103 protein-coding genes, 1 tRNA gene and 2 pseudogenes (1 of these 106 running past the window's edge) are annotated in these 113,889 nt (G+C 63.2%); 51 read left to right on the top strand and 55 right to left on the bottom strand.

What is annotated here, in order from left to right; all coding sequences use genetic code 11:
- The 8 genes from CRO75_RS00810 to CRO75_RS00775 form a co-directional block, all read left to right on the top strand.
- On the top strand, positions 1 to 183 hold the final stretch of the coding sequence (locus tag CRO75_RS00810) for a PaaI family thioesterase (RefSeq protein ID WP_097134164.1). 201 nt of this gene lie to the left of the window's left edge; 183 of the gene's 384 nt are visible here — the last part of the coding sequence; its start codon lies off the left edge, out of view; the stop codon is at positions 181 to 183.
- A gap of 214 nt (positions 184 to 397) precedes the next feature.
- Positions 398 to 1,981 carry a glutamate--cysteine ligase gene (gshA, locus tag CRO75_RS00805; RefSeq protein ID WP_009041697.1) on the top strand — a complete coding sequence of 528 codons (1,584 nt, stop codon included), beginning with the start codon at positions 398 to 400 and terminating at the stop codon, positions 1,979 to 1,981.
- Positions 1,982 to 2,205: 224 nt separating this feature from the next.
- Positions 2,206 to 3,183 carry a taurine ABC transporter substrate-binding protein gene (gene tauA / locus CRO75_RS00800; RefSeq protein ID WP_007925265.1) on the top strand — a complete coding sequence of 326 codons (978 nt, stop codon included), beginning with the start codon at positions 2,206 to 2,208 and terminating at the stop codon, positions 3,181 to 3,183.
- Between the two features lie 94 nt (positions 3,184 to 3,277).
- Complete coding sequence (gene tauB / locus CRO75_RS00795) at positions 3,278 to 4,072, top strand: taurine ABC transporter ATP-binding subunit (RefSeq protein ID WP_097134163.1); 795 nt, start codon at positions 3,278 to 3,280, stop codon at positions 4,070 to 4,072.
- Positions 4,069 to 4,908 carry a taurine ABC transporter permease TauC gene (tauC, locus tag CRO75_RS00790; protein ID WP_097134162.1) on the top strand — a complete coding sequence of 280 codons (840 nt, stop codon included), beginning with the start codon at positions 4,069 to 4,071 and terminating at the stop codon, positions 4,906 to 4,908. The genes tauB and tauC overlap by 4 nt, the downstream gene beginning before the upstream one ends.
- Positions 4,909 to 4,992: 84 nt before the next feature.
- Positions 4,993 to 5,832, top strand: coding sequence for a taurine dioxygenase (gene tauD, locus CRO75_RS00785; protein ID WP_097134161.1), 840 nt, complete (start codon positions 4,993 to 4,995; stop codon positions 5,830 to 5,832).
- A 127-nt stretch (positions 5,833 to 5,959) separates the two neighbouring features.
- Positions 5,960 to 6,205 (top strand): hypothetical protein, encoded by a 246-nt coding sequence (locus CRO75_RS00780; protein ID WP_007925278.1) that lies wholly within the window; start codon positions 5,960 to 5,962, stop codon positions 6,203 to 6,205.
- On the top strand, positions 6,202 to 6,630 hold the full coding sequence (locus CRO75_RS00775) for a type II toxin-antitoxin system VapC family toxin (RefSeq protein ID WP_097134160.1): 429 nt from the start codon (positions 6,202 to 6,204) through the stop codon (positions 6,628 to 6,630). The genes CRO75_RS00780 and CRO75_RS00775 overlap by 4 nt, the downstream gene beginning before the upstream one ends.
- 125 nt (positions 6,631 to 6,755) lie before the next feature.
- Here the strand turns inward: CRO75_RS00775 and mgrA are convergent, their stop codons facing one another.
- The 3 genes from mgrA to CRO75_RS00760 all read right to left on the bottom strand — a co-directional run bounded on the left by mgrA (position 6,756) and on the right by CRO75_RS00760 (position 11,508).
- Positions 6,756 to 7,793, bottom strand: coding sequence for an L-glyceraldehyde 3-phosphate reductase (gene mgrA, locus CRO75_RS00770; RefSeq protein WP_053259262.1), 1,038 nt, complete (start codon positions 7,791 to 7,793; stop codon positions 6,756 to 6,758).
- Positions 7,794 to 7,877: 84 nt separating this feature from the next.
- A complete protein-coding gene (locus CRO75_RS00765) occupies positions 7,878 to 9,203 on the bottom strand; it encodes an LLM class flavin-dependent oxidoreductase (protein WP_009041689.1) in 1,326 nt (441 codons plus the stop codon).
- A gap of 46 nt (positions 9,204 to 9,249) precedes the next feature.
- Entirely contained in the window at positions 9,250 to 11,508 is a 2,259-nt protein-coding gene (locus CRO75_RS00760) for a TonB-dependent receptor (protein WP_097134159.1), read from the bottom strand.
- Between the two features lie 207 nt (positions 11,509 to 11,715).
- Between CRO75_RS00760 and CRO75_RS00755 the strand changes: the two genes are divergently transcribed.
- Positions 11,716 to 12,762 (top strand): LacI family DNA-binding transcriptional regulator, encoded by a 1,047-nt coding sequence (locus CRO75_RS00755; protein WP_097134158.1) that lies wholly within the window; start codon positions 11,716 to 11,718, stop codon positions 12,760 to 12,762.
- Positions 12,763 to 12,850: 88 nt separating this feature from the next.
- Here CRO75_RS00755 and CRO75_RS00750 read toward each other — a convergent pair whose 3' ends face one another.
- The 3 genes from CRO75_RS00750 to CRO75_RS00740 form a co-directional block, all read right to left on the bottom strand.
- A complete protein-coding gene (locus CRO75_RS00750; RefSeq protein WP_009041686.1) occupies positions 12,851 to 13,252 on the bottom strand; it encodes a type II toxin-antitoxin system HicB family antitoxin in 402 nt (133 codons plus the stop codon).
- A 29-nt stretch (positions 13,253 to 13,281) separates the two neighbouring features.
- Positions 13,282 to 13,464 carry a type II toxin-antitoxin system HicA family toxin gene (locus CRO75_RS00745; protein WP_009041685.1) on the bottom strand — a complete coding sequence of 61 codons (183 nt, stop codon included), beginning with the start codon at positions 13,462 to 13,464 and terminating at the stop codon, positions 13,282 to 13,284.
- Between the two features lie 124 nt (positions 13,465 to 13,588).
- A complete protein-coding gene (locus tag CRO75_RS00740) occupies positions 13,589 to 14,479 on the bottom strand; it encodes a LysR family transcriptional regulator (protein ID WP_097134157.1) in 891 nt (296 codons plus the stop codon).
- Between the two features lie 138 nt (positions 14,480 to 14,617).
- Between CRO75_RS00740 and CRO75_RS00735 the strand changes: the two genes are divergently transcribed.
- The 3 genes from CRO75_RS00735 to CRO75_RS00725 all read left to right on the top strand — a co-directional run bounded on the left by CRO75_RS00735 (position 14,618) and on the right by CRO75_RS00725 (position 16,871).
- Positions 14,618 to 15,358 (top strand): SDR family oxidoreductase, encoded by a 741-nt coding sequence (locus tag CRO75_RS00735; RefSeq protein WP_085533364.1) that lies wholly within the window; start codon positions 14,618 to 14,620, stop codon positions 15,356 to 15,358.
- A gap of 119 nt (positions 15,359 to 15,477) precedes the next feature.
- Entirely contained in the window at positions 15,478 to 16,374 is an 897-nt protein-coding gene (locus CRO75_RS00730; RefSeq protein ID WP_097134156.1) for an SDR family oxidoreductase, read from the top strand.
- Positions 16,375 to 16,613: 239 nt separating this feature from the next.
- Positions 16,614 to 16,871, top strand: coding sequence for a hypothetical protein (locus tag CRO75_RS00725; RefSeq protein WP_097134155.1), 258 nt, complete (start codon positions 16,614 to 16,616; stop codon positions 16,869 to 16,871).
- Between the two features lie 81 nt (positions 16,872 to 16,952).
- On the opposite strand, the gene betT is transcribed toward CRO75_RS00725, so the two are convergent.
- Together betT and epsC are read right to left on the bottom strand one after the other, a co-directional pair.
- The gene (gene betT / locus CRO75_RS00720; protein WP_177409713.1) at positions 16,953 to 18,917 is read right to left on the bottom strand and encodes a choline transporter BetT; all 1,965 of its coding nucleotides are present in this window, start codon (positions 18,915 to 18,917) and stop codon (positions 16,953 to 16,955) included.
- Between the two features lie 394 nt (positions 18,918 to 19,311).
- On the bottom strand, positions 19,312 to 20,238 hold the full coding sequence (gene epsC, locus CRO75_RS00715) for a serine O-acetyltransferase EpsC (RefSeq protein WP_009041677.1): 927 nt from the start codon (positions 20,236 to 20,238) through the stop codon (positions 19,312 to 19,314).
- Positions 20,239 to 20,429: 191 nt separating this feature from the next.
- Here epsC and CRO75_RS00710 point away from each other — a divergent pair, with 191 nt between their 5' ends.
- From CRO75_RS00710 to CRO75_RS00660, 11 genes are all read left to right on the top strand, one after another.
- The gene (locus tag CRO75_RS00710) at positions 20,430 to 21,425 is read left to right on the top strand and encodes a D-cysteine desulfhydrase (protein WP_062824010.1); all 996 of its coding nucleotides are present in this window, start codon (positions 20,430 to 20,432) and stop codon (positions 21,423 to 21,425) included.
- 352 nt (positions 21,426 to 21,777) lie between these two features.
- On the top strand, positions 21,778 to 22,575 hold the full coding sequence (gene tcyJ, locus CRO75_RS00705) for a cystine ABC transporter substrate-binding protein (protein ID WP_097134153.1): 798 nt from the start codon (positions 21,778 to 21,780) through the stop codon (positions 22,573 to 22,575).
- Between the two features lie 50 nt (positions 22,576 to 22,625).
- Positions 22,626 to 23,291, top strand: coding sequence for a cystine ABC transporter permease (gene tcyL, locus CRO75_RS00700; RefSeq protein ID WP_097134313.1), 666 nt, complete (start codon positions 22,626 to 22,628; stop codon positions 23,289 to 23,291).
- 4 nt (positions 23,292 to 23,295) lie between these two features.
- The gene (tcyN, locus tag CRO75_RS00695) at positions 23,296 to 24,057 is read left to right on the top strand and encodes an L-cystine ABC transporter ATP-binding protein TcyN (RefSeq protein ID WP_097134152.1); all 762 of its coding nucleotides are present in this window, start codon (positions 23,296 to 23,298) and stop codon (positions 24,055 to 24,057) included.
- 583 nt (positions 24,058 to 24,640) lie between these two features.
- A complete protein-coding gene (locus CRO75_RS00690) occupies positions 24,641 to 25,882 on the top strand; it encodes an SfnB family sulfur acquisition oxidoreductase (protein ID WP_097134151.1) in 1,242 nt (413 codons plus the stop codon).
- A 24-nt stretch (positions 25,883 to 25,906) separates the two neighbouring features.
- Positions 25,907 to 27,112 (top strand): SfnB family sulfur acquisition oxidoreductase, encoded by a 1,206-nt coding sequence (locus CRO75_RS00685; protein WP_097134150.1) that lies wholly within the window; start codon positions 25,907 to 25,909, stop codon positions 27,110 to 27,112.
- A complete protein-coding gene (locus CRO75_RS00680) occupies positions 27,112 to 28,479 on the top strand; it encodes an LLM class flavin-dependent oxidoreductase (RefSeq protein WP_097134149.1) in 1,368 nt (455 codons plus the stop codon). The genes CRO75_RS00685 and CRO75_RS00680 overlap by 1 nt, the downstream gene beginning before the upstream one ends.
- 160 nt (positions 28,480 to 28,639) lie before the next feature.
- Complete coding sequence (locus tag CRO75_RS00675; RefSeq protein ID WP_009041670.1) at positions 28,640 to 29,449, top strand: MetQ/NlpA family ABC transporter substrate-binding protein; 810 nt, start codon at positions 28,640 to 28,642, stop codon at positions 29,447 to 29,449.
- 1 nt (position 29,450) lies between these two features.
- Positions 29,451 to 30,599, top strand: a complete 1,149-nt coding sequence (locus CRO75_RS00670) for an ATP-binding cassette domain-containing protein (RefSeq protein ID WP_085533346.1) — start codon at positions 29,451 to 29,453, stop codon at positions 30,597 to 30,599.
- Positions 30,589 to 31,233 (top strand): methionine ABC transporter permease, encoded by a 645-nt coding sequence (locus tag CRO75_RS00665; protein WP_007925318.1) that lies wholly within the window; start codon positions 30,589 to 30,591, stop codon positions 31,231 to 31,233. The genes CRO75_RS00670 and CRO75_RS00665 overlap by 11 nt, the downstream gene beginning before the upstream one ends.
- A 195-nt stretch (positions 31,234 to 31,428) precedes the next feature.
- Positions 31,429 to 32,055 (top strand): class I SAM-dependent methyltransferase, encoded by a 627-nt coding sequence (locus CRO75_RS00660; protein ID WP_097134148.1) that lies wholly within the window; start codon positions 31,429 to 31,431, stop codon positions 32,053 to 32,055.
- Between the two features lie 109 nt (positions 32,056 to 32,164).
- Here CRO75_RS00660 and CRO75_RS00655 read toward each other — a convergent pair whose 3' ends face one another.
- The 3 genes from CRO75_RS00655 to CRO75_RS00645 are packed head-to-tail and all read right to left on the bottom strand — an operon-like array spanning position 32,165 to position 37,388.
- A complete protein-coding gene (locus CRO75_RS00655) occupies positions 32,165 to 35,230 on the bottom strand; it encodes an efflux RND transporter permease subunit (protein WP_097134147.1) in 3,066 nt (1,021 codons plus the stop codon).
- Positions 35,227 to 36,297 (bottom strand): efflux RND transporter periplasmic adaptor subunit, encoded by a 1,071-nt coding sequence (locus CRO75_RS00650; RefSeq protein WP_092418910.1) that lies wholly within the window; start codon positions 36,295 to 36,297, stop codon positions 35,227 to 35,229. Before CRO75_RS00650 ends, CRO75_RS00655 begins: the two co-directional genes overlap by 4 nt.
- Positions 36,294 to 37,388, bottom strand: a complete 1,095-nt coding sequence (locus CRO75_RS00645) for an efflux RND transporter periplasmic adaptor subunit (protein WP_085533342.1) — start codon at positions 37,386 to 37,388, stop codon at positions 36,294 to 36,296. The genes CRO75_RS00650 and CRO75_RS00645 overlap by 4 nt, the downstream gene beginning before the upstream one ends.
- 237 nt (positions 37,389 to 37,625) lie before the next feature.
- On the opposite strand from CRO75_RS00645, the gene CRO75_RS00640 reads away from it, so the two are divergent.
- Complete coding sequence (locus CRO75_RS00640) at positions 37,626 to 38,822, top strand: AAA family ATPase (RefSeq protein WP_053259241.1); 1,197 nt, start codon at positions 37,626 to 37,628, stop codon at positions 38,820 to 38,822.
- A 222-nt stretch (positions 38,823 to 39,044) separates the two neighbouring features.
- On the opposite strand, the gene CRO75_RS00635 is transcribed toward CRO75_RS00640, so the two are convergent.
- From CRO75_RS00635 to CRO75_RS00590, 10 genes are all read right to left on the bottom strand, one after another.
- Complete coding sequence (locus tag CRO75_RS00635) at positions 39,045 to 39,926, bottom strand: transporter substrate-binding domain-containing protein (RefSeq protein WP_097134146.1); 882 nt, start codon at positions 39,924 to 39,926, stop codon at positions 39,045 to 39,047.
- Complete coding sequence (locus CRO75_RS00630) at positions 39,923 to 40,705, bottom strand: amino acid ABC transporter ATP-binding protein (protein ID WP_009041663.1); 783 nt, start codon at positions 40,703 to 40,705, stop codon at positions 39,923 to 39,925. The genes CRO75_RS00635 and CRO75_RS00630 overlap by 4 nt, the downstream gene beginning before the upstream one ends.
- Positions 40,702 to 41,361 (bottom strand): amino acid ABC transporter permease, encoded by a 660-nt coding sequence (locus CRO75_RS00625; RefSeq protein WP_062824021.1) that lies wholly within the window; start codon positions 41,359 to 41,361, stop codon positions 40,702 to 40,704. Before CRO75_RS00625 ends, CRO75_RS00630 begins: the two co-directional genes overlap by 4 nt.
- A complete protein-coding gene (locus CRO75_RS00620; RefSeq protein WP_007925334.1) occupies positions 41,342 to 42,007 on the bottom strand; it encodes an amino acid ABC transporter permease in 666 nt (221 codons plus the stop codon). The genes CRO75_RS00625 and CRO75_RS00620 overlap by 20 nt, the downstream gene beginning before the upstream one ends.
- 574 nt (positions 42,008 to 42,581) lie before the next feature.
- Positions 42,582 to 43,364 (bottom strand): MetQ/NlpA family ABC transporter substrate-binding protein, encoded by a 783-nt coding sequence (locus tag CRO75_RS00615; RefSeq protein ID WP_007925335.1) that lies wholly within the window; start codon positions 43,362 to 43,364, stop codon positions 42,582 to 42,584.
- A gap of 235 nt (positions 43,365 to 43,599) precedes the next feature.
- Positions 43,600 to 44,532: a sigma-54 dependent transcriptional regulator gene (locus CRO75_RS00610; RefSeq protein ID WP_009041661.1), complete on the bottom strand. Its 933-nt coding sequence runs from the start codon at positions 44,530 to 44,532 to the stop codon at positions 43,600 to 43,602.
- Between the two features lie 56 nt (positions 44,533 to 44,588).
- Entirely contained in the window at positions 44,589 to 45,170 is a 582-nt protein-coding gene (locus tag CRO75_RS00605; protein WP_009041660.1) for an alpha/beta hydrolase, read from the bottom strand.
- 349 nt (positions 45,171 to 45,519) lie between these two features.
- A complete protein-coding gene (locus CRO75_RS00600) occupies positions 45,520 to 45,921 on the bottom strand; it encodes a biopolymer transporter ExbD (protein ID WP_009041659.1) in 402 nt (133 codons plus the stop codon).
- A 1-nt stretch (position 45,922) separates the two neighbouring features.
- Positions 45,923 to 46,648, bottom strand: a complete 726-nt coding sequence (locus tag CRO75_RS00595; RefSeq protein ID WP_009046420.1) for a MotA/TolQ/ExbB proton channel family protein — start codon at positions 46,646 to 46,648, stop codon at positions 45,923 to 45,925.
- A 63-nt stretch (positions 46,649 to 46,711) separates the two neighbouring features.
- A complete protein-coding gene (locus CRO75_RS00590) occupies positions 46,712 to 47,539 on the bottom strand; it encodes an energy transducer TonB (protein ID WP_097134145.1) in 828 nt (275 codons plus the stop codon).
- Between the two features lie 681 nt (positions 47,540 to 48,220).
- Here CRO75_RS00590 and CRO75_RS00585 point away from each other — a divergent pair.
- Positions 48,221 to 48,952: a hypothetical protein gene (locus CRO75_RS00585; RefSeq protein ID WP_143503875.1), complete on the top strand. Its 732-nt coding sequence runs from the start codon at positions 48,221 to 48,223 to the stop codon at positions 48,950 to 48,952.
- Between the two features lie 133 nt (positions 48,953 to 49,085).
- Here CRO75_RS00585 and CRO75_RS00580 read toward each other — a convergent pair.
- Positions 49,086 to 49,327, bottom strand: a pseudogene (locus CRO75_RS00580) (IS630 family transposase); the annotation flags it as partial.
- A 6-nt stretch (positions 49,328 to 49,333) separates the two neighbouring features.
- On the opposite strand from CRO75_RS00580, the pseudogene CRO75_RS00575 reads away from it, so the two are divergent.
- The 11 genes and pseudogenes from CRO75_RS00575 to CRO75_RS00530 form a co-directional block, all read left to right on the top strand.
- Positions 49,334 to 49,486 (top strand): annotated as a pseudogene (locus CRO75_RS00575) (MFS transporter); the annotation flags it as partial.
- A 315-nt stretch (positions 49,487 to 49,801) separates the two neighbouring features.
- The gene (locus tag CRO75_RS00570; RefSeq protein WP_007925756.1) at positions 49,802 to 50,320 is read left to right on the top strand and encodes an Hcp family type VI secretion system effector; all 519 of its coding nucleotides are present in this window, start codon (positions 49,802 to 49,804) and stop codon (positions 50,318 to 50,320) included.
- A gap of 134 nt (positions 50,321 to 50,454) precedes the next feature.
- On the top strand, positions 50,455 to 52,497 hold the full coding sequence (tssI, locus tag CRO75_RS00565; RefSeq protein WP_097134143.1) for a type VI secretion system tip protein TssI/VgrG: 2,043 nt from the start codon (positions 50,455 to 50,457) through the stop codon (positions 52,495 to 52,497).
- Positions 52,487 to 53,230, top strand: coding sequence for a DUF4123 domain-containing protein (locus CRO75_RS00560; protein WP_097134142.1), 744 nt, complete (start codon positions 52,487 to 52,489; stop codon positions 53,228 to 53,230). Before tssI ends, CRO75_RS00560 begins: the two co-directional genes overlap by 11 nt.
- On the top strand, positions 53,227 to 58,083 hold the full coding sequence (locus CRO75_RS00555) for an RHS repeat-associated core domain-containing protein (RefSeq protein WP_239990550.1): 4,857 nt from the start codon (positions 53,227 to 53,229) through the stop codon (positions 58,081 to 58,083). Before CRO75_RS00560 ends, CRO75_RS00555 begins: the two co-directional genes overlap by 4 nt.
- Positions 58,084 to 58,085: 2 nt before the next feature.
- The gene (locus tag CRO75_RS00550; protein ID WP_097134141.1) at positions 58,086 to 58,715 is read left to right on the top strand and encodes a hypothetical protein; all 630 of its coding nucleotides are present in this window, start codon (positions 58,086 to 58,088) and stop codon (positions 58,713 to 58,715) included.
- Positions 58,716 to 59,138: 423 nt separating this feature from the next.
- Entirely contained in the window at positions 59,139 to 59,489 is a 351-nt protein-coding gene (locus tag CRO75_RS32480; RefSeq protein WP_143503873.1) for a hypothetical protein, read from the top strand.
- 485 nt (positions 59,490 to 59,974) lie between these two features.
- Complete coding sequence (locus CRO75_RS00545) at positions 59,975 to 60,391, top strand: hypothetical protein (protein WP_097134140.1); 417 nt, start codon at positions 59,975 to 59,977, stop codon at positions 60,389 to 60,391.
- 185 nt (positions 60,392 to 60,576) lie between these two features.
- Positions 60,577 to 61,020, top strand: a complete 444-nt coding sequence (locus CRO75_RS00540; protein ID WP_097134139.1) for a hypothetical protein — start codon at positions 60,577 to 60,579, stop codon at positions 61,018 to 61,020.
- Between the two features lie 144 nt (positions 61,021 to 61,164).
- On the top strand, positions 61,165 to 61,527 hold the full coding sequence (locus CRO75_RS00535) for a hypothetical protein (protein ID WP_097134138.1): 363 nt from the start codon (positions 61,165 to 61,167) through the stop codon (positions 61,525 to 61,527).
- Positions 61,528 to 61,797: 270 nt separating this feature from the next.
- Positions 61,798 to 62,469, top strand: coding sequence for a hypothetical protein (locus CRO75_RS00530; RefSeq protein WP_097134137.1), 672 nt, complete (start codon positions 61,798 to 61,800; stop codon positions 62,467 to 62,469).
- 88 nt (positions 62,470 to 62,557) lie between these two features.
- On the opposite strand, the gene CRO75_RS00525 is transcribed toward CRO75_RS00530, so the two are convergent.
- Complete coding sequence (locus CRO75_RS00525; protein WP_097134136.1) at positions 62,558 to 63,892, bottom strand: aryl-sulfate sulfotransferase; 1,335 nt, start codon at positions 63,890 to 63,892, stop codon at positions 62,558 to 62,560.
- A gap of 64 nt (positions 63,893 to 63,956) precedes the next feature.
- Positions 63,957 to 66,326, bottom strand: coding sequence for a TonB-dependent receptor (locus tag CRO75_RS00520; RefSeq protein WP_097134135.1), 2,370 nt, complete (start codon positions 66,324 to 66,326; stop codon positions 63,957 to 63,959).
- Positions 66,327 to 66,481: 155 nt separating this feature from the next.
- Here CRO75_RS00520 and CRO75_RS00515 point away from each other — a divergent pair, with 155 nt between their 5' ends.
- Positions 66,482 to 67,426: a LysR family transcriptional regulator gene (locus CRO75_RS00515; RefSeq protein WP_097134134.1), complete on the top strand. Its 945-nt coding sequence runs from the start codon at positions 66,482 to 66,484 to the stop codon at positions 67,424 to 67,426.
- Between the two features lie 223 nt (positions 67,427 to 67,649).
- On the top strand, positions 67,650 to 69,266 hold the full coding sequence (locus tag CRO75_RS00510) for an alkaline phosphatase family protein (protein WP_097134133.1): 1,617 nt from the start codon (positions 67,650 to 67,652) through the stop codon (positions 69,264 to 69,266).
- A 204-nt stretch (positions 69,267 to 69,470) separates the two neighbouring features.
- Here the strand turns inward: CRO75_RS00510 and CRO75_RS00505 are convergent, their stop codons facing one another.
- Positions 69,471 to 70,376, bottom strand: coding sequence for a TauD/TfdA family dioxygenase (locus tag CRO75_RS00505; protein WP_097134132.1), 906 nt, complete (start codon positions 70,374 to 70,376; stop codon positions 69,471 to 69,473).
- A 183-nt stretch (positions 70,377 to 70,559) separates the two neighbouring features.
- Here CRO75_RS00505 and CRO75_RS00500 point away from each other — a divergent pair, with 183 nt between their 5' ends.
- Entirely contained in the window at positions 70,560 to 71,480 is a 921-nt protein-coding gene (locus CRO75_RS00500; protein WP_097134131.1) for a LysR family transcriptional regulator, read from the top strand.
- Positions 71,481 to 71,874: 394 nt separating this feature from the next.
- On the opposite strand, the gene CRO75_RS00495 is transcribed toward CRO75_RS00500, so the two are convergent.
- A complete protein-coding gene (locus CRO75_RS00495; RefSeq protein ID WP_009041639.1) occupies positions 71,875 to 72,897 on the bottom strand; it encodes an ABC transporter substrate-binding protein in 1,023 nt (340 codons plus the stop codon).
- Positions 72,898 to 73,300: 403 nt separating this feature from the next.
- Here CRO75_RS00495 and CRO75_RS00490 point away from each other — a divergent pair, with 403 nt between their 5' ends.
- The 3 genes from CRO75_RS00490 to CRO75_RS00480 are packed head-to-tail and all read left to right on the top strand — an operon-like array spanning position 73,301 to position 77,345.
- Positions 73,301 to 74,896, top strand: coding sequence for an ABC transporter permease subunit (locus CRO75_RS00490; protein ID WP_097134130.1), 1,596 nt, complete (start codon positions 73,301 to 73,303; stop codon positions 74,894 to 74,896).
- Positions 74,893 to 75,720 (top strand): ABC transporter ATP-binding protein, encoded by an 828-nt coding sequence (locus tag CRO75_RS00485; RefSeq protein ID WP_062824040.1) that lies wholly within the window; start codon positions 74,893 to 74,895, stop codon positions 75,718 to 75,720. Before CRO75_RS00490 ends, CRO75_RS00485 begins: the two co-directional genes overlap by 4 nt.
- Positions 75,721 to 75,734: 14 nt before the next feature.
- Positions 75,735 to 77,345, top strand: a complete 1,611-nt coding sequence (locus CRO75_RS00480) for an arylsulfatase (protein WP_009041636.1) — start codon at positions 75,735 to 75,737, stop codon at positions 77,343 to 77,345.
- A 244-nt stretch (positions 77,346 to 77,589) separates the two neighbouring features.
- Here the strand turns inward: CRO75_RS00480 and CRO75_RS00475 are convergent, their stop codons facing one another.
- Complete coding sequence (locus CRO75_RS00475) at positions 77,590 to 78,663, bottom strand: fatty acid desaturase (protein ID WP_097134129.1); 1,074 nt, start codon at positions 78,661 to 78,663, stop codon at positions 77,590 to 77,592.
- A 100-nt stretch (positions 78,664 to 78,763) separates the two neighbouring features.
- Between CRO75_RS00475 and CRO75_RS00470 the strand changes: the two genes are divergently transcribed.
- Positions 78,764 to 79,768: an AraC family transcriptional regulator gene (locus tag CRO75_RS00470; protein ID WP_097134128.1), complete on the top strand. Its 1,005-nt coding sequence runs from the start codon at positions 78,764 to 78,766 to the stop codon at positions 79,766 to 79,768.
- A 45-nt stretch (positions 79,769 to 79,813) separates the two neighbouring features.
- Here CRO75_RS00470 and CRO75_RS00465 read toward each other — a convergent pair whose 3' ends face one another.
- Entirely contained in the window at positions 79,814 to 80,500 is a 687-nt protein-coding gene (locus CRO75_RS00465; RefSeq protein WP_097134127.1) for a Crp/Fnr family transcriptional regulator, read from the bottom strand.
- 102 nt (positions 80,501 to 80,602) lie between these two features.
- Between CRO75_RS00465 and CRO75_RS00460 the strand changes: the two genes are divergently transcribed.
- A complete protein-coding gene (locus tag CRO75_RS00460; protein ID WP_097134126.1) occupies positions 80,603 to 81,127 on the top strand; it encodes an Mpo1-like protein in 525 nt (174 codons plus the stop codon).
- A 72-nt stretch (positions 81,128 to 81,199) separates the two neighbouring features.
- Here the strand turns inward: CRO75_RS00460 and CRO75_RS00455 are convergent, their stop codons facing one another.
- The 6 genes from CRO75_RS00455 to dibA all read right to left on the bottom strand — a co-directional run bounded on the left by CRO75_RS00455 (position 81,200) and on the right by dibA (position 87,569).
- Positions 81,200 to 82,189, bottom strand: a complete 990-nt coding sequence (locus tag CRO75_RS00455) for a sulfate ABC transporter ATP-binding protein (RefSeq protein WP_007921524.1) — start codon at positions 82,187 to 82,189, stop codon at positions 81,200 to 81,202.
- A 3-nt stretch (positions 82,190 to 82,192) separates the two neighbouring features.
- Positions 82,193 to 83,065, bottom strand: a complete 873-nt coding sequence (gene cysW, locus CRO75_RS00450) for a sulfate ABC transporter permease subunit CysW (RefSeq protein WP_007921522.1) — start codon at positions 83,063 to 83,065, stop codon at positions 82,193 to 82,195.
- Positions 83,066 to 83,078: 13 nt separating this feature from the next.
- Entirely contained in the window at positions 83,079 to 83,897 is an 819-nt protein-coding gene (cysT, locus tag CRO75_RS00445; RefSeq protein WP_007921521.1) for a sulfate ABC transporter permease subunit CysT, read from the bottom strand.
- A gap of 105 nt (positions 83,898 to 84,002) precedes the next feature.
- Entirely contained in the window at positions 84,003 to 85,013 is a 1,011-nt protein-coding gene (locus tag CRO75_RS00440; protein ID WP_007921518.1) for a sulfate ABC transporter substrate-binding protein, read from the bottom strand.
- A 155-nt stretch (positions 85,014 to 85,168) separates the two neighbouring features.
- Positions 85,169 to 85,351: a sulfur starvation response protein OscA gene (gene oscA, locus CRO75_RS00435; protein WP_009041629.1), complete on the bottom strand. Its 183-nt coding sequence runs from the start codon at positions 85,349 to 85,351 to the stop codon at positions 85,169 to 85,171.
- Between the two features lie 298 nt (positions 85,352 to 85,649).
- A complete protein-coding gene (dibA, locus tag CRO75_RS00430) occupies positions 85,650 to 87,569 on the bottom strand; it encodes a phosphodiesterase DibA (protein WP_097134125.1) in 1,920 nt (639 codons plus the stop codon).
- A gap of 145 nt (positions 87,570 to 87,714) precedes the next feature.
- Here dibA and desA point away from each other — a divergent pair, with 145 nt between their 5' ends.
- Together desA and CRO75_RS00420 are read left to right on the top strand one after the other, a co-directional pair.
- Complete coding sequence (gene desA, locus CRO75_RS00425; protein ID WP_009041627.1) at positions 87,715 to 88,899, top strand: delta-9 fatty acid desaturase DesA; 1,185 nt, start codon at positions 87,715 to 87,717, stop codon at positions 88,897 to 88,899.
- Positions 88,900 to 89,146: 247 nt separating this feature from the next.
- Positions 89,147 to 90,139: a sensor domain-containing diguanylate cyclase gene (locus tag CRO75_RS00420; protein WP_053259212.1), complete on the top strand. Its 993-nt coding sequence runs from the start codon at positions 89,147 to 89,149 to the stop codon at positions 90,137 to 90,139.
- A gap of 181 nt (positions 90,140 to 90,320) precedes the next feature.
- Here the strand turns inward: CRO75_RS00420 and CRO75_RS00415 are convergent, their stop codons facing one another.
- The 10 genes from CRO75_RS00415 to CRO75_RS00370 form a co-directional block, all read right to left on the bottom strand.
- On the bottom strand, positions 90,321 to 91,550 hold the full coding sequence (locus CRO75_RS00415) for a response regulator (RefSeq protein WP_097134124.1): 1,230 nt from the start codon (positions 91,548 to 91,550) through the stop codon (positions 90,321 to 90,323).
- 139 nt (positions 91,551 to 91,689) lie between these two features.
- Positions 91,690 to 92,967, bottom strand: a complete 1,278-nt coding sequence (gene gabT / locus CRO75_RS00410; protein WP_009041624.1) for a 4-aminobutyrate--2-oxoglutarate transaminase — start codon at positions 92,965 to 92,967, stop codon at positions 91,690 to 91,692.
- Positions 92,968 to 93,155: 188 nt separating this feature from the next.
- A complete protein-coding gene (gabD, locus tag CRO75_RS00405) occupies positions 93,156 to 94,598 on the bottom strand; it encodes an NADP-dependent succinate-semialdehyde dehydrogenase (protein ID WP_097134123.1) in 1,443 nt (480 codons plus the stop codon).
- Positions 94,599 to 94,962: 364 nt separating this feature from the next.
- Positions 94,963 to 95,274 (bottom strand): RebB family R body protein, encoded by a 312-nt coding sequence (locus tag CRO75_RS00400; protein WP_025808521.1) that lies wholly within the window; start codon positions 95,272 to 95,274, stop codon positions 94,963 to 94,965.
- Between the two features lie 50 nt (positions 95,275 to 95,324).
- A complete protein-coding gene (locus CRO75_RS00395; RefSeq protein ID WP_009041621.1) occupies positions 95,325 to 95,639 on the bottom strand; it encodes a RebB family R body protein in 315 nt (104 codons plus the stop codon).
- A gap of 85 nt (positions 95,640 to 95,724) precedes the next feature.
- Positions 95,725 to 96,189 (bottom strand): hypothetical protein, encoded by a 465-nt coding sequence (locus tag CRO75_RS00390; protein WP_097134312.1) that lies wholly within the window; start codon positions 96,187 to 96,189, stop codon positions 95,725 to 95,727.
- A 92-nt stretch (positions 96,190 to 96,281) separates the two neighbouring features.
- Complete coding sequence (locus tag CRO75_RS00385; RefSeq protein WP_097134122.1) at positions 96,282 to 96,989, bottom strand: hypothetical protein; 708 nt, start codon at positions 96,987 to 96,989, stop codon at positions 96,282 to 96,284.
- Between the two features lie 18 nt (positions 96,990 to 97,007).
- Positions 97,008 to 97,235: a RebB family R body protein gene (locus tag CRO75_RS00380; RefSeq protein ID WP_007930328.1), complete on the bottom strand. Its 228-nt coding sequence runs from the start codon at positions 97,233 to 97,235 to the stop codon at positions 97,008 to 97,010.
- Positions 97,236 to 97,354: 119 nt separating this feature from the next.
- The gene (locus tag CRO75_RS00375; protein ID WP_177409711.1) at positions 97,355 to 97,885 is read right to left on the bottom strand and encodes a sigma-70 family RNA polymerase sigma factor; all 531 of its coding nucleotides are present in this window, start codon (positions 97,883 to 97,885) and stop codon (positions 97,355 to 97,357) included.
- Positions 97,886 to 97,974: 89 nt separating this feature from the next.
- Positions 97,975 to 98,667: a Crp/Fnr family transcriptional regulator gene (locus CRO75_RS00370; protein WP_158539490.1), complete on the bottom strand. Its 693-nt coding sequence runs from the start codon at positions 98,665 to 98,667 to the stop codon at positions 97,975 to 97,977.
- 254 nt (positions 98,668 to 98,921) lie between these two features.
- Here CRO75_RS00370 and CRO75_RS00365 point away from each other — a divergent pair.
- From CRO75_RS00365 to CRO75_RS00350, 4 genes are all read left to right on the top strand, one after another.
- Positions 98,922 to 98,998 (top strand) — tRNA-Arg (locus CRO75_RS00365).
- 119 nt (positions 98,999 to 99,117) lie between these two features.
- Positions 99,118 to 99,981: a hypothetical protein gene (locus tag CRO75_RS00360; RefSeq protein WP_097134120.1), complete on the top strand. Its 864-nt coding sequence runs from the start codon at positions 99,118 to 99,120 to the stop codon at positions 99,979 to 99,981.
- Positions 99,965 to 100,429 carry a hypothetical protein gene (locus tag CRO75_RS00355; protein WP_097134119.1) on the top strand — a complete coding sequence of 155 codons (465 nt, stop codon included), beginning with the start codon at positions 99,965 to 99,967 and terminating at the stop codon, positions 100,427 to 100,429. The genes CRO75_RS00360 and CRO75_RS00355 overlap by 17 nt, the downstream gene beginning before the upstream one ends.
- A 236-nt stretch (positions 100,430 to 100,665) precedes the next feature.
- Complete coding sequence (locus tag CRO75_RS00350) at positions 100,666 to 101,217, top strand: hypothetical protein (protein ID WP_009041615.1); 552 nt, start codon at positions 100,666 to 100,668, stop codon at positions 101,215 to 101,217.
- 12 nt (positions 101,218 to 101,229) lie between these two features.
- Here the strand turns inward: CRO75_RS00350 and CRO75_RS00345 are convergent, their stop codons facing one another.
- The 5 genes from CRO75_RS00345 to CRO75_RS00325 form a co-directional block, all read right to left on the bottom strand.
- The gene (locus CRO75_RS00345) at positions 101,230 to 101,421 is read right to left on the bottom strand and encodes a hypothetical protein (RefSeq protein WP_007930316.1); all 192 of its coding nucleotides are present in this window, start codon (positions 101,419 to 101,421) and stop codon (positions 101,230 to 101,232) included.
- Positions 101,422 to 101,503: 82 nt separating this feature from the next.
- The gene (locus tag CRO75_RS00340) at positions 101,504 to 102,253 is read right to left on the bottom strand and encodes a hypothetical protein (protein WP_097134118.1); all 750 of its coding nucleotides are present in this window, start codon (positions 102,251 to 102,253) and stop codon (positions 101,504 to 101,506) included.
- Positions 102,250 to 102,831 (bottom strand): RNA polymerase sigma factor, encoded by a 582-nt coding sequence (locus CRO75_RS00335; RefSeq protein WP_009041613.1) that lies wholly within the window; start codon positions 102,829 to 102,831, stop codon positions 102,250 to 102,252. Before CRO75_RS00335 ends, CRO75_RS00340 begins: the two co-directional genes overlap by 4 nt.
- Positions 102,832 to 102,868: 37 nt before the next feature.
- Positions 102,869 to 104,620 carry a VWA domain-containing protein gene (locus CRO75_RS00330; RefSeq protein ID WP_097134117.1) on the bottom strand — a complete coding sequence of 584 codons (1,752 nt, stop codon included), beginning with the start codon at positions 104,618 to 104,620 and terminating at the stop codon, positions 102,869 to 102,871.
- Between the two features lie 90 nt (positions 104,621 to 104,710).
- Positions 104,711 to 105,271 carry a YbhB/YbcL family Raf kinase inhibitor-like protein gene (locus CRO75_RS00325; RefSeq protein WP_097134116.1) on the bottom strand — a complete coding sequence of 187 codons (561 nt, stop codon included), beginning with the start codon at positions 105,269 to 105,271 and terminating at the stop codon, positions 104,711 to 104,713.
- A 93-nt stretch (positions 105,272 to 105,364) separates the two neighbouring features.
- Here CRO75_RS00325 and CRO75_RS32825 point away from each other — a divergent pair, with 93 nt between their 5' ends.
- Entirely contained in the window at positions 105,365 to 105,502 is a 138-nt protein-coding gene (locus CRO75_RS32825) for a hypothetical protein (RefSeq protein WP_158539491.1), read from the top strand.
- A gap of 1 nt (position 105,503) precedes the next feature.
- Here the strand turns inward: CRO75_RS32825 and pgaD are convergent, their stop codons facing one another.
- The 6 genes from pgaD to CRO75_RS33120 all read right to left on the bottom strand — a co-directional run.
- Positions 105,504 to 105,980: a poly-beta-1,6-N-acetyl-D-glucosamine biosynthesis protein PgaD gene (pgaD, locus tag CRO75_RS00320; protein WP_097134115.1), complete on the bottom strand. Its 477-nt coding sequence runs from the start codon at positions 105,978 to 105,980 to the stop codon at positions 105,504 to 105,506.
- Positions 105,980 to 107,329, bottom strand: a complete 1,350-nt coding sequence (gene pgaC, locus CRO75_RS00315; protein WP_097134114.1) for a poly-beta-1,6-N-acetyl-D-glucosamine synthase — start codon at positions 107,327 to 107,329, stop codon at positions 105,980 to 105,982. The genes pgaD and pgaC overlap by 1 nt, the downstream gene beginning before the upstream one ends.
- A gap of 3 nt (positions 107,330 to 107,332) precedes the next feature.
- Positions 107,333 to 109,330 (bottom strand): poly-beta-1,6-N-acetyl-D-glucosamine N-deacetylase PgaB, encoded by a 1,998-nt coding sequence (gene pgaB, locus CRO75_RS00310; RefSeq protein ID WP_097134113.1) that lies wholly within the window; start codon positions 109,328 to 109,330, stop codon positions 107,333 to 107,335.
- 12 nt (positions 109,331 to 109,342) lie between these two features.
- Positions 109,343 to 111,820 carry a poly-beta-1,6 N-acetyl-D-glucosamine export porin PgaA gene (pgaA, locus tag CRO75_RS00305; protein WP_097134112.1) on the bottom strand — a complete coding sequence of 826 codons (2,478 nt, stop codon included), beginning with the start codon at positions 111,818 to 111,820 and terminating at the stop codon, positions 109,343 to 109,345.
- A gap of 312 nt (positions 111,821 to 112,132) precedes the next feature.
- Positions 112,133 to 113,641 (bottom strand): YdgA family protein, encoded by a 1,509-nt coding sequence (locus tag CRO75_RS00300; RefSeq protein ID WP_097134111.1) that lies wholly within the window; start codon positions 113,639 to 113,641, stop codon positions 112,133 to 112,135.
- The coding region (locus tag CRO75_RS33120) for a hypothetical protein (protein WP_204856400.1) at positions 113,641 to 113,889 on the bottom strand (249 nt) is incomplete at its 5' end. The genes CRO75_RS00300 and CRO75_RS33120, both read right to left, overlap by 1 nt.

Raw genomic sequence — 113,889 nt, 5'->3', positions numbered from 1 at the left:
TTCGACCAGCAGAGCGCGACCATCGAGTGCAAGATCAACTACATCCGCGCCGTCGCCGAGGGCGACGTGGTCTGCCACGCCCGGGTGATCCACCTGGGCCGCCGTACCCTGGTGGTCGAGGCCGATGTGATGCAAGGCGACAAACTGGTCGCTAAAGCACAAGGCACGTTCGCTGTTCTATAGCCCCTCAACCTCGATTTGAGTTAATTTCGGCGCTGCACACACGGCGCCGGAATTTTTTGCGCGTGCAAGAGCCAGTTCAAGGATGAAGCAATGGCGTTGCAAAGCGGGCCGGTAAGGCTCAACGACCAGGCGAAAACGCCAGTTTCAACTTCACCCTTGTAGACCGTCCTGCCCACCCCCATATTGGGGCGACTGACGCGTGAAGGAATCCAACTTGAGCGAACTTCTCAACCGCCGCCTGGCTCTGCTCGGCGAGCGCGCTAACCTCTCTCTGCTCGAGCAGTGCCTGCACGGTATCGAGCGCGAATGCCTGCGCGTGACCGGCGAAGCGCGCCTGGCACAGACCCCGCACCCGGAAGAACTGGGTTCCGCGCTGACCAACGAACAGATCACCACCGATTATTCCGAGTCGCTGCTGGAGTTCATCACTCCGGCCCTGGCCGATCCGGCTGACACCCTGGCCAGCCTCGACAAGATTCACCGTTTCGCCTACAGCAAGCTCGGCAACGAGTACCTGTGGAGTCCATCGATGCCGTGCCCGTTGCCGGCCGAGGAAGACATCCCGATCGCCTATTACGGCACCTCCAACATCGGTCAGCTCAAGTATGTGTACCGCAAGGGCCTGGCCCTGCGTTACGGCAAGACCATGCAGTGCATCGCCGGGATCCACTACAACTTCTCCCTGCCGGAGCAGCTCTGGCCGCTGCTCAAGCAGGCCGAAGGTTTCGTCGGCAGCGACCGCGACTATCAGTCGTCGGCGTACATCGCGCTGATCCGTAACTTCCGCCGCTACAGCTGGCTGCTGATGTACCTGTTCGGCGCCTCGCCGGCGCTGGACGCGGGTTTCTTGCGCGGGCGCTCGCACCAGCTGGAACAGCTGGACGCCGAGACCCTGTACCTGCCGTATGCCACCAGCCTGCGCATGAGCGACCTGGGCTACCAGAGCAACGCCCAGGCCGGCCTCACCCCTTGCTACAACGACCTGAACAGCTACACCGACAGCCTGCGCAAGGCCGTCGCCACGCCGTACGCGCCTTATGTGGAGATCGGCACCCACCAGGACGGCGAGTGGGTCCAGCTCAACACCAACATCCTGCAGATCGAAAACGAGTACTACTCCAACATCCGCCCGAAACGCGTGACCTACACCGGCGAGCGGCCGATCCAGGCGTTGATGGCCCGCGGCATCCAGTACGTCGAAGTGCGCTGCCTGGACATCAACCCGTTCCTGCCGATGGGCATCGACGTGCAGGAAGCCCGCTTCCTCGACGCCTTCCTGCTGTATTGCGCGCTAAACGAGAGTCCGCTGCTGGAAAACAACGAGTGCGGCAACGCCACCTCGAACTTCCTCAAGGTGGTCAAGGAAGGACGTCGTCCGGGCCTGCACCTGCTGCGCCAGGGACAACTGGTGGAGCTCAAGGAATGGGCCGGCGAACTGCTGGAAAAGATCGCGCCGCTGGCCGCCCTGCTCGATCGCAGCCACGGCAGCGACGCCCACAGCAAGGCACTGGACGCCCAGCTGGCCAAGGTCAAGGATTCGTCCCTGACGCCTTCGGCCCAAGTCCTGGCCGCCATGCAGGAGCACAAGGAAAGCTTCAGCCAGTTCTCCCTGCGCCAGAGCCTGGCCCACGCCGAGTTCTTCCGCAGCGAGCCCCTGAGCAAGGAAGACCAGGCACGTTTCGAAGAAGCCGCGCGCAGCTCCCTGCTGCAACAGGCCGAGCTGGAACGCAACGAAGTCGGTGATTTCGACGTGTTTGTCGGTTCGTACCAGGCGAGTATCCTGGCCATCAGTAACTGACACACCGCGCCGCCTGTATCGCGAGCAAGCTCGCTCCTACACAGTACTGTCCTGTAGGAGCGAGCTTGCTCGCGATGGAGCGCAAAGCGCTCCCCTTCAAAAAAGTGCTCTCTTTAGAAGATTCCTCTTTTAAGCTAATTCTAAAAAGTTATTTATTTTTAGATTCTTAGATCATTTAGTCTCCTCCCACGTCCACACTTGGCCGCCTGTCGAGGAGCTTCATGATGAAAATGCACTTTCCCCTTCGCCTTCTGGCGGCCGTATCCCTGGCTACCGCGAGCTTGTTCGCCCAGGCAGCCGACGTCACCGTCGCCTACCAGACCACCGTCGATCCGGCGAAAGTCGCCCAGGCCGACGGCACCTACGAAAAGGCCACCCAGGCCAGGATCGACTGGCGCAAGTTCGACAACGGCGCCGACATCATCGCCGCCATCGCCTCGGGTGACGTGCAGATCGGCTACCTCGGCTCCAGCCCGCTGACCGCCGCGATCACCCGCAAGGTGCCGGTGGAAACCTTCCTCATCGCCACCCAGATCGGCGCCGCCGAGGCCCTGGTGGCCCGCGACGGATCCGGGATCAACACGCCCCAGGACCTGGTCGGCAAGAAAGTCGCCGTGCCCTTCGTTTCCACCGGTCACTACAGCCTGCTGGCCGCGCTCAAGCACTGGAAAATCGACCCGGCGAAAGTACAGATTCTCAACCTGGCGCCACCGGCGATCATCGCTGCCTGGAAACGCGGCGACATCGACGCCACCTACGTCTGGGATCCGGCGCTGGGCGTGGCCAAGGAAAACGGCAAGGTGCTGATCACCTCCGGCGAACTGGCCCGGTTCGGCGCGCCGACCTTCGACGCCTGGATCGTGCGCAAGGACTTCGCCGAGAAGCACCCGCAAATCGTCACCGCCTTCGCCAAAGTGACCCTCGACGCCTACGCCGATTACCGCAAGGACCCAAAGGCCTGGCTGGCGGAGCAGAGCAACGTCGATAAGCTGGTGAAACTCTCCGGCGCCAAGGCCAGCGACATTCCGCTGCTGTTGCAGGGCAACGTCTACCCACTGGCGGCCGACCAGGTCATCAGCCTTGGCGCGCCGACCACCAAGGCCATCACCGACACCGCGGTGTTCCTCAAGGAACAGGGCAAGGTCGAGGCGGTTCTGCCGGACTACGCGCCGTACGTCAGCGCCAAGTACATCACCCACTGAAGGTTCGCCGCAGAGGTCGCCGAGCCCAGCCCGGCGCTTCTCGTACAGCGTCTCACCTCGACAAAGGCTGCATTTGAACAAGGAGCGCGCCGTCATGGCTTTGCTACAACTGGAGCGCATCAGCGCACAGTACCCCGGCGCCGCCGAACCGGTGCTGGCGGATATTTCCCTGACGCTCGGGCCCCAGCAGCTGCTGGTCGCCCTCGGCCCTTCCGGCAGTGGCAAGACTTCGCTGTTGAACCTGATCGCCGGTTTCGTCGAACCCAGCGCCGGGCGCATCACCCTGGACGGCGTGCCGGTCGCCGGCCCGAGCGCCGAACGCGGCGTGGTGTTCCAGGACGATGCCCTGCTGCCCTGGCAGGACGTGCTGGCCAATGTCGGCTTCGGCCTCGAACTGGCCGGCATTGCCCGCGACCCGCGCGAAGCCCGCGCCCGGGAAATGCTCGCGCTGGTGGACCTGGCCGGCTTCGACAAACGACGCATCTGGCAGCTCTCCGGCGGACAACGCCAGCGTGTGGGCCTGGCCCGCGCCCTGGCCGCCGACCCACGGCTGCTGCTGATGGACGAACCCTTCGGCGCCCTCGATGCCTTCACCCGCGAGCAGATGCAGGAGCTGTTGCTGCAGGTCTGGCAACGCACCGCCAAGCCGGTGTTCCTGATTACCCACGACATCGAGGAAGCGGTGTTCCTCGCCACCGACCTGATCCTGCTGGCCCCCAACCCGGGGCAAATCGTCGAGCGCTTGAGCCTGGACTTCGGCCAGCGTTACGTGGCCGGCGAATCGGCCCGGGCAATCAAGTCCGATCCACGCTTTATCGAAACCCGCGAACATGTGCTGGCCCGGGTGTTCTCCCAACGCAGTGCCGTCTTGCGGCAGGAGCGCGCATGAACAGCTACGACCTCCCGGCCACCACGACCAAAGCCGCTAACCCGCACACCACGGAGCCCCAGCGCCGCAGCCTGAGCACTCGCTGGATCAGCGTGCTGACCCTGGTCGTGCTGCTTGCCCTGTGGTGGGCGGTGACGGCCAGCGGCCTGATCGAACCGCTGTTCCTGCCGCCACCTTCCGCCGTGCTGCAAAAGGGCTGGCTGCTGGTGACCAGCGGCTATATGGATTCCACCCTGTGGCAGCACCTGGGCGCGAGCCTCGGACGCATCGGCCTGGCCCTGGGTTTTGCCGTGCTGACCGCGATCCCGGTGGGCATCGCCATCGGCCACAATCGCATCGCTCGCGGCGTGCTGGACCCGCTGATCGAGTTCTACCGGCCGATTCCGCCCCTGGCCTACCTGCCGCTGATCGTCATCTGGTGCGGCATCGGCGAGCTGTCCAAGGTGCTGCTGATCTACCTGGCGATCTTCGCCCCGATCGCCATCGCCACCGCCACCGGCGTACGCACCGTCGACCCGACCCGACTGCGCGCCGCGCAGTCCCTGGGCGCAACCCGGGCCCAGCTGATTCGCCATGTGATCCTGCCCAGTGCCCTGCCGGACATTCTCACTGGCGTGCGCATCGGCCTCGGGGTGGGCTGGTCGACCCTGGTCGCCGCCGAACTGATCGCCGCCACCAGCGGCCTGGGGTTCATGGTGCAATCCGCCGCGCAGTTCCTGGTCACCGATGTGGTGGTACTGGGGATCCTGGTCATCGCCCTGATCGCCTTCGCCATGGAAATGGGCCTGCGCGCCCTGCAGCGCAAGCTGGTGCCCTGGCACGGCCAGGCCCATTGAGACCCCGGTAACCCTGTAGCGGGCAAGACTTCTTACAGACAGAACTGACCACGCCGGCAAATCGGCGCTCCATTCGAGAACGACATGAGCCTGACCATCACCCCTTTAAGCTCCGCCCTGGGCGCCCAGATCAGCGGCGTCGATATCAGCCAACCGCTGGCCGGCGAACAGCGCGACATCATCGAGCAGGCGCTACTCCAGCATCAGGTGCTGTTCTTCCGCGACCAGCCGATCGACCCGCCGCAACAGGCGCGCTTCGCGGCGAACTTTGGCGACCTGCATATCCATCCGATCTACCCCAACGTGCCGGAACAGCCAGAAGTGCTGATCCTCGACACCGCGCAAACCGACGTACGCGACAACGCCATCTGGCACACCGACGTCACCTTCCTGCCGACCCCGGCCCTGGGCGCGGTGCTCAGCGCCAAGCTGTTGCCGGCCTACGGTGGCGATACCCTGTGGGCCAGCGGCATCGCGGCCTATGAGGCGCTCTCGGAGCCGATGAAGAACCTGCTGCAAGGCCTGACCGCAACTCACGAGTTCATCAAGTCCTTCCCCCTGGAACGCTTCGGCAATACCCCGCAGGACCTGGCGCGCTGGGAAGAAGCCAAGCGGAAAAACCCGCCGCTGTCGCACCCGGTGATCCGCACCCACCCGGTCAGCGGGCGCAAGTCGCTGTTCGTCAACGAAGGCTTCACCACCAGGATCAACGAGCTGTCGGACAGCGAAAGCGAAGTCATCCTGAAACTGCTGTTCGCCCACGCCACCCGCCCGGAATTCACCATCCGCTGGCGCTGGCAGATCAACGACGTGGCCTTCTGGGACAACCGCGTGACCCAGCACTACGCGGTCGACGACTACCGCCCGCAACGCCGCGTGATGCACCGCGCGACGATTCTCGGGGATGTGCCGTTTTTCCGATAACCGATATTCATGACTGCAACAGGACTGGCGGGTGATTGCGGCGTCACCAAACGACAAGTGGTTGCCCACCCTCGATGACGCGCGGCTATGCTATCAATGATTGCATTGATTTCATTCGGAGGAGCCCATGGCCAGCCTGACAATCCGAAACCTGGACGACCACATCAAAGAGCGCCTGCGCATCGAAGCCGCCCACAACGGCCACTCCATGGAAGAAGAAGCCCGCTTGATTTTGCGCCGCGCCCTGAGCAGAACAGCCGACAGCCAAGGCCTGGCCAGTCGTATCCGGGCACGCTTTGCCGAGGCCGGCGGAGTGAAGCTTGAGCTGCCCGAACGTACCGAGCCGGCACGCGTGGTGGATCTGGGCGAATGATCGTGCTCGACACTAATGTGCTGTCGGAACTGATGCGTCCCCAACCGGACGCATCGGTATTGCTGTGGATCGAAGCGCAACCTGTCGAAGACCTCTACATCAGCGCCATGACCATGGCCGAGATTCTTCACGGCATCGCGCGCCTGCCCCACGGCAAGCGCAAACAGATGCTCCATGCGTCGGCGCTCGCGATGTTCGAGGAAGACTTCATCGACCGCATCGCGCCCTTCGGGACCCAGGCGGCTCTTTACTACGCCCATCTGATTTCGCACCGGGAAAGCCTGGGGCGTCCGATCAGCCTGGTGGATGCGCAAATTGCGGCCATATGCCGCGTCCACGACGCGGCGATCGCCACCCGTAACGCCAAGGACTTCAGCGACACCGGGTTGATCGTTATCAACCCCTGGCTGCCACTCGAGGTTTGAACCCGGCTCTGTAGGAGCGCAGCTTGCTCGCGATAGCGGGATGCCTGACAGCACATGCCCTCTGGATCGCCGGCAAGCCTGGCTCCTACAGAAGCCGCGACAGCCTTACAACATGACGGCAGGCTCTATTCCGCGGTTGAAGGCTTCTCCCACAGATTGATCCCGCCTTCGCGGGCAAAACGATCGATCTCTGCCAGCTCTTCAGCGCTGAAGTTCAGGTTCTGCAATGCGCCGACATTCTCGACGATCTGCTCCGGCCGGCTGGCGCCGATCAGGGCCGAGGTCACCCGCGGGTCGCGCAGAGTCCAGGCCAGGGCCAGTTGCGCCAGGCTCTGGCCACGACGCTGGGCGATTTCGTTGAGGGCGCGCACATGGGCGAGGTTGGCCTCGGACAGGTGCGAGGCTTGCAACGAACCACCGCCCGGACGATTGACCCGCGCATCCTCGGGAATGCCATTGAGGTACTTGTCGGTCAGCAGGCCCTGGGCCAACGGCGTGAAGGCAATCACCCCGGCGCCGAGTTCTTCGGTGGTGTCCAAAAGGTCCTTTTCCACCCAGCGGTTGAGCAGGTTATAGGCCGGCTGGTGGATCAGCAGCGGCACTTTCCACTCCTTGAGCAAGGCTGCAATCTCGCGGGTCTTCACCCCCGAATAAGACGAGATACCGATGTACAGCGCCTTGCCCTGCTGCACCGCGGTGGCCAGGGCGCTGGCGGTTTCTTCCAGCGGGGTGTCCGGGTCGAAGCGGTGAGAATAGAAGATATCCACATAGTCGAGGCCCAGGCGCTGCAGGCTCTGGTCGAGGCTGGCCAGCACGTATTTACGCGAGCCGCCGCCCTGGCCATACGGACCGGGCCACATATCCCAGCCGGCCTTGCTGGAGATGATCAGCTCGTCGCGATACCGCTTGAAGTCTTCACGCAACAAACGACCGAAATTGATCTCGGCGCTGCCATAGGGCGGGCCGTAGTTGTTGGCCAGGTCGAAGTGGTTGATGCCCAGGTCGAAGGCGGTGCGCAGCAACGAACGCTGGGTATCGATCGGCGTGCTGTCGCCGAAGTTGTGCCACAGGCCCAGGGACAGCGCCGGCAGCACCAGGCCGCTGCGTCCGACGCGGCGGTAGGGGATGGAGTCATAGCGGTTTTCGGCAGCAAGGTAAGTCATCGAATCCTCTCTCATTGGCGGGACTGCGCTGTGGTTTGAAGCCTTCGGGTTTCGCGATCGACCGCGCCGCGGTCGCCTGCTTCTCTATGCAAATTGATTCTTCGGTCGCGCCAGCCCCAGGTTCTCGCGCAACGTCTTGCCCTCGTATTCGGTTCTGAACAACCCGCGTCGTTGCAGTTCCGGTACCACGGCGCCGGCAAAGTCCTGGAGCCCGCCCGGCAGGTGCGGCACCAGCACGTTGAAGCCATCCGCCGCGCCTTCCTCGAACCAGCCTTGCAGCTCGTCGGCGATCTGCGCCGGCGTGCCGATCAGGCTGTAGTGCCCCCGGCCCCCGGCGATTTTCCGGCCCAGCTCGGCCAGACTCAGGTTGTCCTTGCCGGCCAGTTCCACCAGCAGCTTCTGCCGGCTTTGCTGGCCGCTTTCGGTCAATGGCAGCGCGGGCAGCGGGCCGTCCAGCGGGTACTGCGACAGGTCGAAGTTGCCCAGCATACGCCCAAGCAGGGCGACGCCAACCTCGGGTTCGACCCATTGCTGAAACGATTCATATTTTTCCCGGGCCTCACTTTCGCTCTGCCCCACCACCACGAATACCCCGGGCATGACTTTCAATGAATCGGCGCCGCGTCCGTAGCGGGCCAGGCGCCCCTTGAGGTCGGCATAAAACGCCTGGGCGCTGGCCAGTGAGGTCTGGGCGGTGAATACCACTTCGGCGGTCTGCGCCGCCAACTCGCGTCCGGCTTCGGAGGAACCGGCCTGGACGATCACCGGATAGCCCTGGGGCGGGCGCGCCACATTCAGCGGGCCCTTGACCCGGAAGTGCTCGCCCTGGTGATCCAGCACATGCAGCTTGGCCGGGTCGTAGTACTGGCCGCTGCTTTTGTCGCGGACAAAGGCGTCGTCCTGCCAACTGTCCCAAAGCCCGGTGACCACTGCATGGAACTCGCGGGCGCGGCTGTAACGCTCGGCATGGCCCAAATGCTCGTCGCGACCGAAATTCTGCGCTTCGGCCGCATTGTCGGAAGTCACCAGATTCCAACCTGCCCTTCCACCCGACAGGTGATCCAGCGAAGCGTACTTACGTGCTACATGGTACGGTACGTTATAGCTCGTAGTGCTAGTGGCAATTAGCCCAATATGCTCGGTCACGACGCTGAGGGCAGCCAGCAAAGTCAAGGGCTCAAACTGCTCCGAACGCGCCATTCTGTGGGCCTCGGGGCCCGTTGCGGCGGCCACGCTGTCAGCCAGGAACAGGGCATCGAACTTCGCTGCCTCGGCGATCCGGGCCAGCTGCCTGTACGCAGAAAAGTCTAGTCCGGCATCCGCCGGTACGTACGGATGCCGCCAGGCGGCAACGTGATGACCGGTGGCCATCAGAAAGGCGCCGAGCTTGAGTTGTCTTGGGTGGGTCATGGCCTTTTCCTTGAAGCGGTCATTGAGGGTCGTTGCACACAACGGCTCAAAAATCCTTGCGCACCTGTACCCCGAAATAACGTTCGTCATCCCGTGGCACGGCGCGGTAGATGTAATTGCCGCCACTGGCCAGCAGCGGCGAATAGGACTTGTCGGCGAGGTTCTTGCCCAGCAGCGCCACGCGCCAGCCCTGGTTGTAGTCGGCCAGGGCGATGCTGGCGTTCCAGATGCCGTAGGCCCCCTGCCTGGTGTCGGCGTTCTGGCTGATGTCGTACTGCACTTCGCTCTGCCAGCTGTAATCGGTGCCCAGTTCGATATCCAGGCCGTTATCCAGCGGGATGCTGTAATCGGCCCGCACATAGCTTTTCCAATCAGGGCTGAATGGCAGCGGCTTGCCGTTGACGTTGCAAGAAGCCGCCGCGCCCGCCGGGCAGGCGAATTCGTCGATCCGCGCGCGGGTATAGGCCAGCGCGCCGGAGATCTTCAGTTGCTGGGTGGCCTGCAAGGCGTAATCCAGCTCGACGCCTTCGGTGCTAACGCTGCCGGCATTGATCAGGCGGGTCACCACCTGCCCGGCGACGGTGTCGAAGAAGTTCGCCTGATAGTTGTCGTAGTCGCTGTGGAAGATCGCCAGGTTGGCGGTCAGGCGCTTGTTCCAGGCCGTGGCCTTGATCCCGGCCTCCCAGGTGTTGGAGGTTTCCGGCTTCAGCGCCTCGGTGTCCCGCGGCTGCATGTTGAAGAACACGTTGTAGGCCGGCCCCTTGTAGCCGCGTGAATAGGTCAGGTAGGTGGTGACCGCATCGCTCAGGTCGTACTGCAGGCCCAGGCGCCCGGACCAGCCGTCCTCATCCACCGAGCCCGAGCTGCTGGTGCCGGGCTGAATGCCGCTGACGGTGGTGGCCGAGGTGGATACGCGGCGGTGATCGTATTCCAGGTCGTCGTGGGTCCAGCGTAGGCCGGCGATCCCGCGCAGGTCCGAGGTGAAGTTCAGGGTGGTTTCGCCGAACACCGAGTAGCTGTCGCTGGTGGTGTTGTAGTCGGCGATGCCGCGGTTGATCGCGGTGGTAGTGGTCAGGGTGCGCCGGTAGGTTTCTTCATCCTTGCCGTGCATGTAGAACAACCCGCCGACGTACTCGAGAAATTGCCCCTTGGGCGAGGCCAGGCGCAGCTCCTGAGAGTACTGGTTGTAGTCCAGGTCGCCCTTGTCGGCGGTACCGGGGAAAGCGGCGGTAACGGCGCCCAGGCGGTCGCCGTCCTGATACTGGGTGTTGTTCCAGCCGCGCCAGGCGGTGATCGAGGTCAGGGTGTAATCGCCAAGACTCCAGTCCAGCTGGCCGGACAAACCTTTGTTGGTGTCCTCGACGTGGGTACGGGTATCGGTGTTGATATCGCGGTTGTCGCTGCTGGCCCGGACCGGGCGCAGGGCATTGGCGAAGGCCGGAGCCAGGGTCTTGGCGACAACGCCATTGGGCGCGTCGTCATGGGACTGCATGTAGTCGGCCGCCAGGGTGAAGGTGAGGTCGTCGCTGGGGGTGAACGCTAGCTTGCCGCGCACGCCCTTGCGGTTGTAGCCGTTGACCTCATGCCCGTTGCGCCGGTTGTCGACGTTGCCGTCGTAGCTGCCGAACAGGGTGGTGATCGACCCCTTGAGCGTGTCGGGAATCAGGCTGCCGCCGATGCCGACCCGGGTGCGGCTTTCGTTGCCGCTGTAGTAGCTCTGGTCGATGTAGCCATGGGTCTCGGCGGTCGGCGCCCTGGTCACGATATTCAGCACGCCGGCCGAAGCGTTCTTGCCGAACAAGGTGCCTTGCGGACCGCGCAAAACTTCGATGCGCTCCAGGTCCAGCAGGTCGAGGGTAGCCTGGCCCGGGCGGCCGTAGACCACGCCATCGATCACCGTGGCCACGGTCGGCTCCACGCCGGGCGAGGTGGAAATGGTGCCCACGCCGCGGATGAACAGCGAGGTGTCCTTGTTCGAAGCGCCGGTGCGGAAGTTCAGCGACGGCACCTGTTGCACGATGCTGGCGACACCGTTGCGGTTATCGCGCTCCAGTTGCTCGCCATCGACCACCGACACCGCTACCGGCACTTTTTGCAGCGACTCTTCGCGGCGGGTGGCGGTGACTGTCACCGACTTCAGCGTCGGCTCCTGGCCCTGCGCCGCGCTGTCGCTGTCAGCGGCGAAAGCGCCCGGCAGCGGCAGCGCGGCGAGCCCCGCCAGCCACCAGCCCCAATACGCCCGTGAAGCGCTGGCGGCGCGGATCGACCGCACCCGTTTCTGCTGATCCCCATGAATGTTCTGCATGCTGCACCTGCGCGGAATTTGCCCTTAACCGCTGCCGATCTGCGCCGGCAGCGCCGAAAAATCTGTCATGGACATTCGCTCGAGCGAGTAGCAGACAAGGCGCTTTGTTAGCGCTAACATCGCCAGTATCGGTAAGCCGCACATAGATCGTCAAATACTGAAAAATTACTTTTATATGCCTTTTTGTTTACTTGAAGGATCGCGCTTTTGACCGTTGAAAAATCCCCAGGCCGCAAGCGCCGCGGTGCCGGACGGGTGACCCTGAACACCGTCGCCCGCCAGGCCGGTGTGTCGGCGATCACCGTGTCGCGTTATTTCAATCAGCCGGACAGCGTCTCGCCAGAACGTCGCGAGCGCATCGCCCGGGCAGTGGCCGAACTGGGTTATGTGCCGAACCTGGTGGCCGGCGGCCTGGCCTCGACACGGGGCAAGATTGTCGCCATGGTGATCCCGAACATCTCCGGGCCGATCTTCGCCAACACCATCCAGGGCTTCAGCGACACCCTCAGCCGCCACGGTTACCAGCTGTTGCTGGCGTCGAGCTACTTCGATGCGCAACAGGAAGAAAACGCCGTGCGGGCCTTTCTCGGCTGGTCGCCGGCCGCCCTGGTGCTGACCAGTCATTTCCATAGCCCGGGCACTGAAAAGATGATCGCCGAGGCGGATATCCCGGTGATCGAGACCTGGGACTACCAGCCACAGCGGGAACCGCTGCAGATCGGCTTTTCCCATTACCAGGTCGGGGTGACGGCGACGCGTTATCTGTACGACAAGGGTTATCGGCGCATCGCCTTCGTGCAGAACAGCGCCCCCGGCGACCTCAGCGCCCTGGAGCGCCGCGACGGTTACGCCGCCACCGTGAGCGAGTTGGGCCTGGCACCCTGGGTGTTCGCCCCGGATGCCGATCGAGCGCCGTTCGAGGCCGGCAAGCAGGCCATGGAAGCCCTGATGAAAACCCGCCCACGCCCGGACGCGATCATCTTCGCCAACGACAACCTGGCCGCCGGCGGCTCCCTGGCCGGGCAACGGGCGGGGCTGAAAATCCCCGAGGAATGCGCGGTGCTGGGCTTCGGCGATTACCCCTTTGCCGAGATGCTGTTGCCCAGCCTGAGCACCATCAAGCCACCGGCACTGGAGATCGGCGTCCTGGCGGCGACCCGCGTCCTGGAAAGCCTGGGCGTGTTGCCGGTGGAAGACGAGGTCCAGCGCCTGAACCTGCTGCAGTGCCGGCTGATCGAGCGCGAGAGCGCGTAGCAACGACCCTCACGGCTCTTCGTGCTTATCGCGGGCACGGGCCCCCGGCGGGTGCGAGTGGCCAACGTTCGATGGCGACGATTCGCGGCTACGCCGATAACTCGCGCAATGCCGCCGCAGCGAGAAAGCCCGAACGCGAGCGGTAGCGCTGGTCGCGCTTCACCGTCTGGTCGATGCGTTCCAGCAATTGCTCCGGCAGGGTGGCGTTGAAGCGCACCGCCTTGCCGAAGTAAGGCGTGATGTCGAACTCGATCATGCCCCACACGCCACCGGCGTAATCGGGATTGTCGATATGCACATCGACCTCATGCACCTGGGGCAGCGGTTCACCATCGGCGACCAAGCCTTCGTAATGCAGCGACAGGGCCTCTTTCACATTCTCGAAGGCTTCTGCCGCGGTATGACCGGCGGAAAAACAGCCCGGCACATCGGGGACGATCACTCCATATCCGGAGTCGGCATCCTTGTGCAGCACGACCGGGAATTTCATCTCGTTGACCTCTTCGTTCAAGACCGGCCTCATTTCAGGCCCGCCTGTTTCAAGATGCTGTGGATCGTGCCCCTGGGCAGATCCGCATCCGGGTGAGGGATAGTGACCCGCCCCGGCTTGTGCAGATGCTTGTACTGGTGATGACTGCCTTTGACCGCGATCAGATACCACCCGTCCTCCTCGATCATCCTGATCAGTTCCCGACTGCGCATTGCCGTATCCTTTCGATACGTCCCGAAAAGCCACCCTACACAGCCAAAGGCGAAGAATACACACTATACACATTCAGATAATCAATACAGAAAGCAGCGATGACCGGCGCCACCCAGGCCCTTTTCAGAGCGCCCTGGCAAAAACCTCCGCCAGCCAGTCGACGAATACCCGCACCCGCGGCGACATGTGGCGGTTGTGTGGGTACAGCACGGAAACCGGCATGGGCGGCGGCGGGGTGTCGATGAGGATTTCCTGCACCAGCCCCTGGGAAATCTGCTGTGCCATGCGATAGCGCGGGCACTGGATGATGCCCAGCCCGGCCACGGCCGAGGCGGCATAGATTTCCGCGCCGAACACCGACAGCGCACCCTCGATAGCGACTTCCCGCAGTTCGCCATCGACCATGAATTCGAACGGAAACAGCTTGGCCGTGGTGCGTGAGACGTAGTTCACCGCACGGTGCCGCGACAGCTCGTCGAGGCTCGATGGCTCGCCGTATTTGCGCAGGTAGGCCGGGCTGGCGCAGGTGATCTGCTGCAAGTTGGCCACGCGCCGGCCGATCAACGACGAATCGCCCAGGGTGCCGGCGCGCAACACGCAGTCCACCCCTTCGGCGATCAGGTCGACAAAACGATCGGCCTCGCTGATGGACAGCTCGATTTCCGGATAGCGCGCCATGAATTCGGGCAGGGCCGGAATCACGAAGTACTTGGCCAGGGTGCCATGCAGGTCGACCCGCAAACGCCCCTTCGGCGCCACCGTGCGAAACGCCAGTTCGGCCTCTTCCAGCTCCGCCAGCAGCTGTACGCAGCGCTGGTAATAGGCCTCGCCGTCGAGGGTCGGGCGCACGCGGCGGGTGCTGCGTTCCAGCAGGCGGGTACCGAGCCAGGCTTCGAACTGATTGAGGGTATGGGTCAGGGTGGCGCGCGGCAGGTTCAGGTCCTCGGCGGCCAGGGTGAAGCTGCTGCGCTCGTAAATTCGCACGAACACCTTCATCGCTTTGACTTGATCCACGACGGGCTCCGGGGCTCATTGATTGTTGGTGATTATTGAACAGTCAAGCCAACTCTGGCGCATTTATCACCCTGGGTAAACATGTGAATCTGCGTCCACACCACAGCCAATCACTCATTACCCAGAAGGAAATTCGCCATGACTACCCAGACTTCGAAAGTTGCCATCGTGACCGGCGCCTCCCGCGGCATCGGCGCGGTGATTGCGCGGCAACTGGCCAGCGAAGGCTTCGCAGTCGCCATCAACTACGCCAACAGCGCCAGCGAAGCCTCGGCCCTGGTGGTGGAGCTGCGCCAGGCCGGCCACCGGGCCATAGCAGTCAAGGCCGATGTGGCCAATGCCGATGACGTGCGCCGCCTGTTCGACGAAACCGAAACCCAACTGGGCAAGGTCGACGTGCTGATCAACAACGCCGGCATCCTCAAGGTCCTGCCGCTGGCGCAACACACGGACGAACTGTTCGACCAGAACTTCAACATCCACGCTCGCGGCACCTTCAACACCCTGCGTGAAGCCGCGACTCGCCTGAACGGCGGCGGACGCATCGTCAATTTCTCCAGCAGCACCGTCGGCATGAACCTGCCGGGTTACGCGGTGTACATCGCCAGCAAAGCGGCGGTGGAATCCCTGACCCAGGTGTTCGCCAAGGAAATGCGCGGTCGCAATATCACCGTCAATGCAGTGGCACCGGGCCCGGTGGCCACCGACCTGTTCCTGCACGGCAAGAGCGAAGAGCAGATCCAGGGCTTCGCCAAGATGGCCCCGCTGGAGCGCCTGGCTCAACCCGAAGATATTTCCCGCGTCGTGTCCTTCCTGGTAAGCCCTGATTCGGCCTGGGTCAACGGGCAGGTCCTGCGCGCCAACGGCGGGCTCGTCTGAGCCACCTCATCCACGGTCGAAGGAGCCCTGGGCACCTTCGCCGGCTGGCTGTCCCACGCCGTACAACAACGCCTGCCCCGGCGTGCCTGAAACCACCCTCACCTGAAGAGATCAATACCATGCAATCCGTCATCCTGATTACCGGTGCCTCCAGTGGTTTTGGCGCCCTGACCGCCCGCGCCCTCGCCGACGCCGGCCACATCGTCTACGCCAGCATGCGTGAAACCCTGGGCCGCAATGCGCCTCAGGTGGCCGAGGTGCGGCGCTACGCCGACGAGCACCGGGTCGATTTGCGCAGCGTCGAACTGGACGTCGCCTCCAGCGCCTCGGTCGAGGCCGGTGTCGCCCGGATAGTCGCCGACTGCGGCCGGCTGGACGTGATCATCCACAACGCCGGGCACATGGCCTTCGGCCCCGCCGAAGCCTTCACCCCCGAACAGTTCGCCCAGCTCTACGACATCAACGTACTGAGCACCCAGCGGGTCAACCGCGCGGCCCTGCCGCAACTGCGCAAGCAGGGCCGGGGACTGGTGCTGTGGGTATCCTCCAGCAGCGCCCGTGGTGGCACCCCGCCCTACCTGGCGCCGTACTTCGCGGCCAAGGCGGCGATGGACTCCCTGGCGGTGTCCTATGCCGGGGAGCTGGCGCGCTGGGGCGTGGAGACCTCGATCATCGTGCCGGGCGCCTTCACCCAGGGCACCAACCACTTCGCGCACTCCGGCGCCCCGGCCGACCAGGCCCGCGCCGCCGAGTACAACCAGGGCCCCTATGCCGGCGTGCCGGAGCAGGCACTCAACGGCCTGGCCGCCCTGGAGCCGGCTGATGCCGATGTCGCCGAGGTGGCCAGGGCCATCGTCGAGATCGTCGGCCAGCCCTTCGGCTCCCGGCCGTTGCGCCGGCATATCGACCCGTCCCAGGACGGTGCCGAAATCGTCAATGCCATGGCCGACCGGGTGCGCGCCGAGATGTTTCGCCGCATCGGCCTGGAAGACCTGCTCAAGCCCGCCGCTCACTGAAACAACGGCACCGATGGCCCGGGCATTCCCCGGGCCATCGGTGCTTTCCACCGGCTTATTTGCGGAGACACCCATGCGCCCGACCAGCGACTCGCCCGTTTCGTCCAACATCCTGCTGATCCCGGCCTTCGCTTTTCGCGGAGCAGGACGCTACTCCCTGGACCACACTCTAGGTCGGTAGCTTTGAACCGCCATCGACCCTGGGCCCGCCCCTGAATTCCGCCCGCGAGGACTTCGTCATGCATACCGCGATCATTACCTCCTTCGGCCTGGCCCTGCTGGCGCTGATGTTGTTTATCGGCGAGAAAATCGGCCTCGGCCGCCAGACCCTGGCCTACAGTTTCGTCGTGCTCTGGCTGGCGCTGACGGTGATCAACGGCGCGGTGGGGATGGTCCACGCCGGCCAGCCCCTGAGCACGGAGCTGGCGGTCGGCAGTGTGGTGTTCGGCGTGCCGGTGGCGGCGCTGGTGCTGTACACGGTGCTGAGCCAGGGCTGAAACGACCGCGGGCAAGCCCCGCTCCCGATTTCCATCAGAAGCAAGGCTTGCCCGCGATAACGCTGCTGCGGCTACCCGCGATCAACGCACCAGATGCAGGAACTGCATATGCCGTTCGTACTGGTCGAGGATGTCGTTGATGATCTGCTCCTTGGTGTAGCCCATCAGGTCGTAGTCCTGGCTACCCTCGGCCAGGTGCACCTCGGCCCGGTAGTAACGCCGGTTGCGCATCTCCTTGGGCCCCATGCCGCCACGGGCGAAGGACGGGGTGAAGTAGCCGCGCATCTGCACCTGGTAGACGAACGGATGCTGGTCACCATGGCCGATTTCCAGGCTGACGTTGTCGTTGGCCGGGTCCGGCTGGGTGATCACGTTCAGGCCTTTCTCGACGAACACCGCGGTCACTTCTTCGATGGCCGGGCGCACGGTCTGATCGAGGAAGCGATACACCTCGTCGCGCGACGGGAAATGCACCGCCTGGCTCAGGCGCTGGCGCCAGCCGCCCTTGCCGCGCCGCGAAGACGACGACACCGGCGCCAGCGAATGCAACTGGGCGATCTGCTTCTGCGACTCGAGGTAGAAGGCCTTGTGCAGCCCCCACATCATCAGCAGCAGGATCATCGAGAACGGTAGCGAGGTCAGCACCACCGCCGACTTCAGCGAGTCGATGCTGCCGGCAAACAGCAGCGCGCTGGTGACCAGCGCGGTCATCGCGCCCCAGAACACCCGCAGCCATTTCGGCCCGTCTTCATCGGCATTGCCGCCACGGGCCGACAAGGTCGAGAGCACCACGGTGCCGGAGTCGGCCGAGGTGACGAAGAACACGAAGCTGATGAATACCGTCACGGCGATGACGGTCTTGCTCCAGGGGTAGGTTTCCAGCAGCAGGTAGAGGGTCATCGAGGGGTTCTCGATGGCCGACATGCCCAGCGCGCTCATGCCGTGGTTGAGCACCTGGTCGATGGCGCTGTTACCGAAGATCGACATCCAGGCCAGGGTGAAGCCCAGGGGAATCAGCAGCACGCCGAACACGAACTCACGAATGGTCCGGCCACGGGAAATCCGCGCGATGAACAGGCCCACGAACGGCGACCATGCGACCCACCAGGCCCAGTAGAAGACCGTCCAGCCACCCAGCCAGTCGCTGGGTTCGTCGTAGGCGTAGAGGTCGAAACTCTTGGTCGGCAAGGCGCCGAGGTAATCGCCGAGGTTCTGGATCAGGGTGTTGAGCAGGTGCTGGGTGGGGCCGGCGAACAACACGAACAGCAGCAGCGCACAGGCCAGCAGCATGTTGATGTCGGACATCACCCGCACGCCCTTGTCGACGCCGGACACCGCGACAATGATCGCCGCGCCCATCATCAGGGTGATCAGGCCCACCTGGACCCACTGGGTGTGGGCGATGCCGAACAGATAATCCAGGCCGGAGTTGAGGTGCAGCACGCCAAAGCCCATGTCGGCGCCGAGGCCGAACACCGTGGCGATGATGCCGAAGCCATCCACCGCGTAGCCGATGGGGCCGTTGATGCGCTTGCCGATCAGCGGGTACAGCGCCGAACGCAGGGCCAGCGGCAGGTTATGCCGGTAGGCGAAATACGCCAGGGCCATGCCGACGAAGGCGAACACACCCCAGCCATGCAGGCCCCAGTGCAGGAAGAGAATCTGCATGGCCTGGCGCGCCGCATCCGCGGTCCCGGCCTCGCCCTGGGGCGGTTGCAGCATGTGGGTCAGGGGTTCCGACACACAGAAGAAAAACAGCGTGATGCTGATCCCGGCGGCGAACAGCATGCCGGCCCAGGACAGGTAACTGAATTCCGGTTCGTCGTGGTCGGCACCGAGCTTGATCTTGCCGTAGCCGGACAAGGCGGTGACCACCACGAAGATCAGGTACAGGGTCATGGCCAGCATGTAGTACCAGCCGACCGTATTGGCCGCCCAGTTTTGCGCGGCCAGCAGCCAGGCACCGGCTTGTTCCGGCAGGGCAATGACCACCAGGCCGAAGGCCAGGATAAAGCTCGCGGCGAAGTAGAACACCGGCGGATTCATGCGGATCAGGCCGCTGGCGGGAATGGACGATGCACTCATGAAACGTGCACCTCGAGGGGGTAAAACGCGGCTGAAAAGATCGGACTCAGCAAAGGTAAGCCTCCTGTTGTGAGCGGGCAGCGAGCTGCCGGTTTAATTTGAACAAGCGTTCAAGTTAAACACGGATAGGCACGCAAGGACTAATCGCCGGGCTCGGGGTCGCCTGATTTCGCAGGTTTTAGGAAAGGTCTGATGTGTCGCGGAGGGAATCGTTCAGCGCTAAATAAGCCGATCTCTGTAGCCGCTGCCGAAGGCTGCGCCAAGGCCCGCAGGGCCTGCAAAAGACCCAAGGGCGGCGCCCCTCTCGGGGCGATCGCAGCCTGCGGCAGCGGCTACATGATGCAAGCACTCCGGCTTATTTTTGCGACCCATCGTCATGCTGCAGGTTGGCCTGGGTCAGGTTGCAGCCGGCCGGCACGCTGCGGGTCAGCCAGACGTTGCCGCCGATGGTCGAGCCCTTGCCGATAGTGATGCGCCCGAGGATGGTCGCGCCGGCGTAGATCACCACGTCGTCCTCGACGATCGGATGGCGCGGGTGGCCCTTCTGCAACTGGCCGTCCTCGTCCGCCGGGAAGCGCTTGGCGCCCAGGGTCACCGCCTGGTAGATGCGCACGCGCTCGCCGATGATCGCGGTCTCGCCGATCACCACACCGGTGCCATGGTCGATGAAGAAGCTGCGGCCGATCTGCGCCCCCGGGTGAATGTCGATGCCGGTGGCCGAGTGGGCGATTTCCGCGCTGATCCGCGCCAGCAGCGGCAGGCCGGCGCGATACAGATGGTGGGCCAGGCGATGGTGGATCACCGCCAGGATACCCGGGTAGCACAGCAGCACTTCATCGACGCTGCGCGCCGCCGGGTCGCCATGGTAGGCGGCCAGCACATCGGTATCGAGCAACACCCGCAGCCCCGGCAGGGCCAGGGCGAAATCCTGGATGATGCGGATGGCCCTGGCGTTGACGTCTTCGTCCGCCTCGCCGCTCTGGCGCGCGGCGTAACGCAGTTCCAGGCGGGTCTGGGCGAGCAGTGCATTGAGGGCCGCGTCCAGGGTGTGGCCGACGTAGAAGTCCTCGCTTTCCTCGCGCAGGTCCACCGGGCCCAGGCGCATCGGGAACAAGGCCCCACACAGCGCCTCGAGAATCTCGGCCATGGCCGCGCGCGACGGCAGTTCCCGACCGCCCTGCTCACCACTGACCCGCCCGTTGCGGGTACGCCACTGGTCGCGGGCATCACGCAGTTGACCGACTATGGTCTGCAATTGCCAATGGCTGGAACGCTCGCTCACGATAAGACTCCTCACTCAGGCGGCCGGACGGTCTGGCCGCGTAAACGACGTCACTTTACGGTATGCGTCCCAGGCCAAATTAAGAACTAATTGTGCTGGCCTAAGTACCTTTTGGCATAAGCGATTGACGGTTGCCCCGGTAAATATCGCTGCCTATAGTCCCTGACACCTCTGACAACCTGTGCGGCCTCATGATCAAACGACAGCTCGACCGTTTTAACCGTCTCGACCTGCTGGGCGGCGCCACCGCCCTGGAAAAACTCGAACGCCTGTCCACCTGGCTGGGCCGCGATGTCTACGTCAAGCGCGACGACACCACGCCGCTGGCCATGGGCGGCAACAAGCTGCGCAAACTCGAATACCTGGCCGCCGATGCGCTGGCCCAGGGCGCGGACACCCTGATCACCGCGGGCGCCATCCAGTCCAACCACGTGCGCCAGACCGCGGCCCTGGCCGCCAAGCTCGGCCTGGGCTGCGTCGCCCTGCTGGAAAACCCCATCGGCACCGACGACGGCAATTACCTGGGCAACGGCAACCGCCTGCTGCTCGACCTGTTCGACGCCAAGGTCGAGCTGGTGGAGAACCTGGACAACGCCGACGAGCAGTTGCAGGCCCTGGCCGAGCGCCTGCGCAGCAGCGGCAAGCAGCCGTACCTGGTGCCGATTGGCGGCTCCAACGCCCTCGGCGCGCTGGGTTACGTGCGCGCCGGCCTGGAGCTGGCGGAGCAGATCAACAACAGCGGGCTCGACTTCGCCGCCGTGGTGCTGGCCTCGGGCAGCGCCGGCACCCACAGCGGCCTGGCCCTGGCCTTGAGCGAAGTGTTGCCGCAGTTGCCGGTGATCGGCGTCACCGTATCGCGCACCGACGAAGCGCAACGGCCAAAGGTCCAGGGCCTGGCCGAGCGCACCGCCGAATTGCTCGGGGTGGCGCTGCCGGAGAGCTTCAAGGTGGAGTTGTGGGACGAATATTTCGCCCCGCGTTATGGCGAACCGAATGCCGGCACCCTGGCCGCGGTAAAGCTGCTGGCGAGCCAGGAAGGCCTGCTGCTGGACCCGGTCTACACCGGCAAGGCCATGGCCGGCCTGCTCGACGGCATCGGCCGCCAGCGCTTCGACGACGGCCCGATCATCTTCCTGCACACCGGCGGCGCGCCGGCGCTGTTCGCTTATGCCGGCTCGTTTGCATAACAAATGCCTGTAGCCGCTGGCGCAGCCTGCGCTCGGCGGCGCAGCCGTCGTAAAACCTGCATATGCGGCGTATCGGAAGAGACACGTTCGCCGGATTTGCGCCTGCTACGCAGCCGATCGCAGCCTGCGGCAGCGGCTACAAAGATTGAGAATCTTTATATTTATAAAAAGAATAACAATGTGAATTTATATTATTTTTACATCTATAAGCAGCCACTTATAGTCGCGCCGCAGGCGAATTTGCCGCGAGACGCATACGCTGCATTTAGTGCAGGATAAGGCGCTCGTTCCCGCTCACCGATTGACCTGCATCTCCCAACCGCATCTGCATAAGAAAACACAGGGGCTTGTCATGACTTTTTCCGCACTACGTCGAAATATCCTCGTTGGCTCGCTGGGTCTGGCACTGGGTGCCGGGTTGCTGGGGCAAGCGGTTGCCGGTGAGCAACTGCAGAAGATCAAGGACGCCGGCACCATCAATGTCGGCCTGGAAGGCACTTATCCACCGTTCAGCTACGTCGACGAAAGCGGCAAGCTGGCTGGCTTCGAAGTCGAGTTCTCCGAAGCCCTGGCGCAGAAGCTGGGCGTGAAGGTCAAACTGCAGCCGACCAAGTGGGACGGCATCCTCGCCGCCCTGGAGTCCAAACGCCTGGACGCGGTGATCAACCAGGTGACCATCTCCGATGAGCGCAAGAAGAAATACGACTTCTCCACCCCCTACACCGTTTCCGGCATCCAGGCCCTGACCCAGAAGAAGAACGAAGGCAAGTTCAAGACCGCCGCCGACCTGGCCGGGCACAAGGTCGGTGTCGGCCTGGGCACCAACTACGAACAATGGCTCAAGGACAACGTGCCGCAAGCCATCATCAAGACCTACGACGATGATCCGACCAAGTACCAGGACCTGCGCGTAGGCCGTATCGACGCGATCCTGGTGGACCGCCTGGCCGCCTTCGAGCTGATCAAGAAAACCAACGACACCCTGGCTATTTCCGGCGAGCCCTTCTCCCGCCAGGAAGCCGGCGTGGCCCTGCGCAAAGGCGAACCCGAACTGCTGGCCGCGGTCAACAAGGCAATCGAGGAACTGCGCGCCGACGGCACGCTGAAAAAGCTCTCGGAAAAATACTTCAACGCTGACGTCACTCAATAATGGAAGCAGGTTTTCAGTTCGAACTGTCTTTCCCGCAGTTGAGCCAGCAAATCGCCGAAACCACGCAGCTGTTGCTGAACTCCGCGCCCTTCCTGCTCAAGGGCGCGTATTTCACGGTCATCCTCAGCCTCGGCGGCATGTTCTTCGGATTGGCGCTGGGGTTCGCCCTGGCGCTGATGCGCCTGTCGCGCTTCAAGCTGCTGAGCTGGATCACCCGCGTCTATGTGTCGTTCTTTCGCGGCACGCCGTTGCTGGTGCAACTGTTCGTGATCTATTACGGCCTGCCGCAGCTGGGTATCGAGCTTGACCCACTGCCGGCGGCGCTGATCGGCTTCTCGTTGAACATGGCGGCCTATGCCTGCGAGATCCTGCGCGCGGCCATCGGCTCCATCGAGCGCGGGCAGTGGGAAGCGGCGGCCAGCATTGGCATGACCCGGGCCCAGACCCTGCGCCGGGCGATCCTGCCGCAAGCCATGCGCGCGGCCCTGCCGCCCCTGGGCAACAGCTTTATCTCGCTGGTCAAGGACACGGCCCTGGCCGCCACCATCCAGGTCCCGGAACTGTTCCGCCAGGCACAGCTGATCACCGCCCGGACCTTCGAAGTCTTCACCATGTATCTTGCCGCCGCGCTGATCTACTGGGTTCTGGCCAGCGTGCTGGCGCACCTGCAGAACCGACTGGAAGAGCGGGTCAATCGGCACGACCAGGAGTCCTGAACCCATGATTGTGGTTGAAAAACTGACGAAGCAGTTCAAGGGTCAGACCGTCCTCAATGGCATCGACCTGACGGTGGCGGAAGGCGAGGTGGTCGCCATCATCGGCCCCAGCGGTTCGGGCAAGACCACCTTTTTGCGCTGCCTGAATTTCCTCGAAGAACCTACCAGCGGCCGGATCAAGGTCGGCAACATCGAAATCGATGGCAGCCGCCCGCTGACCCAGCAGCAGGGCCTGGTGCGGCAACTGCGCCAGCAGGTGGGTTTCGTGTTCCAGAACTTCAACCTGTTCCCCCATCGCACCGCGCTGGAAAACGTCATCGAAGGCCCGCTGGTGGTGAAGAAGATGCCCCGCGAACAGGCTCTGGCCCTGGGTCGCGGGCTGCTGGCCAAGGTTGGCCTAGCGGGCAAGGAAGACGCCTATCCGCGGCGCCTCTCCGGCGGCCAGCAACAGCGCGTGGCGATTGCCCGGGCGCTGGCGATGGAGCCGGAAGTGATCCTGTTCGACGAGCCGACCTCGGCCCTCGACCCGGAGCTGGTGGGCGAAGTGCTGGCAACCATCCGCGGCCTGGCCGAGGAGAAGCGCACCATGGTCATCGTCACCCACGAAATGGGCTTCGCCCGCGACGTGGCCAACCGGGTGATCTTCTTCGACAAGGGGGTGATCGTCGAACAGGGCGAAGCCAAGGCGCTGTTCGCCAACCCCAGGGAAGAACGCACCCGGCAATTCCTCAGCAAGTTCCTCACCTCGGGCCATCCCCAGACCTGAGCGGCACCCTCGCTGCCGAGCCCAGGATGGGCTGTGCAGCGAACGCAAACCCGCCGTCACATTCCGCCAGACACATCGCATACACCGGTTTACGACGGCTGCGCCGCCGAGCGCAGGCTACGCCAGCGGCTACAGAAACTGCGTTCCCTTGTAACCACGCGCCCCTGTAGCCGCTGCCGAGCAACGCGAGGCTGCGATCGGTCTGGGCGGCATTCCGACACAGCGGCCGCCAGGCCCGCCACTGCATTGCGCCCGGAAAACCGTATGCCCCCGGTTTTACGACGGCTACGCCGCCGCGCGCAGGCTGCGCCAGCGGCTACAGACCTCAGATCTATCTCCCATTACCCTTCGCCTTTTCCTACCTGCCGTATACGTAAACCCCTTCTATGCATATTCCTAAAAGTTAGTTTATTTAATTTTTATACGCGCATAGGGTATATGCACCGGACCACCGGACATTCTTGAACCCGATTTCGCCGCCCACGGCGCGGCACTTCCAAAGATGTGAGGTAGGTATGGTCCGGAACACAATCACCCCAGTGCAGATCGCCAGGGCATTGCGTGCAGCCAAGGAGTGGCACTGATGTCCAATCTGGCCGATGCAAATGTCCAGAGCGATCTGGATGTCGCCCCCCTGTTGTTGCCCGCACGGGTTCTGCTGAACGACGCAGAAGCCCTTCAAGCCGCCCATGAACTGGCCACCGTCGCCCGCCAGCAGGCGGCCCGGCGCGACCAGCAGCGCAAGCTGCCGTGGGCGGAAATCGAACATTTCACCCGCAGTGGCCTGGGCAGTATTGCCATCCCCCGTGAGTACGGCGGCCCGCAGGTTTCCTTCGTCACCCTGGCCGAAGTCTTCGCGATCATTTCCGCGGCCGACCCGGCCCTGGGACAGATCCCGCAGAACCAGTTCGGCATTCTCAACCTGATCCTCGGCAGCGCCACCGAACGGCAGAAAAAGCAGCTGTTCCAGAGCGTGCTGGAAGGCTGGCGCATCGGTAACGCCGGCCCGGAACGCGGGACCAAAAACACCCTGGAACTCAAGGCGCGGATCACCGCCGACGGCGACGGTTGCCTGCTCAATGGCCAGAAGTTCTATTCCACCGGCGCCCTGTTCGCCCACTGGGTGGCGGTCAAGGCGCTGAACGACGACGGCAAGCAGGTCCTGGCCTTCGTCCGGCGCGGCACGCCGGGGCTGCGCATCGTCGACGACTGGTCGGGCTTCGGCCAGCGCACCACCGCCAGCGGCACCATTTTGCTCAACAACGTGCGGGTCGATGCCGACCTGGTGGTGGACAACTGGCGCATCAACGAATCGCCGAATATCCAGGGCGCGGTGTCGCAGCTGATCCAGGCGGCCATCGACGCCGGCATCGCCCGCGCCGCCATCGACGACGCCATCAGCTTCGTGCGTGAACGCTCGCGGCCGTGGGTCGACGCCAACGTCGAACGGGCCAGCGACGACCTGTATGTGATCGCCGATATCGGCAAGCTGAAAATCGAACTGCACGCCGCCGAGGCCCTGCTGCGCAAGGCCGGCCAGGTGCTGGACCAGGTCAGCGCCGCGCCGATCAGCGCCGAGTCCGCGGCCCGCGCCTCGATCGCCGTGGCCGAAGCCAAGGTGCTGACCACCGAGATCTCCCTGCTGGCCAGCGAGAAACTCTTCGAGCTGGCCGGCAGCCGCGCCACCCTCGCCGAGTTCAACCTCGACCGGCACTGGCGCAACGCCCGGGTTCACACCCTGCACGATCCGGTGCGCTGGAAATACCACGCCGTCGGCACCTATCACCTGAACGGCACCCTGCCGGCTCGCCATTCCTGGATTTAAGCGACCAGATCTCTGGAGAAGTACATGACTCTTTCTCAACACGTCGCGGTCATAACCAGCGATGAGCAAGCCCTGATCGTCGCCAGCGACCTGGCCGAGGATTTCAAGCGCGACAGCGCCCTGCGCGACCGCGAACGCCGCCTGCCCCACCCCGAACTCGAAGCCTTTTCCCGCTCCGGCCTGTGGGGCATCAGCGTGCCCAGGGAATACGGCGGCGCCGGTGTGTCCAACGTCACCCTGGCCAAGGTCATCGCCCTGATCGCCCAGGCCGACGGCTCCCTGGGGCAGATCCCGCAGAACCATTTCTACGCCCTCGAAGTGCTGCGGGTGAACGGCAGCGAGGCGCAGAAAAAACGCCTGTACGCCGAGGTCCTGGCCGGCCAGCGCTTCGGCAATGCCCTGGCCGAGCTGGGCACCAAGACCGCCCACGACCGCACCACTCGCCTGACCCGGGATGTGCAGGACGGACGCGACGGCTATCGCATCAACGGTCGCAAGTTCTATTCCACCGGCGCCCTCTATGCCCAGCGCATCCCCACCTCGGTGGTGGATGAACAGGGCGTGCAGCAACTGGCCTTTGTCCCGGCGGGCAGCCAGGGCCTGAACGTGATCGACGACTGGAGCGGCTTCGGCCAGCGCACCACCGGCAGCGGCTCGGTGGTGTTCGAGGAGGTGTTCGTCGCCGCCGAGGACGTGATTCCCTTTCAGAGCGCCTTCGAGCGCCCGACCACCGTCGGCCCGCTGGCGCAGATTCTCCACGCAGCCATCGACACCGGTATCGCCCGCGCCGCCTATGAGGACGCCCTGCATTTCGTGCGCACCAAGACCCGGCCGTGGATCGACTCCGGCAACGACAAGGCCAGCGAAGACCCACTGACCCTCAAGAGCTTCGGTCACCTGAGCATTCGCCTGCACGCCACCGAGGCGTTGCTGGAGCGTTCCGGGGAGTTCCTCGACGCGGCCCAGGCCGAGCCCAACGCCGAGACCGTGGCCGCCGCGTCCATCGCGGTCGCCGAGGCCCGCGCCATCAGCACCGAAATATCCCTGGCCGCCGGCAGCACCCTGTTCGAGCTGGCCGGCAGCCAGGCGACCCTGGCCGAACACGGCCTGGACCGTCACTGGCGCAACGCCCGGGTGCACACCCTGCACGACCCTGTGCGCTGGAAGTACCACGCGGTGGGCAACTACTACCTCAACCAGACGAACCCGCCACTGCGGGGGACTATCTGATGAGTGCTCTGGAGAAAGGCAAAAAAAAGATCCTGCTCAATGCCTTCAACATGAACTGCATCGGGCACATCAACCACGGCCTGTGGACCCACCCACGGGACACCTCGACCCAGTACAAGACTATCGAGTACTGGACCGAGCTGGCGCAGCTGCTGGAGCGCGGACTGTTCGACGGGCTGTTCATCGCCGACATCGTCGGGGTCTACGACGTCTACCAGAACTCGGTGGACGTGACGCTCAAGGAGTCGATCCAGCTGCCGGTCAACGACCCGCTGCTGCTGGTTTCGGCCATGGCCGCGGTGACCCGCAACCTCGGCTTCGGCCTCACCGCCAACCTCACCTACGAGCCGCCGTACCTGTTCGCCCGGCGCATGTCGACACTGGACCACCTGAGCCGCGGCCGGGTCGGCTGGAACATCGTCACCGGCTACCTCGACAGCGCCGCCAAGGCCATGGGCTTGAGCGAACAGGCCGAGCACGACCGGCGCTACGACCAGGCCGACGAATACCTGGAAGTGCTCTACAAGCTTTGGGAAGGCAGCTGGGAAAACGACGCGGTGATCAACGACCGCGAACAGCGGATCTACGCCCGACCGGAGAAGGTGCACAAGGTCGAGCACAAGGGCGAGTTCTATCAGGTCGAGGGCTATCACCTATGCGAACCCTCGCCGCAGCGCACGCCGGTGCTGTTCCAGGCCGGCAGTTCCGATCGCGGCCTGCTGTTCGCCGGGCGCCACGCCGAATGCGTGTTCATCAGCGGGCAGAACAAAGCCTCGACCCGCGCCCAGGTGGACAAGGTCCGCGCCAGCGCCGTGGCGGCCGGGCGCAATCCCGAGGACATCAAGGTGTTCATGGGGCTCAACGTGATAGTCGCCGCGACCGAGGAGCTGGCCTGGAAGAAACACGCCGAATACCGCAGCTACGCCAGCGCCGAAGCCGGAGTGGCGCATTTCTCGGCGTCCACCGCCATCGACTTTTCCCAGTACGAGATCGACGAACCGATCCAGTACGTGAAGAGCAACGCCATCCAGTCGGCCACCAAGAACCTGCAGAACAACGACTGGACCCGACGCAAGCTGCTCGACCAGCACGCCCTGGGCGGGCGCTACATCACCGTGGTCGGCTCGCCGCAACAGGTGGCCGACGACCTCGAATCCTGGATCGCCGAGACTGGCCTGGACGGCTTCAACCTGACCCGCATCGTCACCCCGGAAAGTTATGCCGACTTCATCGACCTGGTGATCCCCGAGCTGCAACGCCGCGGCTCGTACAAGACCGCCTACGACAACGGCACCCTGCGCGAAAAGCTGTTCCAGCGCGAGGCGCAATTACCGGAGCAACACAGCGGATCCACCTATCGCCACTAACCCTGTAGCCGCTGCCGCAGGCTGCGATAAGGCCCGAAGGGCCTTCCAGCGATCTCAAGAGCATGTCCTCTTCGCACGGAATGCCGCCCAGACCGATAGCAGCCTGCGGCAGCGGCTACAGGTCACCCGAATATCTAACGCACTGACTGGAACCAAAACCATGAAAAGCAAACGCCTCAGTCACCCAGTCAAAGCACTGGCCCTCGCCCTCGGACTGTTCGCCAGCGCGGTATTCGCCGCCGACGCGCCGCTGAAAGTCGGCACCACCGCCGCCTTCGCCATCCCCCTGGAGGCCGCCGTCGAAGAGGCCGGCAAACAGGGCCTGAAGGTCGAGCTGGTGGAGTTCAGCGACTGGATCGCGCCGAACGTCAGCCTGGCCGCCGGCGATATCGACGTGAACTACTTCCAGCACATCCCGTTCCTGGAAAACGCCAAGGCCGCCGCCGGTTTCGACCTGGTGCCGTTCGCCCCGGGGATCATCAACAACGTCGGCCTGTACTCGAAAAAATACAAAAGCTTCGACGAGCTGCCCGAAGGCGCCACGGTGGCCATCGCCAACGACCCGATCAACAGCGGCCGCGGCTTGCAGCTGCTGGCCAAGGCCGGCCTGATCAGCCTCAAGCCGGGGGTCGGCTACAAGGCCACCGAGGACGACATTGTCGCCAACCCGAAAAAGCTGAAGATCCTCCAGGTCGAGGCCGTGCAACTGGTACGCGCCTATGACGACGCCGACCTGGTGCAGGGCTACCCGGCCTATATCCGCCTGGCCAAGACCTTCGATGCCAGTTCGGCACTGCTGTTCGACGGCCTCGACCACAAGGAATACGTGATCCAGTTCGTGATCCAGCCCAAGAGCAAGACCGACCCGCGGCTGATCAAGTTCGTCGATATCTACCAGCATTCGCCGGCGGTGCGCGCCGCCCTGGACAAAGCCCACGGCAAGCTCTACCAAGCCGGCTGGGAAGGTTGAGATGAGCGTCGCCTACCTTGCGCACAAGTCGCCGAACCAGCCGCCCGAACAGCGGCAGGACGCGCAGCAGACCGAGCTGCATCCAGAACTGAACCAGGCCCACGTGCGCTTCATCGGCCTGACCAAGACCTACCAGGGTCAGCAAGGCCCGGTGCAGGCCCTGCACGGGATCGACCTGGCGATCCAGCGCGGCGAAGTGTTCGGCATCATCGGCCGCAGCGGCGCCGGCAAGTCGTCGCTGATCCGCACCATCAACCGCCTGGAACAGCCTTCGGGCGGCCGGGTGCTGATCGATCAGGTGGACATCGGCGACTTCGACGAAGACCGCCTGGTGGAGCTGCGCCGGCGCATCGGCATGATCTTCCAGCACTTCAACCTGATGTCGGCCAAGACCGTGTGGCAGAACGTCGAGCTGCCGCTGAAGGTGGCCGGCGTGCCCAAGGAACAGCGCGAGCGCAAGGTCCGCGAACTGCTGGAACTGGTGGGCCTGAAAGACAAGCACAAGGCCTACCCGGCGCAGCTCTCGGGCGGGCAGAAACAGCGGGTGGGCATCGCCAGGGCGCTGGTCCACGACCCGGCGATCCTGCTGTGCGACGAGGCCACCTCGGCGCTGGACCCGGAGACCACCCAGTCGATCCTCGGCCTGCTCAAACAGATCAACCAGCGCCTGGGCCTGACCATCATCCTGATCACCCACGAGATGGCGGTGATCCGCGATATCTGCGACCGAGTGGTGGTGCTCGAGCATGGGCATATCGTCGAGCAGGGGCCGGTCTGGGAAGTGTTCGGCAACCCGCAGCACGAGGTCAGCAAGACCCTGCTGGCGCCCTTGCAGCACGGCTTGCCAGAAGAGTTGCAAAACCGCCTGCAGGCCCAGCCGAAGTCTTCCGACGCGGCGGTGGTGTTACGCGTGCGGTTCACCGGCAGGAGCAGCGACGAGCCGGACCTGGCCGCGCTGTTCGGCACCCTGGGCGGGCGCGTGCGGCTGCTGCACGGCGGCGTGGAGCGGATCCAGGGGCATGCCCTGGGGCAATTGCTGCTGGCGGTCAGCGGCTCGTCCCTGGGCGCCGAGGAGCAACGTTTGCGCGCGCAGCACTTTTTGCACAAGCAATGGACACAACAGGTAGAGGTGCTGGGTTATGTGGTTTGATCGCTTGCTCCAGGGCGTTATCGATACCTTCCTGATGGTCGGCGTGTCGTCGCTGATCGCGCTGCTGGCGGGCATTCCGCTGGCGGTGATCTTGGTCACCAGCGGCAAGGGCGGGATCTATGAAGCGCCCAGGCTGAACAGCGTGCTGGGGGCCTTCGTCAACCTGTTCCGCTCGATCCCGTTCCTGATCCTGATGGTGGCGCTGATCCCCTTCACCCGGCTGATCGTCGGCACCACCTACGGCGTCTGGGCGGCCGTGGTGCCACTGACCATCGCCGCCACGCCGTTCTTCGCGCGGATCGCCGAGGTCAGCCTGCGCGAGGTCGACCACGGCCTGATCGAAGCCGCCCAGGCCATGGGCTGCCGGCGCTGGCACATTGTCTGGCATGTGCTGTTGCCCGAGGCGCTGCCGGGCATCGTCGGCGGCTTCACCATCACCCTGGTGACCATGATCAACTCCTCGGCCATGGCCGGGGCCATCGGCGCCGGTGGCCTGGGGGACATCGCCTATCGCTACGGCTACCAGCGTTTCGACAGCCAGATCATGCTCACGGTGATCGTGCTGCTGGTGATCCTGGTGGCGGCGATCCAGCTCGGCGGCGACCGCCTGGCGCGGGTGCTCAACAAGCGCTGAGAAACGCCACCTTCGTTGTGACGAATAACCTGTAGCCGCTGCCGCAGGCTGCGATAAGGCCCGAAGGACCTTCGAGGCCTTCAAGAGCACGTCCTCTTCGAGGCCGATCGCAGACTTCGGCAGCGGCTACAGGACGGTTTCGGCCGTGGGCATGGGGTATATTCAGCCTCATATCCCCAGCCAACGAATCCCGCCATGAAACTCGCCCCCACCGACCTCGACCAGATCACCTCCACCACCCTGGGTCACTACAACCAGGTGGCCGAAGATTTCCGCGAAGGCACCCGCGACCACGATGTCAGCCAGAACATCGATGCGCTGCTTCGACATATCCAGGGCACGGCGCCCTTCACCCTGCTGGACTTCGGCTGCGGTCCCGGGCGCGACCTGCAAACCTTCACGCGCCTGGGTCATATCGCGGTCGGCCTCGACGGCTCCGAGCGTTTTGCCCAGATGGCCCGGGACGACAGCGGCTGCGAGGTCTGGCAGCAGGACTTTCTCAAGCTCGACCTGCCCGCCGAGCGCTTCGACGGCATCTTCGCCAACGCCGTGCTGTTTCATATCCCCTCGCAGGAGTTGCCGCGGGTGCTGCGCCAACTGCACGCCACGCTGAAACCCAGCGGCGTGCTGTTCAGCTCCAACCCGCGCGGCGACAACCGCGAAGGCTGGAACGGTGCGCGTTATGGCGCCTACCACGACCTGGCGGCCTGGCAGCAATTGCTCACCGCGGCGGGGTTTGTCGAGCTGGAGCATTACTACCGGCCCGCCGGCCTGCCGCGGGAGCAGCAGCCGTGGCTGGCGAGCGTGTGGCGCAAGGCTTGAGCCTGCGTCGTTATTGAGCCTTTTTCGCGAGCACGCTCGCTCCTACAGATTGAACACATTCCCCTGTAGGAGCAGCCGGTCGACGCTCGATTGCTCGCGATAGCGGTCCTCAGGCTGCCTCCTTCTTCGGCTCCTTGATCTTGTACCAGGCCACATACAGCGCCGGCAGGAACAGCAGCGTCAGCAGGGTGGCGACGATGATGCCGCCGATCATGGCGTAGGCCATCGGCCCCCAGAACACTTCCCGAGCGATGGGGATCATGCCCAGGCTGGCCGCCGCGGCGGTCAGCAGGATCGGCCGGCGCCGGTGCTCGGTGGCTTGCACCACCGCATCCCAGGGTGAATACCCGGCGTGCTCGAACTCATCGATCTGGGTCACCAGGATCACCGAGTTGCGGATGATGATGCCGATCAGCGCGAGAATCCCGAGGATCGCCACAAAGCCCATGGGCGTGCCCGTCGGCACCAGGGCCAGGACCACGCCGATCAGCCCCAGGGGCGCGACGCTGGCCACCAGGAACAGCTTCTGCACGCTGTGCAGCTGGATCATCAGGAAAGTCGCCATGAGGAACAGCATCAACGGCACCACCTTGGCGATCGGCCCCTGGGCCTTGCCGCTCTCCTCCACCGTACCGCCGGTGGCCACCGAATAACCGACCGGCAGGCTGGCGGCGAACTTGTCGATGTCGGGCTTGAGCAACCTGACCAGGTCGGTCGGCTGGATTTCATCACGCACCGAGGCCTTGATGGTGATGGTCGGCTTGCGGTCACGGCGCCAGACCAGCGGCTGCTCCAGTTCGTAACGCACGGTGGCGAAGGCCAGCAGCGGAATCGAGGTGCCGTTGGGGTTGACGATCTGCAGGTTCTGCAGGGTTTCCGGGGAACCACGCTCGTTGTCGTCGGCCCGGCCGACCACGTTGATCAGGTAGATGTCGTCATGCACCTGGGTCACGGTGGAGCCACTGACGATGCTGTTCATCAACTGCGCCACGTCCTCCGAAGACAGCCCCAACTGGCGGGCCTTGTCCTGGGCGATGTCGATGCGCAGCACTTTGCCCGGCTCGTTCCAGTCGTAGATGATCTCGCCGATGTGCGCGTTCTTGTCCAGTTCGGTGGCCAGCTCGATGGCGTGCTTGCGCACCTGGTCGATGTCCTTGCCGCTGACCCGGTACTGGATCGGCCGCCCCACCGGCGGGCCCATTTCCAGGGCCTGGACGTAGCTGCCGATGCCGACGAAGTCGTCGCGCAGGCGTTTTTTCAGGCGTTCGGTCAGCGCCGTGCGCGACTCCAGGCCCTTGCTGACGATCACCAGCTGCGCGTAGTAGGGGTTTTGCAGTTGCTGGTCCAGCGGCAGGTAGAAACGGATCGCGCCTTCGCCGATGTAAGTGCTCCAGCGCACGATGTCCGGATCGTCCTTGAGGGTCGCCTCCAGGCGATCCACCGCCATGCGGGTCTCGGCGATCGAGGCGCTCTGCGGCAGGTTGAGGTCGACGAGAATCTCCGGCCGATCCGAGGACGGGAAGAACTGGTTCTGCACGAAGCGCATGCCGACCACCGACAGCACGAACGCCAGGACGGTGATACCGATGGCCCACCAGCGGTTGCGCATGGCCCACAGCAGGCCGCCGTTGAAGGCGCGGCCGATGCGGCCCGGCTCCTCGGAATGGGGCTTCACATGGGTGCTGAGGATATGCACGCCGATCACCGGGGCGAACAGCACGGCGACTATCCACGACACCAGCATGGCCACGGCGATCACCGCGAACAGGGTGAAGGTGTACTCGCCGGCGGAACTGGCGTTGAGGCCGATGGGCACGAAGCCGGCGACCGTCACCAGGGTCCCGGTGAGCATCGGGAAGGCCGTGGAGGTGTAGGCGAAGGTCGCCGCCTGCTCCTTGCTCTCGCCCATCTCCAGGCGCGTGACCATCATCTCCACGGTGATCATCGCGTCGTCCACCAGAAGGCCCAGGGCGATGATCAACGCACCGAGGGAAATCCGCTGCATGGTGATGCCGCTGTATTCCATGAAGACGAAGACCATCGCCAGCACCAACGGGATCGAGCACGCCACCACCAGCCCGGCGCGCACGCCCAGGCTGACGAAACTCACCACCAGCACGATCACCACCGCCTCGAACAGCGCGCTGGTAAAGCCGCCGACGGCTTTTTCCACCACCTCGGCCTGGTCCGACACCGTGTGTACGCCTACGCCCACCGGCAGCTCGGCGGTGAGCTGGTCCATCTTGGCGTGCAGGGCCTTGCCGAAGTCCTGGATGTTGCCGCCCTTCTTCATGGCGATCGCCAGGCCGATGGCCGGCTGGCCGTTGAAACGGAACTGCGGCGTCGAAGGATCGACGTAGCCGCGGCTGATCTCGGCGATATCCGCCAGGCGATAGAAGCGCTCGTTGAGCCGCAGGTTGACCGTGGCCAGGTCTTTCTCGGAAGCGAACTGCCCCGAGGTGCGCACGGAAATCCGCTCCGGCCCGGCCTCGATCACCCCGGCCGGGGTCACCGCATTCTGCGATTGCAGGCTCTGCAGGACCTGGCGCTGGTCGATGCCCAGCGCCGCCAGCTTGCGTGTGGAGAAGTTCAGGTAGATGACTTCGTCCTGCTCGCCGACCATTTCCACCTTGCCCAGGTTCGGCACCTCGCGGACCTCGGCGCGCACCTGCTCCACGTAGTCGCGCAGCTGGCGCATGCTCAGGCCGTCGGCGGTAAAGGCGTAGACCGAGCCGAACACGTCACCGAATTCGTCGTTGAACCCCGGCCCTTGCAGGCCCTGGGGGAAGTCGCCGCGAATGTCGTTGATCTTCTTGCGCACCTGGTACCAGATTTCGGGAATGTCCTTGCCGCTGGTGGTGTCGCGCAGGTAAACGAACACCGTCGACTCGCCGGGGCGGGTGTAGCTTTTCACGTAGTCGAGGGAGTCCAGCTCTTCGAGTTTTTTCTCGATGCGGTCGGTGACCTGCTTGAGGGTTTCCTCCTGGGTCGCGCCCGGCCAGCGGGTCTGGATGACCATGGTCTTGATGGTGAAGGACGGGTCTTCCTCGCGCCCCAGGTTCATGTAGGAGAACACGCCCATCAGCAGGGCGACGAACATCAGGTACCAGACGAACGACTGATGCCTGATGGCCCACTCGGATAAATTGAAGCTCCCTTTTGTGGCCGGCGTCATCGTGGGCTGCCCTCGTCGATTTTGACTTTCTGCCCCGGTTTGAGGCTGTTCACTCCGGCGCTCACCACCCGCTCGCCGATTTTGATCCCGCTGCCGATCAATGCCGAATCATGGTCCCGGCTGAGCACCGTGACCTCGCGCGGCGCCACGGTCTGCGCCTGCGGGTCGACGATCCAGACCCGGGTCTGGCCGTCCACTTCCTGCAGGGCCGACAGCGGCACCTCGGTGCGCGGGACGATGGCGGAGCTGAGGGTCACGCTGATGGCCGTGCCGAGGCGGAACGCTTCGGGGGTTTCGGTGAGGGTCAGGCGCGAGCGCCGGGTGCGGGTGGCGCTCTGCGCCTGGGGTTCGATTTCACGCACGATGGCGGTGGTGTTGATGCTCGGGTCCAGCTGCGAGGCGACCTTGAACACCACGTCGGCCGGCAACTGGTCCACCAGCGTCGCCGGCAGGTCGATCACCGCTTCCTTGATGTCCGGACGGGCCAGGGTCACCACCTGCTGGCCAGCGCTGACCACCTGGCCGGCCTCGGCATTCCAGGCGGTGACCACGCCGCCGTGATCGGTGCGCAGCTCGCTGTAGGCGAGTTGGTCGCGGGCCTGGCTGACCGCGGCCCTGGCCTGGTCCAACGAAGCGCGGGTGGTTTTCAGGTCGGTCTGGGCGATATCCAGCTGCGCCTGGGCGCCGACGCCACGGTCGAACAATTGCTGCTGGCGCCGGGCGTTGGCCTGGGCATTGATCCATTGCGCCTCGATCCGGGCCAGGTCGCCCTGGGCGGAACGCAACTGGTTCTGCTGGTCGGTGGGGTCGAGGGTGGCAAGCAAGGCGCCCTTGCCTACCTCGGCGCCGACGTCGACGTTACGATTGGCGATGCGCCCCGGCACCCGGAAACCGAGGTTGGTTTCATAGCGGGCCTGGATGCTCCCGGCGAACCGCCCGAGGCTTTCCTCGGACTCGGCGCGCACCTCGAACGACAGCACCGGGCGCACCGGCTCGGGCGCCGGTTCTTCCTTGGAGCAGGCGCCCAGCGTCAGGCCGGCGCACAACAGCAGGGACAGGCGCTTCATGGCTGGGCTCCTTGGGTGCCGGTCTCGGCAACGATCTCGACGAGCATCCCCGGGTGCAGCAACTGGCCGCCGGCGATCACCACTTTTTCGCCGCCCTTGAGGCCGTCGCTGATGATCACCTTGCCGGTCTGGTAACGCCCCACCGTGACGGTGTGCAGGGTAGCCTTGCCGTCCTCGCCCACCAGCCATACGGCCGGCTCGTTGAGGTTCTTGGTCAGCGCCGCCCAGGGCAGCTCGACACTGGCCTGGCCGGCCGCGTGGGCGCTGGCGCTGACCACCGAGCCCAGGTCCATGCCCGCCGGCAGGCCGTCGAGGGCCACCTTGACCTGCACCGTGCCGCTCTGCGCCGACACCACCGGGGTGACTTCACGCACCTTGCCGGTGGTCTTGATGTTCGGGTTGTCCAGCAGGCTGACGGTGATCGCGCCTTGCTTCGGCGGGGCCACCAGCAGCGATTCGTAGACGTTGAACACGGCGTCGCGCTCGCCGTCGCGGGCCAGGCTGTAGATCGGCACCGTGGCCTGCACCACCTGGCCGACTTCGGCCTGGCGCGCGGTGATCACCCCCGGCGCGTCGGCGATCAGCGCGGTGTAGCTCAGTTGCTCGCGGGCGTTGGCCAACTGCGCCTGGGCCGCGCTCAGGGCGCTCTGGCTGCTACGCAGCGCCGCCTGGGCGGCATCGTATTCGCTCTGGCTGGTATAGCCCTTGGGCAGGAGTTTCTGCTGGCGGACGAAGGCCGCGCTGGTCTGCTTGACCCGCGCCTGCTCGGCGAACACCGAGGCGGCGGCGGAATCGACATTGGTCTGCAGGTCTTTCGGGTCGAGCCGGGCCAGGACCTGTCTGGCCGTGACCCGGTCGCCGACGTCGACCAGGCGCTGGATGATCTTGCCGCCGACGCGGAACGACAACTCGGTCTGCACCCGCGCCTGCACATCGCCGGTCAGGGTCACCTGCGCGGCGAAATCGCGGGTCTGCACCTGCTGCACGCGCACCCGCGGCCGCTCCTTTTCGCTCGGTTTTTCCGCGCCACAACCGCTCAGTAGAGCAGCCAGCATCAAACCCACTATCCACTTCGATTCGAGACCAGCCATGCAGGCTCCTTGGCGCGACGCCATCGTACAGGTGACGATACGACTGTGAGCTTAGAACAGGGTTCCACTGCTGCACGCAAGGGGATCACAAACCCTGTAGCCGCTGCCGCAGGCTGCGATCGAGCGCAACGCGGGCGCTGCTTTAGCGAACGCAGGAAGTCCTGGGGAGCTGTCGCGGCGGCTACACAATCGGCACCAATCAGGCACACTGCGCCTCCATGCACAAGGAGCCCCGGCATGCTCAAGACCCTGGCAGTGGCCAATTACCGCTCGATCAACAAACTGGTGATTCCGCTGCAGCGGCTGAACCTGATCACCGGCCCCAACGGCAGCGGCAAGTCCAACCTGTACAAGGCCCTGCGCCTGCTGGCGGAAACCGCCCAGGGCGGGGTAGTCAACGCGCTGGCCAGCGAAGGCGGCCTGGAGTCGACCTTCTGGGCCGGGCCGGAACAGATCAGCCGGCGCATGAGCCGTGGCGAGGTGGCGATCCAGGGCGGGCCACGCAAAACCGTCAAGCGCCTGCAACTGGGCTTTGCCGGCGAGGACTTCGGTTACTCGATCGGCCTGGGGCTGCCGGACTCGAGCGGCCATTTCATGCTGCCCGGGCACAGCACACCGATTCCGTCGCGCTTCACCCTCGACCCGCGGATCAAGCGCGAGAGCATCTGGAGCGGGCCGGTGTATCGCCCGGCCAGCGTGCTGGTGGATCGCCAGGGGCCGATGGTGCGGGCACGCCAGGGGCGGCAGTGGGAAGTCCTGGCGCAGCACACCTCCAGCGGCGACAGCCTGTTCGACCAGGTCGGCAACCTGCGTTCATCGCCCGAGGTTCTGCATTTGCGCGAGCAGATTCGCGGCTGGCGTTTTTACGATCACTTCCGTACCGACAGCCAGGCCCCCGCGCGCCGGCCACAGCTGGGCACGCGCACGCCGGTGCTGCACCACGACGGCCGCGACCTGGCGGCGGCGTTGCAGACCATCATCGAGGTCGGCGATCAGCAGGCGCTGCGCGAAACCATCAGCGACGCCTTTCCGGGTTCGCGGCTGGAGATTGATGCCGTGCCGGGCGGGCTGTTCGGCGTGCAGTTCTATCAGGACGGTCTGCTGCGGCCACTGTCGGCGGCGGAGTTGTCGGACGGCACCCTGCGCTACCTGCTGCTGGTCGCCGCCCTGCTGACGCCACGGCCACCGACGCTGATGGTGCTCAACGAACCGGAAACCAGCCTGCACCCGGACCTGCTGCCGGCCTTGGCGCGCCTGATCATTCGCGCCTCGCAGCAGTGCCAGGTGTGGGTGGTGTCCCATGCCAGCCGGTTGATCGCGGCGTTGCAGCAACACCCGGAGTGCAACTGCATCGTGCTGGAGAAAAATTTTGGCCAGACCGAAATCGTCGGCCAGGGGATGCTCGACGAACCGGCGTGGTATTGGCCGGATTGAGCGGCCTCAAAAACATCGCGGGCAAGAACCAGGCGTCGCCCCTGCTCCTACGGGGAGCAATGCTTACCGGCATGGTCGCATGCAATCCCTGTAGCCGTTGCCGCAGGCTGCGATCGACCCGGGCCGCGTTCGGAGAACGGTCGCAGCGGTTTCAAGGTCGCCGAGGTCCTTCGGACCTATCGCAGCCTGCGGCAGCGGCTACAGGGGCTCAGGCACAGACTGTCACCCCTGCCACTTGCCGCCTTCGACAATCACGCTTTCAGGCTTGGTGTCGTCGCTCAGTTCCTTGCGCACGTACTGGTCGTAGAGCTTGAGCAGGTACTTGTCCTCGCCCAGCTTGGCCAGCTCGGCGTTGACCCAGTCACGCAGTTCGATATTGCCCTTCTTCACCGCCGGCGCGATCGGCGCCTGCTCCCCCAGGGGCTGCGGCAGTACGCGGTAACCCGGGTTCTGCTTGGACCAGCTGAACAGGATCAGGTTGTCCTGGGCATAGGCATCGCCGCGGCCGTTGGCCAGGGCTTGCAGGGACTCGGAGTTCTTCTCGAACTTGAGCAGTTTCCAGTCCGGGTGGTTCTTGGTCAGCCAGATATCGGCGGTGGTGCCGGTGGTGACGATGGTGGTACGGGTCGCCAGGTCATTCAGGCTCTTCACTTCGCTGTCATCAGGCACCAGGGCCTGCACCGCAACCTTGAGGTTGGGGTTGGTGAACTCCACCGCTTCCTTGCGCTCCGGGGTGACGGTCATGTTGGCCAGGATCAGGTCGACCTTGTCGCTCTGCAGGAACGGAATACGGCTGGCCGGTTCCACCGCGACGAACTCCACCTTGTTCTCGTCGCCCAGCAGGTCCTTGGCGAATTGCCGCCCGATATCGGTATCGAAGCCCACGTAGCGGCCGGTCTCATCGACGAAACCGAACGGCGGCTTGTCGGTGAACACGCCGACGATCAGCTTGTCGCGGGCCTTGATCTTGTCCAGGTAGCCGGCCGCCGGGGCAGCGCTGGTGCTGGCCGCGGGCTTGGGCGCTTCGGCGGATTTATCGCAGCCGGCCAGCAGGGCGAGGCCGAACAGCGGGAGTAGCAGTAGCGAAGACTTGGCAGTTTTCATAAGAGCTCCAGTTCCTTTGCAGGGATCTTTTTTGGCAGTGTTTCAACGAAGGAGAATTTCTCCAGGAACTGCTGCGCTCGTGCGCTCCGCGGGTTCGTAAAGAAGATCTCGGGAGGGTGCTGTTCGAGGATGCGCCCGGCATCCATGAACACGATGCGGTCGGCCACCGCGCGAGCGAAGGCCATTTCGTGGGTGACAATCAACAGGGTCATGCCGTCCCGGGCCAGGCCCTGGATCACTTGCAGCACCTCCTTGACCATCTCCGGGTCCAGCGCCGCGGTGACCTCGTCGAACAGCATCACCTGCGGGTTCATGCACAACGAACGGACGATGGCGATGCGTTGCTGCTGGCCGCCGGAGAGCTGGCGCGGGAAGGCATCGCGCTTGTCCGAAAGGCCTACCCGCTCCAACAGCGCCTCGGCCTGGGCGCGGGCTTCGCGGCGGTCGCGTTTCTGCACCTTGAGCGGGCCGAGCAGGATGTTGTCGAGCACGCTCATGTGCGGGAACAGGTGGTAGCTCTGGAACACCATGCCAATGTCCTGGCGCACCTGGCGCCAGTCGGTGGCCGGGTCCAGCAGCTCTTGGCCGGCGAATCTCAGGTGGCCGCCGTGGGCTTTTTCCAGGCCGTTGAGGCAGCGCAGCAAGGTGGACTTGCCGCAGCCGCTGGGGCCGAGAATCACCACCACTTCGCCCTGGGCGACCTTGAGGTCGATGTCCTTGAGCACCTGCTGCTCGCCGAAAAACTTGTTGAAACCCTGGAACTCGATCAGTGCGCTCATGCTTGCGTCCAGCGCCGCTCCAGCACGCGCGAGGCGGCCGACAGCGGGTAGCAGATAAAGAAGAAAAACAGGAACAGGGCGCCGTAGATCAGCACCGACTCGTAGGTGCGCTCGATGATCTGCTGGCCGACCTTGATCACGTCCACCACGCCGATCAGCACCGCCAGCGAGCTGGTCTTGATGATCCGCGTGTAGACGTTAATGGTCGGCGGCGTCATGCGTTTCAGCGCCTGGGGCAGCAGCACGTAGCCATACAGCTGCGGGTCGGACAGGCCGATCGACAGCCCCGCTTCGCGCTGACCACGGGGCAGCGAATGCAGGGCGCCGCGCACCACCTCGCCGACTTCGCTGGCGCCCCACAGCGACAGCACCAGCACCGCGCAGGTGAAGCTCGGGATGCTGATGCCGAAGAAGATCGGGAAACCGAAGAACAGCAGGTACAGCCAGACCAGCACCGGGATCGCCCGGAACAGCTCCAGGTAGATGCGCAGCACGGCGTTCAACCATTTGCGCTCGAGGGTCCGCAGCACGCCATAGAGCACGCCGCCAACGGTGCTGAAGGCGATGCTCAGCAGGGAGATCGATAACGTCTGCGCGGCGCCCTTGCCCAGTTGCGGCAAGGACACCCAGAGCAGTTCAAGACCCGAACTGGCCATGTTGCAGCCTCCTTTCCAGACGGCTGAGCAACAGCGACAGCGGCAAGAACAGCAGCACGCAGATCAGCGTGAGCACGGCGAGCATTTCGTAGGTCTTGTAGTAGAGGGCGATGTAGCTCTTGGTGGTGTAGAGAATCTCCGGCACCGCCACCGCCGAGACCACGGTGGTTTCCTTGAGCAGGAAAATGAAATTGGCGAACAGCGACGGCAGGCTGAGGATCCCGGCCTGCGGCAGGATCACGTAGCGCAGCAGCTGCCAGTGCGACAGGCCGATGGAGCGCCCCGACTCCAGCTGGGCCGTCGGCACCGCTTCGACGCCGGCGCGCAGCACCTCGGTGAGGTAGGCGCCGCCGAGAAAGGTCATGGTGATGATCGCCGCGGCGAACCCGGAAATCTTCAGCCCCAGCGCCGGCAGGGCGAAGTAGACGAAGAACAGCTGGATCAGCAGCGGGGTGTTGCGCGCCAGCTCCACGTACAGCCCGATCAGGCGCTGCAGGTAGGGGGTGCGGAACACCAGGATGGTGGCGTTGATCAGGGCCACCAGCAGGGAGGTGGCAATGGCGATCAGGCCGACCTGCAAGGTCACGCCCACGGCCTTGAGGAAGGCCGGCAGCGTACTGAGGATAAAAGCGTAGTCGAGGGTCATGGCAATCCTGGACGCCGCTGGGGTACAGCGGCGGTGGTGCAGTCCATTGGGCGGTGGGTAACCACCCGGCAGGCATCGACTTTAAAGCTATAAAAACAATAATTTAAATACCGTTAAAGCATATTGATATCACTCAAAAAACTAACCTGCGGGGGTTTGCCATGCGCGCCTGAGCCGGCTACTTTTCTGACGCCGTAAGGGATCTTTCTGATTCCAAGGAACGGACAAGCGGCCCCCGACTTCAACGGGCCAGACATGTACATGGACGATAAGAACAATGACCGACCTCAATACCCCGCAACCTCTCGATCCGCAGGACATCGTCAAATGGCTGAAGGCCCTGTGCCGGGCCATGAAGCCTTCCTGAGCAAAATCCCTGCATCGTCGATTGCCCGCGCTTGCGTCCTTACTGATACGCCGCAGCGCCTGGTCGCGAGCATGCTTCGCTCCTACAGAAGCAAGGGGGAATTCGTTCTTGCGGGGAGGCGTACTGCGGGCAATAAAAAACGCCGACGCTGTAGAAGCCATCGGCGTTTAAACCTTGAAGGGGTTTGTACGACTTAAGCGTAGTCCATCAGAAGGCAGGCAATACCGCGCCGCTATATTTCTTCGCGATGAATTCTTTCACTTGCGGGCTGGTCAGGGCCTTGGCCAGTTTCTGGATGGCGGCGCTGTCCTTGTTGTCCGGGCGGGCCACCAGGAAGTTCACGTAAGGCGAATCGGCGCCCTCGATCACCAGCGCATCCTTGGCCGGGTTCAGGCCGGCTTCCAGGGCGTAGTTGGTGTTGATCATGTCCAGGTCGACCTGGTCCAGCACGCGCGGCAGCAGGGCCGACTCCAGTTCCTTGAACTTGAAGTTGTGCGGGTTCTTGGCGATGTCTTTCGGGGTCGCCAGGGCGTTTTTCGGGTCCTTGAGCTCGATCAGGCCGGCCTTCTGCAGCAGGATCAGGGCCCGGCCGCTGTTGCTGCCTTCGTTCGGAATGGCGATGGTCGCGCCGTCTTTCAGCTCGGCCAGGGTTTTGACTTTCTTCGAGTAGCCGCCGAACGGTTCGACGTGCACGCCAACCACGGTCACCAGGTTAGTGCCTTTGCCTTCGTTGAAGCTCTTGAGGTACGGCAGGGTCTGGAAGTAGTTGGCGTCCAGACGCTTCTGATCGACCTGCACGTTCGGCTGCACGTAGTCGGTGAAGACTTTGATTTCCAGGTCCACGCCTTCCTTGGCCAGGGTCGGCTTGATCAGCTCGAGGATCTCGGCGTGCGGCACCGGCGTGGCCGCCACCACCAGTTTCTCGCCAGCCTGGGCCAGACCGGCAGTCAGGGCAGCCGCCAGTGCGGTGAACAACAGAACCTTTTTCATGCAGTGTCCTTATGAGTCGTCAGTGACGACGGCTTTTGTAATGAAGGTGCCAGCGAAGTGCTATCTCTGGCGTGGAGCGGACAATACCGGGATTTTTTATGCCTTAACAATATCTTTTATTCACGTTGATATTCCATTTTGTTCATACACAATCGGGCCGCTCTAGCCCGCATCTGAGGCGCTGTGCATGCCCCTACAGAAAACCGTCCGCAGCATGGATCAGGAATGGGGGGCTTCAGATCACGCCGTGTTGCTTGAGCAGGTGTTTCAGCGCCTGCAACTCGGCGGCGGAACCGTCCGCGATCAGGCCCTTCAACTGTTGATCCACCAGCTCCAGCCGCGACAGCTGCGGCGGCAGGTTCAGGTGCTCCGGCAGGATCTCCTCGCCACTGCTGACCAGCAGGGCAAAGTGAATGACGTTCTCCAGCTCGCGGGTATTGCCCGGCCAGCTGTGCTGCTCCAGCACCTGCTGGGCGGCTTCGCTGATCAGCGGCACCGGCAGGTCCAGGCGCTGGCTGTAGATGCCGAGGAAGTATTCGGCCAACGACAGGATGTCGCCGACCCGCTCGCGCAGCGCCGGCAGTTCCAGATGGCCCTCGCCGAGGTAGTGATACAGCCGCTCATGGAACTTGCCCGCCGCCACCGCCTGGGCCAGGTCGATGCTGGTGGCCGCCACCAGGCGCACGTCCACCGGGCTCGGCTGATGGGCGCCGACCCGGGTCACCTCATGGTTTTCCAGGGCCGACAGCAGCTTGATCTGGATCGGCAACGGCAAGTCGCCGATCTCGTCCAGGTACAGGGTGCCGCCGTTGGCCGAGCCGAACCAGCCGGCGCGGCTGCTGGCCGAACCGCTGAAGGTGCCGGCGGCGTAGCCGAACAGTTCGGCGTCGGCGTAGGTAGGGCTGATGGCCCCGCAGTTGACCGACACGAACAGGCCGCTGCGGTCGCTGGCGCGGTGGATGTGCCGGGCCAGCAGCTCCTTGCCGCTACCGGTTTCACCGCGGATCAACACCGAGATCGCCCGCGGTGCCAGCTGTTCCAGCTCCTGGCGCAACTGCCGCGAACGGGGATCGACGAACACCAGCGCCTTGGCGCGGATGCTCAGCGGGCTTTTTTCAGCATCGGGAAAGGTCAGCAGCGGCTGGCCGAAAGACTCATGCAGACTCATGGCAGACTCCCGCCCAAATCCGCTGGCGGGCGGGGGCGTTTAACAAAAAGAAAAAATCAGGCGCGGCGCAGGGAATGCTGTTCCATGCGGTTTTGCAGGCGATAGAGATACGCGAAACCCTGCTCCCAGCGCTGGTGCCCGGACTTGACGTTGATATGTCCGGCACCGGACAGGATCCCCGCCTCGGCGCCCCAGTTGCGGGCCAGCTCCAGGGCACGTGGCGCACTGATAGCGCTGTCGTTGTCGGAGCTGACTATCTGGCTCGGGAACGGCAACAGGTCGCTGGGGATCGGCGCGAAATTGCGCAGCGCCGGCGCACAGGCCGGACGCTCGACATCCGCCGGCGCCACCAGCAACGCACCACGCACCTGGCGCAAGGCGCTGGCCGGCGCATGGGCGGCCCAGTGCGCGACGGTGATGCAGCCCAGGCTGTGGGCGATCAGGATCACCGGGGTGCTGTCGGCGGCAATCGCCTCGGCCAGCGCCGCGACCCAGTCTTCGCGCCGCGGCGTCAGCCAGTCGGCCTGCTCCACCCGCGCACTGTTCGGCAGGCTGTTCTGCCAGTGGCTTTGCCAATGATCTTCTGGCGATCCTTGCCAGCCCGGCACAATCAGGTAGCGAATTGATTCGTTGCGCATGGGGAGCTCTCCTGCGTGTCTGTTCCCGATCGAGTATAGGGACGAGAGTTATATTCGTTAAGGAATAAGAAGCTATTTATTAAGATCCATAAAGAATATCAAACACCGCCTGTACCTATCCTGTACGAACGCTGGCGTTCAGGCCGGCAAACCGCAGTGCCTGCATCGCGAGCAATCGAGCGTCGACCGGCTGCTCCTACAAAAGCCGGCGGGCGCCACGAACCTGTAGGCGCGAGCTTGCTCGCGATGGCGTCGGTCCAGGCCAGCGCCCCGAGCCAAATCGCAGGCAAAAAAAAGGCCGCACCCTGCCAAGGAGACGGCCTGAAAAGTCGTGGCTTACAACACTGGGTCAGCGGGCGGTGATCACCGACAGCTTGGTGATACCGGCACGCTCGATGGAGGCCATGGCACGGGCCACTTCGCCGTAGTTGACGCCGTCGTCCGCCTGCAGCTGCACGCGCACTTCCGGGTCCTTGGCCTTGGCCGCCTGAAGATTGGTTTCCAAAAGGTCCGGCTGGATCTCGTCCTTGTTGATAAAGAGTTTGCCGGCGCCGTCGATGCTCACCACCAGCGGGTCCTTCTGCTCCACCGGGGCCACAGCCTCGGTCTTGGGCAGGTTGATCGGAATCGCGTTGGTCAACAGTGGCGCGGTGACGATGAACACCACCAGCAGTACCAGCATCACGTCCACCAGCGGCGTGACGTTGATCTCGCTCAGTACCTCATCGCTGTCCTGGGTCGAGAAGGCCATGTCAGGACGCCTCCTTCACTTTCTGCGCGCTGCCCTGGGCCGCGGCCTTGTGCGCGGTCGGGTGGATCAGCACGCGGAACGAACTCTTCTGCGCCAGGCTGTAGAAGTCATGGGCAAAGTCGTCGAGGTCGGCGGCGGTCAGCTTCAGGCGCCGCAGGAAATAGTTGTAAACCAGCACCGCCGGCACCGCGACGGCGATCCCCACACCGGTGGCGACCAGCGCCGCGCCGATCGGCCCGGCCACGGTTTCCAGGCTCGCCGAGCCCGCCGCGCTGATGCCTTTCAGGGCTTCCATGATCCCCCACACGGTGCCGAACAGACCGATGAAGGGCGAGGTGCTGCCGATACTGGCGACCACCGCCAGGCCGGTTTCCAGCGAACGCCGCTCACGGACGATCTGCTGGCGCAGGGCGCGCTCCAGGCGGTCCTGATGATTGATCGCCTGGCTCAGGTCCGCCGCGTGCGCGGTGTCGCCGACCTGGATCGCCGCGTAGCCGGCCTGGGCCACGCGAGCGGCGGCGCCGGGCTGGGTTTCGCTGAGCTCGGCCGCCGAGTCGAGGCTGGAGGCGGCCCAGAACTGTTTGTGGAACTTGCGATCCTGGGCCTTGAGGCGGGCGAACTGCGCGCCCTTGAGCAGGGCCAGGCCCCAGGTGGCCACGGAAAAGACCACCAGCAGCCAGATCACCGCGCTTTCGATGGATTCGAGTGGAGATGCCAATAAACTCATGATGTGTCCCTCTGTATAACCCTTGTAAGAGCGAGCGTGCTCGCGATAGCGCCTGGCGCAGGCTCAATGAATCTTGAAATCGATGGGTACGCTGACCCAGCCGTCCTGGGCGACATCACCCTGCTTGGCCGGCACGAAGCTCCAGCGCTTGACGGCCGATAACGCCGCGTCGTCGAGTTGCTGGCGACCGCTGCTTTTCTGAATCTGGATCTCGCCGGGCTTGCCGCTGGCCAGTACGTGCACCCGCAGCAGCACCGTGCCTTCCCAACCGCGACGCTGGGCCAGCGACGGATATTCCGGCGCCGGGTTCTTCAAGTACGCGGCATTCGCCGAAGCCGGGGTCACGGGCGCCGGGGCCGGTGGCGCGGGCGGAGCCGACGCGGCGACAGGCGCGGCCGGTTGTGGCGGCGCGGGCTGTTGCTGGACCGGTTTCGGCGCCGGCTTGGGCTCAGGCTTGGCCACCGGTTTTGGTTTGGGCTGCAGTTTGGGTTTAGGCACCGGTTTGGGCGGTGGCGGCTTGACCGCCAGTTCGTCTTCCACTGGCGGCGGTGGCTCCACCACCGGTTGTACCGGCTGCGGTGGCGGCGGTTCGACCACCGGCGGCGCGGGCCGGGAAAACTCGATGGTCATCGGCGGAATTTCCGGCGGCACGATCGGCAATACCGGCGTCGGCTGCTGGTTGATCCAGTAGATCACCGCACCGTGCAACAGCAGGGCGATCACCCCGAGCGCAATCGCCTCGCGCCGCCGCAGCCCGGCCTTGGGAGCCTTCTGCAAACGCAATTGGCCCAACGGCAAACGATGCGGCCGGCCGAGATCGACCAGATCGCCGCTCGGAGCCTGACGCCACAGCACCTCATGTGCACTGGCGGCGGTCTGGACATTGCCCATTGATTAACTCCCTACAGTCTTTTGCGAATAACCCGACCCACACCTGCGAACTCCCCCGGAGCAGCGTCGAGGGCTGAATGATTGGCGCCAGACACTTATCTCCGAAAGTAATCTTTGAAGCTATACATAGACCTAAAACAAATATATAGAGTCGTGTTTTCGCGCAAAACCCCACCGATCAAGGCCTGCAGACAAACGCCCCTGACTCCATGCCTATCAAGTATTAGAAATATTCGCTAAAGGCATTGAAACAGTCTGAAAAAAAACGGTTAGTCCATCGAAGCAGGACAAGGAAAGAACTGGCAGAGGAGATGCCGTATAAGCAGAGGCAACTAATAAAAAAGCGAGAAAGTTTAAGAAATAAAAACCGAATAAACGGCTCGACTAACTAGATCGAGCCGCTACCGCAATGACAAGCAGCACTTATGGAGCAACCTCTTTATGCAGCATGGAGGGAAAGTCGACTGACAAAATAAGGACAGGTCCTGTGTATCGAAAACACCCACAGAAGATAACCCGAGCGCATATCCTAAGCTAGAAAGCTTACCACGATAGAATGTTTCACTTAACCAGCAGGCACATTCACACCATAAAAAACAAATTTGAGCGGAATTTTATAGCCAGCAAATCCTCAAACATACAAAATGATATTTTGTGAATCCTCTATAAGGACTATAGATTATGCCTACTATCGGAGCAATCAGCTCACCATATAACTCTCAACCAAGTACACTACCATCCATCGCTCCCACTAAGCCTGCCTCTCAACGTGCTATGACGCATGACTCGCACATATTCATGGCTGAGATGCATTTCACCATTCTGGATATAACATCTGAGTTTGACAAGATCTCAGTAAAAATCCAGGATTTTATGGTTGATACTCATAAGCTAAGCCATACCTCCGAACGCAGCGAAACAAAAGAAGCTGACATCCAAAGACATCTTGAAAAAATAGCGGACCTCAGGGAGCTCAAGGCCAAAGTTGAAGAGATGACAGACAAAAATCCTCTTCTAAACATGAGCTCACTCCTAAAACTTCCCCACGACAGTGAGGCCAGACAAATCAATCCGGCCTTAGAAACTAAAGTCACACTTACCAAACTTCCTGCCCCTTGGGGCTCTATATCGGACGAGTCACGCCTACTCATCACTGAGATACATGACGCCATCCAGAAGGCAACACCCGTACTTGATACGATCACAGAAAAACTCCAGAAACTTAGGACGGATCTTGAAGACAACAAAAAAACAGTTAGTCAGCAGGAGCGTCATGAGAGACTGGAGGAATACAACGCCTTCCTAGCCAACATCAAAGAGGTAACTGAACCTGTTTTTAACATAAGCGCTCTCCCAGAACCTCTTGAGACATTCAATGAATGTGTGAACAATTCCAGATATTTAATACCATAGCGGCGATTTGCGGTTCGGATAAGTATAGAGACAGCCTGAAACAGGCCAATATTCTCCAGACTTTGTTCAAACCGCGATTTCAATAGTGGCAGCAGCTCAAAAATACGATAAACCGCATTGCTAGTGTGCTGCTTTAGAAATGATTTGACCTGCCACCCTGTGAGGCCATCGCCTCACGGGTTTGCTGTACTTTGTGCAAAATGCTTTCTCCATTTGCATTCCAGACATAGCGAGCCAACTGCGCATTTCGCAGCGTCAGGAACGTGGTAATCAAGCTCCCCAATTAGCGAACAGAACTGAAGCCCCCTCACGCAGATACACCGTTATATCGCAAAAGAAGCATTCAACCATGCTCATTTACGAATGTGTGGGGGGGGGGGGCGGGAACTCACCGGCAGCTTCATCAGCGCCTGGTGGGTACTGGTCCTGAGCGTGCTGGCCATGCTGGTGCTGACCCGGGTATTCAGCCCGTCCAGCTACCGGGAGCCACAGATGGCGACCACGGCAGCGCAGCCGGCGTCCGTGACGCCTTAAAGATCAAGGCCCATGGCCACTATGCGCAACTTCTTGCGCACCCCTCTGTGGATAACTCTGTGAACAGTTATCCAAAGGCTCGATAAACCGGGACCTTCAGCCAAGTGCGCAACTTCTTGCACAGCACTGCGCAAGAAGTTGCGCACTTTCAAGCGCTTTCGAGCTGGAAATACCGTCAGCGATGCCAGAAAACGCCGGAAGCCCTTGTTCCATAAGGTACTTTCAACTCCTGGCATGCTCCTTGATATCAACTTGGCACCCAACCGGGCGATCCGTCCCACCGGGCACCTTTATTTTTTAGCAAGGAGAGCATCCATGGCTACACCAGCGTATATGTCCATCACCGGCACCAAACAAGGCCTGATCACCGCCGGTGCCTTCACCGCTGACTCCGTTGGCAACACCTACCAGGAAGGCCACGAAGACCAGGTCATGGTTCAGGGTTTCCAGCACGAAGTGATCATCCCGCGTGACCCGCAGTCCGGCCAGCCAACCGGCCAGCGCGTGCACAAACCTGTGGTCATCACCAAGGTTTTCGACAAGGCTTCGCCACTGCTGCTGGCTGCCCTGACCTCCGGTGAGCGTCTAACCAAGATCGAAATCCAGTGGTACCGCACCTCCGCTGCCGGCACCCAGGAGCACTACTACACCACCACCCTGGAAGACGCGATCATCGTCGACATCAAAGACTACATGCACAACTGCCAGGACCCATCGAACTCGCACTTCACCCACCTGGAAGACGTGCACTTCACCTACCGCAAAATCACCTGGACCCACGAAGTCTCCGGTACTTCCGGTTCCGACGACTGGCGTTCCCCGGTCGCGGGCTAAGTCCGGCCGACCGTTACACCAACATCGGCCAGCTCTGCTGGTCGATGTTGTTTACGCCATAAGGGATTTCTTGCGTTCGTCGGCGCCCGGCCCCGGGGTCGACCCACGCGGCAGTACTGCACGAGGAACAAGGGATGTTCGCGCCGGCCAATCAGACCCACTTCAGCCTGACCGTCGAAGGTTTGGAGAACGACCTCCAGGTATTGTCCTTCACCGGACGGGAAGCCATCAGCCAGCCCTTCGCCTTCGAGGTCGAGCTGGTCAGCGCCCAGGCCGCCCTGGACCTGGAAAGCCTGCTGCACAAACCGGCCTTCCTGCAGTTGGCGCAGAACGGCACCGGCATCCACGGGCAGATCTACCGCGTCGCCCAGGGCGATTCCGGCAAGCGCCTGACCCGCTACTCGGTGACCATCCGCCCGCACCTGGCCTACCTCGCGCACCGCATCAACCAACGCATCTTCCAGAACCTCACGGTGCCGAAAATCATCGGCCAGGTCCTCGAAGAACACGGCATCCAAAGCAACGCCTACCAGTTCCAGCTGGGTTCGATCTATCCCGAGCGCATCTACTGCGTGCAGTACGACGAATCGGACCTGCATTTCATCCAGCGCCTGTGCGAGGAAGAAGGTATCCACTACCACTTCCAGCACAGCGCCGACAGCCACACCATCGTCTTCGGCGATGACCAGACGGTGTTCCCGAAACTGGCGCCGGTGGCCTACCAGCAAGACTCCGGCATGGTCGCCAACGACCCGGTGATCAAGCGTTTCGACCTGCGCCTGGAAGCCCGCACCAGCCGCACCACGCGCCGCGACTACGACTTCGAGAAACCGCGCCTGACCCTGGAGAGCGACGCCAAGAGCGAGCTCAAACCGGACCTCGAGGATTACGACTACCCAGGGCGCTTCGTCGATCGCGAACGCGGCAAGCACCTGGCCAAGCGCGCCCTGGAACGCCACCGCAGCGACTACCGCCTGGGCGAGGGCAAGAGCGATCAGCCGCTGCTGGTCAGCGGCCACTTCCTGGCCCTGAGCGAACACCCGAAAGCGCAATGGAACGACCTGTGGCTGCTCACCGAGATCGTCCACGAAGGCAAGCAGCCGCAGGTCCTGGAAGAGTCGGTGACCAGCGACACCACCCACAACAAGGACGACTTCCACCAGGGTTACCGCAACCGCTTCCAGGCCACTCCCTGGGACGTGCCCAACCGGCCGCCGCTGTTGCACCCCAAGCCGCGCATTCTCGGCAGCCAGAGCGCGGTGGTCACCGGGCCCAAGGGCGAAGAAATCCACTGCGACTCGTACGGCCGGGTCAAGGTGCAGTTCCACTGGGACCGCGAAGGCCAGTCGGACGACAAGACCAGCTGCTGGCTGCGCGTGTCCTCGGCCTGGGCCGGCGCCCAGTACGGCGGCATCGCCATCCCGCGCATCGGCATGGAAGTGCTGGTGACCTTCCTCGAGGGCGACCCCGACCAGCCGCTGATCAGCGGCTGCCTGTACCACAAGGAAAACGTCGTCCCCTACGACCTGCCGGCGAACAAGACCCGCAGCACCTTCAAGACCCTCAGCTCCCCGGGTGGCGGCGGCTACAACGAGCTGCGCATCGAGGACAAGAAGGGCCAGGAACAGATCTTCCTGCATGCCCAGCGCGACTGGGACGAGAACGTCGAGCACGACCAGAAGATCCGCGTCGGCAACGAACGCCACGACACGGTCGAGGCCAACAGCTACAGCGAATTCAAGGCCGAGGAACACCACACCGTGCACGCCGACCGCAAGGTCGAAGCGCGCGCCAGCGACCACCTCACCGTCGGCGCCAACCAGCACATCAAGATCGGCACCGGGCAGTTCATCGAAGCCGGCCAGGAGATCCACCTCAATGCCGGGGTGAAGGTCGTCATGGAAGCCGGCAGCGAGCTGACCCTCAAGGGCGGCGGCAGCTTTATCAAGCTCGACGCCGGCGGCGTGACCATCAGCGGCCCGCAGGTCAAGGTCAACTCCGGCGGCGGCCCGGGCAGCGGCTCCGGTGCCGCGCCACTGATGCCCGGCGTGCTGAAGCAGGCCGACGCCGACAAGGCCGGCGCCCTGCTGACCCCGGCGCAAATCAACACCCTCAAGCGCAACGCGCCTTTCTGCGAAGAGTGCGAAAAGTGCAAGGACGGTGCCTGTGCCATCTGATCGCCTGACACCCCAGGCCTGGCTCGCTAGCCAGCCCCTGCAACCCGACGAGCGCCTGTACCTGGTGATCAGCAACGCCAGCGACGCCAACCCGCTCAAGGACTTCTACCAGACCCAGGGCGCCAGCGGCCTGACCGCCCTCTGGAGCGGCACGCCCTACGCCGACTGGCAGCCGGTGATGCCCTACCTCGCGGAACTCAAACCGACCTCCCCCTTCCTCGACTGGATCGCCACCACCGACGCCGACGACTGGGGCTGGCTCGCCGTCTCCCGCTGCGAACCGGCAGTGGTGTTCGAACACCTGCGCAGCCTGACCCAGGTGAAGATGCCGGGCGGTGCCGAGGTGTTTTTTAGGTTTTGGGATGGGCGGCATATTTATCCGATTTTGGAGGGGTTGGGCGAAGACGCTCCCCAAGTCCTGCCGATATTCGACCGCTACCTGATCAATGGCCGGGCGTTGAACGTCGGCCAAGACGTAGTCAAGCCACCGAAGCCATTTCCCTGGTGGGAAGTGCCGGAAGCGCTGGTCAAGAAGCTCGCCGAGGATGACCCCAGCACCGTGATCGACAACATGATGCAGTGGCTGCTGGAAGACCACGCCGAGCTGTATTTCTCGTTCCCTGAATCCAACTTGCGGCAGAAGGTGGCACGTTTCGTAAAACGCACCCCGCTCACGGAAGAAAACTACACCGGGCTATTGAAAGCCCACTTGGAAAATGAGGTGGTTGCATGAGCATTTTGTTGGGGGAATTCGCCGTTAACCTGACGGCTAAACAGCCGGATGCTCAAGTCATCATCCGCGACTTCAAGAAATGCCTGGCCGACTACCGTGCTCACGCCGAAGCCTGGTACGGCGGCGTGCTGGACGCCGAGCAGCAGTTCCAGGTCGGCGACGAAGTGGCCACCCAGGACAAGGACAGCAAAAGCCGCGCCGATCTTTACGCGAATTGCCCGGCCAACGGCAAGCTCAAGCTGGTGCACAGTTTTGAATCCGCGCGTTTCGTGCCGATCGGTAATACGCCGGTGCGCCTGGTGCCAGTGGTCGATGGCATGGTCTACGGCAAGAACGAAGCCGGCGCCGCCATCAACGTCACCATCGGCCCCAGCGGCATCAAGGAAGTCACGGGGCTCAAGCCCAACCAGCAATACAAGATCACTTTCTTTCCCAACCCGACCCGTGCGCAAATCGACTCGCTGTTCAACTCTTATCAGGGCGTGATTGGCGACCTGAGCGGCTGGCTGCAAACCGAATGGAGTACCGACTTCCTGCCGCTGTGGAAGGCCCATAACAACGCTTCCATCGGCGGCCGGGCGCTACAGCAGCTAGAGTCGGCCTGGAAGGGTTTCCTGAAGGCCATCATGGGCTTGTGGGGCGATATCAAGAGCCTCTACAACCTGGTGGCCCACCCTCGGGAAAACTACCAGAAGCTGAAGAAGTTCTTCACCGAGGAAGAAATCAAGAAGATCTACAACGCCTCGAAAAGCGCCATCCATACCGCCCTGCTGATTGCCAGCGACGAGCCACTGATGTGGATCTACGTGGCGGCGATTATCGCCTGGGTGAAGATGCTGCCGCCGCAAACCTGCATGGAAGTGCTGGCCGAGCTGACCACCGAAGTGTTGCTGAACATCCTGATCGGGATTGTGCTCACCGGAGGTATTGGTCTGGCCGTACGGGTTGGCACCAAGGCACTCAAGGCCACGCAAAGTGGCGGCAAAGTGCTGAAACTGATCGAGGAGTTCACCTCCATGCTGATGAGAGTCAGCAGGAAAAACGCAACCGGTCATGCCGAGGCATCCAAACCGTTATTGCTCAATGGCAATGCGGCGTTGAGCCCCGGTCGCAAGGCCACTGTAGAAATCGCCGCGCCGAAACCGGCAGCGACGGCTACACCGCCCAAGAGCAAACCGAAAGCCTCTGGCGGCGCAGTGGAAACCGATGCGCAGATCCAGGCGCGTGGCAAGAAAAAGCCCGCCACCCGCGCCGAGCAAAATGAACCCGTCAGTGACGCCCCCAAGCAGTCTACAAACCCGGCGGATAAACCAGCGCGGTGCACAAAAGACACTCGCTGCGAAGGCGACCCCATCTCGATGGTGACCGGTGAGGAACTGCTGACCCTCACCGATGGTGAACTCGATGGCCTGCTGCCCCTGGAATGGACGCGGCTGTATCGCACCAGCGCGGTGGAAATCGACAATCGCCTGGGCTTCGGCTGGAGCCACTCGCTGTCCCATCGTTTGCAAATTAACGCTGAAGGCGTGCTGTGGACCGATAATGAAAACCGCCAGACTCATTTCCCGATGCCGACCGAACAGCGTCCGGCCATTACCAATAGCCTGGCCGAGGCTGCGATTTTCCTGGGCGATGCTCCGGGCGAACTGATCCTGACTCAGGCCGGGCAAGGCGCGCGCTTCTATCACTTTCGTGCCGGGCGCCTGATCACCATCAGCGATGCCTATAACAACCAGCTACACGTCAGCTACGACCTGGTCGACCGCATCCAGCGCATCGACAATGGTGCCGGACGCTGCCTGTTTTTGCGTTACGACGACCGCCATATCGCCGCAGTCGACTATCAGCAGCGACGTCCCGACTACAACGAACAGGGTGAACGCCAGGAACCCTGGCTGACGGTCCAGACCCTGGTCAGCTACCAGTACAACGAACACAACCAGCTGATCAGCGCCACCAATGCGGTGGGTGAAGTCGAACGCTATCGCTATGACGAGCAGCATGTCATTCAGGAGCGCCAACTGGCCGGTGGTGCGAGCTTCCGCTGGGAGTGGGAACACGAAGGCAAGGCAGCCCGTTGTATCCGCCAGTGGTCCAACCTATCGCAGATCGATGCGCGCTATGTGTGGGACGACGAAGGTACGGTCACCGTTATCAACGCCGATGGCAGCGAACAGGTCTACGTGCACGACGAGAATGCGCGGCTGGTCAGCCAGACCACCCCTGACGGTGCGGAAACGCAAAAAGCCTACGATGAAAAAGGTCGCCTGATCGCTGAAAAAGACCCTCTCGGGGCCATCACCGCATACGAGTACAGTGAGGCCGGGCGCCTGATCGCCGTGATTCCTCCAGAGGACGAATCCACCTATTACAATTATTTCGATGGTCATCTCATCGAAGTTCGACGCGGCAACGCGCAGTGGAAATACGAACGCAACGATCAAGGCGACATCACCCAACAGACCGACCCCGATGGCAACGAAACCCACTACTGCTACGACCGCCAGGGCCGCCTGCTGGAAATCACCCATCCCGACGGCAGCCGCCATCAACTGGGCTGGAACGGCCTCGGCCAACTGCTGGAAGAACGCCTGCCCGACGGCGGCCAGCGCAAGTACCGCTACGACGCCCTCGGTCGACAGATCACCCGCCAGGACGAAAGCGGCGCCATCACCCAGTACCAGTGGGACGCCGCCAACCGCCTGGCGCAGATCACCCTGCCCGGCGGCGCGACCCGCGCCTTCAGCTACAACGCCTACGGCAAAGTCACCGCCGAGCGCGACGAGCTGGGCCGCATCACCCGCTACGAATACGCCGACAACCTGCACCTGGTCAGCCGCCGCATCAATCCGGACGGCAGCCAGCTGCGCTATCGCTACGACAACGCGCGCCTGCTGCTCACCGATATCGAAAACGAACGCGGCGAGCAGTACCACCTGGATTACTACCCCAACGGCCTGATCCAGCAGGAAACCGGCTTCGACGGCCGCAGCACCGCCTACGCCTACGACCTCAACGGCAACCTGCTGAAGAAAACCGAATTCGGCGACGACGGCAGCGAGCTGGTCACCGAGTACCAGCGCGACGCCGCTGGCCGCCTGCTGGTGAAAACCCTGGCCGATGGCGAGGAGATTCACTACAGCTACGACGCCCTCGGGCGCCTGGTCAACGTCGACGACGGCCACTGGCCGCTGGCCTACGAATACGACCTGCAAGACCGCCTGATCACCGAACACCAGGGCTGGGGCACCCTGCGCTACGAGTACGACAAGCTCGGCCAACTCAGCCATTGCCGCCTGCCCGACGGCAGCAAGCTCGACTACCGCCATGCACCGGGCGGGCAACTGAGCAGCATCGACCTCAACGGCTCGCGCCTGACCAGCCACCAGTTCAACGCCGGCCGCGAACAGCAACGCCAACAGGGCCTGCTGCTCAGCCAGTACCAGTACGACGAACAAGGCCGCCTGCAGGCCCACAGCGTCAGCCAGCAACGGCACGGCCAGCACCAGAGCCTCTACCGCCGCGCCTATGCCTATGACGCCAACGGCAACCTCGCCGGCATCGACGACAGCCGCAAGGGCAACCTGCGTTATCACTATGACCCGCTGGATCGGCTGATCAATGTGCGTGGTGCAACACCTGAGAGCTTTGCCCACGACCCGGCCGGTAACCTGCTGGGCCAGGGTGATCAGCCAGCGGCCAACCTGGCCAACGTCAAAGGCAACCGCCTGCTGATGCAAGGCGACCGCCATTACGACTACGACGCCTTCGGCAACCTCAGCCGCGAACGCCGCGGCGCGGGCCAGAAGCTGGTCACCGAGTACCAGTATGACTGCCAGCACCGCCTGATCGGCGTCAGCCTGCCGGGAGGGAGCACTGCTACTTACAAATACGACGCCTTTGGCCGGCGCATCGCCAAAACCGTCGATGGCCGCACGACCGAGTTCCTATGGCAGGGAGAACGGCTGATCGCCGAGAGCGGTGAAAATCGCTATCGCAGCTATATCTACGAACCCGGCACCTTCCGCCCGCTGGCCATGCTCGATGGCGAAGGTCCTACCCAGGCCACGCCGTTCTACTACCAACTCGACCACCTCGGCACGCCGCAGGAACTGACCGCGTATAGCGGCGAAATCATGTGGTCGGCCAAGTACCGGGCGTATGGCAATCTAGCGGCGTTGGACGTTTCCGAAATCGACAACCCGCTGCGTTTCCAGGGGCAGTATTTCGATGCGGAAACCGGACTGCACTACAACCGCCATCGCTACTACAATCCAAGCTCTGGACGGTTTTTGACGCCGGATCCGATCAAGCTCGCGGGGGGGTTGAACAACTACCAGTACGTACCTAACCCTACGGGGTGGGTGGATCCGTTGGGGTTGACTGGGGAGTGTCCTGGATCAGACGGAGAGAAGGCTGGAGGGGCAGGAGGATTTCTAGATAAGCCAGCAGATGCAAATGGCTCGTTAAATATTGGAGCAGGAACAAATCCTTTAGAGGGTTACTATAACCTTGACATTGATCCGAAGGTACCTGGTGTACATGCTGGCGATGCAACCAATTTGTCGGGGATCAAAAACGGATCCCAAAGCCGGATCAACATTGATAATCCCTATGGCTACGACCCGTTAAACTCGGAAATATTGAGAGTCCTATCGCAAGATGGTCAAATAACTTTAACAGGCAGCGCCAAGGCAAATGGTTATTTAAAAAAGGCGATCAAAAGAGTTGAATCACTTGGATTGAAAATTGTTTCCCATGAGAAAATATCAACTCAGGGATTTAAAACTGTTGACGGGCGAGACATTCAATCCAGGCAGCTTGACCAATTCGTTATTAAGAGAGCAGATTAAAAATGAAAACAACACTTGATATAGAGGAAGCATTTGGCGCTATAGACTACGATAACGCTGGAGGACTTATAAGCTATATGGATATAGCGTTAACTGAAAAGTTCTACGAGACGCCAAGAATAAAAATAATAAACTTCATCCTCAACACAATTGACGAGCCAATAATAGAGCAATTAACAAATCAAGCTTCTTCAGTAATCCCTGAAAGAATTATAAGTGACGGCTTCATCCTGGTGAAAAGCGCGCTTATTGAATTTGAAGAGCTAGACAGACTGGAATCGGAGTTCTCAATACAAACCGGAGACGGCAAGCATACAACGCAAAGTAGTTGGGGAAGAAAACTCCAAAACAATGACAAAATATATGATCTAGGCGGAAGGCTTTTATTCAACCCAAACATCAGCATAAAACTATGCCTCATAACCTCTAAGAAGATAAAATTAACGTACTCTACCAACGACGCAATACTTATTGACTCCTACACGGACCTTACCCACGAAATAGAAAAAGCCAATCAAGAAATGAAAAACAAAACCTCATCAACACCTGCAACGCTTTTCGACATAGAGGTGATAAAAAACCATACTAAATCCGATTCAGACAAAGGTTACAACATTTACTTCGAGTCATAACCCATAAAAACAATTCTTCTTGTACTTGCCATTATTTAAAAGCCAAAATTAAAGTTAAGATAATCAATACATCACGATCGAACTCCGAGCACAGGAACTGACGGTCGACAGTAGCGAGATCATGTGGTCAGCCAAAGTATCGGGCTTACGACATTCTGGAAGCTCTGGATGTCGAGAAAATCGACAAGCCGCCGCGCTTCCAGGGTCAGTACGTCGATAGTGAAACCAGGCTGCATTACAACCGGCAGCACTATTACAATCCAAGTTTTTGACGAGTTTGGTTCCAGGCTCGATCACGTTGGCGGGGGGATTGAAAAACTACCAGTACATGCCAAACCCTATGGGATGGATCCACTAGAAGGAAATTGAAAAGTTGCAAGCGAACGCCGACTCTCAAATTTTTCATTAACCCAGGAAGGTAGCATGAGTACCGAAACCTATAGAAAGTTCGCAAATATCAGTTTAACCCCTATCGGTTCATTGGAAAATACGGCCACTGTTCTCGGAGATATTCTTGGCGTTACCTTCAAGAAAGATAATGAAGGCACATATGACGAATACCCTGCCTTTCTGGCAAGCACACCAACCCTGAAATATGCACTTCTAGGGGTTCCACTCCCCGAAGATGATTTGCGCGAAGAACCATCTAACGAGTTCAATTTGCTAGTTAGCTCTATAGACGATGACTCAGATCCTCCAGAAATTGACATATCAGAGGAATTAATCAGTCAGCTGATAAAAAGTAGCGTCGTACAATGCTGGAGACTTAATTAAATCCCCCCGAAGTTGTAACACTCATACAACAAAGACGGAGGTAGCAAAAACAAGCGCCCCATCTGTCAACTACAGCAAAGCTGCAACCAAAAAATCAACCACTTAATAAAATATTACAAACCAAGAAATAGAGAAAAGCTTCAAGCTTCTGCAGAGACTTTTCCTACAGAACGCGTCGACTTCTGCCAACTTTTCCCCCCTCATATACCCAGATAGCATCTTCCAGTCGCTGCAAAATCAGTGACCGGTTTTGACAGACCGAATATGATCGAGACATGCAAATACCACTATGTGAACAGCTGGTATTTTTATGCCTGTCGGTAATGATATCGTTCGAATGGAGATGTCTAGTGCAGATAGAGGCTACACACCAAATAAGAAGTACAAGATCAATCCACACTATAATTACCGCATGAATGGGGCTGAGGTGAAACTCGACTCAGCGGATCGTCTACTTAACGCATTCCTGACTAAATGAGGCTTTGATGTTATTAGATAAAGATTCAGGTATTCCCTACTGTCCAACGCCAGCGTATTTCTTAGGTGGATTTGATATCTACGACAGAGAGGAAACTCTAGGAACTGAACTCGAAACTTACAATCTGGAAGATCCAAAAGATCGTATCGAGCTGATAGAGAAATATTGCCTTAACAGACACGAAAACCTTTCATATAGACATAAATTTGTTCTTTTGAAATCTTTGGAAAATGCATTACTTGATAAGAATTTCGACTTTAACAAGCTACTTGAAGATGATCCCGAAGAATATTCGTCGCTTCCTTCAGGATGGAACGAAATGAAAAACCCAAAAGCTTTTTTCGAAGAGATCTTGAGGCTGGCAAGCGAAAAATGGAAGAGCGATTTAGCCAAAGCGAGCATTGAAGATCCATCAACTTGGTAAGAGCCCTCGACCATCAAAAGGCGCTCACCCCTCAAAAAAACCAGTAAAAGCCTACTCTTCAGGAAAATCAATTTAAATCCATGTACATAAATAAAACCCCAAAAACCGAGTCCGCTTCATACATTGGAGGCAAACCAGCCATCCCCCAAGGGATAAGCATACCCAAAAGCCCAAACGGCAGTTTGATGAGCTTTTACTTCACGCTGCAATTTCCAGAGACTCATTCACTACATGGCCACACACTAAGTATTTTTGCCGCGACTGAGGATTTCAACGAAGACCATACGATTCCTGAGATGCTCAAAGTCCCGCTATCGGGGGCAACCATTCCAGATAACTTTTTAAGCGATTACCAAAAATACTTTGCGGCCTTTCTTTTCAAGAATGAAGAAAAAACCTATGCAGGTGACTACCCGATACGGATCGCAATGACTCCCTTAGCATTTAGCCACAGTAAAGGCAGCGATGTATTCGGTTGGGCTGGTGATAAGCCCAAGTGGCTCATGGGGGATGAGACACCGGCCCAATACAAGGGAGCGGCCTTGGACTTTTTATTGCAAATACATGGAGAACAGTCATTTCCGATTGTTGATAGCGCCCCTTCACAACAAGAAATGGATATTTTTTAAGCAAGCCTAGAACAAAAAGAAACTACACTTTATTTAACCAGAACGAAATATACTTCTTTGGAAGTAGAACATCAGACGTTGATGACCGCGTCTACATAGTCACGCAATGCGACTGACATAAAGCTCAACCAGTAGTACAAACAAATGAATACACTGACGCTCAGACAAGAAAGCATCATCCACAACTGCCTACTCGACCTCAAAGACTCTTCTTCCCTGACCATCCAAAGTTTTCTACCTGTAGCGCTAGACAAGCTCGCAACTTCGGAGGGTTTTGGCATTGACATGTCGGGAATTTATCTCAGTACTGATGAGGACTTTGAAAACATCCCCGAATATCTGAAAGAAGGAATAGCATTCGAGTTCATGGGCGAGCACGTAGTGCTTTCATTTTCTGACGGAGCCTCCGTCATCAGCAACTGGTGCGACAATAACGCCATATCAGATCGTGAAAGCATTTTGCTAAAATGCAAAATATTGAAAGCAAAATTCTCAGCGGAAGACTAGTCAGTAACAAACATCAAGCTCGCATCGATAATCGCGATGCGATCAGGCAAAAGCTGGTCGCAGAGACTGACAGGAACACTACCGTAGCTGCCTCTGCAAACGGCTCATGCTTCGCCCGTAGACCATGCTCGACGGGAGTCCCGCTCACAAGCCAAGCCGTCCCTCAATACGCCCCCCTGTCGGGCCTACTGCTCCACCTACCCCATTTGTTTATTCCCGCGCTCATCCGTCTAATCCCTATCCCATCCACCGCAACACAACGAAGCCCTCATGACTCGATACATGCTTTACCCGCTATTCCTGTTTTCCCTTCTGCTCACCGGCTGCGCCACCAAGTTCGATGTCGCGCTCAATGGCACGCCGGATCCGGACTATCAATTTGATCGGCAGGCGCTGGTGCTGGTGACGGCCACGACGGGGAATGACGAGAATTCGCTGAATGCCCGTTATTACCTGCGCGATATGGTCAATGCGTTGAAGGGCCAGGGGTTTCGCGAGGTGTTTACCGAGGCGTCGCTGCCCAAGAAGCATGCGCCGATCAAGATGACGGTCAGCCTCGATATCCATAGCAAGCAAGTCACTTACCGCTACACCGCCACCGACTACGGCCGGGTGCAGAACAGCACTTCCACGGTGTGCAAGGATGGCAAGAAAAAGAAGGAAAAGCTGGTCTGCACCAGCACGCCCAATACGTCTTATGGTCCGGTAGGCACCTCGGAACGCACCGGCTACACCACCCTGTCGACCTTTACCGCGACGGCCCGGGACGAAACCACTCGGCGTGCGGTGTATCTGCTGCGGGTGTCCTCTTACAACGAGGATTGCCAGAACGGCAAGGTCGAGGCCTTCCTGGTGGAGCAAGGCCTGCAGAACCTGGATTTCCGCGACCGCGTACGGCGCAATTACACGGTCACCATGCCTGAAAATTACAGCTGCAAATAAGCCTGCAGAGACCTCGCGATGCGCCATCTGAACCGGCGCTATCGCGAGCGAGCCTCTTCAGGTAACCCAGAGCCGCGCGGCAGCCGGATCAACGGCTGGCATTAGTCGGTTGCAAAGCCGCCGCCGGCGCAATCACCGCCGTTTCCGAACGCGGCGTGCCTTGTGGCACCCAGTCATAGCTCACCGGCAATGCGCGGTACACCCAGTTGCTGATGGCGTCGCTGCCCGGGGCCTTGCCGAGGAACGGGCTGACGTATTCCCAGACGTTTTCGCCGCTTGCCGTGACCTGGAAGAAGCGGCCGTTCATGCCTTCATCGATCAGGGTATTGCCGTTGGGCAGGCGTCGGGCGCTGCTGATGAACGAGCTGTAGAAGGCCCAGCCCGGCTGCCTGGAACTGGCGGCGCTGTACTGCCAGACGATCTGTTGGGTCACGGGGTCGATCTCCAGCACCCGCGAGCCGGAAATCAGCCCCAATGGCACCGAGGGGTAGCCGGCCGTGCCCTGGTTGTCGAACACCAGCAGGTTGCCCGCGCCCGGCAGGCCGTAGGGAATGATATGGGCGTCGTGCTGGCCGACGAACTGGTCCACCGGGCGCGGCAAGGTCGCTGGCGCTCGCGGGTTGAGGGTCGGCAGGTTGGGGCCGAGGCGCCAGACCACCTTGCCGCTCTGCTTGTCGATGATGGCGATGAAGTTGGCGTTGCGGGAATCGAACAGCAGGTTGTCCGGGGCGAAGCGTTTGTCGCCGGCGTCGAACCACTTGTTCGGGCCAACCACGCTGAGGTTGTTGATGTGCAGGTAGTCCGGGTCCTTGGTGGTGCGCACCAGCTTCAACTGCTCCGGGGTAAAGCCGAATTCCTTGAGGTGTTCGGAGGCCAGCCACTGCCATTTCACCTCGCCCTGGGGGCTGACTTCGTAGATCACGTCATCGATGACTTGCGGCACCTTGAAGCCCGCCACCGCATGCACCTTGTTGGCCAGCACCAGGGTGTTGCCATTGCTCAGGCGGCGCTGGTCATGATGCTGCTGGGCCGCGCCGCCAGGCGCCTGGTCGCCCCATTGCCAGACCACTTTGCCGTCCCAGTCCAGCTCGCCGACGCTCTGGTTGCCCAGGCCATTGCCGGCCGAGCCGAGTTTGCCGGGGTCCTTTTCGCTCAGTTGCAACAGCACCCGGCCACGTGCGCCGCCCACCAGCTGCGGGTCGATGATCGCCGAAGGAAAGCCGGCCTGGGGCCAGGTTTTCACCTCGTTGCCATTCATGTCGATCAGGTGGGTTTTCTTGTCCGCGCCACTGAAGATCACGTACTGATTGAAGGCCTTGGCCGGGTCGTAACGGGTCACGCCGGTGGGGTAGACGCTGGGGGCGGCGAAGGCCTCGGCACTGAACAACAGCAGCAGGGGCAACACGGGCTTGAGGTTCAACATGGTGGAACTCCTGTTCAGGTCGAACCGCGCCGCGGAACCCAGCGCGGGTTGCAAATGAGGGTGTTCAGAAGTCGTAGCGGCCGGTCACGCCAAGGGTCCGCGGCGTGCCGAGCAAACCTTCGTAGCCGCCATTCCCCCCCGACCACAGCGTGGTGTAGTAGGTCTTGTCGAAGGCATTTTTCAGCCACAGCGACACGTCCCACTGCCCTTGCTCATAGTTGCCACGCAGGCCGGTGGAAAGGTTGACCACCGCGTAGCTGGGGATCTGGCCGTAGTCGGAATCCTCGACGGTGCCGACGGCCTTGGAGCGGAAGGCGTAGCTGCCGGTGACGTAGGGTTCGAGGCCGTTGTCCAGGTTCCATTTGTATTCGCCGTTGGCGTTGCCGATCCATTTCGAGGCGCCGACCACCTGGTGGCCGCTGAGGTCGCAGGAGGCCGGGGCGCCCGGGCGCAGGCTGACTTCAGGCGGGCATGGCGCATCCTTGTAGGACAGGTAGCGCACGTCGTTGTAGGAGCCGTTGAGGTTGAGGGTCAGGCCACGGATGGGGATCAGCGTGCTTTCGACTTCCACGCCCCGTGAGCGCACCGAGCCGGCGTTGGTCAGGTACTGCACGCGGTTGTTGGCGTCGTAGGCGTTGGTCTGGTAGCCGTTGACCTGGGTCCAGAACAGGTTGGCGTTGAGTTGTAGGCGCTTGTCCCACAGGGTGCTCTTGAAGCCCAGTTCGGCGTTGTTGGCGCGCTCGGTGCCGATCAGCAGCGAGTCGGCGCCAGCGGTGGGCGCCGAGCCGACTGCGAGGTTGACCCCGCCGGACTTCTCGCCGTGGGACAGGGTGGCGTAGCCCAGCAGGTCGTCGGTGAAGCGGTAGCTGAGGTTGAGCAGGCCCGAGGGGCTGGTGCTGTACTGGTTGAGGTCGCCGGAGTCGTAGGCCCCGGCCCGCCCGCGCCGCGCGGTGGCCGCGGCACCGGTCACCGCGGCGCCCCCCACTGGCGCGTTGCGGGTCACCCAGGCGCTTTTCTCTTCATAGGTGCCGCGCAGGCCGGCGGTGAAATCCAGGCACTCGGTGAGGTGCCAGGTGCCCTGGGCGAACAGCGCGAAGCTGTCGGTGCGGATATGCCCGTTGCCGATGCTGGTGACGTTGTTCAGGGCGCCGGTGGGCGTGCCGTTCCAGATGTCCGCCTTGGGGCCGTAATAGGCGAAGGACTTGTTATCGAGGTCGGAGCCGAAGTAGTAGGCGCCGAGCACGTAATCGAAGAAGCCGCCGGTGGGCGAGGCCAGGCGGAACTCCTGGGACCACTGTTTATCCTCCACCGAGACCCCGGCGTTATAGCTGGCCGGCACGTTGAGCCCGTCGTCGTTGCGCGGGGTGAAGTCCCACCAGCGGTAGGAGCTGACCGACGTCAGGGTGAAGTCGCTGGGCAGGGTCCAGTTGGCCTCCAGGGAGGTGCCGCCCTGGAACACCGTGACGTGCTGATCGTTGTCCAGGTTGACCTTGTGGTGCGCGCCGTCGACCAGGGTGGCGCCGGCCGCGGCGGCCCGCGACTGGTACTGGTTGACGCCATTGATGGTCGGCCCGGTGCTGTACAGCACCCGGGTGCCGGCGCTGGAGTCCTCTTCGTTGTAGTCGCCGATCCAGCGCAGGTTGAAGTTCTCGTTGGGCTTGAACAGCAGCTGGCCACGGAAGCCCTGCCGCGAGCCGCCGTTGAGGTCATGGCCGTCGTGTTCGTTCTTGATATCGCCGTCGCTGCGGGTGCGATAGGCCGAGAAACGCCCGGCCAGCTCGTCGTTCAGCGGCCCGGAAATAGTGCCCTTGGTCTGGAAGTAGCCGTCCTCGCCCACCGAGGTCTCGATGCTGCGCTCGGGGGTGAAGCTCGGCGCGCGGGTGCTGATGTTGATCACCCCGGCGGTGGTGTTCTTGCCGAACAGCGTGCCCTGGGGACCGCGCAGCACTTCCAGCTGCTCGATGTCCATCAGGTCGAACACCGCCATGCCCGGCCGCCCCAGGTAGACGTTGTCGATGTACAGCCCGACGCTGCCTTCCAGGCCGTCGCTGGCCGGGTTGTTGCCCAGGCCGCGGATCGACACGCTGGACTGGCGCGCGTGCATGTAGGCGACGTTGACGCTCGGCACCAGCTGCTGCAGATCCTGGATGCGATAGACCCGCTGGCTCTCCAGGGCCTGGCCACCGATCACGCTCATCGGCGTCGGCACGTCCTGGGCGCTCTCCTCGCGGCGCCGCGCGGTCACGGTCACGGTTTCCAGCTGGCCGCTGGCGGCGGGCCGGGCGGCATCGGCCTTGGCCGGGGCTTCGGCGGGCGTTTCGGCTTGCGCGGCATAGCCGTGGGACCAGCCGGCGCTACCGGCCAGCAGCAGGGCCAGCGGCAGGCGCTTGAGCCGTCGGGGCGAAGTGGGGGACACAAGGTTCAACGGGCTCATGGGCGGCTCCTGGGGAAAAAAACAGACTGATCCGTATATTCTTTTAAGTTATTTATTTATGTTTTTAATAAGATTTACGGAATAAGAGATTGCCTTTATAAAGAGTCGACCTAATGCATAGCCAATGCATTTCCCCGATATTTTCAATGTGAAAAATGCATATCGATCTGCGCCAGCTCCGTCACTTCATCGCCCTCGCCGAACAGCGCAGCTTTGTCGCGGCCGCCTTGGCGGTGAACCTGTCGCAATCGGCCTTCAGCCGCAGCATCCAGGCCCTGGAGCACAGCGTCGGCTGTCAGCTGGTGGATCGCGGGCGCAAGGACCTGGCACCGACCAAACAGGGGCTGGTGCTGCTCGAACATGCGCGGCGGCTGGTCAGCGGCGCGCAGCAACTGGCCAACGAGATCAGCCAGTTCAACGGCCTGGAGGCCGGCGAGCTGCGCTTCGGTTGCGGGCCGGCGCCGGCGGCGGGCTTGATCCCGCGGGCCATCGGCAGTTTTATCGGGCGCTACCCCAAGGCGCGGGTGCAGTTCCAGGTGGATGACTGGCAAACCCTGAGCAAACGCCTGCTCAGCGAAGAGTTCGAATTTTTCGTCGCCGACACCCGGCAGTTCGAAGCCAACCCGGATTACCTGACCCAGCGCCTGCGCCCGCGCAAATGGCATTTCTGCTGCCGCGCCGAGCACCCGCTGGCCGAGCAGGAAAGCGTCACCGCCGCCGAGCTGATGAGTTACCCGCTGGCCGCGACCATCCGCCCGCCGAACCTGCGCAAGGTCGTGGTCGATCTCAGCGGCCGGCCGGATTTCGTCCCGAATGTGGAATGCGAGAACAGCTACAGCCTGCTCGGCGTGGTGATGCGCTCGGATGCGATCGGCATCATCGGCGCCTACAGCGATGCGCTGCACAATGCCCGGGGCGAGCTGGTGTGCCTGAAGATCGAAGGCCTGGCCGACGACCTGGAGGAGCTGTACACCCGCTACGGCATCGTCAGCCGCGCAGGCTATCGGCTGTCGCCGCTGGCCGAGGCGATGATCGAGGAGATCAAGCGCACCGACGCGCTGGATGAGGATCTGTGTCCGCTGGAGAATTTCGCGGTCTGAAACACCGCACCTGTAGCCGCTGCCGCAGGCTGCGATAAGGCCGCAGGCCTTCAGCGATATTGAAATCGCCGCGCCCCTTCGGTGCGATCGCAGCCTTCGGCAGCGGCTACAGGGATCATCTTCGCCCCATGCAGGTCGTGCATGAAAAGCATGCGCCAAATGCGCTTGTCGGAACGCCCCGCGACAGCGAAAACCCTCACCTGTCTTTCGATCGGTGAACGCCATGTCCAACCCCGTCCAACCCGTGCGCAACGTGCTGTACATCATGTGCGACCAGCTGCGTCGCGATTACCTGTCGTGCTACGGCCACCCCCACCTGCACACGCCGAACATCGACCGCCTGGCCGCCGCCGGCGTGCGCTTCAGCCGCGCCTACACCCAGGGCACCATCTGCGGGCCGTCGCGGATGTCGGCCTACACCGGGCGTTATGTCAGCAGCCACCAGGTGGCGTGGAACGCCGTGCCGCTGCCCCTGGAAGAGCTGACCATCGGCGACTACCTCAGCCCCCACGGCATCCGCACCGCGCTGGTGGGCAAGACCCACGCCACGCCCAATCTCGATGCCCTGCAGCGCCTGGCGATCGACCCCGAGAGCCAGCAGGCCGAGGCCCTCAACGAGGTCGGTTTCGAACCCTATCTGCGCCATGACGGGATCTTCCCCGACAGCCCGCTGTTCGACGACAAACGCGAGTCGGCGCCCTACACCCATTACCTACGCGAACAGGGCTACCAGGGGCGCAACCCCTGGCACGACTGGGCCAACGCCGCCGCAGGTGAACAGGGTGAAATCCTCAGCGGCTGGAAAATGCGCAACGCCCACCTGCCGGCTCGCGTCCCCGAGCAGCATTCGGAGACCGTCTACACCACCGACCGCGCCCTCGACTTCATCCAAGAGCAGGGCGAGCAGCCCTGGTGCCTGCACCTGTCCTATATCAAGCCGCACTGGCCCTATATCGCGCCGGCGCCCTACCACGCGCTGTACACGGCCGAGCAGGTGATCGCCCCGGTGCGCGCCGCCGCCGACGAGGCCAGCGACCACCCGGTGTATGCCGCCTTTCGCCAGCATCAGGAGAGCCAGAACTTCTCCCGCGACGAAGTGCGCCTAAACGTGGTGCCGACCTACATGGGCCTGATCAAGCAGGTGGACGATCAGCTCGGCCGCCTGTTCGATTTCCTGCAAAGCAGCGGACGCTGGGAGGACACCCTGATCGTGTTCACCAGCGACCACGGCGACTTTCTCGGCGATCACTGGCTGGGGGAAAAGGAGTTTTTACTGGAGCCGGCCGTGGGCGTGCCACTGATCGTGCGCGACCCGCGGGCGGCGGCGGATATCAGCCGCGGCACGCTGGACGAGCGCCTGGTGGAAACCATCGATGCCCTGCCGACCTTTCTCGACGCCCTGGGGCTGCCCGGCGCCGAACACCGGCTGGAAGGCCGCTCGCTGATCCCGCTGTTGCACGGCACGGCGGGCGACTGGCGCCGCTACGCCATCAGCGAATACGACTACGCGTTCCAGGCCCCGGCCCGCGAACGCCTGGCCCAGCCCATCGACCGCTGCCGCATGACCATGGTGCGCAGCGAGCGCTGGAAATACCTGGCCTACGACGGCTTCCGCCCGCAGCTGTTCGACCTCTACAACGACCCCCAGGAACTGCGCGACCTCGGCGCCGACCCGGCCTATGCGGCGGTGCGCGAGGAGCACCTGGGGTATCTGTTCGACTGGCTGCGCGGGCTGAAGCGGCGGACCACCATCAGCCACGAAGAGATCGACCTGCGCGGGCAACGCTTTCGCTATGGCGAACCGGAGGCGGAAAAGGTGGTGCAGATCGGGGTGTGGTGAGGACGCCGCTGCGCGGCTGAAAAGTGAGGCGGCGGCTTCGCGGGCTCGATTGCCGGCGAAAAATCTCAAACCCACCGCACACCCTGTAGCCGCTGCCGCAGACTGCGATAAGGCCGAAGGCCTTTGGCGATGTTGAAACCGCCGCGCCCCTTCGGGTCGATCGCAGCCTGCGGCAGCGGCTACAGAGAACCGTGGACGCCTCTGTCACAGCCCCTTGATGGTCTGGCTACGCTGCCCGTGCACACCCACCGGCACGTCGCCCTTGAGGGTCACGCGGCGGACCACGCGGTCCTGGGTGCCGTAGTCGTCGACCGCGTAATGCTGGGTCGAACGGTTGTCCCAGATCGCCACGTCACCGGCGGTCCAGCGCCAGCGCACGGTGTTTTCCAGGCGCGTGACATGGCTTTGCAGCAGGTTGAACAGGTGCGCCGAATCAGCCTGGGTATAGCCCTTGATGCGCTTGACGAAATGCCCGAGCACCAGGCTCTTCTCGCCGCTCACCGGGTGCACGCGCACCAGCGGGTGCTCGGTCTCGTAGACGGTGGAGGTGAACACCTTGCGGTAGCGCTCCAGCTTCTCCGCCGACACGTCCGGTTTGGCCCCGGCGTAGTCGTATTCGTTGCTGTGCACCGCCCAGAGCTTGTCCGCCAGCTCGCGCAGCTCCGCCGGCAGTTCGTTGTAGGCCGCGGCGGTGTTGGCCCAGACCGTATCGCCACCGGAGGTCGGCGCCACCACCGAACGCAGGATCGAGGCCTTCGGGTAGGCATCGACGAAGGTCACGTCGGTGTGCCAGGAGTTGGCGCGCTGGCCCTCGGCGCCGTCCAGTTCGAGCAGGTAACGGGTGCCGTCGCGCACCGGCACGGTGGGGTGCGCCACCGGCTCGCCGAGCAGGTGGGAGAAAGCTTCCTGGCTCTGGTCGTCGAGGTGGGCCTGGCCACGGAAGAAGATCACCTTGTAGTCCACCAGCGCCTGCTGGATGGCTTCGACCGTGGCGGCGTCCAGCTCGCCGGAGAGTTGCACGCCACGGATCTCGGCGCCGATACGGCCGGCCACCGGGTGGATCTCAAGCGCATGAACAGTGGGTTTAACGGCTAGTGCGGCATTGCTCATCGGGTAGACCCTCGTCTGACTGCTTACGGTTGAGCGGCAGCGAAACAACGCTCTATCTATATTCACTTTAGATCTAATAGATATTCACATGCTTCGTTGACGGAATAAGAGCTTGCATTTAAAACCTCATTCCTCACTCGTCGCAAATGCCTTCGGGCTATTTTTCGGATGCCGGGAAAGCATATGGATCTTCGCCAGTTGCGTTACTTCATCGCCCTCAACGAACACCGCAGTTTTGTCCGCGCGGCCGACGCCATGGGCATCACCCAGCCGGCCTTCAGCCGCAGCATCCAGGGCCTGGAGCAGGAGTTCGGCTGTGTGCTGGTGGACCGTGGCAACAAGGATTTGCGTCCCACCCCGGAAGGCCAGGTGGTGTTGCAGCACGCCCTGAGCCTGGTGCAGGGCGCGGCCTTGCTGAACAGCGAAGTGACGCAGATGACCAAGCTCGACGCCGGCGAGCTGCGCTTCGGTTGCGGCCCGGCGCCGGCGGTGAAACTAGTGCCCGACGCGGTGGCGCAATTCACCGGCATCCACCCCAAGGTGCGCATCTGCCTGGAGGTGGATAACTGGGAAAAACTCAGCCGCAGCCTGAGCCGCGAAGAGATCGAATTCTTTATCGCCGACATCCGCCATTTCGAAGCCGACCCGAACTTCCAGACCCAGCCCCTGACGCCCAAGCGCGGGGTGTTTTTCTGCCGCCCGGGGCACCCGCTGCTGGCCAAGGAAAGCCTGTCGACCAACGACATGTTCGACTACCCGCTGGCCACCACGCTGATCCCGCCGGGAATCCGCAAGCTGCTGGCCAACCTCAGCGGGCGCATCGACTTTTCCCCGACCATCCAGACCGAACATTTCCCGGCGCTGGTGAAGATCGTGCGCCAGTCCAATGCGATTGGCGTGGGCACCGAAGAGGCCTTCGTCGAGGACATCGAACAGGGTTCCCTGGCGCTGCTGCACTGGCGCAACCTGCCGCAGAACATCGAGAGCATGAACGCGCGCTGCGGCATCGTCAGCCGCACGGGATTTCGCCTGTCGCCGGCGGCCCGCAAGATGATCGAAGTGCTGGTGGCGGTGGATCGGCAGCAGGTCAGCATGGCGGTTTGAGCCAGTAGGAAATCCCTGTAGCCGCTGCCGAGCCCGCGAGGCTGCGATCGCTCTGGGCGGCACTCCGTCGCAGGGGCCGCAAAACCATGCACCGCCTTCCTCCTGGTAAACCGCATGGACAGGTTTGGCGAGGACTGCGTCCTCGATCGCAGCCTCGCGCTGCTCGGCAGCGGCTACAGAAGCAGGGTATGCCATTCGAAATGGTTGGGCCGCCCCGAACTGTAGCCGCTGCCGAAGGCTGCGATCGACCCGGGCCGCGTTCGGAGAACGGTCGCGGCGATATAATGGCCACAACGGGTCCGGCAGAAGATCGGGAACCAAGGTCCTGCGGACCTTATCGCAGCCTCGCAGGCTCGGCAGCGGCTACGGGACGTGAGCGGATTGCCAGGTGGCCTTACAGACCGGCGGCGGCCAACTGCGGCGCCACCCATTCGCTGACCTTGAACGGCTTGCGGATCAGCCGCTGCTGCGCGGCCAGGTCCACCGCGTCCTGCAATTTACCGAGGAACACCGGGTCCAGGGTCGAGGGGAAGATTTCGCTGAAGCGCTGATCCTTGAGGTCCTGCTGCAACACCAGCGGCGGGTAGCTGGCCAGCCCCGACACCAGTTCGATATAGGCGTCCTTGTTGCTGTCCTGGGTCAGCCACTGCACCGCCTGCTGCTGGGCCTTGAGCAGCTTCTCCACGACCTCGGGATGGGCGTCGACGAACGCGCCGCTGCCCACCAGCACCGCCTGCACGCTACCGGCGCCGCCCAGGTCCTTGGTGTTCAGCGGCACCTCGGCCAGGCCCTTGGCCTGCAAGGCGTTCAAGTTGGAACCGCCCCAGGTGGCATCGATCTGCTTCGCCGCCAGCGCCGCGACCGCCGCGGTGAAATCCAGGTTGATGATCTTCAGGTCCTTCTCGCTCAGACCCTGGCTGGCCAGCGCGGCATCCAGCGACAACTGCGTGGCCGTGCCGCGGAACACCGCGACCCGCTTGCCCTTGAGGTCCTGCAAGGTCTTGATCCCCGAGCCCGGCACCACTCCCAGGTACTGCTTGACCCCACGGGCGGTGGCGCTCAGCAGGCGGGTGTCCAGGCCGTTGGACTTGCCGATGATTGCCGCCAGGTCCCCCAGGTAGGCCAGGTCCACCTGACCGTTGGCGAAGGCCTCGTTGATCACTGGGCCGGCGCCCTTGAAGTAGTTCCACTGGATGCTGATGCCCTGGTCGGCGAAGGCCTTTTCGAAGATCTGCTGCTGGCGCAGCACGTCCGTCACCCCGCCGCCGCTGTGCTGGGTGCCGGCGCTGAGGTCCGGCACGGCGATGCGGATCTGCTTGAGTTCATCCGCCTGGGCCAGCAGCGGCAGGTACCCCAGGAGCCCCGCCAGGGCCGGCGCGGCGAACAGACTGAGGACGCGTTTGAAGGGAAGGTTCATAAGGTGTGGCTCCTGGCTGCGACGGGCATTGAGGAGCAGAAGGTAGGCCCAAGGCGTTCAAAGCTTTAAATACTATAAATTCACATTTTAATAACTCGTTCGAATAAACCAGCCAGGACGCGGCTCTGCGCGGCATATGCATGATCAGCATCGAAAATATTCTTCAAATGCATTGGATGCGGCGTGCCTGGAGGCCTTAAATGGCCTCTCTTATCTCCCAATAGCATTGATGTAACTTTTTATATAACCAAAAACAAAATCCAAAAAACAAACTGTAAGAGCGAGCTTGCTCGCGATAAGCCGCAGGCCGGTTTTGGCCCCGATGCCGCTATCGCGAGCAAGCTCGCTCCAACAGAAAGAAGACGGTTGAAATCAGCAAGAAACCCGACAACGGAGATCGTCCATGGCCCGTGTTTCCCTTCTCAGCTTGCCGTTGGCCGCGCCCGCCGATAAGCCGCTGTCCTGGCCGCGCATCCACCGGCGGCTGTTGCCCTGGCTGCTGCCCCTGGGCCTGTTCACCCTGTGGTGGCTGGCCAGCCGCAATGCCTGGATGAGCGAGCAGATCCTGCCGGCACCGGCATTGGTCTGGAGCAGCGCGCTCGAGCTGGCCGGCGGCGAGCTGTGGAGCCATCTGGCGATCAGCCTGCAACGGTTGGCCTGGGGCCTGCTGGTGGGCATCGGCGCCGGTGCCCTGCTCGGCGCGGGACTGGGTTCCAGCCGGCGCCTGGAACGCCTGGTGTTCCCCACTTTCTCGGCCCTGTCCCAAGTGCCGACCCTGGCCTGGATTCCTCTGTTCATGGTGTTTTTCGGCATCGGCGAACTGCTCAAGCTGGTGGTGCTGGTCAAGGCCATCGTGGTGCCGGTGACCCTGCATACCCTGGTCGGCGTGCGCGACGCCCAGCCCAAATTGCGCGAGGCCGCCGCCGTGCTGCGCCTGCCGCCACACCTGCTGATCCGCCGGCTGGTGCTGCCCGCCGCCCTGCCCGCCTTCATGGCCGGCGTGCGCCTGGCCCTGGCCGCCGGCTGGACCTCGCTGCTGGCGGTGGAACTGCTGGCCTCCAGCGAAGGTATCGGCTACCTGATGGTCTGGGCGCGCCAGCTGTTCATGCTGGATATCGTCTTCGTCTGCATCGTGGTGATCGGGGTGATTGGCGTGGCCATGGACCGCGGCATCGGCCTGCTGGACAAGGCCCTGGTGCACTGGCCGCACCCGGCCATCGCGCAGATCCGCCGCGGCCCGCGCTACCAGGGCTGGCAACGCCTGCAGCCGTGGCTGCTACCGCTGTTCCTGCTGGCGCTGTGGCAAGTGGCGAACCAGCTGGAATGGGTCGACGCCAATATTCTGGTGAGCCCGCTGGCGGTGCTGCAAACCACCTGGAACGGCCTGCTCGACGGCAGCCTGTCGGGCGGCCTGGGCCTTAGCCTGCGGCGCACCCTTGGCGGCCTGTTGCTGGGCGGCGGCCTGGGGTTTGCCCTGGGCCTGCTGCTGGGCCTGTCGCCTCTGAGCGAACGGGTTCTGGGGCCGACCCTGGCGGCGCTGCGGCAGATCGCCATTTTCGCCTGGGTGCCGCTGCTCACCGCCTGGTTCGGCCTCGGGGAGCTGGCGAAATGGGTATTTGTCGCGCTGGCCGCGTTCTTCCCGCTGTTTATCGCCACCCAGCGCAGCGTCGCCAACCTGTCGCCGCAACTGACCGAGGCGGCGCAAGTGCTGCGCCTGAACCTCTGGCAACGCCTGCGCCGCCTGGTACTGCCGGGTGCCGCGCCGGGGATTTTCGCCGGGTTGCGCCTGAGCCTGATCTACGCCTGGCTGGGGACCATCGGCGCGGAATATTTCATGCCGTCCAACGGCGGCATCGGCAGCCAGATGATCGGCGCCCAGCAGCTGCTGCGCATGGACCTGATCATGGCCGGCATGCTCCTGGTGGGGCTCACCGGCGCCCTGCTCAACCTTATTGGCCAACAGCTCGAAACCCGCGCCACACGCTGGAGACACGCATGAACGCACCCGCACCTTCCCCCATCGTCAGCTTCAGCCATGTGGGCAAGACCTTCGAGGTCGCCGGCGGCGAGCTGGAGGCGATCCGCGAATTCAACCTGGAGATCGCCGAGGGTGAATTCGTCGCCATCGTCGGCTCCAGCGGCTGCGGCAAATCCACCCTGCTGCGCCTGCTGATCGGCCTGGACACGCAGTTTCGCGGCGAGATCCGCGTCGATGGCAAGGCCGTCAGCGGCATCGGCGGCGAACGCGGCATCGTGTTCCAGGAACACCGCCTGTTCCCCTGGCTGACAGTCGCGGAAAACATCGGCCTGGGCCTGGTCAACGAAGCCCTGAGCGCCAGCGAACGGCAAACCCGCATCGCCGATTTCATCGAACTGGTGGGCCTCACCGATTTCACCCGCGCCTACCCGCACCAGCTGTCCGGCGGCATGGCCCAGCGGGTGGCCATCGCCCGCGGCCTGGTGGCCAGCCCGCGCATCCTGCTGCTGGACGAACCCTTCGGCGCCCTCGACGCGCTGACCCGCCAGCAGATGCAGGACGAGCTGCTGGCGATCCGCGAACGGGCCAGGATCACCACGGTGCTGGTCACCCATGACGTCGAGGAAGCGATCTTCCTCGCCGACCGCGTGGTGGTGATGGAACCGCGCCCCGGCCGGATCAAGCGGGTGGTGGACATCGCCCTGCCCCATCCGCGCCAGCGCAGCAGTTTCGACTTCCACCAGCTGCGCGAAGAACTGCTCCACGAACTGACCAGCGACGATCACTACCAGGTGCCTTTGCCCGCCCAGATCCGTGACCTGCCACTGGCCTTTATTGCTTGCTGATAAGGAGTGAATAAATGCCGCAACGTCCCAACTTCCTGGTGATCCTCGCCGACGACCTGGGCTTTTCCGATCTCGGTGCCTTCGGCGGCGAAATCGCCACGCCGAACCTCGATGCCCTGGCCGAAGGTGGCCTGCGCCTGACCGACTTCCACACCGCGCCGACCTGCTCGCCGACTCGTTCCATGCTGCTCACCGGCACCGACCACCATATCGCCGGCATCGGCACCATGGCCGAGGCCCTGACCCCGGAACTGATCGGCAAGCCGGGCTACGAGGGCCACCTCAACGACCGCGTGGTGGCCCTGCCCGAGCTGCTGCGCGACGCCGGCTACCAGACCCTGATGAGCGGCAAATGGCACCTGGGCCTGACCGCCGAACTGGCGCCCCATGCCCGCGGTTTCGAGCGTTCGTTCTCGCTGCTGCCCGGCGCCGCCAACCACTACGGTTTCGAGCCGACCTACGACGAACACACCCCGGGGCTGCTCAAATCCACCCCGGCGCTGTACATCGAGGACGACCGCTTCATCGACCCATTGCCCAAGGATTTCTATTCCTCCGACGCCTTCGGCGACAAGCTGCTGCAGTACCTCAAGGAGCGCGACCAGACCCGGCCGTTCTTCGCCTACCTGCCGTTTTCCGCGCCGCACTGGCCGTTGCAGGCGCCCGAGGAGGTGGTCGCCAAGTACCGTGGCCGCTATGACGCCGGCCCCGAAGTGCTGCGCCTGGAGCGCCTGGAAAAGCTCAAGCAACTGGGGCTGATCGAAGCCGATGTGGAACCGCACCCGCTGCTGGGCCTGAGCGCCGAATGGGCGGCCCTGAGCGAGCAGCAACGGCAGGTTTCCGCGCGGGCCATGGAGGTCTACGCGGCGATGGTCGAACGCATGGACTGGAACATCGGCCGGGTGGTGGACTACCTGCGCCAGCAGGGCCAGCTGGACAACACCTTTATCCTGTTCATGTCCGACAACGGTGCCGAAGGCGCGCTGCTGGAAGCCTTCCCCAAGTTCGGCCCGCAGCTGTTGACCTACCTCAACCAGCACTACGACAACAGCCTGGACAACATCGGCCGCGCCAACTCCTACGTCTGGTACGGCCCGGCCTGGGCCCAGGTCGCCACCGCGCCGTCACGCCTGTTCAAGGCCTTCACCACCGAAGGCGGGATCCGCGTGCCGGCGCTGGTGCATTACCCGCAGCTGGCGCTCAAGGGCCGGATCAGCCATGGCTTCGGCACGGTCATGGACATCACCCCGACCATTCTCGACCTGGCCGGCGTGCGTCATCCGGGCAAGCGCTGGCGCGGCAAGGAGGTGGCGCCATTGCGCGGCAAGTCGTGGCTGGGTTTCCTGTCCGGCGAAACGGCGCAGGTGCATGACGAACACACGGTCACCGGCTGGGAACTGTTCGGCCGCCGGGCGATTCGCCAGGGCCAGTGGAAAGCGGTGTACATCCCCGGCCCGGTGGGCCCGGCGACCTGGCAGCTGTACGACCTGAGCCAGGACCCGGGGGAGATCCACGACCTGGCGCAGCGCGAGCCGGGCAAGCTCGAGGCGCTGATCGGCCATTGGCAGCAATACGTGGACGAAACCGGGGTGATCCTCAGCGCCTCGCCGTTCCAGCCGGATTGAGGCCCTTCTGTAGCCGCTGCCGAAGGCTGCGATGGTCCGGGGCACGCTGGTCGCAGGACCTCCTAGGGCCTTGAGATCGCTGCGGCCGTACCGGCCGATCGCAGCCTTCGGCAGCGGCTACAGGGCGCAAGGCGCCGGGGTTGCGGCGCCAGGGCAATCGCTATCGCGGGCAAGCCTCGCTCCTACAGACGCCCTGTACTTGTAGGAGCGAGCTTGCTCGCGATTGGCCCTCAAATGCGATCCATCACGCCCCGACTCCCCGCACCGCCTGCGCCGCCACCTGTTCCTTGCGGATAAAGCGGTTGGCCCGGCCGAAGGTGCCGAAATCGTTGAAGCGCACGCCCATCTCGGCCATCACCTTGTGCGCCACCGGCGCGGTCAGTTGGCGGATGTAGAAGGGTTCCTTGACCACGAAATGGTGGATGCCATGGGTGCTGCCGAAATTGAAGCAGAACGCCTGCAACGGCCACAGCCACCAGGGGTTGAGCACCTGGGTCTGCTGGATCACGTTGCCCGCTTCGATGTCGCCGTAGTAGTGCATGTTCGAGCTGACGAAGTGCAGGCAAAAGGTGCGCAGCACGTTGGGGCCGACGATCACCACCACGGCCATATCGAGCACCTGCATCACCGCCAGGGTGCTGGCCGACCAGTCGATGGGCGCGCCCAGCAGCGCGGCGACGCCATTGGCGGCGTGGAAGCCGAGAAACACATACCAGGCCCCCCAGTGCAACAGCGCCAGCGGTGCGTACACCTTGAGGGTGCGCTTGAGGATGCTGCGCTTGTGCGCCCAGGTCCTTGCGCGCAGGGTGCGGATCAATGACGACATGACATTGTCGCCAACCATCAGCAGGCGGGCGATGCCCCAGGGCTCGCCGTTGGTGATGGCGCGCTCCTCCATGTCGGCCTCGGTGCCGGACACCTTGTGGTGATTGAGGTGCAGATGGCGGCGGATCCACGGGTTGATGGTGCTCGGCCGCGCCAGCCAGACCAGCGCCAGCATCAGGTTGTGGGGGACGCGCTGCTTGCGGAAATACATGCTGTGGATCAGGTCGTGTTCCAGCTCGTGGGTCAAGGAGGCGAAAAACGCGTTGAGCAGCAGGCAGGCCCACCAGGCCAGGTACCCGCCGATATAGAGCACCGCCGTGCCGATCATCCCGGCCAGGGCCAAGGCCAGGATGCCCGCGCCCAGCGTGTCCTGATGCTTGAGCAGCGGGTAGCGCTCGCGCAACTCGACGCCCCTGGCCAGCACCACCTCACGAATATGCGCCGATCGTTGCTGAGCATTCAGCCGGTCGGGACTTGCAGAAGTACCGTACATGCTTCCATCCTCTGGTTATTGATGTTCGCATCCTGCCCTGCGCCCACGCGCCGGGCGCTAGCCGCGGACGCCAACCTGTTGACCGGACGCGCCAACCGCCATGACCGAACCCACTTCCCTCGCCAGCTGGACCCGCGCCCTGCGCAAGCAGCTCGATGCCCTGGGCCTCGACAGCACCGCGTTGTGCCACCAGGCCGGCCTCGACCCACAGCTGATGGACGATCCCAATGCCCGTTACCCGCTGTCGGCCACCACCCGCCTGTGGCAGCTGGCGGTGCAGGCCAGCGGCGACCCGGCCATAGGCCTGCGGGTCTCGCGCTTCGTCAGCCCGACCACCTTCCATGCCCTGGGTTATGCGCTGGTGGCCAGCGGCAGCCTGCGGGAAGTGTTCGAGCGCATCGTGCGTTATCACCAGGTGGTCAGCGACGCCCTGGAGCTGGAGCTGACCCGCACCGAGGACCGCTATCGCTTTCGCCTGAAGGTGCCCGAGGGCAACCCGCAGCCGGCGGTCGAGGCCATCGACGCCTTTGTCGCGATCTACGTGCGCACCTGCCGCAACCGCCTGGGCCGCGACTACGCGCCGCTGGCGGTGTACCTGCGGCGACCCGAGCCGGCGGACCCCAGGCAATGGCACACAGTGTTTCGCGCGCCGGTGTTTTTCGGCGCCGACGAGGATCGTCTGGAGTTCGGCCTGCACGATTTCGACAGCCACCTGGACGACGCCAACCCGGAACTGGCCGAGCACAACGAAGCAGTACTCAAGCGCACCCTGATGCAACTGCAACCTTTGACCTGGGAGCGCAAGGTACGCGGGGTGATCGAGGCCCAGCTGCCGGAAGGCGAACCCTCGGCGGAACGTGTGGCCCAGGCCCTGCACCTGAGCCTGCGCAGCCTGCAACGCCACCTGGCGGACGAGGGTTGTCGCTTCGACACCCTGCTCAACGAATGCCGGGAGAACCTCGCCCTGCTGCACCTGCGCGACCCGCAATGCTCCCTGAGCGAGATCAGCTACCTGCTGGGGTTCGCCGACGCCAGCAGCTTCAGCCGCGCGTTCAAGCGCTGGACCGGGATGACCCCGGGGCAGTTTCGCGATGGGTTGCGTTAGCCGTGGATTGGCGGTGGTAGGGCCGGCCTCATCGCGGTCTGCAGCTCACCCCCCGGCCAATATCCGCAACCGCGCTTCGTCGAGGATCTCGATCTCGCCGTAACCCAGCTTGAGAATGCCTTGCCCCTGCAAGTCCTTGAGGATCTGGTTGGTGGTCTGGCGCGACAGCGACAGCAGCAGCGCCAGTTGCTCCTGGGGCAGGCGCAGGACCCGCCTCGGGGTGTCGGTCTCGCCGTAGCCGCGGGCGATCATCAACAGCCGGTTGGCCACCCGCGCCGGGGCCGGCATCAGGCTCAGCTGTTCGAGGTTGATAAAGGTCAGGCGCAGTTTATGGCTCATCAACAGCGCCAGCTGCCGCCAGTATTGCGGGTGTTCGTCCAGCAGTTCGAGCAGCGCCGCCTGGGGCACATTGAGCAGGCTGCACGGGCCCACGGCATAGGCGTCATGGGTGCGCGGCTGGCCGTCGAACAGGCTGATCTCGCCGAACCAGTGCGGCGCCTCCACCAGGCTCAGCAGCGCCTCCTTGCCCTCCTCGCTGACCGCGCCGATGCGCACCGTGCCTTCCAGCACCGCGTACAGGCCGCAGGGCGGATCGCCACGCTGGAACAGCCGTTGGCCCGGCGCCAGCGAGCGTAAACGGGCATTGGCCAGCAGACTATTCTGTAATTGAACGGGCAAGCGGCTGAACCACTGGCCACTCATCAGGCGCTCACGCCAGACCTGCATCTTCATCGATTGCGTTATCCAAACGGGCAGCGAGCCGATTGTCGCCTAGCCGACAGAACCGGCGACCGGCGCAGGGCATGATTCGATCACCCTACAGGAGGAACAACAATGAAAAGCCTCGTCGACCATCTCAGTCAATACGCCGCCTACCACCGTGATCCGCGCAACATCGCCAGCCACTTTATCGGCATTCCGCTGATTGTGCTGGCCGTCGCGGTGCTGCTGTCGCGCCCCGCCTGGCCGGTCGCCGGGCTGTGGCTTTCGCCGGCGCTGCTGCTGGCGCTGGCGTCGTGCGGGTTCTACCTGCGCCTGGAACTGCGCCTGGGCCTGCTGATGACGCTGCTGATGGGGCTGTCGGTGTGGGCCGGCCATGGGCTGGCGCAGCAAAGCACCCTGGTCTGGCTGGCCAGCGGGGTGGGCATGTTCGTGATCGGCTGGGCGATCCAGTTCGTCGGTCATTACTACGAAGGACGCAAGCCGGCCTTTGTCGATGACGTCTCGGGGCTGATCGTCGGGCCGTTGTTCGTGGTGGCGGAGCTGGCGTTTCTGCTGGGGCTGCGCCAGGCGCTCAAGCATGAGATCGAGGCGCGGGCGGGAGGGGTGCGGGTCAATCCGAAACGTGCGCCGATTTAGATCGCAATCGCGGGCAAGCCTCGCTCCTGTTTCTTCTGTAGGAACGAGGCTTGCCCGCGATGCCTTTGCCTTTTAGATATTGGCGACCTTCTGCCAGACCTTGGGCTTGAAGAACAGCGTCTCGCCCTTGGCCAGCCCGACCAGGCTGTCATGGTCTTTCACCACTTCGGCCTCGATCAGTTCGCTCTGCCCTTCGACCTTCAAGGTCACCCGCGTGGTGGCGCCCAGCGGACGGATATCGCGCACTTCGGCGGCGTGGTGATCGGCCAGTTCGGAGCGCGACAGCGACACTTCGTGCGGGCGGAACAGCACATGGTGGTCCTCGCCCAGGTGCAGGCGATTGGAGTCGCCGAGGAAGTGGTAGACGAAGTCGCTGGCCGGGTTCTCGTACACCTCGCCCGGCGAGCCGATCTGCTCGATCACGCCCTTGTTCATCACCACGATACGGTCCGCCACTTCCATGGCTTCTTCCTGGTCGTGGGTGACGAATACCGAGGTCAGGTTGATGTCTTCGTGCAGCCGCGCCAACCAGCGCCGCAGCTCCTTGCGCACCTTGGCATCCAGGGCGCCGAAGGGTTCGTCCAGCAGCAGCACTTTCGGCTCCACCGCCAGGGCGCGGGCCAGGGCGATCCGCTGGCGCTGGCCACCGGACAGCTGTTCCGGGTAGCGGTCGGCGAGCCAGTCCAGCTGCACCATGTTCAACAGCTCATGGACCTTCTCGGCGATCTTGCTTTCGCTCGGGCGCTGGTTTTTCGGCTTCATGCGCAGGCCGAAGGCGACGTTGTCGAACACGCTCATATGGCGGAACAGCGCGTAGTGCTGGAACACGAAACCGACGTTGCGATCGCGCACGTCGTGGCCGGAAACGTCCTCGCCGTGGAACACGATACTGCCGGCGTCCGGGGTTTCCAGGCCGGCGATGATCCGCAGCAGGGTGGTCTTGCCGCAGCCGGACGGGCCCAGCAGCGCCACCAGCTCGCCGCTCTGGATGTCCAGGTTGATGCTGTTCAGGGCCTTGAAGGCGTTGAAGTTCTTGCTGACGTTACGGACTTCGATCGACATGATTCATTCCTCCGCGGCGCTGGCGCGCAGGCGGTTGATACGGTTTTCGCTCCACTGCTTGAGCAGCAGGATGAAGAGCGCCAGGATCAGCAACAGGCTCGCGACGGCGAACGCGGCGACGTGGTTGTATTCGTTGTAGAGGATCTCGACGTGCAGCGGCAGGGTGTTGGTCACCCCGCGAATGTGCCCGGAAACCACCGACACCGCGCCGAACTCACCCATGGCCCGCGCGGTGCAGAGCACCACGCCGTAGATCAGGCCCCACTTGATGTTCGGCACGGTCACATGCCAGAACATCTGCCAGCCGTTGGCCCCCAGCAGCCGCGCGGCTTCCTCTTCCTGGGTGCCCTGCTCCTGCATCAGCGGGATCAGCTCACGGGCGACGAAGGGCACGGTGACGAAGATGGTCGCCAGGACGATGCCCGGCAGGGCGAACACGATCTGGATGTCGTGATCCTGCAGCCACGGTCCGAACAGGCCCTGGGCGCCGAACATCAGCACATAGACCAGGCCGGCGATCACCGGCGACACCGAGAACGGCAAATCGATCAGGGTCACCAGGATGCTCTTGCCGCGGAAGGTGTATTTGCTCACGCACCAGGCGGCGCTGACACCGAACACCAGGTTCAGCGGCACCGAGATCAGCACGGCGATCACCGTCAGCTTCAGGGCCGACAGCGCGTCCGGCTCGAAGATCGCGGCGAAGAACGCGCCGAGGCCGAGCTTGAGCCCCTGGGACACCACAATGAACAGCGGCAGCAGCAGGAACAGGGCGAAGATCAACCAGCCGAGGCCGATCAGGATGCGCCGCGAGGTGGCGCTGCCACGACGGTCGGCGTTGGCCGAAGAGGCTGCGGAAATGGACGATTGGGACATGGTTCGCGCCTCCTTAAGGTCGTTCGATGCGCCGCTGCAGCAGGTTGATCAGCAGCAACAGGACAAAGGAAACCACCAGCATCAACACGCCAATGGAGGTCGCGCCGGTGTAATCGTACTGGTCGAGCTTGACCATGATCAGCAGCGGCAGAATTTCGGTTTTCATCGGCATGTTGCCGGCGATAAAGATCACCGAGCCGTACTCGCCGACGCCCCGGGCAAAGGCCAGGGCGAAACCGGTCAGCCAGGCCGGCAGCAGCGCCGGCACCAGGATGTGGCGGAACACTTGCCAGGGTTTGGCGCCGAGGCAGGCGGCGGCTTCTTCGACTTCCCGGGGAATGTCGGCCAGCACCGGCTGTACGGTGCGCACCACGAACGGCAGGGTGACGAAAGTCAGCGCCAGGGTGATACCCAGCGGGGTGTAGGCGATCTTGAACCCCAGGTCGGTGGCGAACTGGCCGACCAGGCCGGTCGGTGCGTACAGCGCGGTCAGCGCGATACCGGCCACGGCGGTGGGCAGGGCGAACGGCAGGTCGATCATCGCATCGATGATCTTGCGTCCGGGAAAGCTGTAGCGCACCAGCACCCAGGCCAGCAGCGTGCCGATCACGCCGTTGATGATCGCCGCGTACAGAGCGGTGCCGAAGCTCAGCTTGAGCGCGGCGAGCACCCGCGGCGCCGAGACGATGGCCCAGAACTGATCCCAGGTGAGTTGGGCGGCATGCACGAACATCGCCGCCAGGGGTATGAGCACAATCAGGCTGAGGTACACCAAGGTGTAGCCCAGCGTCAGCCCGAAGCCGGGTATGACGGGGGAGATACGACGCGACATAAAAGTCCTTGGTTGACACGCAAAGCCCGGAAACGAATCCGGGCCTATTGCTCTGGCGGTTCGGCGAACCCCGGATGTCTTGCTGCCGGGGCTCGCCACTGAAGATTACTGCGCCTGGTAGATCTGGTCGAACACCCCGCCATCGTTGAAGAATTTCGGCTGGGCAGTTTTCCAGCCGCCGAAGTCCTTGTCGATGGTCACCAGGTCCAGTTTGGGGAACTGCTGAGCGTATTTGGCCGCGACGTCCTTGTCCCGTGGACGATAGAAGTTCTTCGCCGCGATCTCCTGGCCGGCCGGGCTGTACAGGTGTTTGAGGTAGGCCTCGGCGATCTCGGTGTTGCCCTTTTTCTCGGCGTTCTTGTCCACCACCGCCACCGGTGGCTCGGCGAGGATCGACAGCGAAGGCACCACGATGTCGAACTTGTCGGCACCGCCGTCTTCCTTCAATGCCAGGAAGGCTTCGTTTTCCCAGGCCAGCAACACATCACCCTGACCGTTATTGACGAAGGTGATGGTCGAGCCGCGGGCGCCGGTATCCAGCACCGGTACGTGCTTGAACAACTCCTTCACGTATTCCTGGGCACGGGCTTCGCTGCCACCGGCTTTCAGGCCATAGGCCCAGGCGGCGAGGAAGTTCCAGCGGGCGCCGCCGGAGGTTTTCGGGTTCGGCGTGATCACCGACACGTCTTTCTTGATCAGGTCGCCCCAGTCCTTGATGCCCTTGGGGTTGCCCTTGCGCACCAGGAACACGATGGTCGAGGTGTAGGGCGTGCTCGCATCCGGCAGGCGTGTTTGCCAGTCGGCCGGCAGGGTCTTGCCGAGCTTGGCGATTTCATCGATGTCGCCGGCCAGCGCCAGGGTCACCACGTCGGCGCGCAGGCCGTCGATCACCGCGCGGCCCTGCTTGCCCGAGCCGCCGTGGGATTGCTGGATCTTGACGTTGTCGCCCGGGTGTTCCTTTTTCCAGAAGCTTGTGAATTCGCTGTTGTAGTCCTGGTACAGCTCGCGGGTCGGGTCGTACGACACGTTGAGCAACTCGTAATCCTTGGCAACGGCGGAACCGGCAAAAACGGCGCTGGCGAGGGCGGCCAGGGCATAACGGCGAATCGACGACATGATGGAGCTCCCGAAATTTTTTAATGTGCTGGCATTTTTCTTATGGCGAATCAGGCCCGCATTCGTGGGCGAACGCTGGGGTTCAGGCTGGGGGTCATGGATGACGCCCTCCGGTGGTCCAGTCGGGCCTCTCGTGGCGAGAGGTGGTGCGAAATTCAGCTTGGCTTGTTGCCGGGGTTTTGCAGGCGGAATTTTTCCTTGCGTTCGATCTGCACGACCTGGGCGTTGTGCACGGTGATTTCCACCGCGCCGAAACGCAGGTCGCGCAATGCGCTTTGAATCTCGCGCAAGATGGTTTGTTCGTCCTGGCCGTCAACGCTACGAAGAGATGCGCTCATGGTGTTGCTCCTGAATGAGATGTGCCTGGCAGTGGCGGCACTGCTTGCGGCGTGAGGGCAATAGTAGATAGGCGCAGATATTCTTAAAAATACTATTTAAGAATGTTTATATAACCAGAAGAAATTATTTGAATTGACGCGGGGTTGCGTCTCTTCAGGCGGCAGAAAACCTTGTAGCCGCTGCCGCAGGCTGCGATAGGACCGCAGTCCTCCTGCGTCCTTGCGAGCGCCACGGCCGTTCCGGTCGATCGCGACCTGCGGCAGCGGCTACAGGGTGGAATCGATGCAAGCCTGGCAATCAGTGGATCTGCGGCACCCGGTTCCATTCCAGTTGCGCCGCCGGCACCGGGCGGCCGAACCAGTAGCCCTGGCCCAGGTCGCAGCCCTGGTCGAGGAGGAAGCGCGCCTGCTCCACCTGTTCGATGCCCTCGGCGTGCACCTGCATGCCCATGCTCTGGGCCAGGGCGATGATCACCCGGGAGATCGCCGCGTCGTCTTCGTCCCCCGGCAGGCCGGCGACAAAACCCTGGTCGATCTTCAGCTTCTGCACCGGCAGGCGCTTGAGCCGCAACAGCGAGGAATAACCGGTGCCGAAGTCGTCGATGGCCAGGCGCAGCCCCAATTCGCGCAGGCGGTGCATCTGCTCCAGGGCGACTTCCGGGTCTTCCATCACCGCGCTTTCGGTGACTTCCAGCTCCAGGTAGGCCGGGTCCAGGCCGGTGTCGTGCAGCACCTGGGCCACCTGCTGGTACAGCTCGCGGCGGGCGAACAGGCGGCTGGAGACATTCACCGCGACGAACGACAACGCCATGCCCTCCGCCTGCCATTGGCACATCTGCCGACAGGCCTGCTGCATGACCCAGGCATCGATCTCGGCAATCAGCCCGGCGCGCTCGGCAATCGGAATGAACTCGCCAGGCGGTACCAGGCCGCGCTGCGGATGCTCCCAGCGCACCAGCGCCTCGACCCCGACCAGGCGGCTGCTGGCAAGGTCGTGCACCGGCTGGTAGAACACCCGCAGCTCCTGCTGCTCCAGGGCGCGGCGCAATTCGAAGGCAATTTCCACCCGTTGCTGGGCGTGGGCCGTCAGTTCTTCGGTGTACAGCGCGTAACTGTCGCGCCCGGCGCTCTTGGCCTTGAACAGCGCCGTGTCGGCATTGCGCAACAGTTGCTCGGCGCTCAGGGCATCGCTGGGAAACAGGCTGATGCCGATGCTGGCATTGATGAACAGCTGGTTCTCGTCCATCAGGAAAGGCTGCTTCACCCCGTCGATGATGCGCTGCGCCAGCACCGCGGCCTGCCCTGGCTGCGCGCAGCTCTCGACCAGCACCGCGAACTCGTCGCCGCCCAGCCGCGCCAGGGTGATGCCCGGGCCGAACATGCCTTGCAGGCGCTGGGCCACGGCCTTGAGCAAGCGGTCGCCGACAGTGTGCCCAAGGCTGTCGTTGATCATCTTGAAATGGTCCAGGTCGACCATCAGCAACGCGCAGCAGCGCTTGTGGATTTGCGCCGACGCCAGGGCCTGCTCGGCACGGTCGGTGAACAGCAGGCGATTGGGCAGGTCGGTCAGCGCGTCGTGGTGCGCCAGGTGGGCCAGTTCGTGTTCAGAATCCTTGATCGCGCTGATGTCGGAAAACACCGCGACATAGTGGCTGAGCTGGCCGTCGTCATCGCGGATGGCGCGGATGGTCTGCCACTGCGGGTAGATCTCGCCGCATTTGCGCCGGTTCCAGATCTCGCCGCTCCACTCGCCCGTGGCGTTCAGCGAATCGAACATGGCCTGGTAGAAATCCGCGGTGTGATGCCCGGACTTGAACAGGCTCGGCTGGCGGCCCAGCACCTCGTCGCGCTGATAGCCGGTGATCTCGATGAACGCACGGTTCACATGGACGATCTGGCCCCGGCGGTCGCTGACCAGCACCCCTTCGCGGGTGCAATCGAACACGGCGGCCGCCTGGCGCAGACGCTCGCGGTCCTCGCGCTGGTGATGCCGCCAGGAGTCGGCGCCCAGCAAACGCAACAGACGGCCCCGCGCGATGAAGATCAGGACCGCGCTGACCAGGGCCCAGAGATACCCGTTGATCAGTTGCCAGCGCGCCAGATCGTTCGACTCATCGAAGAAACTGCTCAATAAATGACCACTGAACTGCAGCCACAACACGGACAGCAAGAGATAGAGCAAGGCTGCGCGCAAAGCGTCGCGGGAAGAAACCGACATAAGGTCGTCAATGTCCTTACGAAAAGCTTGGAATTATAGAGGAAGAAACATCTCGCCACTCTTATCTGAAAGGGCGACTGGTTTTCTCTGTGGGCTCGGTGATAATGCGACTGCTGTTTTTTCTTTATCGAGGGCCCTACAGCCTATGTGGTACGAAGGTTTTCTTGGCTTGTCGGCCTGGCAACTGGTGGCAGTCACCCTGTTAATGACTCACGTGACCATCGTTGGCGTCACGGTTTACCTGCATCGCTATTCAGCCCACCGCTCCCTGGAGCTCAATGCCGGCCTGAAACATTTCTTCCGCTTCTGGCTGTGGCTGACCACGGCGCAGAACACCCGCGAGTGGACCGCCATCCACCGCAAGCACCACGCCAAATGCGAGACCGAGGATGACCCCCACAGCCCGGTGATCAAGGGCCTGTCCACGGTGCTGCGCAAAGGCGCGGAGCTGTACCGCGAAGAGGCGAAAAACCCGGAAACCCTGCGCATCTACGGCAAGAACTGCCCGGACGACTGGATCGAACGCAACCTCTACTCGCGCTACAAGCTGGGCGGCGTGGCGCTGATGGCGGTGATCGACCTGCTGCTGTTCGGCACCATCGGCATCACCATCTGGGCGATCCAGATGATGTGGATCCCGGTCTGGGCCGCCGGCGTGATCAACGGCCTGGGCCACGCGGTCGGCTATCGCAACTTCGAATGCCGCGACGCGGCCACCAACCTGGTGCCCTGGGGCATCCTGGTCGGCGGCGAAGAGCTGCACAACAACCATCACACCTACCCAAACTCGGCCAAGCTGTCGGTGAAGAAGTGGGAGTTCGACCTGGGCTGGGCCTGGATCAAGGTGTTCAGCTTCCTGCGCCTGGCCAAGGTGCAGCGGGTCGCGCCGATCGCCCACCGGGTCGAAGGCAAGGGCCACCTGGACATGGACACGGCGATGGCGATCCTCAACAACCGTTTCCAGATCATGGCCCAGTACCGCAAGCTGGTGATCGCGCCGCTGGTCAAGCAGGAGCTGGACAAGGTCGATCACTCGGTGCGCCACCAGTTCCATCGCGCCAAGCGCCTGCTGTCGCGCGAGACCAGCCTGCTGGAAGAGCGCCACCATGCGCGTATCCAGAACATGCTGGAGCACAGCCAGGCCCTGAAAGTGATCTACGAAAAACGCCTGGCGCTGCAGCAGATCTGGGCCAAGACCAGCTCCAACGGCCACGACATGCTGGCGGCGATCAAGGACTGGGTCCACGAAGCCGAGGCCAGCGGGATCCAATCGCTGCGCGACTTCGCCAGCCAGTTGAAAACCTACTCGCTGCGCCCCGCCACCGCCTGACGCTGGCCGTTCACCCGCCATGGCGAGCCCGGCTGCCGTGGCGGGTGGGCTTCGCTGCCCACGCCGCCCCATGAGTTCCAGCCCGTCATCCGCGCCACCGTGACCGCCCAGCGGCTGCCGGCTCCCAGACCGCGGCAAACGGGAACTTCGTCGCCAATCCCCTATCTCAAGCAACACTTCGCCATCCAGGCGGGTTTTCCGTGGCCGCTTCGTTTCCCGAGCGGTGTGCGCTTTGAGATCGGTGCCGATGGTCAACAAGAACCCACAACTCCCATCCGCTTTTCCCCAGTGGCCCGAGGCCGCGCAAACCCTGATGGCGCTGATGCATGCCCAGGGCGAGGTCGCCCGGCTGACAGAACGCGAACAGCTGTTCAGCTCGTTGCTGGTCAGCGTCAATGCCGTGCTCTGGGCCTTCGACTGGGAAGCCCGCCAGGTGCTTTACGTCAGCCCGGCATATGAACGCATTTTCGGCCGCTCCGCCGGCCTGCTGCTGGCCGACGCCAACGAATGGCGCGACAGCGTCTACCCCGACGACCTCGAATACGCCGAGCGGACCCTGGCCCAGGTGCTGGAAAAAGGCGCGGTGGAAGACCGCGAATACCGCATCATCGATGCCCAGGGCCAGGTCCGCTGGCTCAGCGACAAGTGCTTCATCAATCGCAATGCCGCCCCCGGGGACCGGGTGATCATCGTCGGCCTGGCCGAGGACATCACCGAGAAAAAGCACCTGGAAACCGAGCTGCAACGCCTGGCCACCACCGACGTGCTGACCCAGAGCAGCAACCGCCGGCACTTCTTCGAATGCGCCAACCGCGAATTCGAGCAGGCACGCCAGCAAGGTACGCCGCTGGCCTTCCTGTTGCTGGATATCGATGACTTCAAGGTGGTCAACGATACCTACGGCCACCCCGAGGGCGATAACGTCCTGCAACGCATCGCCGAGACTGGCCGCGCGACCCTGCGCCGTGGCGATCTGTTCGGGCGTATCGGCGGCGAGGAATTCGCCGCCCTTTTCCCCGGCTGCGCCCCGGACATGGCGCGCCAGGTTGCCGAACGCCTGCAGCGGGAAATCCAGCGCCTGACCTTTAGCCATGGCGAGGAGCAGTTCAGCATCACCGTCAGCCAGGGCCTGACCAGCCTCACCGCCGACGACGAAAACCTCGACAGCCTCTTCGCCCGCGCCGACGCGGCGATGTACGAAGCCAAGCGCCAGGGCAAGAACCGGATCGTTTCGGGGTAGCTCGCGACTGCAACCCACCGTAGCCGCTGCCGAGCCCGCGAGGCTGCGATCGGCTGCGCAGCAGTCGTAAAACCCGGCAACTTGATCTTCCTGGCGAACCGCGTGCCCAGGTTTGGCGAGGACTTCGTCCTCGATCGCAGCCTCGCGGGCTCGGCAGCGGCTACAGGATTGCGCGGTGTCCTCACGCTTCTCGCGTATCGGTTTTACGCAAGCGAACCAACTCCGGCAGGCCGATCTTGAGCAGGCGCGCGGTCTTGCTGTCGGCCAGTTCTTCGAGGCCCTCGGATGGCCGCAGGCGGGCGAGCTGGGCGGAGAGGTTCATCACCAGGGCCTCGCGGGAATAAACCCCGCCACCGAGCTGGTAGGCCGAGGCAATCAGCTCGCGCAGCTCCAGCGGCAGGCGCCAGCGGGTACGCAAGGCCGAACCATAGGCCGCGCCGAACTGTGCCAGGGCATCGCCGATCTCTTCCATGTCGTCCAGCGCGCCACCGGCCTGTTTCCACTCTTGCAGGCAACGCAGCAGCGCCAGGTCCCCCAGGCGATGCAGCAGGCCGGCGCAATAGCAGCGCTCCTGGTCCAGGTCCAGCAGGCGGGCCAGGGTCCGGCCGTATTCCGCGGTGTGCAGCGACAGCTCCCAGTAACGCTCGGCGTAATCGCCCAGGGCCGGGTCGCTCAGGCGCGCGCTGCGCTTGAGCGCCAGGCCGAGAATCAGGTTCATGCTCTGCCCGGTACCCAGCCGTTGCAGGGCCTGGGCCAGAGTCTGCACGGCGCTGCCATGGTGCTGGGCGGCGCTGTTGGCCGCGGCGATCAGCACCGCGTTGATCTGCGGGTCGGTGCGCACCTCTTCTTCCAGCAGCTTGAGGTCGAGACCGTTGGGGTTGAGGCTGCGCTTCACCGCCAGTTGCACATCGGCGAGCAACGGCGCGCCGTCGGCCAGCTCGCGGCGGCGCTCGAGAAAGGTCCACAGGGTCATGCCCGGCGCCAGGGTCGGCACCTCGCACGACACTTCCTGGCCGGGGTCCAGCAGCAGGTCCTGCAGGCGCTGGGTCAGGCCTTCCATGTTCAGCGGCTTGGTCAGGTAGGCCGTCGGCGCCAGCGGCAGGGCTTCGCGCACGCTGGCGCTGTCGTTGCGGCTGCTCATGAGGATGAACGGCAGCACCGGGTTGCGCTTGCGCTGGCGCACGCTGCGCAGCAGGCCCAGGCCGTCGACGCCGGGCAACTCCCAGTCGGCGATCACCAGGTCATAGGGGTTTTCGGCCAGCAGTTGCAGGGCTTCCTGACCGTCGGCGCATACATCCAGCCGCGCGTCGCAACGTACATTCAACAACACCTGCTTGAGCAAATCGCGCGACCAAGGGTCCGCCTCGGCAATCAACACTCGCGGTACAGCGGGTAAATCCACAGCAGTCATGCAGCACGCTCCCTGGGCAATCCCTTGCACCTTAGTCAATGCCGAGGCTTGCATACAACGCAAATGCACTGCGCAGCCTCGTTCGGCACAAAAAAACCCGCCGAGGCGGGTCTTTTTGTCGATCGGGTCACAGGCGGGATCAGAGCTCGGAGAAGCACTCTTCGATGATCGCCAGGCCCTTGTCCAGCTGCTCGTCCGGCGAGGTCAGCGGAACCAGCACGCGCAGGACGTTGCCGTAGGTGCCGCAGGACAATAGGATCAGGCCCTTGTCGCGCGCCTTGGCAACAACCTGTGCCACGGCGGCCGCGTTCGGCTTGTGGCTGTCGCCGTTCTCGAACAGCTCGACCGCAATCATCGCGCCCAGGGCACGCACGTCGCCGATGACCGGGTACTTGGCCTGGATGGCCTTGAGGCCGGTCACCAGACGCTCGCCGACCGCCTTGCAACGGTCCAGCAGGTGCTCTTCCTCGAACACTTCCATCACGGCCAGGGCCGCGGCGCAGGCGATCGGGCTACCGGCGTAGGTGCCGCCCAGGCCGCCTGGCGCGATGGCGTCCATGTATTCGGCCTTGCCGCAGACACCGGCCAGCGGGAAGCCGCCAGCGATGGACTTGGCGAAGGTGGTCAGGTCGGCGGCAACGCCCATCTGCTCCATGGCGAAGAAGGTGCCGGTACGGCCAGCGCCGGTCTGCACTTCGTCGGCGATCAGCAGGATGCCGTGCTGGTCGCACAGGGCACGCAGGCGCTTCATGAACTCTTTAGGCGCGACGTAGAAACCGCCTTCGCCCTGCACCGGCTCGATGATGATCGCGGCGATGTCACGTGGCTCGGCATCGTTCTTGAAGATGCGCTCGATGCTGGCGATCGAATCGTCGATGCTCACACCGTGCAGCTCGTTCGGGTACAGCGCGCGGAAGATGCCGCCTGGCATCAGGCCCATGCCGGCCGAGTAAGGCACGACCTTGCCGGTCAGGCCCAGGGTCATCATGGTGCGGCCGTGATAGGCGCCGGTGAAGGCGATCACGCCGGCGCGGCCAGTGGCGGCACGGGCGATCTTCACCGAGTTTTCCACGGCTTCGGAACCGGTGGTCACCAGCAGGGTTTTCTTGGCGAAATCGCCCGGCACCTTGGCGTTCACTTTTTCGCACAGTTCCACGTAAGGCTCGTAGGCCAGGACCTGGAAGCAGGTGTGGGTCAGCTTGTTCAGCTGCTCGGTCACCGCGGCGACGACTTTCGGGTGCAGGTGGCCGGTGTTGAGTACGGCGATACCGCCGGCGAAGTCGATGAACTCGCGACCTTCAACGTCGGTTACCGTGGCGTTCTTCGCGGAGTCGGCGAAGATCGGGTGAATCTGGCCAACACCGCGCGGTACGGCGGCTTCACGGCGTTTCATCAGGGATGCGTTGGTCTTGCTCATAGTGTCCTCATTCGCCGCTCATCGGTCGGCGTGGTTCAAGGATGACGTGGCGGGAAGGCAACCGCGGCAGCATGCGATGATCGACTGCCCCGGCTATCCCGGCCACTAACTGAAAGATCGTTTAAAGCGACGCCAGGGGACAGCGCTCTCGTGCCCCTGGCGTTTAAAACCATGCCTTGGCGCGGGTATCAGATGCCCAGGCAGAGGTATTTGATTTCCAGGTAATCCTCGATGCCGTACTTGGAACCTTCACGGCCCAGGCCCGAGGCCTTGATACCGCCGAACGGCGCGACTTCGTTGGAGATCAACCCGGTGTTGACGCCGACCATGCCGTATTCCAGGGCTTCGGCCACACGGAACACACGGCCCAGGTCGCGAGCGTAGAAGTACGAGGCCAGGCCGAACTCGGTGTCGTTGGACATCGCGATCACTTCGGCTTCGTCCTTGAAACGGAACAGCGGCGCCAGAGGACCGAAGGTTTCTTCCTTGGCCACGGCCGCGTCTTTCGACACGTTGACCAGGATGGTCGGCTCGAAGAAGTTGCCTTCCATCGGCTTGCCGCCGGCCAGCAGGGTCGCGCCTTTGCCCAGGGCGTCGGCGATGTGTTCCTGGACCTTGGCCACGGCTTTTTCGTCGATCAGAGGACCGGTGGTGGTGCCTTCTTCCAGGCCGTTGCCGATCTTCAGCTTGGCCACTGCGGCCTTGAGCTTCTCGGCGAAGGCGTCGTAGACCGAATCCTGGATGTACAGGCGGTTGGCGCAGACGCAGGTCTGACCGTTGTTGCGGTACTTGGAGATGATCGCGCCTTCGACGGCCTTATCCAGGTCCGCGTCGTCGAACACGATAAAGGGCGCGTTGCCGCCCAGCTCCAGGGAGACTTTCTTGATGTCCTTGGCGCATTCGGCCATCAGCTGGCGACCGATTTCGGTCGAGCCGGTGAAGGACAGCTTGCGCACGATCGGGTTGCTGGTCAGCTCGCCGCCGATATCGCCGGCGCTGCCGGTGACCACGCTCAGCACGCCTTTCGGAATGCCTGCGCGGTGCGCCAGCTCGACCAGGGCCAGGGCCGAGAACGGCGTCTGCGACGCCGGCTTGATCACCATGGTGCAACCAGCGGCCAGGGCCGGGCCGGCCTTACGGGTGATCATCGCCGCCGGGAAGTTCCACGGGGTGATGGCCGCGGTCACGCCGATCGGCTGCTTGATCACGATCAGGCGCTTGTCCGGCTGGTGGCCGGGAATCACGTCGCCGTAGATGCGCTTGGCTTCTTCGGCGAACCATTCGATGAAGGAGGCGGCGTAAACGATTTCGCCCTTGGCTTCGGCCAGTGGCTTGCCCTGCTCCAGGGTCATCAGGCGACCGAGGTCGTCCTGGTTTTCGATCAGCAGCTCATACCAGCGACGCAGCTTGGTCGCCCGCTCCTTGGCGGTCAGCGCGCGCCAGGCCGGCAGGGCCTTGTCGGCGGCTTCGATGGCTCGACGGGTTTCGGCAGCGCCCATCTTCGGCACGGTGCCGAGGATTTCGCCCGTGGCCGGGTTGTTCACTTTGATGGTCTGGCCGTTATCCGCGTCGACCCAAGCCCCATCGATGAAGGCTTGCTGGCGGAACAACTGGGCGTCTTTAAGCTGCATGTCGGTTTCCTTAACAGCACCGCGCGGGGCGGAGCGAATTGTGATTGTTGAAAGGCGCCTTGACAGGCTGCCGTCAGGAAAAACTGTTACCGGGCTCAAGCACAGAAATAGCGCCTGTCAGAATAGACGGGCGGATCGGCTCTTGGACAAGAGCGTTTGAAATCTCAAACGAATCCTAGGGTCAACCAGGGGACAGGGCAATAGGCTGTTCGAAAAAAAGAACGAAAACGCCGCTTTGGCAGAATCTTTCGGATCAACGACACCGCCCCGGCGATTGGGAGCAGACGCCCCTACAGGGGTTGGGCGTGCCAAACGCAAAAAACCCCGCAGCCGGAAGGCTGCGGGGTTGTTCCAGGGCCAGGCCTTAGGTGAACGACTTGAGGATCGTCAGCAGGCTGGCGAGGTTGTCGCCGACACCGCCCTGGGCCATTTTTTCGGTGGCCGCCGCGCCTGCGGTGGTGTTGACGCTGTAGATCTGCATCACGCCCTGGTTGGTCGCCGCCTGGGCCAGGGTGTTTTGCTGTTGCTGGGCCGAGACCGAGTTCTGGAACAGGATCGCTACGGATTGCCCCAGGGACTGGTAGATGGTGCCCATCGACATGGCCGGCGCTTCGGCCACGACCTTGACGTTGGTCTGGGTCACGGCGTCGGTGATTTGCGGACTGACTGTACTCATAGGTGAAACTCCTTATTAAGAAAGAACAACTTCCGTTAGCGCTCGCCCGATCAAGGGTTGAACGATTTGAGGACCGTCAGCAGGCTGGTCAGGTTGTCGGCCACGCCGCCCTGGGCGACTTTTTCGGTCGCCGCCGCGCCGGCGGTGGTATCGACGCTGTAGATCTGCATCACGCCCTGGTTGGTGGCGGCCTGGGCCAGGGTATTTTGCTGCTGCTGGGCGGAAACAGCGTTCTGGAACAGAATCGCCGTGGCCTGGCCCATGGACTGGTAGATGGTGCTCATCGCCATCGCTGGGGATTCGGCCACCACTTTGACGTTGGTCTGGGTGACCGCGTCGGTAATTTGCTCGTTGACTAATGGCATGGTTCAACTTCCTTTGTTTAGTACACGGCGGGTTCCGTGTTAACCAATGAACGTGGCAAAACACAGGCTGTGAACGAGCAAATGCTCAAGGGTCCTGCGGCGCGTCGCCTGCCTGGTCGATACGGGAAAGCACCGCCTCGACCTGCTGCACCAACCCCAGCATCCGCGCTTGCACGGCTTCCTCGACGGTCTGGCGGATCAGCTGGTTCTGCGCGCTGCTGAGCATCCGCATAGGCTCCTCCGGCGCATCGATAACCGTCGCCTGTCGCTTGGCCGCCAGCCACTGGCGGATCACCGCTTCACGCTGCTGGGGACTGCCCAGCAGGCTGCTTTCGCTGACCCTGGCCTGCTCCATCAAGTCGCGGGTGCGTTGTCTCTCGCTCTCGATCAAATGCTGGGTCTGGTTGAGCACCCGCTCCATGACACCCGTGCGCGGCTCGCTGCGCATCCAGGCTTCGAGAATCTGCTTTTCGCCCGGGGACAGGCTCAGGTTGAGCGCATCGGCCAATTGATAAAGACTCGCTAGCGAGTCGGAATTTTCCTGGGGCATCTCGGCCTCCTCCTTGCTCATTAAAGAACGTGCTGCTGCCCAGTCCCGGAGGGCTCCGGGACCGGGTGTTCATGACGCCAGGACGGCGTGACTCAGGACGGCGGCGCGCCGCGATTGGCCAGGGTGTTGCTGTACTTGGCGATGCTCTCGTCGATCTTGTCGATGGCAATACCCGCCGCTGTCGCCTCCAGGGCGCCAGCGGCCGCGGCAACGGCGGCGGCCGCCCCCACCAGCAGATCGGTGGCCAGGGCGCCCAAGGCGTCCTCGGCGGCTTTTTCGGGATGGTTTTCGACGATGTTTTTCGTCATCTGCTCGAGCAATACCGCCTGGGCCGCCAGCGCCAGCTTGCTGACCCCGTCGAAATAGCCCGCCGCCGACTGCGCGACCAGGCCGGCGGCCTGGCTGATCATCATGTCCGGGGCAATGGCGATCTGCGCCGGGGCGTAGCTGAAGGTCTGCGCGTTGGTGAACTGCACCGCCTCGACGATCTGGCTGTTCAGCGCATCGGTGCTGCCGGTCGGCAGCGCCGCGACCTGGACCATCATGTAGTCGTTCATGCGGTCCATCACCGTGCGCGGCGACTTGCTGGGAGTACTCGGTGGCGGGGAGTCGCCCGCTGGGGTGGGATCGGCAACCTGGGGCCCCGCAGCCGTAGGCTCGGCGGCTTCGGGATTGCTCGGCCTGGGATTGCGCGGCTCGGTATCGCTTGGCTTGGGATCGACCGCCTCGGGGTCGGTCGCCGACGTGGCGTCAGTCTCCGGCTCGACGGCGGCAGCAGGTTTTTTCTTGAACCAGAACATGAGGCATCTCCCCAGGCGTCAAGGCTTCTCGCCGATCTGCATGATCAGCGACACCGCCTTGGAGATCACCGCATTGGAGATCTGATTCAACGCCTGCTGGCTGTTGACCGCGTTCTGCAGGGACAGCCCCGCCGAATGGCTGGCCACCTGATACAGCGAGGCAATGGCCTGGGCCGGCGCCTCGGCCACCACCTTGACGTTGGTTTGCGTTACCGCGTCGGTAATCTGGCTGTTGACCTCTGGCATACATCTCTCCTTGATGGAAGGCGCCAGCGCAGGCGCGCTGGCGGTGAACTCGTCGACGGTTTCAGGTGCTCATGACACAAGAACGCCCGGCATCCACGGCTGTGAACGCAAAAGCGCTGTCAACGCAGCGCCGCCCGCAGCAACTGCACGCGCTTGCGCACCAGGGGCTGGGCGATGCCCAGCTCGGCGGCGATCTGCGGGTACGGCAATTCCTCGACAAAACGCATTTCAAACAACCGCCGCTGGAGCAATGGCAGTTGCTCCACGCGATTGCCCAACTGCACCAGTCGTTCGAACCGCTCGGTGTACTCGAACACCGACAGGCAAGGCGCGGCGAGAAGGGCCTGGTGATCGTGATCAAGGTCGATCGAATGATCGAACAGCTGCCCTTCACGCTTGCTGCGCCGCAGGCTGTCGAGAAACACATGGTCCAGCACCAGAAACAGAAAACCCTGCGGCTCTCGTATGCGTTCCGGGGAACGCCTGAAGAACAGCAGGGCTTTTACGGCCGTGTTGGACAGCCACTCCTGGGCCAGAGCCAGGTTGCCCCTGGCTCGCCGGTTGGCCCGGCGCATCAGCTCGGGGTACACCGCTCGCCAGCTTGCCTCGAACAACCGGTCGACCGCCGCCACTTCACGAAAAGATCCCATCGCCAGCACTCCCTGTGCATTCCTTGATGAGCCGACAGTCTCTGATCGCGCAGCAGGCGTTCGCTGTTACCTGGGGAACAGCTGGACAATTAATTCAGCGAACAGGCCTTGCGCCGCAGATGCTCGACATCGTTGATCACCAGCCGTCCGCTCTGGCAGCTGATCACCCCCGAACGCCGCCACAGCTGCAACTGGACATTGAGCTTCGGCCGGCTGGTGTTGAGCATCGAGGCCAGGATGCCCTGGTTGCGCGGCACCGCCGCACAGGTCGCCGGAGCCAGCTCGAAGTCATCGATATTGGCCAGCAGGAACCGCGCCAAACGTGACTCCAGGCGGTGCAGGCAAACCAGTTCGAGCAACTCCAAGATCTTCATCAGGCGGGTCATCAGCAGCATCAACACGCGCTGCCAGAACAGCGGCTCGTCGTACAGCACCCGGAAATGCCGCCGCCCCAACAGCAGCACCCGGGTCGGGCCGCAGGCGAAGGCCGAGGTTTCCCGGGCGTGGCCCTCGATCAGCGCCGACTCGCCCACCACCTGGCCGACGCCGGCGCTGCCGACAATCTGTTCGCGCCCGTCCGGGCCATGAATCACCGAATACACCTGCCCTTCGGCGACCAGCGCGATGAAGTCCAGCGCCTCGCTCTTGAGGTAGAGCACCTCCCGGTCACTCAACGAGCGCTCCACGGCATGGGTGGCCACATAACGGATCAAAGTGTCTGGTAGCCCCCTGAACAGATCGGAGCGTGCCAGCAGAGTCTGACGCAACGAAAAATCGAGCATTACCGCGCCTTTTGAATGCATGCGTTCGCCTTGACTGGTAGGAAATCGCTGCGCGAGCACGCAGCGGTTAGAGCGCTTGAAGCCATAGAGCAAAGCAAACAAAGGGACGTCCGAGAGGAGGACTTGTGAATGGGGCGAGGGGGCTTTCGGGTATCGCAAAGGACAAGATAAACAACGAGGCAACGACCAATCATCACGCGAAAAAAAACCGCATGGACGCCCCAAGCCGACATGGGTATGATGTCGCCCGCACTGCACTCGTAGCTCAGCTGGATAGAGTACTGCCCTCCGAAGGCAGGGGTCGTGGGTTCGAATCCCGCCGAGTGCGCCAGCCAGAAACGCAAAAGCCCCAGGTCGCATGGCCTGGGGCTTTTTCGTTTCCATCCGTTGAGTCGATCGAAGAATCACCGAGGCGTGTGCCGACCCACGCCTCGCGGACAGGAGGTCCCGATGCTGCGCCATCCTTTACTCGACCAGCCCTACCAGCCGGACCTGCGCGCCTGGATCGGCGGTTTCATCGGCTATGACATGCCTGCGGCCCTGGATGCCGAGCTGAGCCGCTACGACCCCAACGACCCTGATGATCGCGAACACCTGATCCGTCATTACTGCCTGGCGCGCTTCAACGCCCGGGAGAACTTCCGTCACCGGCAGCGGTTGGTGGAGGTCCTGCAAGCGGCGCTGGACGATCCGGATTTCGACTTTCAGGAAGTGTGGGAGCCCATTGAAGACGATTACGAATACGATCAATGGCCCGCCGGCTGGCCGGCGCAGATCGACGACAGCCGGGACTTCTTCCAGCGCCTGCTCCTGGCGGCCCGGCAGCTGTGGCACGACGACCTGACACGCGCCCGGTTACCGTCCCTGACCGAATGCCGGGCGATCCCGGAGCGAGATCGCGGTTCCCGCGACTGGCTGTTCAGCGTCGATAATCCCCAAGCCTGGAAAGCCGTATTCGACGTAGCGGCCACGCCCTACGACCTGCATACCCCGGGACCACAGTTCCAGGGCGAGCAACTGAGCCTGCAGTTGGCGGGCGCATTGCATCGTCAGTCCCTGCCGTCCACCTGGCCGGCCAGCCAGGCGCTGACCTATTGCCGCCTGGACCTGAAGATCCAGGGCATCAGCGAACTCCAAGTCAGCGGTACGCGTTTCGACGGGCGTATGCGCACCCAGCTCACGCGCTTGCAGCCTGGTTATTACCTGCGCCTGGACATCGGCTTCGACTGCGTCATCGAATGCGTGGCGCAGTCCGTCGGCATCGCCAACGTCCAGGGCTCACGAGAGGAAGAGCGGCATGAACAGCAACTTTGAACGGGCCCTGGCGCGCCAGGAAATACCGCAGTTCTTTCGCGGCCAGGGTGAGTACCTGACCCGGGACGGCGATTGGGACGAGCACCTGTTCTGCATCAATTGGCCGGGGATATTCGCCTACCTGCGCGATAACGCCGACGGCGAGCAGCAGTTGAGCGCCGGCTTCGAGCTCTATGTCTACAGCATCGAGGAAAGCTTCGAGGACTGCTTCGGCCTGCGGGAAAACCTGTTCGGCTATTACTCGACCCGGGCTCGCTGGGCGCCCGCCAGCACCGATCTGCTGGCGCAGCTGCCAGCACCTTGCCGACGACGAATAGTCCAGCGCCTGAGCTGGTATCGCTGGCAGCTGGAAAACCACGCCCGATTGCTGCCGGAGCGGGCCCGGCGCATGGCCGAGGACGGTGCCGCCGCCGAGTTCATCGACCTGCCCGCTTCGCCCTACGCCTGAACGCGCCTGCCACCGGCCGGTGGCTGGGCTACCGCCCTCAGATATTCCACTGCCGCCCACCCAACCTGCGTTTTTTTCTATCTCGAGCTCTCCCCTCCACAATCAGCCCCGCCCCGAAAGCCCTTTAGGTATCTCCAATCTTTTTTGCGATGATGCCTCCCCTGATGCCATTCACGCGCCCGGCCCACTGCCGAGCGCATACCGTTTCCCGCCAGACTCATGGAAGACCCCAAACGATGAATATCCCGACCCTTTCCGGCAACACCGCGCCCTCTCACCAGGCGCGTTATTACTACGGGCCCAACTACAAGAAAATGACCCTGGCGGGCCTGGTCTTCGGTGGGCTTTCGCTGTTCGCGGTGTTCGGCACACCCAGCGAGAACAACAGCGTGATCCGGCTGATAGAGGCCCTGGGGCTCAATGGTCATCTGGTCATGCAACTGCTCGGCGTCCTGGGCGTGGCCATGACCGTCGCCGCCGCAGGGGCGCTGATCTTCCTGCGTGGCGCCGGCAATCGCTATGTGGTGCTGACGGACAAGAAGCTGGTGGCCCCGGTCAGCAACTTCAGTTCGAAGATCCGCGAGATTCGCCTGATCAATATCTCGGACGTCGAGCTGGTGGAGGTCTTCAATCAGCGCTTCATCCGCGTCCAGCACAGCGACGGCAAGATGGAACTGGTGGAGAACATGTTCAAGAACCAGGAACTGTTCTACGACTGCTACAAGGCGATTGCCCTGGCCATCGAGGCCAAGGGCCAGAACGTGAAACGCGCGCCCGCCCGCAAGTAACCGCGCCGGGTTTCAGTCTGGCGTCTGCCGCTGCGGCGCCGCTTCATCCTGATCCGCGGCAGGTTGGGCCTGTTGCGGGTCTTCATCTTCTTCACCGGCCTCGAGCAGAAAGTCCTTGCGACTCTCCTTGATGGCCTGGCGGATATCCGCGCCCTTGGTCGGGCAATTCAGCAGTGCAGCGATACGGTCGATGCGTGGCGCCATGGCCAGCCTCTCACTTTCAGGAAACTGGCTCGATAGTGCGCGTTTTCGTGGTGCCAGGCCATTACTTGCGCGCGTTTTGCCCTCAGGGTTGCTGCAAGGCCTCCAGGCGCTCGGCAATTTCCTCGTCGGGGAAGCGCTGCTTCAGGGCGATGATGTACTGGTCGGCGATCTTGTCCTGGCCGGTCTTGCGCAGCCGCAACACCTCGCGCAGGGCGTCGTCGAGGATCGACTCCGACGCATGGCGTTCAACCGGCTCCTTGCCCTGCTCCTTACCCGGGAATGACGCCAGGTGCCCCAGGGACTCATAAGGCTTGGCGGTGAAGGCTTCGGTATCCCGGGTCAGCGGCAGGCCCGCCCCGGGTGCCGCGGGAGCGGGTGCCGACAAGGCGCCAGCGGCCGTATCCGGCGTCGCGGCCAGTTCGAAGCGGTTCGATGCTTCCATGGTTGATTCCGCATGGGCGGATTCCGCAAGGGCAGCGCCGGCTGGCGCGGACTCGGCCTGGCGCCGTGCAAGCTGCGGGGCAGCGGCTTTTGCCACGGGTGCCGGCGCTGGAGCGAATGCCTGGCTCGGTGCCGGTTCTGGAGAGCGCTGCAACACACCCAGCAGCAGGGTCACGCCGAACAGACCGGCGAATGCCACTTGCCAGCGCGGCTGGCGGCACAGATCGAACCAGCGATGCCACAGGGAAGGCCGGGGCGCCGGGGCTTCGCGCCGGGCCGTGGCCATGATCAGGGCGTCGAGGCTGGCCGGCGGTTCGCCGTGGCTGTGCTGGCGAATGTGCTCGAGCATGCGCTCTTCTTCGGTAGGGGGAAGCTGTCGGGCGTCAGTCATGTCAGTACCTCCTCGGCCAGGAGCCGACGCAGTTTTTTCAGCGCATAACGGAAGCGGCTTTTCACCGTTTCCAGCGGCGTATCGGTAAGGCTGGCGATCTGCGGCAACTCCAGTTCGCCGTGGGCGCGCAGCAGGAACACTTCGCGCTGGTCGGCGGGCAGATCCTGCAAGGCGGCGTCGATGCGTTGCCGTTCACGGCTCAGGCTCAGGTGTTGTTCCGGGCCGCTGGCGTCATCGGCCAGGTCGTGCAACTGCTCGTCGTAGCTGTCGTGCAGCGGGTTGCGCAGGCCGTGCTTGCGCCAGTGGTCGATCAGGCGGTTGCGGGCGATCTGGTACAGCCAGGTGCGAAAACTGGCCCGGCCCTGTGGCGCACTGGTGGTGCGGATCAGGCTGAGCCAGGTGTCCTGGTAGACCTCGTCGGCCAGCTCGGCCTTGTCGCACAGGCTCAGCAGGAACCGGTACAACCCCTGGCGATGCCGCTGGTAGAGGACCTCGAAGGCGGCGCTGTCACCCGCGCGATAACGCGCCAGCAGCGTTTCGTCGCTGCTGGCGGGCTCTGGTCGATTCGCCGCAGGCATGGTCGTGCTGAACTCCTTCGGGTGGCTCGTCATGACGTTATTCACGGCGGCTCAACGCCTCCCCGGAACGCCCCGGCTGATTCGCCGGAGCGGCAGTCTGCAGGCTCTGCGCCAGTTCCACCAGCTGCACGAACTCGCCGCGCAGGCCGAAACGGTCTTCGCCCTTGGCGCCGCGGGCCAGGGCGACGGTGTCCTTGAGGCCGAAGTCGCCGGTGTAACGAGCGTCCTTGAGCTGCTGGGCGAACGCCGCCACGGCTGCGGCAAATCTTAGATCATCGCTGGCCTGGACGAGTTTGCCGTGCTGTTGCGACGCCAGGATCGGCCGCTCGATCAGCCGGCTGCCGCCGCCCTGCGGTGCCTGGTAGCGTACCCGCAGCATCGCCAGTTCGTCGTTCTTGATGCTCGATTGCGGCTGCGTGGGGGCCTGGCCATAACGCAGCGGCTCCAGCCAGCCCTGCTCGCCCTTGGGCACGATTTCATACAGCGCGGTGACCGTATGCCCGGCCCCGATCTCGCCGGCATCGACCTTATCGTTGTTGAAGTCCTCGCGTTTCAGCGCGCGATTCTCATAACCCAGCAGGCGGTATTCGCTGACCTGGGCCGGGTTGAATTCCACCTGCAATTTCACGTCCTTGGCCACCACCGCCAGGGTCGAGCCGAGCTGGTCCACCAGGACTTTGCGCGCCTCGCGCAGGTTGTCGATATAGGCATAGTTGCCATCCCCGGCGTCGGCCAGTTGTTCCATCAGGTGCTCGTTGTAGTTGTCCACGCCAAAGCCGAGGGTGGTCAGCGGCACACCGCTTTTACGCTGCTCGACGGCCATCTGCTTGAGGCGGTCGAAGTCGCTGATGCCGACGTTGAAGTCGCCATCGGTGGCCAACAGGATGCGGTTGATGCCGTTCTTGATGAAGCCTTGCCGGGCCATCTGATACGCCAGCTGGATGCCCGACGCACCGGCAGTGGAACCGCCCGCCGTCAGCTGCTCGATGGCATTGCGGATCTTCGCCTTGTCGCGCCCGGAAGTCGGCTCCAGCACCACCCGCGACTCACCGGCATAGACCACCAGCGACACCCGGTCCTGTTCGCGCAACTGGTCCACCAGCAGCTTGAGGGTGCTTTGCACCAGCGGCAGACCCTCGCGACGATCCATGGAGCCGGACACGTCCACCAGGAACACCAGGTTGGCCGGCGCCAGTTCGGCAACGGCGCGATCCGAAGCCTTGATACCAATGCGCAGCAGACGGGTGTGGGGGTTCCAGGGCGACGGCGCGATCTCGGTGGTTACGCCAAACGGCGAGCCGTCGCCGGGCAGGGCGTAATCGTAGGGGAAGTAGTTGACCAGTTCTTCCAGGCGCACCGCGCCTTGCGGCGGCAGGCTGCCCTGGTTGAGCAGGCGCCGGACATTGGCGTAGGCACCGGTATCGACATCGACGCTGAAGGTCGAGACCGGAGCCTGCGCCACGCTGTGGATCGGGTTGTCCGGCAGGTTCTGGTACTGCTCCCGCGGTTCGGCGCGATAGCCGGCGGGTAGCGATTCGCGCGTCATCATCGAGGTGTGCCCGGGTGCCGGGGCGAGCGCCTTGGCGTTGTTGTATCCGGCCAGGATCACATCGGCGCGCGGGGCCTCGCTCGGCGAGGGCACGGCGGCCTGCGGCTCTACCGCCTCCGGCGCAGGCAAGGCAGCGCCCCGGGTGTCCGGCGAGGACGGGCCGCAACCGGCCATGGCCAACAGCAACCCGGCGGCGCACCCCTGAACGGCGGGGCGAAGGTAGTACGGAGGAAGGAACATGGGGGCTGACCTCGGGAGAAATTGATCCATTCCCCCCTTCAGACGAAGCCCCTCGGCGATTCGGGTTAAGCCCCCGGAAAAAATTTCTGCTTAGCGCAGATAGCGCCGCACCACACTGCTGTTACGCAGCACGTGGCCGTTGATCTTTTCCAGCAGCTGGGCGCGGGTCAGGCCGGCCGGCAAGGCGTCGGGCGCCAGCTCCAGGGCGTAGATCTGGATGATGTAGTGATGCGCGCTGTCGCCCACCGGTGGGCAGGGGCCGACGTAGCCGGTGGTGCCTTTGCTGTTGGTGCCGCCCACCCCTTCCAGCGTGCCCTTGGCCCCCGCGCCCGCGGCGATCTGCCGGGTCGTGGGCTTGATCCCGTAATGCACCCAATGGTCGATACCCTGGCCTTTGGCGCCGTCCGGGTCGTGCATCACGATGGCGTAGCTGCGGGTGCCTTCCGGGCCGGCGGTCCAGGCCAGGGCCGGCGACAGGTTATGCCCGCCGCAGCCCTTGGCATCGCTGGCGCTGGCCGGGGTGAACAGGCGGTTGTCCGAGACACCGGGCACATTCAGGGTGAAACGCTCCTGGGCCTGGGCCGGCAGCTGCAGGCACAGCAGGACGGCGCCGGCGGCCAGCCAGGTATTGAGAGAGGCAAAACGGGACATACGCGAGCACCTTCTGCGAATGGGTTCATCGGAGCCTGGAAACAGGAGCCTGGAGACTATAGCTGCGCGGCGCAGCGTTGCGCTTGAGCAATATTGGCGCTGATTGAGCTTGAGCCGCAGCCGCTTGTAAACGAAAAAACCCCGGTTTTTTTCAGCTCCGGGGCTTTTTTCGACGAGCGCCGGGATTTTTACCCGGCCGCCCTGATCCTGCCACCGTCAATCAGCGGCTGAATCAGCGTTGCACGGCATCCGCCAGCAACGACGCATGCGGCTGGCGCTCGGGGCTCAGGCGCAAGAAACCGGTGGTGACAAGGCTGATGCCGCCCTCCTCGTCGTTATGCACCGTCATGGTCCCGGGCTGGCGCATGCGCGCAAAGTTGGCGGCACTGAGCTTGAAGCTTTCGCTCAGGCGCTGGTCGTCCAGCGCCGGCGACGGCAGGCGGCGCCGGGCAAAACTTTTGCTCTTGCGCTGCTGGTAACGCGCCCAGAGGATCAGCACGGCGGCGTTGAGCAGGGCCACCCACAGGTAGATCTGCAAGGTGCCCAGCGCTTCCAGCACGCCGACCTCGATACGCGGGCCGTCGTGGGTGTCGATCAGCGGCCACAGGCCGCGTACCAGCAGGTACAGCAGACCGATCCAGGCCAGCACGGTGAACGCCGCATCGACGATCACCAGCAATGGGCGTTGACGGGTTCTGATGATTTTCATCAGCGAGCCTCCTCTTCATCATCTATCGGCTTGATGCCACGGTCGGGGCTGACCCAGCGCGCACGCTTCTGGTGTTGGCTGAACAGCACCTTGGGGAAACTGACAAGCGTGGTGAACAGGCTGACGAGCCAGAACACCAGGGGGTACCAGACCACCCAGAACATGGTCTTGCCCAAGCCCTTTTCATACCGGCGGTCGATCAGGATGCTGACCGCGAACTGCAGCAGGCAGACCATCGCCAGCACCAGCCCGGTGAAGGCCGGCGGCATCAGGCGGTCGACGGCGATGGCCTCGGGCATGACGATGAAATGGCCGACGCCCCAGAAGATCACCGACAGCAGGAAGGTGAAGGCCCAGCCGGTGGACAGGCAGTATTCGAACAGCAGCGGCCACAGGTAGCGGTGGCGCCATTGCCAGATCCCGCGGATGTTCTTGAACAGCACCTCGGCGCCACCCTGGGCCCAGCGCAGGCGCTGCTTCCACAGGCCGCGCAGGGTTTCCGGCATGAGGATCCAGCACAGCGCCCGCGGCTCGTAGAAGATGCTCCAGTGATCGAGTTGCAGCTTCCAGCTGATGTCGATGTCTTCGGTGATCATGTCCGGGCTCCAGTAGCCGACCCGGTGCAGGGCCGAGCGGCGGAAGGCGACAATCACCCCGGAGACCGTGAAGATCCGTCCGAACACGCGCTGGGTGCGCTTGATCAGGCCGATGATCGAAGAGAACTCGCCCACCTGGACCCGGCCCACCAGGGTCGAGCGGGTGCGAATGCGCGGGTTGCCGGTCACCGCGCCCAGGCGCGAATTCTCCAGCAGCGGCGCCACCAGATAGGCCGCGGTGTTCGGCGCCAGCAGCGCGTCGCCGTCAATGCACACCAGGTATTCACTGCGCGCCGCCACGGCGCCCATGCGCAGGGCCACGGCCTTGCCCTGGTTTTGTGCCAGGTGCACCACCCGCAGCCGCGGATCTTCCAGCGCCAGGGCGTCCAGCACTTGCGCGGTGTTGTCCTTGGAGCCGTCGTTGATCGCGATGACTTCGATATTCGGGTAGTGCTGGGCCAGCGCCGCGTGGATGGTGTCGGCCGCGTTGTCGCCCTCGTTGTAGCAAGGGATCAGGATGCTGATCAGCGGCTCGCCCTTCAGCGGCGGCGGCAGGGTGTCGTCATTCCAGGGCCAGTGGCGTTCCCAGTGCAGCCAGAAGTACAGGCCGCCGGCGATCCACAGGCCGGACATGAACAGCGGATAGAAGAACACGAAGTCCATCAGGAACTGGCCGGTCACCAGGAAGATCAGGCCCAGCGGCACACCGAGGACAATCGCCAGGACGAGCAGGGCTAGCAGTCGATCCAACATGATTTAAGGATTCCACTTGGTGGAGAGCGCGGGACGGATGGTCTTCAGGTCCGGCGAGTTCTCGAGAAAGTTATCCGGGTAGTAGCCGAAACTGGTCGCGCCCTGGCGCTTGAGCCGGCCCATCCAGTCGGCCATCTGCGCGGCGTCGATATCGCTCGCCGGTTTTTGCGCCCAGTCCCGGGCCTGCAGTTCGAAGACGGTACGGTTGAGCGCGCCAGGACGTGCCTTGACCGTGGCCACCAGTTGCTCCAGCCAGGCACCGGAAGCCTTGCGCTGCTGGCCCTCCATCAACGGCATGGCCATCGGCGCGGTCCAGTCGTAATTGGCGAGGAAGTCGTCGAGGTTCTGGGCGAACCAGGCTTCGCTCTGCGGGTTGAGCATCGGCTCGGCGAACAGGTTGCGCGCGGTCAGTACCTGCGGCCCACGGATCGCCTTGACCTTGGCGGTCAGCTCATGGGTGAAGTCGATCAGGTAGCGGCTCTTGAAGCGGGTCCAACGCTGCAGGGTCGCCGGATCGGCGCGCAAGGCGGCGATCGAACCGGGCAGGCCGTTGGCGGCGTAGGTGCGCAGGGCTGCGGGGCTGGCGTCTTCGAAATCGGAGAGCACCGCGTCGTCGTGGTAGAGGATGCCGTCCACCGAGGTCAGGCGCGCCACGTCTTCGTAGATCTCACCGATTATGCGCCGCACCTGCGGGTCGAACGGCGACAGGCGCCGGTACTGGTCCGGGTCGGGCGCGACCTGGCCGGTTTCCGGGTCCCAGCGGGTCACGCGCGGCAGGCTAGGGTCGAGGGCGAAACTCAGCACCGGCATCCAGGCGAACACCTTGACGTTGGCCCGGGTGCGCAGTTGCCAGGCGACCCGGTCGAAGATATCGGCGCGCACCGGTAGGTGGCGGTTGGCGAAGTACAGCGAGTGCACCAGACCATCGCCCTTGGGGTCGGCGAAGGCTTGCAGGAACACGGTGTTGACGCCCAGGTCGGCCATGCGCTGGACCAGCTTGCCGAGGTTGATTTCCTGCTGCTGCGGGTCCGGGTCGTAGACGTTGTCCAGGTCGACATGGGCCACGCGCATCGGGTTGCTGGCCTCGACGCCGACGACGCTGTTGGAGAAGTGGATGGCGTCCGGGTCCGAGGACACCAGGAAACGCGGGCTGCTCATCAGGTTGTCGAGGGCATCGAGGCCGTCGTCGAGGGTCAGGGCCATGTCGTAGCCCTGCTCGCCCACCACCCGCAGCGCGGTGCCGTCGGCGGCGCCATAAGGCCAGACCCAGACCCGTGGGCTGTAGCCGGTGGCGGCGCGGATTTTTTTCGAGATGGCGGCCACGTCGCTGCGCAGGCGCGCCTCGAATTCGGCTTCGCTTTCATAGCGCCCGGTGCTGGCGTCATAGCGCCGGGCGGCGGCGGCCGGTTGCAGGTTGCCCTGGGGGTTGGCCAGCACGCCCTTGTGGTTGGCATCGGTGTGGGCGGCGATTTCCACCAGGCCGGAACGGGAGATCTCGCGGACCTGCTGCCAGGTCAGGAAGTCCGAGCGCTTGCGCGGGGTGCCGGCAAAATCCACCGGCTGGTTCAGCGGGGTATCGACCCACGCCCCCACCGGCGCCAGCAGCGCATGCCAGTTATAGCTGCGCAGCACCGGCAGCACGCGGGTGTAGAAACTCGCATAACCGTCGTCGAAGCTCAGCAGCACGGCCTTGGCCGGCAGCTCGGGGCCGCCTTTGCGCGCCGCCATGATCTGGTCCACGGTGACCGGCTGGTAGCCGTTCTCGCGCAGCCAGGCCAGCTGTTCGATCAGGCGCTCGGTGCGCACGGCCACCACCGCCTGGTCGGGGTCGCGGTCTTCGACGTCGTGGTAGGCAATGCCCAGCACGTGGTTTTTCGGCCACGGGGTTTCGCTGGCGGGCACCGGGCGCTGCGCCGGCGCCAGGAAATCCGCGGCGGGCTGGGCGCAGGCGCTGAGAATCAGGGCTCCCAGCAGGAGGATGCAACGGGTCATCGGAGGCATCTTCGGACTCTTCTAGAAGCGGTAGGTAAGGTCGAGGAGCAGGCGCAGGTCGGTTTCCCGGTCGCCGTCGTAAGGCCGGTTGAGCACGCTCAGGGCGGCCCCGGCTTCGAACACGTCGTTCCAGGTCACGCGCTGGCCATAGCTGAGCAGGCCGATCGCCCCGGTGGAGTAATCGCGCTGGCTGTAGGTACCGGCGCCCACCTGGAACTGCTGGCTCCAGGAGGTTTCGTAGCGGTGATAGAGCACGTGGTTGACGTTCACCGTCGGCAGGACCGTAAAGTCCGACTTGGGGTTGAAGTAGGGCGTGTCTTCCTTGCTGTTGCGGCTGGCGCCGACTTCCAGGCCCAGGTCGACCTGCACGTGGGGCGTGGCATAGACGCCCTCGCGACCGGTGAGCACCGCTTCGAAACGGTTGTTGCCATCGCTGAAATGCGAAGGGCTCAGGGCCAGTCGCCATTCCCGGCTCTCGTTGGCCCGCCAGCGCACGAAGCCGCTGCCGCCATTGGCGTAGATGTTGCTGTTGAGCGCCCGCAGCGGCGTGTTGGCCGACAGGTATTCCAGGCTGGCGCCGTACTGCCAGTGATCGTCGATGTCGCGGGCCAGGGACAGCCGCGCGCCCTGCTTGTCGTCGAAGCCGTAGGAGTGGTTGGAGACTTCCGCTTCCAGGGTCATGTCGCGGGTCCGGCGCTCCACGCCGATACGCTGCCAGCGGTGATGCCCGGTGCCTTCCTGGAAGTCGCCGGTGGCATAGCCGAGGCCGCCGAACAGGCGCCAGTCTTCATTGATCGGCGGGCTGTAGAGCACCGTCTCGATGCCGAAATCCTTGCTCCCGGAAACCGCGCCGGCGCCGCTGTTGCCGCCGCCGTAGCTCTTGCCGCCATAGGTCTCGACCCGCAGCTCGGCCATGTCGTGCACTTCGCGCTGGCGAGCCAGGCGCTGCACCTGACGGTTGTCGGGATAACGCTGCACCACGTCGTCGGTCAGGGCATCGAGCTGACGCCATTCCTGCAGGTCCTGGGCGGTGTGGCCCTGGGCGACCTCGAGGCCGACATCGCGCGGCGCCATGCTCTCGGTTTCCTTGAGCAGGCCCTCGGCGCGCCGCGGCCAGTCCCGGGCCTGGTACAGGTTGGCCTGGGCCACGCGCAGGCCGATATTGCCCGGCGCCTGGTCCACCAGGCTGGCCAGGCGCTGCTCGCTGCCCGGCAGGTCGGCGCTGTAGGTGCCGGACTGCGCGGCGAGCTGCTGGGCGTCCATCCATTCATCGTTGGGGTTGCCCACCGGCAGGCCCTTGAGCTCGACCCGCGGCTTCTGGTTCCTGGCCAGGTCGTCGGCGACCTGTTGCGCTTCCTGCGGGCGGTCGCTTTCCAGCAAGGCGTAATACAGCGCGGTGCTGTCTTCGACGCGGTCGCTGACATCGGCATCCGGCGCCGCCAGCACCTGGCGATAGAGGTCGCTGGCGATCTCCGGCTGGCGCTGGTCCAGGTAGGCGGCCGCCACCCAACGCCGGGCGTAGGTGGGGATGGCCACGTCTTCGGCGGTCAGCTTGTGGTACTCGTCGATTACCTGGGCGGTGCGCGCCCGGGCCTTGAGCGCGCCCATGCGGTCGATGCGCCAGCGGGTCACGTCGTCCCTGGCCGCCGGGTCCGGGGTCCAGGTGGCGAGCAACTGGTCGTAATCGGCCAGGGCACGGTCGGCGATGACATAGCGCTCTTTCTCGCTGCGGGTCGCCAGTTCGGCCAGGCGCACGCGCTCGGCGGCCAGGTCGCCTTGCAGGCGACGCTCGATCACCGGATCGATCAACCCCGGGCGCTGGCGGGCCAGACGCAAGGCCGGTTCCGGCAGGCGGGCCCGTTGCAGGGCGAACACGTATTCGCGGGCGACTTCCGGCCGGGTACCGGCGCGGACGAACGCCTGGTCGAACTCGAACAGCGCGTCATACGGCGAACCGGCGCGAGTCAGGGCGTAGCCCAGGGCCAGGCGGCGGGTGGCGTCGTCGGGCTTGGCCGCCACCAGCTCGCGGGCACGGCGCACGGCTTCCTCGGGCTTGCCAGCGTCGGCCTGGGTCAGGGCCAGGCCCAGTTGCAGGTCGGTATTGCGCGGGTCGCGTTCGAGGGCCAGGCGGTACACCTGGATCGCCGCGTCCCAGCGCTGCAGGTTGCGGTAGGCCCGGGCGGTGGCAGTCAGCGCCTGGATCGGCAGCACCCGGCCACGGGCCTGGGTTTCATAGACATTCACGACTTCGGCGTCGAGGCCGGCCCAGCTGGCGATCTGCAGGTGATCGCTGACCAGCCCGGTGCTCAGCCGTTCGGCCGGCACCTGGCGCAAATGGCTCAGGGCTGGCGCATAGCTGCCGGCGCGGGCGTCGAGAATCAGGCGGTCGTACGCTGGGTCGGCGAGGGCCAGGGTCGGCCACAGCAATTGGCTGCATAACGTCAGGCGCAGCAGCGGTCGCAAACCATAAAGGCGAACAGGATGAACAATGAACGGCATTTCTTCAGCATCCTTACATGGCTAGCCGGGGTCTTGTGTCCCCCCGCCTGATACGTGCCAGGAAGCCGAATCAGATGACTCGGCCAGATTGGGGCGGAGTCTTCCATGCAAGGCTGATGCGGATGTGCAAATGCAATATTTCTTCAGATTCGTTTCTGCGCGAATCCGCGAACGACGTGGCCTGTAGCCATGTTCGAGGAGGCTCTGGGCGGGGATTCTCCAGCCGGATGCAGGCAAAAAAACGCCCGGCAGCTCCGTGGAACGGAGGCCGGGCGTTTCTGGCTGAAAACCCCGTGGAGGGGTTTTCGAGGCTTACTGGATGGTGACCGGGCCCAGTTTACTCATGACAAAACCGACGAACTGCTCAGGCGTCATTTTCTGGCCGTTGAAGTCCACTTCGTTGTTGGCATAACGCAGCTTGGAGACGATGTCGTTGCCTTCCAGCTTGGCCAGCTGGGTGCCCAGCGCCATGCCGCTGACCATGTCGGCGGCCATGCTGCCCTGGTCGGCGATCGCCTTGGCGTCGGTCACGCCGTCCAGCTGCGCCTGCACCGATGCCATGTCGGCGATCATCGGCTTGGACAGCAGCAGGTTCAGGTCCAGCTGGGTGAGCAGTTGCTTGCTCAGTTCGGCCGGCGGCAGCTCCATGGATTGCGGCTTGTTCAGGTCCACCACCAGGCTCAGGCGGCTTTCGCCATTGGTGGTCTTGAACGAGAGGTTTTCCAGGGCGATATGCGGCTGGGCAGCCAGCAGCTTGTCCAGGTCAGCCTTGACCTGGGCCTGCTCGGCCTCGCTCAGGTTCAGCTCGGGCGCTGGCTCGCCGGCGGCTTCGGCCGCGGCGACGGCGTCTTCGTAGGGTTGCAGCTTGCTCTGGTAGACCTGCATCAGCGACATGCCGGAGGCGATGTCGAGGTTCTTCATGCTCCAGGTCATTTGCGCCGAACCGACGGCTTTGCCGTTGAGGGCGACTTCGCCGATCTTGTACTCGGCACGGCCGGCCAGGTGGGCGCCAGTCTCGTCGGTGGCGCTCTTGATCTCAGAGTTCTTGAAGCTGAGCACCGACTGTTTCTCGCCGAACGTGGCCTTGGTGCTGGTCAGCTCCAGGGTGTTTTCGCCGACGTAGAAGCCATAGTTGCTCTTGGTCAGGTTGCTGGCCAGGGTCAGGCCGTTGAGCTCGACCTGCACCGGCGTCTGGTCTTCGGCGACGCTGTTGAGCTTGAGGCTGTCCATGTAGCCATCGGCCTTGACCTTCTGCGCTTCGGCGCTGGTCGAGAGGTCCAGCTTCAGGCCGGAGAACTTGAGGGTCGACTTGTCGTCCAGGGCCGTGTCCAGCGGCAGCAACTCCAGGTTGCCGGTGGCGGAGCGGTCGTACCCCAGGTTGACCACGCCCTTGAGCGGGGAAACATCCTTGGTGGCGGCGAACCATTTCTCGGTCAGGGCGTTCTTTTCCAGCTCGTAGTGACTGGTGGCCATGACCGGCAGCCATTTCAGGGTCATCAGGCGCGAGAACGGCAGCGGGCCGTGTTCGATGCGGTCGACAAACACCAGTTCGACGCCCTCGGCGCTGTCGCCGAACATCTCGCCCTGGCCCTTGAGGCGGTAGCGCGCGGTGCTGCTGAACAGATTGCGCTCCAGCGATACCAGCTCCAGGCTGGCGGTACCGTTGGAACCGACCATGGCGGCCTGGAGCTCCTTGTTGGCGTCGGCGATAGAGGTTTGCAGCACCCCTTCCAGCTTGGTCCCGGTATACCAGGCGCCGCCGGCACTGATAGCGCCCACCGCGACGACGATTCCTAACAGTACGCCTGCTGATTTATTCATTATTTGACCCGATCGATCCGTTGTTGAATGTGTGGTCGTCTTCCCTGAACCCGGCACGGGTTGTGGCTCGACTGTGCGTAAAACTGCCGAAGATTAGCACCGGCCAGGCCAGGCGGCCCAACCTTTCCATGTGAAAAGTCGTGAACAGGGGAAGCTGAAAACACAGCCTGTAGCCGCTGGCGCAGCCTGCGATCGGCGGCGCAGCCGTCGCTGGGCCAGACGGCGCGTTTCTTCAGGCAGATCGTGGA

Origin of the sequence: Pseudomonas sp. LAMO17WK12:I10 (assembly GCF_900215185.1) — a bacterium.
In the GTDB taxonomy this organism is placed as follows: domain Bacteria; phylum Pseudomonadota; class Gammaproteobacteria; order Pseudomonadales; family Pseudomonadaceae; genus Aquipseudomonas; species Aquipseudomonas chlororaphis.
This window is presented reverse-complemented; position numbering and strand designations above follow the sequence as displayed.

Bases quoted from the DNA above. Each gene is read 5' to 3' on its own strand.
- tauA (WP_007925265.1), top strand. From the start codon at position 2,206: ATGAAAATGCACTTTCCCCTTCGCCTTCTGGCGGCCGTATCCCTGGCT.
- tauB (WP_097134163.1), top strand. From the start codon at position 3,278: ATGGCTTTGCTACAACTGGAGCGCATCAGCGCACAGTACCCCGGCGCC.
- tauC (WP_097134162.1), top strand. From the start codon at position 4,069: ATGAACAGCTACGACCTCCCGGCCACCACGACCAAAGCCGCTAACCCG.
- tauD (WP_097134161.1), top strand. From the start codon at position 4,993: ATGAGCCTGACCATCACCCCTTTAAGCTCCGCCCTGGGCGCCCAGATC.
- CRO75_RS00780 (WP_007925278.1), top strand. From the start codon at position 5,960: ATGGCCAGCCTGACAATCCGAAACCTGGACGACCACATCAAAGAGCGC.
- CRO75_RS00775 (WP_097134160.1), top strand. From the start codon at position 6,202: ATGATCGTGCTCGACACTAATGTGCTGTCGGAACTGATGCGTCCCCAA.
- mgrA (WP_053259262.1), bottom strand. From the start codon at position 7,793: ATGACTTACCTTGCTGCCGAAAACCGCTATGACTCCATCCCCTACCGC.
- CRO75_RS00765 (WP_009041689.1), bottom strand. From the start codon at position 9,203: ATGACCCACCCAAGACAACTCAAGCTCGGCGCCTTTCTGATGGCCACC.
- CRO75_RS00760 (WP_097134159.1), bottom strand. From the start codon at position 11,508: ATGCAGAACATTCATGGGGATCAGCAGAAACGGGTGCGGTCGATCCGC.
- CRO75_RS00750 (WP_009041686.1), bottom strand. From the start codon at position 13,252: ATGAAATTCCCGGTCGTGCTGCACAAGGATGCCGACTCCGGATATGGA.
- CRO75_RS00745 (WP_009041685.1), bottom strand. From the start codon at position 13,464: ATGCGCAGTCGGGAACTGATCAGGATGATCGAGGAGGACGGGTGGTAT.
- CRO75_RS00735 (WP_085533364.1), top strand. From the start codon at position 14,618: ATGACTACCCAGACTTCGAAAGTTGCCATCGTGACCGGCGCCTCCCGC.
- CRO75_RS00730 (WP_097134156.1), top strand. From the start codon at position 15,478: ATGCAATCCGTCATCCTGATTACCGGTGCCTCCAGTGGTTTTGGCGCC.
- CRO75_RS00725 (WP_097134155.1), top strand. From the start codon at position 16,614: ATGCATACCGCGATCATTACCTCCTTCGGCCTGGCCCTGCTGGCGCTG.
- betT (WP_177409713.1), bottom strand. From the start codon at position 18,917: ATGAATCCGCCGGTGTTCTACTTCGCCGCGAGCTTTATCCTGGCCTTC.
- CRO75_RS00710 (WP_062824010.1), top strand. From the start codon at position 20,430: ATGATCAAACGACAGCTCGACCGTTTTAACCGTCTCGACCTGCTGGGC.
- tcyJ (WP_097134153.1), top strand. From the start codon at position 21,778: ATGACTTTTTCCGCACTACGTCGAAATATCCTCGTTGGCTCGCTGGGT.
- tcyN (WP_097134152.1), top strand. From the start codon at position 23,296: ATGATTGTGGTTGAAAAACTGACGAAGCAGTTCAAGGGTCAGACCGTC.
- CRO75_RS00690 (WP_097134151.1), top strand. From the start codon at position 24,641: ATGTCCAATCTGGCCGATGCAAATGTCCAGAGCGATCTGGATGTCGCC.
- CRO75_RS00685 (WP_097134150.1), top strand. From the start codon at position 25,907: ATGACTCTTTCTCAACACGTCGCGGTCATAACCAGCGATGAGCAAGCC.
- CRO75_RS00680 (WP_097134149.1), top strand. From the start codon at position 27,112: ATGAGTGCTCTGGAGAAAGGCAAAAAAAAGATCCTGCTCAATGCCTTC.
- CRO75_RS00675 (WP_009041670.1), top strand. From the start codon at position 28,640: ATGAAAAGCAAACGCCTCAGTCACCCAGTCAAAGCACTGGCCCTCGCC.
- CRO75_RS00670 (WP_085533346.1), top strand. From the start codon at position 29,451: ATGAGCGTCGCCTACCTTGCGCACAAGTCGCCGAACCAGCCGCCCGAA.
- CRO75_RS00665 (WP_007925318.1), top strand. From the start codon at position 30,589: ATGTGGTTTGATCGCTTGCTCCAGGGCGTTATCGATACCTTCCTGATG.
- CRO75_RS00660 (WP_097134148.1), top strand. From the start codon at position 31,429: ATGAAACTCGCCCCCACCGACCTCGACCAGATCACCTCCACCACCCTG.
- CRO75_RS00655 (WP_097134147.1), bottom strand. From the start codon at position 35,230: ATGACGCCGGCCACAAAAGGGAGCTTCAATTTATCCGAGTGGGCCATC.
- CRO75_RS00650 (WP_092418910.1), bottom strand. From the start codon at position 36,297: ATGAAGCGCCTGTCCCTGCTGTTGTGCGCCGGCCTGACGCTGGGCGCC.
- CRO75_RS00645 (WP_085533342.1), bottom strand. From the start codon at position 37,388: ATGGCTGGTCTCGAATCGAAGTGGATAGTGGGTTTGATGCTGGCTGCT.
- CRO75_RS00640 (WP_053259241.1), top strand. From the start codon at position 37,626: ATGCTCAAGACCCTGGCAGTGGCCAATTACCGCTCGATCAACAAACTG.
- CRO75_RS00635 (WP_097134146.1), bottom strand. From the start codon at position 39,926: ATGAAAACTGCCAAGTCTTCGCTACTGCTACTCCCGCTGTTCGGCCTC.
- CRO75_RS00630 (WP_009041663.1), bottom strand. From the start codon at position 40,705: ATGAGCGCACTGATCGAGTTCCAGGGTTTCAACAAGTTTTTCGGCGAG.
- CRO75_RS00625 (WP_062824021.1), bottom strand. From the start codon at position 41,361: ATGGCCAGTTCGGGTCTTGAACTGCTCTGGGTGTCCTTGCCGCAACTG.
- CRO75_RS00620 (WP_007925334.1), bottom strand. From the start codon at position 42,007: ATGACCCTCGACTACGCTTTTATCCTCAGTACGCTGCCGGCCTTCCTC.
- CRO75_RS00615 (WP_007925335.1), bottom strand. From the start codon at position 43,364: ATGAAAAAGGTTCTGTTGTTCACCGCACTGGCGGCTGCCCTGACTGCC.
- CRO75_RS00610 (WP_009041661.1), bottom strand. From the start codon at position 44,532: ATGAGTCTGCATGAGTCTTTCGGCCAGCCGCTGCTGACCTTTCCCGAT.
- CRO75_RS00605 (WP_009041660.1), bottom strand. From the start codon at position 45,170: ATGCGCAACGAATCAATTCGCTACCTGATTGTGCCGGGCTGGCAAGGA.
- CRO75_RS00600 (WP_009041659.1), bottom strand. From the start codon at position 45,921: ATGGCCTTCTCGACCCAGGACAGCGATGAGGTACTGAGCGAGATCAAC.
- CRO75_RS00595 (WP_009046420.1), bottom strand. From the start codon at position 46,648: ATGAGTTTATTGGCATCTCCACTCGAATCCATCGAAAGCGCGGTGATC.
- CRO75_RS00590 (WP_097134145.1), bottom strand. From the start codon at position 47,539: ATGGGCAATGTCCAGACCGCCGCCAGTGCACATGAGGTGCTGTGGCGT.
- CRO75_RS00585 (WP_143503875.1), top strand. From the start codon at position 48,221: ATGCCTACTATCGGAGCAATCAGCTCACCATATAACTCTCAACCAAGT.
- CRO75_RS00570 (WP_007925756.1), top strand. From the start codon at position 49,802: ATGGCTACACCAGCGTATATGTCCATCACCGGCACCAAACAAGGCCTG.
- tssI (WP_097134143.1), top strand. From the start codon at position 50,455: ATGTTCGCGCCGGCCAATCAGACCCACTTCAGCCTGACCGTCGAAGGT.
- CRO75_RS00555 (WP_239990550.1), top strand. From the start codon at position 53,227: ATGAGCATTTTGTTGGGGGAATTCGCCGTTAACCTGACGGCTAAACAG.
- CRO75_RS00550 (WP_097134141.1), top strand. From the start codon at position 58,086: ATGAAAACAACACTTGATATAGAGGAAGCATTTGGCGCTATAGACTAC.
- CRO75_RS32480 (WP_143503873.1), top strand. From the start codon at position 59,139: ATGAGTACCGAAACCTATAGAAAGTTCGCAAATATCAGTTTAACCCCT.
- CRO75_RS00545 (WP_097134140.1), top strand. From the start codon at position 59,975: ATGTTATTAGATAAAGATTCAGGTATTCCCTACTGTCCAACGCCAGCG.
- CRO75_RS00540 (WP_097134139.1), top strand. From the start codon at position 60,577: ATGAGCTTTTACTTCACGCTGCAATTTCCAGAGACTCATTCACTACAT.
- CRO75_RS00535 (WP_097134138.1), top strand. From the start codon at position 61,165: ATGAATACACTGACGCTCAGACAAGAAAGCATCATCCACAACTGCCTA.
- CRO75_RS00530 (WP_097134137.1), top strand. From the start codon at position 61,798: ATGACTCGATACATGCTTTACCCGCTATTCCTGTTTTCCCTTCTGCTC.
- CRO75_RS00525 (WP_097134136.1), bottom strand. From the start codon at position 63,892: ATGTTGAACCTCAAGCCCGTGTTGCCCCTGCTGCTGTTGTTCAGTGCC.
- CRO75_RS00520 (WP_097134135.1), bottom strand. From the start codon at position 66,326: ATGAGCCCGTTGAACCTTGTGTCCCCCACTTCGCCCCGACGGCTCAAG.
- CRO75_RS00515 (WP_097134134.1), top strand. From the start codon at position 66,482: ATGCATATCGATCTGCGCCAGCTCCGTCACTTCATCGCCCTCGCCGAA.
- CRO75_RS00510 (WP_097134133.1), top strand. From the start codon at position 67,650: ATGTCCAACCCCGTCCAACCCGTGCGCAACGTGCTGTACATCATGTGC.
- CRO75_RS00505 (WP_097134132.1), bottom strand. From the start codon at position 70,376: ATGAGCAATGCCGCACTAGCCGTTAAACCCACTGTTCATGCGCTTGAG.
- CRO75_RS00500 (WP_097134131.1), top strand. From the start codon at position 70,560: ATGGATCTTCGCCAGTTGCGTTACTTCATCGCCCTCAACGAACACCGC.
- CRO75_RS00495 (WP_009041639.1), bottom strand. From the start codon at position 72,897: ATGAACCTTCCCTTCAAACGCGTCCTCAGTCTGTTCGCCGCGCCGGCC.
- CRO75_RS00490 (WP_097134130.1), top strand. From the start codon at position 73,301: ATGGCCCGTGTTTCCCTTCTCAGCTTGCCGTTGGCCGCGCCCGCCGAT.
- CRO75_RS00485 (WP_062824040.1), top strand. From the start codon at position 74,893: ATGAACGCACCCGCACCTTCCCCCATCGTCAGCTTCAGCCATGTGGGC.
- CRO75_RS00480 (WP_009041636.1), top strand. From the start codon at position 75,735: ATGCCGCAACGTCCCAACTTCCTGGTGATCCTCGCCGACGACCTGGGC.
- CRO75_RS00475 (WP_097134129.1), bottom strand. From the start codon at position 78,663: ATGTACGGTACTTCTGCAAGTCCCGACCGGCTGAATGCTCAGCAACGA.
- CRO75_RS00470 (WP_097134128.1), top strand. From the start codon at position 78,764: ATGACCGAACCCACTTCCCTCGCCAGCTGGACCCGCGCCCTGCGCAAG.
- CRO75_RS00465 (WP_097134127.1), bottom strand. From the start codon at position 80,500: ATGAAGATGCAGGTCTGGCGTGAGCGCCTGATGAGTGGCCAGTGGTTC.
- CRO75_RS00460 (WP_097134126.1), top strand. From the start codon at position 80,603: ATGAAAAGCCTCGTCGACCATCTCAGTCAATACGCCGCCTACCACCGT.
- CRO75_RS00455 (WP_007921524.1), bottom strand. From the start codon at position 82,189: ATGTCGATCGAAGTCCGTAACGTCAGCAAGAACTTCAACGCCTTCAAG.
- cysW (WP_007921522.1), bottom strand. From the start codon at position 83,065: ATGTCCCAATCGTCCATTTCCGCAGCCTCTTCGGCCAACGCCGACCGT.
- cysT (WP_007921521.1), bottom strand. From the start codon at position 83,897: ATGTCGCGTCGTATCTCCCCCGTCATACCCGGCTTCGGGCTGACGCTG.
- CRO75_RS00440 (WP_007921518.1), bottom strand. From the start codon at position 85,013: ATGTCGTCGATTCGCCGTTATGCCCTGGCCGCCCTCGCCAGCGCCGTT.
- oscA (WP_009041629.1), bottom strand. From the start codon at position 85,351: ATGAGCGCATCTCTTCGTAGCGTTGACGGCCAGGACGAACAAACCATC.
- dibA (WP_097134125.1), bottom strand. From the start codon at position 87,569: ATGTCGGTTTCTTCCCGCGACGCTTTGCGCGCAGCCTTGCTCTATCTC.
- desA (WP_009041627.1), top strand. From the start codon at position 87,715: ATGTGGTACGAAGGTTTTCTTGGCTTGTCGGCCTGGCAACTGGTGGCA.
- CRO75_RS00420 (WP_053259212.1), top strand. From the start codon at position 89,147: ATGGTCAACAAGAACCCACAACTCCCATCCGCTTTTCCCCAGTGGCCC.
- CRO75_RS00415 (WP_097134124.1), bottom strand. From the start codon at position 91,550: ATGACTGCTGTGGATTTACCCGCTGTACCGCGAGTGTTGATTGCCGAG.
- gabT (WP_009041624.1), bottom strand. From the start codon at position 92,967: ATGAGCAAGACCAACGCATCCCTGATGAAACGCCGTGAAGCCGCCGTA.
- gabD (WP_097134123.1), bottom strand. From the start codon at position 94,598: ATGCAGCTTAAAGACGCCCAGTTGTTCCGCCAGCAAGCCTTCATCGAT.
- CRO75_RS00400 (WP_025808521.1), bottom strand. From the start codon at position 95,274: ATGAGTACAGTCAGTCCGCAAATCACCGACGCCGTGACCCAGACCAAC.
- CRO75_RS00395 (WP_009041621.1), bottom strand. From the start codon at position 95,639: ATGCCATTAGTCAACGAGCAAATTACCGACGCGGTCACCCAGACCAAC.
- CRO75_RS00390 (WP_097134312.1), bottom strand. From the start codon at position 96,189: ATGCCCCAGGAAAATTCCGACTCGCTAGCGAGTCTTTATCAATTGGCC.
- CRO75_RS00385 (WP_097134122.1), bottom strand. From the start codon at position 96,989: ATGTTCTGGTTCAAGAAAAAACCTGCTGCCGCCGTCGAGCCGGAGACT.
- CRO75_RS00380 (WP_007930328.1), bottom strand. From the start codon at position 97,235: ATGCCAGAGGTCAACAGCCAGATTACCGACGCGGTAACGCAAACCAAC.
- CRO75_RS00375 (WP_177409711.1), bottom strand. From the start codon at position 97,885: ATGGGATCTTTTCGTGAAGTGGCGGCGGTCGACCGGTTGTTCGAGGCA.
- CRO75_RS00370 (WP_158539490.1), bottom strand. From the start codon at position 98,667: ATGCTCGATTTTTCGTTGCGTCAGACTCTGCTGGCACGCTCCGATCTG.
- CRO75_RS00360 (WP_097134120.1), top strand. From the start codon at position 99,118: ATGCTGCGCCATCCTTTACTCGACCAGCCCTACCAGCCGGACCTGCGC.
- CRO75_RS00355 (WP_097134119.1), top strand. From the start codon at position 99,965: ATGAACAGCAACTTTGAACGGGCCCTGGCGCGCCAGGAAATACCGCAG.
- CRO75_RS00350 (WP_009041615.1), top strand. From the start codon at position 100,666: ATGAATATCCCGACCCTTTCCGGCAACACCGCGCCCTCTCACCAGGCG.
- CRO75_RS00345 (WP_007930316.1), bottom strand. From the start codon at position 101,421: ATGGCGCCACGCATCGACCGTATCGCTGCACTGCTGAATTGCCCGACC.
- CRO75_RS00340 (WP_097134118.1), bottom strand. From the start codon at position 102,253: ATGACTGACGCCCGACAGCTTCCCCCTACCGAAGAAGAGCGCATGCTC.
- CRO75_RS00335 (WP_009041613.1), bottom strand. From the start codon at position 102,831: ATGCCTGCGGCGAATCGACCAGAGCCCGCCAGCAGCGACGAAACGCTG.
- CRO75_RS00330 (WP_097134117.1), bottom strand. From the start codon at position 104,620: ATGTTCCTTCCTCCGTACTACCTTCGCCCCGCCGTTCAGGGGTGCGCC.
- CRO75_RS00325 (WP_097134116.1), bottom strand. From the start codon at position 105,271: ATGTCCCGTTTTGCCTCTCTCAATACCTGGCTGGCCGCCGGCGCCGTC.
- pgaD (WP_097134115.1), bottom strand. From the start codon at position 105,980: ATGAAAATCATCAGAACCCGTCAACGCCCATTGCTGGTGATCGTCGAT.
- pgaC (WP_097134114.1), bottom strand. From the start codon at position 107,329: ATGTTGGATCGACTGCTAGCCCTGCTCGTCCTGGCGATTGTCCTCGGT.
- pgaB (WP_097134113.1), bottom strand. From the start codon at position 109,330: ATGCCTCCGATGACCCGTTGCATCCTCCTGCTGGGAGCCCTGATTCTC.
- pgaA (WP_097134112.1), bottom strand. From the start codon at position 111,820: ATGCCGTTCATTGTTCATCCTGTTCGCCTTTATGGTTTGCGACCGCTG.
- CRO75_RS00300 (WP_097134111.1), bottom strand. From the start codon at position 113,641: ATGAATAAATCAGCAGGCGTACTGTTAGGAATCGTCGTCGCGGTGGGC.